Below are 115,343 nucleotides of genomic sequence, written 5' to 3'. Positions count from 1 at the left end.
GCGGCATCTGTACCAACAGAAATTTTACGCATGGCGAAGTAACTCATCACCTGATCGATTATTTTATTATTTCTGATCAGACTAATTCGTAAATCATATAAGAAAGGATTGCTGGGCGACCATAATTTCTCATTACTAAGCTTAATTACAGCGGGTGTCTCGGTTGTTGAAGTCTGTGTGCCAATAACTTGGTTTCCTTCTATAACCTCTACTTTATACTGATCTGATTGCTGAATATTGTGAAAAGTTCCCGTTACTGTAATCGTATGACTATCAATATCAGGTGTTTGTTTGGTTGTCGCGATATAGGTTGCTGGCACTGCCTCTAGCCATACCGTTTGCCAAATTCCAGTAACCGGAGTGTACCAGATCCCATGGGGCTTTTTAACTTGTTTTCCGCGTGGTTGCGTACCATCATCAGTAGGATCCCACACACGTAATTTGATTTCCTGATTAGTACCTTTTTGCAGAAATGAGGTAATGTTAAAAGTAAAGGGATCAAATCCACCCTCGTGTATGCCTACGCTCTTGCCATTCACAAAAACTTCTGTCTGCCAATCAACTGCGCCAAAATGCAATAAGATTTGCCCGCTCATTGTTTTGGGAACCGAAATCACATTTCTATACCATAATACACTGTCTTTCCCAACCGTTTTTTGGACACCGGATAGTGCCGATTCTATCGCAAAAGGCACTAAAATTTTCCCTTCAAATAGAGGAGTTGTGGTTGATATTGGTGTAATGGCATAATCCCACAGGCCATTTAAATTTTTCCAATTGTTTGTTCTCACCATTTGTGGCCTAGGATATTCAGGTAGGGTAGAGTTTGGATCTACCTTTAGGGCCCAAGGTGTTAAAATCTTGTCCGTTTTTAGCTCCCATTGCTTTTGGGCATATAATTGACTAATTAGTAGTAAGATAATTCCCGTAAGGATAGCTTTTAATTTCATTATTTATGTTTTTTAAAGAAATAGTTGATTTATCAGGCTTCACCGTTAGGAGTGAATTCAGAGAATTTTCTTTTTTCTATATGGTAATTAATTTTCCAAATACTTATTCCGCCATCCCTCATATCCATTAACTCTTTGTCAGCGTTTTTATAAGACGAAGTTTTATATTTTTCATAATCGTCAACACAATTAACGAAAATCATTTTTTGGCCATTTTTATTAATATACCCAACATATTGCCTAAAATATTCGGGAAGTTTTTTCTTAATTAGAGGATAGGTGGCGGTTTCATAATTTGTTAGTGATTTTTTTATATTAAAGAAAGTCGGAAGTAATTTTTCCAGCTCTTCAATGTCTTTTTCACTCGGCATCCAACGTAGAAGGCCATTCAAGTCTAATTCCAATCTAACATCAACTTGAAGAATAAATCCTTTATAGCCTTTCCCCAATATTAATTTTCCCGTAGTTTGTGTAAATCCTGGGGCAGAAATCAATATTAAGAATATCGTGGTTAATAAGCCCTTTATTTTCATGGCAATATGTGATTACTCAGAACAACAACTAATATAAACTTTTAATACTAAAAATCATGGTTTGGATCTTCAATAAGGAGTTCGGGTTTTGGTTGGCATTTTAAATAGATGAAACCAATTAATCCGGAAATGATAGAGGTACACAGAATAGCAAACTTAGCCCCCGAGATATAGCTTTGATCGGTAAAGGAAAGCAAAGAAATGAATATCGACATCGTAAAGCCAATTCCGGCAAGCATGCCCACCCCAATAATATGATTCCATGTTACACGTGCGGGCAGCTTGGCCCAATTTAATTTTACTGCTAACCACGAAAATAAGGTGATTCCAATTGTTTTCCCAAAAAATAAACCTACAAAAATTCCCAGTCCAAGGGTAGAGAAAAGCCCATCAAGCATCCCGTATTCAAATTTGATTGTGGTATTTGCCAAGGCGAAAATAGGCATGATGAAATAATTTACTGGGATTTTTAATTTATGCTCTAATTTTTTAACTGGCGAGCTATAAACACTTTTATACATAGGAATGGTTAATGCGAGGAGAACGCCCGAAATAGTAGCATGGATTCCCGAATGATGAATAAAATACCATAACAAGACTCCTGGAATGATATAATAAATCAGGTTTGTAACCTTCAGGAAATTTAACGCATACAATGAGGCAAAAACTAATCCTGCCATTAGCAAATAATACCAATGGATCTGTTGGGTATAAAATAGGGCGATAACCAGGATCGCTCCCAAATCATCAGCAATTGCTAGTGCGGCCAAGAAAATCTTTAACGAAAGCGGTACATTTTTCCCTAACATCGAGATAATTGCTAGTGCAAAAGCGATATCCGTTGCCATCGGAATTCCCCAACCTGTTGCACTTTCCTTTCCGTAATTAAAAGCAACATAGATCAGGGCTGGAACAACCATTCCGCCAAATGCGGCAAGGACGGGTAAAGAAGCTTCTTTAATGGTTGATAATTCTCCTTCGGCAATTTCTCTTTTAATTTCTAATCCTACCAATAAGAAGAAAATGGCCATTAAACCATCATTTATCCATCCCGAAATAGAATACCTCAGTTTTTCTCCAAACCCAACCTTATAAGCTAAAAATTCTGTAAAATTTTCCCCAAATCCAGAATTTGCAACGATCAATGAAAGGACAACGCAGATCAATAAAATGATTCCGCTATTTTTTTCTGATGCAAAGAAGCTTTTTAAAATAGAAGTTTTGGGTTTCATAGTTAAATGTAGGTAATCTAGTGATAAGCTAACTAATTAAAAAACCGCTCCCAAAATGGAAGCGGTTTTTTAAGTTTTTTTTAAAGAAGTGCAGAGCCTGAAAATGGATTTTATTTAAACAGCGTTGCTCTGACACTAACCTCGAATGTTCCGCTGGCTACGCCTTGAAGTGCAGCGGTTTCTGTGGTATAGAAAGCCATGATAGCCAGTGAGCTTCTATAATTGATACCCGCACCAAAGGAAGCGCTATTGGTTGTATGGTACATCCCCATTAGAAATAACTTATCTGCGAAATTAAAATTGGCCCCCGCATCAAAAATGCTCTTATAACCCTGAATGTTTCTGAAAGCTACTTTTGGTTCTATTTCCAATGCGTTTGCACCTGTTCCTGTAGTGATCTTGTAGCTAGCTGCTGCATAAAATCTCGATCTATCCACTGTATTATCATCATCCTGATTAACAAAACTTCTGAGGTTAGGAATGGCTGCTTCAACATTTAATTTATCGCTGGTGTAAGCAATACCAAAATCTCCGTCAAATAATGAGCCTTTATTGTTAAATGCCGTTAATGAAGGATCGGTTAGATCGCCATTTACATCGCTATAATCAACCCGCTCATTCATAATGCCCACAGATGCGCCAAAATTTAGTTGTTGACTTTCGCCGTTCAATGGCAAATGATAGGCATAAGTAGCCACTGCTTTGGTGCGTTGGAGCGAGCCCGCCTTTTCGTTAAAAAAATTAAAGCCTAAGCCTACTTTGTTTAATTTATAATCGGCAGTAATACTTTGTGTACTTGGCGACCCTGGAATATTGCTCCATTGCTTGCGGTAATTCAGATTTACATTTAGGCCGTTATTAAATCCAGCGTATGCCGGATTGGCTTGATATTGATTTAAGAAATATTGCGCTGTTAATGGATTGAGTTGCGCCTTTACTTGGGATACTGAAAGGGATATAAAAGCGATAACCAGCAGTAAAAAAATGTTAAGCTTTTGATTTAATTTATAATTGATTGTCATGATCTTAGTTTCTTACTATGGTGATGTAACCGGTAAATTTGCTGATGTTGGTTCCGAAATCGATGATGTAATAATAAGTGTCTGAAGCTAGTGGAGATCCGTTATAAGTTCCATCCCATTCGTTTGCATATCCCCTTTTTGTATACACTATTCTACCTGATCTATCGAATACTTTTAAGGTATTATTAGGATAATAATCAATGTTTTCGATTACAAATTTATCGTTTTTGCCATCTCCGTTAGGACTTAAAATATTAAGTGGTTTTATTTGGTAATCGTCGGCCACGTTAATGGTGATGCTTTGGCTGCTTACACAACCGCTTGCGTTTGTACCCGTAACGGTATAAGTGGTAGTTTGCTTAGGCCTAACAGTTAAATTGGCTGTTCCCGCTCCAGAAACCACATCAGTTAACGGTGCCCATGTATAATTCACTGCTCCGCTTGCCGTTAGTACAACTGCGTTACCTTTAGAAATAGATACGTTCGTGCTACTTGAAATACTAATAACCGGAAGAGAATTAATTGTTACCACTGCGCTACCGGTTTGGCTTTGGCTTGCATAGGTATCAGCTACGCTAACCAGGGCATACGTAAAGGTGCCAGCAACATTTGTTGGTGCATTTAACGTTGCAACATTACTTGTTGTGGTAATGGTTCTATTTGTACCTCCATTAATTGTGTAAGTAAATGTGTATGGTGCTGTACCAACAGACCCCGTAAATGTAACCACAGGTGATGTACTATTGATACATGTAGATGAGGTTCCCGCAATTGCAGCAAGGGGTAGGGGACGAACAATAATTGTGGCAACACCAGTTTGAACCTGGCCACAATTTGCATCAGCTACGCTTACTAAATTATAGGCGAATGTTCCTGTTGCGTTAGTTGGTGCACTTACGTTAACACTGTTTCCGGTAGTAGTAGTGACGGTTCTGTTAGTACCACCATTAATGTTGTAAGTAAACGTATATGGGGCCGTACCATTTGCGCCCGTGAAGGTAACATTTGGTGCTGTTGCATTTTGAGGCAGGCTGGTAGAACCCGCAATAGTGGCCGTAGCTAATGATCTTACGGTTAACGTAAAGGTTTTACTGCTTGTGTTTATTCCTCCAAAAGCGGTTCCTCCATCATCGGTAACAGTAACAGTGATGTTTGCTACACCTGCCACATTGTTTTTTAAATGGTAGGTTATAGTTCCTTTATCAGTGCCCACAGATTGAACGGTTAGTAAATCAAATAGGTTAGGATTGTCTGATGTAACCGTTAATGTAGTAGTTTGCGTAGTTTCTGGACCTGCAGTAATACCAGATAAAGCCACAGTTTGATTAGCTGGGTTGTAACAAATGGTCGAATTTACAATAGGAGCTAGCGTTGGTTCGCCATTACCAAATAAATATCTTGATTTAATTGGATAGTGATCTGTTGTAGTTGAGCTATAATTGGTAACGAGATTTTTAACTGCATCCAAAACTTCGGCTGTACCTGGGATATAGTTTGCATTTAATGATTTAGTAAGGATCACATTATCAATCACCGTGTTAAAGCCTGCGGTTGATTGTTTTCCTGCCAAACTTAATGGTAAGGTGATAGGGAAATAATTAGCGGCATCATTAGTAAAATCACTATACGATGTTCCTGTTCCCGCTGGGAGGGGGGCGATAGTTTTGTTCGCATCCAGAACATCATTGAAATCACCTAGAATGATTACTTTTTTCCCTGCAAGATTAGCATCAATCCAATTTTTAAACTGGAGATTTCCACCCTTTCTTCTATTGTAGGCATCAATTTGATCAGCCGTAGTTCCCGTATTTGCCTTTGCGTGAATTTCTATAAAGGTTACTATATCCTTCTTGCCATTAATGGTTACTTCGGCCTCCATGGCAAAAGGGAAACGGCCAGATGACCAATTTTTATAAGGTGTGCCATCAACACTTGTTGAAGCAACAGCTGGATTATAGGTGTCCTGCAGTACGCCATAGGTTCTTAGTGGATGAACCAGATCGGTACGGTACATAAAAGCTAATTTTTGCGCTAAAGGGTAATCTACATCAAGTTTATCATCAGCATACGAACCAAATGAACTAAAAATAACATTGTATCCCGCTGGTAAAACCGTATTTCTAAATAACGTGGTATCCACTACCTCGGCAAAACCATAGACGTCTGCTCCGATGTTATTTACTACGGTTTTTACATTCGCCGCTTGTTGCACATCGTTTGATGGATCTTGAGCTGGGCTACCGAACCATTCGATATTCCAGTTAACCACTTCCAAGGTGTTTGCAGCATCAAAGGTATTTCCAGATAAGGTTACAGCCTTGTTAGTTGATCCAGGTGTTGCAATCGTCACATCAGCAGCGTAAGTTGTATTTACTGCTGTTGGAGAAAATTTAGCATAAACCGTAGGTGAAGTATTGTTAATCGCGGCTTTGTTGTAGGTAATTGTTGGTCCGAAAGTACCTCCGCTTGTGCTAGAAATTGTAAAGTTTGATGGAGCGGTTAAGGTAACATCCCCAGTTAAATTGCCGGCCGAAAAACCGAATGTTCTTTCCGTTGAAGTAGTGTTAGCTGCTTGGAAGCCAAAATTTAAGCTAGAAGTAGAAACAGTAACATCAACCGGAGGAGGTGTAGCTGAATTGGTTACGGCAAAATCGTCAACCGTCCAACGGCTTGCCGATGATGTGGTAGAGTTGTAAACGAAAGCCACATACACAGGTGTTGCTTTATAGGCCGATAGATCAATATTGCCTGATTTGGTCCACACATCAGAGGCGGTTTCTGGAAACTTACCGTCAATGGTTGTCCATGTGGCCAGGTTAGGATTTCCGGTACCACTATAATTGGTAGATACTTTTAACTGTAATTTATCTCCCGCAAAGGCAGATCTTGTCCAGTAAGACAAAACTGCATAATTCATTGATGATAAATTTAATGCAGGAGAAATTAACCAATCTTCGTTTAATACGTTTCCGCTTGAATATCCATTAATCTGAAGCGCATTGCCTAAACTTGCCGTCCCTGTAGGATCGCTAGAATCATGTCCGAAAGTAGTGGTACAGCCCCACAACTGAGGTCCGGTGACACTATATTGGTAAAACCCATCAGAAAGTGCCGAACTTCCAACAATGGTGCAGTTCTCAAAGTTAAAAGCCGTTTGATTTGGATCAACCGCTGGTCCGGTTAACGTCACGTTTACTGAAGTGGCTCCCGCACTAGCGTGCAAAATGGTGCCAGTTGCGTTTCCTGCAGCCGTAGGGGCAAACTTTACATATACGGTTTGCGTAGTTGCCAATTCTGCTACCGTATAATTAACCGAGGTAGAAAAGGTAACATTATCCTTAGATATTGAAAATGGTGCGCTAACAGAAAGTGTAGTTGGATTGGTTAAGTTTCCTGATGAAAGGGTATAGCTTTTTGCTGCTGAAGTAGTGTTGATGGCTTGATTTGAAAATGCCAGTGCTTTTGGCGTAGTAGTTAAATATGGACCTGTTATAGAAGCAGGTTCTGTACTCGTAGAGTTTTGTGGAGTTGGAAGTTTACTTACAAAATCTGTAGAGTTATCATCGCTATCATACCCATTTCCACTAAATTCCTCCGATCCCCCGACGCCTAGAGTGGTTGCATCAGAAGTTGCGCTAGCTTTACGTTCAACCGAAACTGTTGCCGAAGGAACAGCCGTTGGGCCGCTACCTTCGAATGCATTAGCGGTGGCGCCAAAGCCTACAAAATCTATAATTGCCGCTCCTGTTGGCATAGCTCCAGTTTGAGCAACGGCTACATTTGCCAATAAAACCTTACCAGCACCTGCGGCCATGGCTATGCTTCCCGCTTTATCTGGAGTAGGTAAATTGGTAGTTCCCGATGTGCCTGCTGCTTCTTGAACCAGATAAAAGCTTTTTGGAGCGATGCTTCCACTCAGGGCGGTTACTTGCCATGAAGTGCCTGTCGCGCTAGCATATTGTACAGACCAACCTGTTAAATTTACGGCAGTTAATGTTGGATTATATAGCTCAATGAAATCATTTTTATACACGGATCCAGAGTTTCCCCCGCCGCCATAAACCTCACTAATTACGATGTGGTTTGCGCCGGCAGGTTCTTTTGTTAATGAGTTTTGAGGGTTTGGCGTGGTAACTACAAAATCGGCACTATTCACATCCGTATCTCTACCATTACCATCAAATTCTTCGGCACCGCCAACACCCATACTCGCCACAGTTGAGGCAGCACTCGCTTTACGTTCAATAGAAGTGGTGTTTGAAATTAAAGGAGTGGGTGAACCTTCAAAACCTGTAGCTGTTGGTCCGAAACCCACTTTGTCAACTACAGCTGCGGTAGATGGATTTGCTCCTGTTAATAAAGCTATAGAATTGCTTAAAATTACTTTTCCTGTAGTTCCCGAAAGCGCTAGAGTACCCGTTGCATCAGGCGTTGGCAAATTAAGTGTTCCACCTGCGCCAATTGCTTCTTGCACCAAATAAAATCCTTTTGCGGGAATGCTTCCAGTTAATGGCGTTGAAGCCCATGTGCCAGTACCAGTGGCGCTTGAGTACTGGACAGACCAACCGGTCAAATCTACAGCAAGATCACTTGGATTATATAATTCGATAAAATCGTTTTTAAAAGCGGCTCCTGCGTTTCCGCCACCACCATAAACCTCACTAATTACCACATGCGTTGGAAGGGGTGGAGGTGTAGTTCCTGTTCCAGTAAGAGTTATGGTTTTATCAGTAGCACCTGTACTGGTGTGAAGAATAGTTCCATTTGATGTAGTAGCGCTTGTTGGACTATACCTAGCAAAAACCGCTGGTGAGAAACTCAATTCGGCAACGGTATAGGTAAGTGTTGTACCATAAGTAGTATTGTTCTTAGAGATTTCAAATGGCGCTGATGTAGTAAGTGTAACAGGGCCAGTAAGTCCCGTTCCGCTTAACGTATATGCCTGCGGCGAAGAGCTTGTGCCCACGGTAACCGTGCTAAAATCTATGTTTGTTGATGCCGTATTAATTACACTTGAAATCCCGGTTGCGCTCAAAGCAACATTAACCGTGGTTGCACCTAGCGAAGTATTTGCTATGTTTCCATTAATGGCTCCACCTGCTGTGGGAGTAACCTTAACGTATATGGTTTGAGGGCTTAGCGCTTCAATTGGCGAAAATGTTGCAGTGTTGCCGAAAGTGATGTTATCTTTTGAAACCGAAAATGGCGCAGCAGTAGTTGCGGCAAATCCTGCAGTTAAATTTGAACCACTAAGCGTATAGGTCTGAACTGCCGAAGGAGTGCCCACATTTTGGTTTCCAAATGCAAGAGAAGTAGGTGATGAACTTAATGTTGGTGCTGAAGGAACGCCATTACCAGTAAGCGTTACACTTGAAGAATAGGTGTGGCTACTCGTATGTATCGTGCTTCCAGTGGCAGGGGCCAGGGTTGTTGGACTAAACCGAACATATACAGTACCCTGAGGTGTAATTTCCGCTAAATTATAATTGATAGCATAGCTAAAGTTAACATTATCTTTAGAGATAGAAAATGGTGCAGCGGAAGTAACATACACATTATCTATTAATGCCGTACCACTTAATTGGTAGCTTTGCGATATTGAATTTGTGCCCACACTTTGATTACCAAAATCAATCGAAGTTTTAGTGGGAGTGAGAACTCCCAACACCCCATTACCAGTTATTGGTAAATTAAATGGAGTGGCCCCAACGCTTGTATGGACAATATTTGCTGTTTGTACTCCCTCAGAAGTAGGTCTAAATTTTACGTATAGTGTTGGCGATGCATTTGCTTCGGCAGCAGTATAAACAAGGGCGTTTAAAAAATTAATATTATCTTTTGATATATAATAAGGTGCTGCTACGCTCACATTTACACTTGCAGTTAAATTTGCTCCATTTAATACATAACTTTTCGAAAATGGATTACCCCCGGTAATTACGTTACCGTAATCTATACTAGTTGGTGTGGTTGATAGTGAAGGCCCCCCTGATGGACTTGATGTAAACGTTAAATTGAAATTATCAATTCCTGAAGTTGGTCTATTTCCAGAGCCCGTTGATGCAGAAAGATTTACGATTCTAATCCAAACCGGACCGGTATTATTATCTAAGGCAGTACCAAAATCTACACTTATGCTATTGTTTGTAAATGAAGAGCCACCCGTTGTAAGGGTGCCTGTGGCAGTTGCTGCTGTGAAGGTAGTAGGAGTAGCACCAAAGCCATAATCAACTGTCCATGTGCTTGTACGCGGAGAACTTGCATCTAATGATTGGAGATCAAATGTGAGTTTAAGTGCGGTTTTTCCTGTAGTGTTATCAATTTGGAAAACAAAAGCACCTCCAGGATCGGAAGCGGCAACCTGTCTAAAACCTAAAGATCGATCAGTAGCTGCCGCTTGGGTTGCTGTAACTGCACCAGATCCTGCAGTTGCAGAAGCAGAATTCCTGAAGCCACCAGTAGTGCTATTCCATGCGGTTGCGGCTGTTGTTAATGTAGCTGCTGTACCTAATGAACTTGCTGTTGCGCCGGTTCTGATCGTAAAACCAGCAGGCAAACCTGTTCCTATTCCATTAAAATTCTCAACATAGGGTGATGTTGTGAGCGTTACTTGTGCAAATAAGCCGCCCGAAATAAAAAACAATAAAATAAAGAGTAAAGATCTTCTCATATAAATTCGTTTATGCAACAAATGTATAGGATAAAGCCTGATCTACATATTAAGTTGTTGTTAAATATTGATTTTGTGGAAAACTAAAAATAATGTTTAGTAATTTTTAACGTTAGGTATGTTTTTTTAAGAAATAGCTTACAATTTATCGGAAATGTTAATAGAGCTTTTGGGAGTACACAGTGCTCGGTGTTCAGTTCTCATTTTTCAGTTGCCAACTGTTAATTCCAACTGAGAACTACAGGAAGTCTTCAATATCACCCTTACCTTCCCTAATCACCTCAAAATCACCATTGGTACAATCAATAACGGTAGAAGCTTCATTGTCGCCATAGCCACCATCAATTACCATGTCTACTTGTTCCTCATACTTCTCGTAGATCAATTCTGGATCCGTAGAATATTCAACAAGTTCATCATCATCCCTGATTGATGTAGAGATAATGGGATTGCCTAACTCCGCAACAATTGCTCTGGCGATATCATTATCGGGAACACGGATACCAACTGTTTTTTTATTGGAGCTCAATAGCTTGGGTACATTATTATTGGCATTAAAAATAAAGGTAAACGGCCCAGGTAAGGCTTTTTTAAGAACTCTAAAAATCGTAGTATCTATGGGCTTGATAAAATCAGAAATATGCCTCAAATCAGAGCAGATGAAAGAAAAATTGGCTTTCTCTGGCTTTATTCCGCGAATGCGACAAATTTTTTCTATTGCTTTTTGATTGGTAATATCACAACCCAAACCATAAACGGTATCCGTTGGATAAATGATTAGGCCTCCTTTTTTGAGTACCTCAACAACTTGTTCAATCGCCTTAGGATTTGGATTTTCTGGATAAATCTTAATTAACATACCCAAAAATAACAAAATTAAAGGCTTGGTTGTTTAGTAACTAGATTTATAAGTTTTTATGTACAAAAAATTGTACATGTCTTGTTCTTATCTTATATTTGTGTAAAGCACGATAAAATGGAAATTACAAATTATACTTCTTTTAGACAAAGTCTAAAAACCTATTTGGATAAGGTTTTTTCTAATCATACCCCGTTGTTTGTTACGAGAGCAAAAGGCGAAGATGTAGTGGTCATGTCTAAAGCAGATTACGACAGCATGCAGGAAACATTTTACTTAGTTAAAAGCCCTAAAAATGCCCTTAGGTTACAAAAAGGACTAGAAGACTATCAAAAAGGTTTAGCTAAAAAGCAAAACTTGATTGATAATGGATAAATTATTTCTAGAAGTTGGTTGGGATGATTATCTATATTGGCAAAATACAGAAATGTCAATTCTGGCAAAAATCAATTACTTATTTAAAGAAATTGAGCGCACTCCTTATGAAGGAAGTGGTAAACCCGAGCCATTGAAACACCAATACTCTGGTTGGTGGTCTAGAAGAATTAATCTAGAACACCGCCTTATTTACAGAGTTAATAATAATTCGATTTTTATACTTCAATGTAGATATCATACTTAAAATATTATGAGAAAAGCATTCATCGCCATTGCGGCATTCCTGGTTGCACTAACCATTTACCTAGGTCTTTTGTATCCACAATTGTGGTGGACATTCATTTTTACCGGGCCATTTGTGCTCTTGGGGATGTATGATCTTTATCAGCCAAAACATAGCATCGTTAGAAACTATCCGGTTTTTGGTAGACTGAGGTACTTTATGGAGGAACTAAGGCCTAAGATCTATCAATATTTTGTAGAGAGCGATACCAACGGTAAACCTTTTAGCAGGTTAAACAGATCACTGATCTACCAGCGGGCAAAAAAGGAAAACGATACCATCCCTTTTGGTACGCAATTAGATGTGTATGAAAATGGATACGAATGGTTAAGCCATAGCATTGCGGCCATTAGTCATCATGAGTTGGACGTAAATCCGCGAGTGATGATTGGTGGGCCAGACTGTAGTCAGCCTTATTCAGCTAGCATTTACAATATTTCTGCCATGAGTTTTGGCTCGTTAAGCAAGAATGCCATCCTGGCCTTAAATGGCGGAGCAAAAATGGGGAACTTTGCCCATAATACGGGTGAAGGTGGGATTAGCGATTATCATTCAGGTCCAGGTGGCGATTTGATCTGGCAGATTGGAACCGGATATTTTGGGTGCCGTAACCATGATGGTACATTTAATTATGAGGCATTTGCAGAGCGATCAAAGACAGAAAACGTTAAAATGATTGAGATTAAGCTTTCTCAAGGTGCAAAGCCTGGTCATGGTGGTATTTTGCCAGCAAAAAAAGTAACCCCAGAAGTAGCACGGATCAGGTTGGTAAAAGAAGGCTATGATATCATTTCGCCTCCTGCACATTCGGCCTTTTCTACGCCGCTTACTATGATAGAATTTGTGAAGAGACTCAGAGAACTGTCAGGAGGAAAACCGATAGGCTTCAAATTATGTATTGGTCGCAGAAGCGAGTTTTTTGCCATTTGCAAAGCGATGGTAGAAACCGGTATCTATGTAGATTTTATCACTGTGGATGGGGGAGAAGGTGGTACCGGAGCGGCTCCCCAAGAATTTTCAAATGCTGTTGGAATGCCTTTACGCGAGGGTGTGGCTTTCGTTTATGATGTGCTGAGCGGATTTGGTCTAAAAAAACACATCAAAATTATTGCTTCAGGTAAAATATCTTCGGGTTTTGATCTGGTTAAAAACATTGCTCTTGGTGCAGATCTATGTAATTCGGCCAGAGGGATGATGTTTGCCCTGGGTTGTATTCAGGCTTTAGAGTGCAATAGCAACACCTGTCCAACAGGGGTAGCCACTCAGGATGAAAGTTTAATGAAAGGACTTGTTGTTGAAGATAAAACCGTGCGGGTATTTAATTTCCACAGACTCACCGTTCAAAGTGCGGTTGAGCTATTGGGAGCAGCAGGGCTGAAACATCCTTACCAACTTACAAGAGCCTATATCAATAGAAGGATCGGGCAAAATGTGATGCAGTCTTACATGGAAACCTTTCCCTACATCCCAGAGGGAAGCCTAACACAAACCCCATATCCATCCCAACATGAACTGGGAATGGCATTAAGTACATCAGCTAGCTTTGCTCCTACAGATTATAAGGTTTCGGCAATTGATTATCCGTCTGCAAGTTCGCATCAATAAATGGAAGATGGAAGATGTAAGATGGGAGATGGAAGGTGGAAGATGGAAAAATCGGTAAAAATTTAGCCACAGATTTTAGGATTGATTAATCCTCTTAAGATCTGTGGCTATAAATTTAGGCCTTGAATGTCTTACTTGCCTGTCGGCAGGGATGGTAAAATTCTATGCATCATGCAACATCTTCACTCTTCCCTTTTACATCTTACATCCTAAAATTCTGCACTCTTCGGGAACCTAGGAAATGCAATCACATCTCGGATGTTGATCATTCCCGTAACAAATAGTACCAAACGTTCAAAACCTAATCCGAAACCAGCATGCGGGGCCGATCCAAACCTACGCGTATCTAAATACCACCATAATTCTTCTTGTGGAATATGCATTTCTTCCATGCGCTGTGTTAATTTATCCAGTCGTTCTTCACGTTGTGAACCGCCAATCATCTCGCCAATCCCAGGGAAGAGAATATCCATCGCCGCTACCGTTTTTCCATCTTCGTTCATACGCATGTAGAAAGATTTAATGTCTTTGGGATAATCTGTTAAAATTACGGGTTTTTTAAAGTGTTTTTCTACCAAATAGCGCTCATGTTCAGATTGCAGATCTGCTCCCCACTCATCGATCAAATATTTAAATTGTTTTTTCTGATTTGGTTTCGAATGTTTTAAGATCTGGATGGCTTCTGTATAGGTTAAACGTTCAAAGTCATTTTCCAAGCAGAAGTTTAGCTTTTCTATTAATGATAGTTCGCTTCGTTCTTGCTGCGGTTTCTGCTTTTCCTCGTCTAATAACCGATCATTTAAAAATGCAAGTTCAGCTGTGCAATTGGTAAGGGCATAGTTTATTACATATTTCATCATGTCTTCGGCCAATTGCATGTTGTTTTCCAAATCTGCGAATGCTACTTCGGGCTCTATCATCCAAAATTCGGCCAAATGGCGGGTCGTGTTCGAGTTCTCTGCTCTGAACGTGGGCCCAAAAGTATAGATTTGTCCAAATGCCATCGCCGCTAATTCTCCTTCTAACTGGCCCGAAACGGTTAAGTTTGTAGCGCGACCGAAGAAATCAGCAGAAAAATCTACTTTACCATCTTCGCCACGTGGGGTTTGATCGAAATCTAGGGTAGTTACTTTAAACATTTCGCCAGCACCCTCTGCATCACTTGCTGTAATTACGGGTGTATGCATGTACACAAAACCCCTTTCGTTATAAAACTGATGAATAGCAAATGCCAAGGCATGGCGAACCTTAAAAATCGCATTAAAGGTGTTGGTACGGAAACGCAGATGGCCCTTTTCCCTTAAAAACTCTAAACTATGTTTTTTGGGTTGTAAAGGATATTCTTCAGCATTGCTGTCTCCAAGTATTTCAATATTTTTTGCTTTAACATCAACCTTTTGACCTTTACCTAGAGATTCAACAAGGAGGCCATCAACAGCTATTGCAGCACCGGTTGTAATTCTTTTTAACAGGTCTTCTGATGTATTGGTAAAATCTACTACTATTTGAATATTGCCCATACATGAGCCATCGTTTAACGCAATAAACTGATTGTTCCGAAAAGTTCGAACCCAGCCCATTACCTTTACTTCAGTATTAAATGCTGTAGAATCCAGCAGGTCTTTTATTTTTTCTCTCTTTATCATTTCGCAATAGCTATATAAGGGGGTCAAAAATAAGGATTTAAACCTTAAAATAGGTATGTGTTGGTTTAGTTTTTTAAAAACTGGGGACTAAGAAATGCTTAACAGTTAGTTTAAGCCAACTACGAACCGAAAACCGCAAACTTCCCTTCCATAGCTAAGTGGATTTTGGCTTAAGATAAAACAGACTCCCGACTTAATACCGCCCCCGACTTGAAGACTAGTTCAACGGTATCCCAATAAAAAAAGATGCCCCCATGTCCTTTCCAGCGCTTTCTGCCCACACTTTTCCATGATGCAGTTCGATGAGCATTTTCACGATCGATAGGCCTAATCCATTAGAGTGTTCCCTACCTGTTGGTATAGCGCTTAATTTTGCGAATTTGGTAAATAACTTATTCATATCATCGGCTATCAAACCTTGTCCCTGATCTTTGAATTCGATAAGTAGATGATCATCAGTTTGGCTAACATTAATTAGGATCGAAGTATTTGGATGGGAATATTTAAGTGCATTGCTTAAGAGATTATCAAATGCTTCCTGAAGTCTGGATGAATCAGCCAGGATGATACTTGGGCAATTGCAGGTAACTACGATACGTTGTTGTTTCTGTGCGGCTAACAGTTCAAAATTTCTTTTGGTTACATTCAGTAAATGCATCACATCAACTTCTTTTAAACTTAATCTAAAGCTTGCATTTTCTATTTGAGATAAATCCAAAAGGTTGTTTAAGCTAGTAAGCACACTATTTGCTGAATTTTTAATCCGATCTGCAAAGTCGTTTACAATCTTGGGATCATCGGCTTTCTTTTTAATCAGCTCTGCTGATAGAGATATAGTTGTATTCGGATTTTTAAGATCGTGAACGATTCTGTTCATCATATCGGTTTGTGTGCGCATTGCCTTTCGAGTAGCTAACCTTAGTTCTAATTCATCCATCACAATAGAAGAAAGTGTCTCGAGCATTTTTAGTTGTAGGTCGGTTACGGCTTTTGGTTCAACATCTAATACGCATACAGTACCCAATCGTAAGCCCTCCGAAGTTCTTAAAGGTGCTCCTGCATAAAATCTAACCCCATTTTCCATAACAAATGGGTTATTGGTTAGCTCGGGTACTTCGAGCATGTTTTCGAACAGGGTTACACCCTCGTTTAAAATAGCGATTGAGCAGAAACTATCTTTTCTGTCTACCTCTGTTGCAGCTAATGGACTGATGTTAGTTTTAAAGAAAACACGGTCCTCATCCACAAAAGTGACCTGAGCTATTGGCGTGTTAAAAATCTGAGCTGCAAGTACTGCAATTTTATCAAATGAGTTTTCAGCTGGAGTATCCAAAATATCATATCCATGAAGCTTATGTATTCTTTCAGTATCATTTTCTGGAAGAAGTGATTTTGGGATAGATGTGTTTTTCATTTTACAAGTTAGGCGCTAAAGCTAAGCAAAATGCAAGCATTATAAAAAATTAAAATAAATTCAATTTTTTTGAAAATTCAATAAAATTTTAGGTAAAAATTGAAAAAAAATCTACTTTTTATCTCTAAATGATAAATATTTTCAGGTAAATCTAAGATAAACGTCTAATTATTACTCAAAAATTCAATTTTTAACGATTTTTGTTAGAATATTATTCGTATATTTTATCAATAAATCGAATTTATGCAATATTTTAATTCTAAAATCCAGATTTTTCAATAAAAAAATAAAAAAAATTTAAATTTTCTTGTGAAAATTCTGAAAATTAATTTATATTTGTCCTGTTCATACAAAAAAGTACATTTATATTTGGTTTGATTAAAGCTCTGGTTGGATGGCCAGAGCTTTTTCATTTTATACTCATCCGATGACTAGTAGTCATCGGATGAGTAAGTCGATAAAAACAAAAAAACCAGTCGAAATTTTCGACTGGTTTTAATATAAAAAGCTCTTCGCGCTCTGCTCCACGCTTTCCGCTCTACGCCAATACCTTACTTACTAAGTCAGCAGCATCCTTTAACGCTATTGCCGAGTACACTTTTAATCCAGATTCGTCAATTAACTGTTTGGCTTCAACTGCATTAGTGCCTTGCAGGCGACAGATAATTGGAACTGGAACATTACCAATTTCTTTATAGGCATCTATTACGCCTTGAGCAACTCTATCGCAACGCACGATACCGCCGAAAATGTTAATCAGAATGGCCTTTACATTTGGATCTTTTAAGATAATATTAAATCCAGCTTTCACCGTTGTAGCATTCGCTGTACCACCAACATCTAAAAAGTTAGCAGGTTCGCCACCAGCAATTTTGATGATGTCCATGGTGGCCATGGCCAAACCCGCACCGTTAACCATGCAGCCCACATTTCCGTCGAGCTTTACATAATTCAAATTGCTTTCGCTTGCTTCAACATCCGTTGGATCTTCTTCTAACTTATCACGCATGGCAGCATAATCTGCATGGCGGAACAATGCATTCTCATCCAAATCTACTTTAGCATCAACGGCTATAATCTTATCATCACTTGTTTTTAAAACAGGATTGATTTCAAACATCGAAGAGTCAGTAGAATCATAGGCTTTATAAAGTGAAGTAACAAATTTTACCATTTCTTTATGTGCAGCCCCCGTTAATCCTAAGTTAAAAGCAATTTTTCTTGCCTGAAAACCTTGAAGGCCAACTTTCGGATCGATGGATTCCTTAAAAATTAAATGGGGAGTATGCTCTGCAACCTCTTCAATATCCATCCCGCCTTCGGTGCTGTACATGATGATGTTAGTTCCTTTAGCACGATCCAATAAAACGCTGATATAAAATTCTTTTGTTTCAGACGGACCAGGATAATACACATCTTGTGCAACCAAAATCTTTCTTACTGTTTTGCCTTCAGCACTGGTTTGTGGCGTAATCAATTGCATACCAAGAATATCAGTGGCTCTTTGCTTAACTTCATCAAGGTTTTTAGCCAACTTAACTCCTCCGCCCTTACCTCTACCACCTGCATGAACCTGTGCTTTTATCACAACCCAATCAGAATTATAGTCAGTTTTCATTTGTTTAGCCGCTTCAACAGCCTGATCTACAGTGTCAGCTACAATGCCCTCTTGAATGGCAACGCCAAAACTTTTAAGAATTTGTTTACCTTGATATTCGTGGATATTCATTTGTTAAAAAATTTGCTCAAATCTACAATTTCAAAAGCTTTATACAAAGGGGAAATGGAATTAAGTTTGGCGTACGGCGAATAGCGCTAAGCGTTAGGATCCAAAGCTATAAATTTTAAGAAAAGCAAAGACAGGGCAATGATGGAAGTTGGCCCCGCTTTACGTTCCAATCTTGCGGATCTGCTTGTCGAAAAACATTCTTGATAAAATATGGATTGCTCATTAGCTAAACTTTTCGCAAGTATTTCCACTCTATCGGGTTTAAGCACCAAATGCTGTGCGAATAGGAGAGGTTGCATGATGCCAAGAGCTATCTTTTAGCGATGCAATCGCTGGCCTCAGGCATCCTCGTTACAAACGAGGACGAGTCGGGACTATTCAAAAGTACTTGGGTAATAAAGTGTAATGGAATAATCAAGGTAGGATGCTTAAGTGGTAACTTTAGCGATGCAATCGCTCGCCTCAGGCATCCTCGATATTCCACAGGAACCCTTTTGGGGCAAACGGACGAGTGAGGTTATGTATTTCGCTGTGTTACATTTATTACTTTATCGTTTTTAAATGTAATTTCAATAATGTCTGGATCTATATTTGCCAAGGTAGGAACAAAGCCAACATCATAAACCCATACATCGGTCTCTATAGCATCGGCTTTTCCTAAAATGTGTTCCACTTCCGTTTTTGATTTACCAATCAGCAGTTTGCTGTCAATAAGATCTTCCGTTAATTCATAACGACGTTCTTTATCATTATTCCATTTAACAGGGTCGAAGTCGCTGCTTGGATAGTAGTTCATTATGGCAAAAACCAATGCCATTATCAGTATGTATACTATTGGTGTACCTAGAATGGTGCTTGTCCAAATGAATATATTTCTTTTAATATGATTTTTTATCAGCCTTGTAAATAACCATTTCCAAAAGAGAAACATTCCTAAGCCAATAACAATTAAGATAATATATACTTCAATTCCCATAATTTATGTTTTAGCACTGTTGCCGCTATTCAATATTCGATAAAACCGGCATTCCTGTTTCCGGATCTATATTAAAGTTCAATTTTCTTTCACCGTACTGATCAGTGAAGTCTTCACTTGTCCTGAATTTATAATGAAGCGTAATTTTGCCATTATTTATTTTATCAATAAAAACTTCATCGCAGCAATAATTAAGGAAAGATTTAATTTTTTCGGCTTTCCAAAGCATTTCTTTCTCTATACTTTCTGAGGTAAATTAATATTCTACTTTCTTATTGGCAACTAGATCAAAGCAAATAATCTTATCGTTGCTTAAACTTCCACCAGTTTTTAAAATAATCCATTTTTTAAATTTTACAAGTTGCTCATCTTTTTTCCATTCTCTTCCAAAATATATTCCATCACCAAAATCTATGGTTTGATTCCCTGTTTTATACCTGTAGGAAATAAAATTTCTTGATGAATGAATACTTGGTTCGTAAATTGATTTACAAATCAAAATACCACCGATTTTTTGATTTATGGTAGCTCCCTCTTCGATTGGATCAAAAGCATGGAAAAAGCCATAAATAAGAAAAACAATGGCTACTATTAGGAATGATATGACAACAATCTTTATTTCTCTCATTTGGCCATTTTTATATTATTTAGAGCTAATTCTGTAACAGGCTTCAACTTCTTGATCGTTTTCTTAAACTTTAATTTCATCTTCACCAAGTAGTCTGCAAAGTTTAAATTTCCCGCCAAAAATAATTTGCGATGCGCAAACCAAACCACCATTATCGTCGAATAATAAAAACACGTATAAAAATAATAGGTCATGAACCGCATGAATGCATTTTTATGCTGGTAAATTAAACTTAGGCGTTCTATTTGAAAGGTGATGTGTGCGGCCTCGTCTATTAAGATGTCTGTGCAGATCTGCTTTAGTAATTTGCATTGCGTCGCATCTTTTAAACATTGATAGAACAATTGCGCCGTGCTCTCTACTGTAATTACAGCGATGGTCCAAAATTCCATATGTGTGTTTAAGCCCCTAAACTTTCGGAACAAGCTATCGCCCCAGTCTTTTTTAATTCTTTGCTCGCCAATTAGGTCTAGATACTTTCCCAGATTTTCGCCGTGTTTTTGTTCTTCCTTAATAAATAGTCTAATTGCAGCAGTATAATGCACATCATCAAGTTGTTTAGCGTGCTTGGTGGCTGCATTTATCAGGTTTTTGCCTTCAGAAGTTTCGCCGAGTTGCCAAGCTTGTAATGATTTTAGTATTGAAGCTTTTTCTTTAGCTGTTAGAAAAGGTTTAATGCTCCAGTCTATTCTTTTGTTTTGAAGATTGTGGGTAAAATAATTTATCCAATGTTGTGAGTTGTGCATGTGATTGGGTTTAAGGTTTAATGGATCGAGTTATTAAGTTATCAGGATAATTTATATTTGAAAGTGCTTTGTATTTCAAAGTATGATTATAAAAAAATTTAAATTCCTTTAATCATTTTTTCTAACGCATCCAGATGGCTTTTAAATGCTTGTTTGCCTAAAGCTGTGATAGAGTAGGTGGTATTTGTTTTGCGCCCAACAAATGCCTTTTGAACTTTAAGGTACTGCGCCTGTTCGAGGGTATTTAAGTGCGAAGCCAGGTTTCCATCGGTTAAGTCTAGCATTTGCTTCAATTCATTAAAGCTCACGCTCTCATTAACAATAAGAAGTGACATTACGCCCAGCCTTATTCTGCTGTCGAATATTTTATTAAGGGCTTCGATCGGGTTCTTCATTATGTTGTCCTTTCGTATTTAAAATACATGATCAGACCATAAAAAATATGCAATATACCAAACCCAAAGGCCCAAAAGTAGAGGCCATAGCCAATGTTAAATACGGCTATAATCCCAAGAACAACTTCGAAAAATCCTAAAAAACGAATATCTGAATAGGTATATTTACTCGCGTTAATTAGCGCTAGGCCATAAAAAACCAAGCAGGCTGGGGCTACGAGCCCATAGGTGCCAACCGTATTAAATAGCATCGCCAAAATAAAACAGCCTCCAGCAGCGAGCGGGATGGCCAAGTTGGTCAGTAGCTTTTTCGATGTTTTATCCCAAAATGGCAACTTCTTTTTTTTACTCTGACGAAATGTAAAAAGGAACCCACCAATAATCGCAACTATCATCACCATAAAGCCAATCTTAATCAGATTTGCTTCTATTTCAGAATCAGCATCTATACCATAACCATAATCTCCATTTACATAGTTTTTTATCTCTTTATTTGCGAAATAGGCGCCAGCTAGCGCTGTTAAACCCGCAAATACCCCAGATAAGCCGCTCAATGAAATAAATCTAGACGAACGATCCATCATGTTTCTAATGTCGTTCAGTGCATTTAGCTGTTCTTCTTGTTTATTCATCTTAAAAGTACTTTGTTGCTCAAAGTTAATCAAGTAGATTAGATTTGCAAATATAAATGTAAATTAATTGCTTGATTGTTATTTTGCTCCCAGCGATAAGCCCAACAATTTAACAATACAACAATAAAACAATTCAACAATATAACAATTCGACAATAGATCAATTCAAACAATTGATCAATTTGTTTACCTTTACAGCCATGCTAAAAGCTACAGGAATAAAAAAAGCGTATGGAAGCTTGCCGATTTTAAAGGGTGTAGATTTCGAAGTAAATAAAGGCGAGATCGTGAGCATTGTTGGTGCTTCGGGTGCAGGAAAAAGTACTTTACTACATATTTTAGGGAGCTTAGACAGACCCGATGAGGGAACAGTTGAGCTTAAGGGCACTAGAATCAATAAACTCTCGGGCGAATTATTGAGCGTTTTTAGAAATCAACATATTGGATTTATTTTTCAGTTTCACCATCTGTTGCCCGAGTTTACTGCTCTGGAAAATATATGTATTCCTGCTTTTATCGCAAAAAAGACGAAAAAAGAGGCCGAGCTTAAAGCCTTCGAACTATTGGATCTATTGGGTCTTAATCAGCGAGCAAACCACAAGCCAAATGAACTCTCTGGTGGTGAACAGCAACGCATTGCAGTGGCAAGAGCATTGATCAATAATCCATCAATTATTCTAGCCGATGAACCCTCTGGCAACCTCGACTCGGCCAATGCCAAAGCCCTACATCAGTTATTTGTTAACCTACGTGATGATTTTAAGCAAACCTTTGTTATTGTGACACATAATGAAGATCTAGCCACAATAAGCGATCGCGTGGTGACCATGAAAGATGGCCTTATAATTTAAAAGTATAGTGAAAATTCTAATTACCGGAGGAAAATCAGCCTTAGCCCTCAAACTATTGAAGGCCTTTGATAACCACACTATTATATTTGCAGATTACGGAGAGGTACCTACTTTTTCTTCGACTAATTATCAGTTCGTTACCTTAGGAGACAGAAATGATGAAACCCTTGCGCATACCTTGTTAAGCCGTTGCCTGGATGAAAATATTGATACCATTCTCCCACTCCATTCCTTTGAGATAGAATCAATTATTAGAGCAGACATCCTTTTTAAAGAATTTAACGTACATGTATTATTGCCGGGCATTTCACAATTACAACGATATACAGGTGCTGTAGGGAATAAAAAGACAAATTGGGCAGTTTTTTCCAATGGCGATGTAATTTTTAGCACATTAGAAAATGAATTAATTGCCCATTATGGAAAGAGAGAACAATTAAATGGTGCGTATTATGTTGAAATTAACGGCGATGAGGTACAACTCTTTTTGATTACTAGTTAAAGGCATGATCAATTTCGACAAGGAGACCGCTGGTAAAAAAGCTATTATTTTAGGGTTGGATAATGTAATTTATCCAGAAAAAGATTATCTTCTCCAGGTTTACTATCTGTTCTCTGAATTTATGGCTTATACCGAACAGATTGATTCATCGGAGATTATTGCTTTTATGAATACCGAATATGCGTTAAATGGGGCCGACCAAATTTTTGAAAAAACAGCAGTAAGGTTTAAAATTTCTTCAAAATACAAAGTAAATTTTTTATTGCTCCATGAAAACGCAAGGTTACCACTAAAATTATTGATGTATCAAAAAATTTTACTCTTTTTGCAAGAGGTTGTAGTAAACAGAAAGGAGATTATTTTGTTAATAGATGGTGAACCTGTCCAGCAACTCAATAAAATTAAGCAAATAGAATGGCATGGATTGGAGAATTACCTGAAAGCATATTTTACGGAAGAATTTTTACCTAAACCATCCTTAGAAAGTATAGAGTTTATAATGAAACAACACCACTTAAATACAGAAGATATATTGATGATTGGCAGCAACTTAAGTGATGAAATATACGCCGCCAGCGTCGGCATAGCATATTTATCTTCAAAAGAAATAATATAGAATTTTATCCGTTAATAAGTATCTATTTACCCTAATTGAAAAATGAAAATTAAACAAATTATTATCCTAATGGCGATTACTATCGCCTCTTTAACGGCCTGTAAGAAGAATCATATTACACCAACGCCTGATCCTGCGCCCGTTGTACCAACTGGACCAACCGGACCTACAGTTACAGGAACTAGGCAGGAACTTACTAAAGATTCAATATTTTTATATGCGCAACAAGTTTATTATTGGAATGATGCTCTTCCGACATACGATTCCTTCAATCCACGCAGTTACACAGGATCGCCTGATTTGACGGCGTATAATGCAGAGCTCTTTGCCATTACGCAAATAAAAATTAATCCATCTACAGGTAAGCCATATGAGTATAGAACAAGTAGCCCAACTGTGCCTAAATACTCTTACATTTCTGATATTACCACTCAAAATCCAAGTGCATTTGTGCAAACGGAGCAAAGCTCGGTTGATTTAGAGGGTAATGGGAACGATTTAGGGCTTAAACTTGGTGCTTATGGTACCAGTTCTACAGATGCAAATGCCTTTGCTTTATTTGTAACCGCTGTTTATCAAAACTCTCCGGCAGACAAAGCGGGGATGGTGAGAAGTGATAGAATCACAAAAATCAACGGAACTGCAATTGGAAGTAACTATTCAGCCCAGGTTAATCTTATCAACACCGCCTTTACCGGAACAACCATTACTTTAGAAGGTACAAAATATACTAATGGTGTTGCAGGGGCTGCATTTTCAGTAACCTTAACTAAAGCAATTTTTAAAAGTAGTCCGATTTATGCAACTAAAGTATTTACAGCTGGAAGCAAAAAAATCGGGTATTTATCATATGCCAGGTTCTCGACAATAAGTAATTCCAAAGCAGATTTTGATGCTGCTTTCACTACGTTTAACAGTTCAGGTGTTACAGACCTTATCATAGATTTAAGATATAATGGCGGGGGGTATATCAATACTGCCCAATATTTAATTGATCAAATTGCTCCTTCAACTGCGAATGGTAAGGTGATGTTCTCTGAATATTACAATAATACCATGCAAATAGGAAAAGCGACTATTCTAGCCAATCAGCCGTTTTTGAATAGTAACGGTAATGTTCAGTATCAGAATGGCAAAATGGTTACTTATGCTGATCTAGATTATTCTGTTGCAGGAAATACAGAGACATTTTCTAAAACTGGCCCTTTAACAGGCATAACTAATGTAGTATTTATCGTATCTGGAAATACTGCTTCTGCAAGTGAGCTTGTGATTAATTCGTTAAAGCCATATATGAACGTAAAAATCGTTGGAACAAAATCTTATGGCAAACCAATCGGATTTTTCCCAATCAAAATAGAAAACCGGTATGAAGTATATTATTCTATGTTTTCGAGTAAAAATGCTAGCGGTCAGGGAGAATATTACGATGGATTTACACCAGATGTGGTAGATACCTATGATGATCCCTTGCGTAATTGGGGAGATCCTAAAGAAAATTATACAGCCTTAGCACTTAACGTACTTGCACCAAGTATTCCTGTAACTTCAAAGGCTTCTATTTTAATGTCTATTGATGGTTCGAGAGTGAGCGTTCAAAGTTTATCGCCAATGAAACCTGTGGTTGACGGCAATGAGTTTATAGGTATGATAGAAACCAAACATAAAATGAAAAAATAGCGATGCGTTAGCGCATGGCGATGAGCTTGAGGCGTAAAGCATTTGGCGATAAGCGTTAGGCGTTTAGCAACTGCCCTAAATAAAAAAAAGTCCCACAAATTTGTGGGACTTTTTTAATGCATTATCTTTTACTTATTGTTTTTTCATCTGGAGCTTTTCTCTAAAGATAGCTTTGATATCATGTTGCTTATCAATATTAATAATGATGTCCTGAATTGCATTAGCAGCATCGATATAAAAGGTCTTATTGATATTCTGGTATTCGTCGGTAGCTTTGTGATAATCTTTATGGTCTTCTACGCCAAAATAAATAAATGGGATGTTTTTTGCATTAAAGGCACCTTGATCACTCTGATCAGTCCAATCGTCTTGACCTAATTTAGGATCATCATGGCCCAATAATAATTTTAGGTTTGGGTTTGTTGTTACTAAATAGGACTTTAGTTCAGGATATTTAAATGTCCCTGCGGCGTATAATTCCTGCTTATCATTATGACTGATCATATCCATGTTGATATTAAGCTTAATTTTGTCTAATGATCCCCCGCTGCTAGCTACAAATGCCTTAGCGCCTTGCAATCCCATCTCCTCTGCATCAAAAATAGCGAAGATCATGGTGTTATTTGGCTTATTCTTTGCAAAGTATTTAGCATATTGTAAAACCGCTGCAGTGCCAGAGGCATTATCGTCGGCACCATTAAAAATTTCATTGTTTTTTATTCCAAGATGATCATAATGTGCAGAGATTACAATTATATTGTCGGTTTTACCAGGAACCACGGCAATTACATTTTTACCCTGAACGGCGGCTGCACCGTTTCTTCCTTTAACCTCGAAAGATTGTTCGTAACTATCCGGTAGGTAGGATTTCAGACCGATTTCTTTAAAACGGCCAATAAGATAATTTCTGGCCATCTCACCACCTTTTGTTCCTGTTTTGCGGCCTTCATAAGCATCAGAAGAAAGTGTTTCTACATCTTTAAGCAATTGATCGCTAACTGTTGTGTTGTTTTGAGCCGTTTTAACTGAACCACAGCTTATTAATAAAGCCAGTGGAATAAGTAAGAATCTATTTGTCATTCAATTTATTTTATATGTTAAAGCTAAAGGTAGCCATTATAAGATAATTTAAGTAGTGTTGAGATGTAAAGTTGTTGGAGGTTGTAAAGTTGTAAAGTTGTAATGCTGAATTCGCACCCCGTCTCACATCTCCCATCTCATTACTCTTCTATCACAACTCAATTTCTCCCCTCAAGTAAGTCACTGCTTTACCTGCCATTAACACTCTGTCGCCTTTAAAAGTGCACCATAACTCTCCCTTCCGCTCAGAAATCTGATAGGCATGCAGTTCGGTTTTGAGTAGTTTATCAGCCCAGTAGGGGATGAGATTGCAATGCGTAGAGCCTGTCACCGGATCTTCATTAATGCCTGCTCCCGGAATGAAGAATCTTGACACGAAATCGCTATGGTTTCCCTTCGCAGTAGCGATGATGCCTTTATCTGTAATCTTAAGTAGTGCAGAAAAATCCGGTTTTAGTGCCAATACATCAGCTTCAGTTTCGTAAACCAGCATATAATCCCTAGCATGAAATACTTCAAGTGGCTTATTCCCGCCCAATGCATCGATTAAGCCAGTGGGGATGTCGCATGTACTTACAGGTCTGGAAGGGAAGTCTAATGTATAAACTCCATTCTTGTTACTTACCGTTAATGTTCCAGCTTTTAGCGTATGGAAATGAACTGAAAGTCTATTGTATCCTAATTCGGTGTAAAGTATATGGGCCGATGCTAAGGTGGCATGGCCGCATAAATCTATTTCTAAAGTTGGCGTAAACCACCTAATTTCAAAATCCTCTCCTTTTGGGATGAAAAAAACAGTTTCTGCCAAATTATTTTCAGCAGCAATTTTTTGCATTTCTGGTGCAGGTAGCCAATCTGTTAAAGGTATAACTGCTGCCGGATTACCACCGAAAAGCTGATCGGTAAAGGCATCAACTTGGTAGATTGGTAGTTTCATATCTTGGATTTTTCTTGTAAAGATAGGTTTTTTGAGGGAATGGGGAACGGGAATAGGGGATACTAGTACATACTGGCATCTAGTCCATTTCCTATTTCCTCTTTACTATTGTCCATTTCCTAGTAATAAGTTAACCGCACCACCCCAGCTAATTTCTTTGCTAACCTTATCACCTGCCGGGTGTATCCATATTCATTGTCATACCAAGCATACAGTACAATTGATTTCTGATCTTGCGAAATTATGGTTGCAGGGCCGTCAACAATTGAGGCATGACTATTTCCAATCAGATCGCTGCTTACTAATTCATTTGAAATAGAATATTCTAATTGCTCAGACAAATCTCCAAAAAGTGAGGCCTGTTTTAAAACAGATTCAACTTCTTCTTTGGTAGTGGTTTTACCTAGCGTTAAGTTTAAAATAGCCAATGAAACATTTGGTGTAGGAACACGCACTGCATTGCCCGTTAATTTTCCTGTTAAATGCGGTAATACCTTGGCCACAGCTTTATCAGCGCCGGTTTCAGTAATTACCAGATTCAGCGCAGCGGAGCGGCCCCTCCGGTACTTTTTATGGTAGTTGTCCAATAGATTCTGATCGTTAGTATAGGAATGGACGGTTTCGATATGGCCTTTTTCTATGGCAAACGCTAAATCGATCACTTTTAGTACCGGGATAATAGCATTTGTGGTACATGAGGCATTTGAAAAAATGGTTTCTGTATCATAATTGAAATCCCCATCATTAATACCGGTAACGATATTAGGAATATCGCCTTTTGCTGGCGCTGTTAGCAATACTTTTTCTATACCTTTTGCATTTAAGTGCCTGCTCAATCCCTCGCGATCGCGAAAAACCCCTGTATTATCGATCAACAATGCATTTTCGATCCCATAAGACGTGTAATCTACGTCTTCTGGGTTTTTAGCTTCAATAACGTAGATGGTTTGTCCATTTACAATCAATGCCTTGTTCTCAAAATCTTCTATGATTGTTCCCGTAAAAGGTCCATGTATAGAATCGGTCCTCAAAAGCTCTGCTCTTTTAATCAGTTCTTCATTGCTATATGTGCGGGTTACAATTGCTCTCAAGCGCAATTGTTCTCCCTTACCGGCTTGTACGATCAGTTCTCGGGCTGCAATTCTTCCTATCCTACCAAAACCATACAATACAACATCTTTAGGCCTAAGATTGATTTTATCTTTTCCAATATGTTTAGCCAATTTGCTTACCACGAAATGATGCATGGAAGAGTGGGGATTTTCTGGGTCTAGCCACTCGGCCGCTAGTCGGCCAATATCAATACGAGAAGGGGCAATGTTGCAGCGCGCAATCGTGCTAGTTAGTTCGAGTGTTTCGTAAATAGAGATATCTCTTCCGCTAACGTTTTTTGCATATTGGTGATGAGCTAGGATCTCGCTGCTTCCGACGTCGAATAATGGTTTGCGAAATAGTACGAGCTCAATAGATCGATCGAACCATAATTGCCCTACAGCACTGATGAGTTCGAGCGCTTTTTTTTCTTTTTCAATCCAGTTTTGAAACTCTGATTGATATTTATTTAACATACAAGAAGATATTTGGTTAGAATGGCACAAAAGTAAAAAAGATCGGGTGAGTACCCAATCTTTTTTGAAAAAACTCATCGGATGACTTAAAGTCATCCGATGAGTTGTTAGCCTAAGTATGATTTTAATATTTTACTTCTTGATGTATGGCGTAAGCGTTGTAAGGCTTTGTCCTTAATCTGACGAACACGTTCACGGGTTAAATTAAATTTTTCCCCTATTTCTTCTAGAGATAGTGGGTGATTGGTACTTAAACCAAAAAATAATACGATAATTTCACGTTCACGCTCGGTTAACGTAGATAGAGAACGTTTAATTTCTTCGGATAACGATTCGTTAATTAGATTACTATCAGTGTTGGGCTCATGATTTTCGAGCACATCAAGTAGCGTATTTTCTTCACCCTGTACAAATGGGGCATCCATAGATACATGGCGACCAGAATTGCTTAGCGTATCAGAAATTTTATCAACCGTGGTTTCTAAGATATCTGCCAATTCTTCAGGAGATGGTTCACGCTCAAATTCTTGCTCCAATTTAGAAAAGGCCTTGCTGATTTTGCTTAATGAACCTACTTGGTTAAGTGGTAAACGAACAATACGGCTTTGCTCGGCAATAGCTTGCAAAATCGACTGACGGATCCACCAAACGGCATAAGAGATAAATTTAAAACCTTTAGTTTCATCAAAACGCTTGGCAGCCTTAATTAGGCCCAAGTTACCCTCATTAATTAAATCGCCCAATGTTAAACCTTGATTTTGGTATTGTTTAGCAACCGATACCACAAAACGTAAATTGGTTTTTGTTAAGCGCTCTAATGCAGCTTGATCACCTTCACGAATTTTACGGGCTAAAATTACTTCTTCTTCTGCGGTAATTAAATCTACTTTTCCAATCTCGTGTAGGTATTTGTCTAATGATTGACTTTCGCGGTTGGTTATGGATTGGGTAATTTTGAGTTGTCTCATTGATGTGTTTTAGTACGCTTTATAAATTGGATTTTGCAAAAATATGAAAATTTGCGCAAAACAGATAGATAAATTGCTGTAAATGTTATGCTTTATGTCAGATTTTTTAACAATTCCTTTACAACAAAAATCATTCCAAAGTAAATCTGACAGGCGTGTCATGTTTTATTGATTAGAGCATAATATTTGTTGTAATTCGATAATAATATTTTGATTTGTAATAATTATTGTTTTAGTTTGTTTTTTAAAATAATAATTAAGTAGTAATTAATTGACCTCCGTTTGACAGCGATGAAAGGGATGATTTACTGAACATCATTTATACTATAATTGATGGACACAAATACCAAACGACTACAGCTAAAGACCTTGTAATAGGTGCTGTACAAAACTTCTTTGGTATTCTAGAAAACTACGTAATTGCAGCATTAATATGTTATGGCATTGCCGAAGTATTTATGGCGGGAACAAAGTTGAAGGAAGAAAATGATTTAACGATATGAAAATTAAACTTAGACAAAAAGTAATCTCTACCATTGGAGTGGCTCTAATAATTACGTTGGTAATTATTAAGCTCATAGACATCCATTACTATCCAGATCCTCAATTCTATGAAGGATCCTATATTCTAACTGAAAATCGGTTGGATAGTTTGAATGATGAGCTGAGAGTAGTAAATAATAAACGTGATAGTCTTAATAGAGTTAAAACGATTTATATTGATGGTCCCGTTAGTTTTAGTGGTTTTACCGGTTTTATAGGTACGGGATCACTTAGTAATTATGGAAGCAATGCAAATAAACAAAGTTTTATAGTGCTTGGTAATATCGGCCTCAAGCTTAATGAAGAAGTTAGCAAGTCACATTTGAGTTTTCATACAGACAATAGTCAAGGCTATTTAACCACGATGAAATTCCTCGAAACCGCCGATGGAATGAAAATATCTTATATTGATAAGAAAGTACCGTACAATTACCTTTCAAGTGACAATATAATTCTTGTGCGATTAAATTCCACGTTGCTTGAAATTTTAATTTTTGTTTTGATGGTTATTATATGGGTGTTTGAATTGGCACTGTTTCTTCTTGCTTTGGCGGATTTTTTTAAATTTTTACTTAATATTTCGAGAAATAAAGTTTTCGAGCCAGAAAATATTAAACGATTGAAAAGTATTGCTATTTGCATGTTGATACTTTCTGTGAGCCCATTCTTAATCAATGGGATAATTTATCTCATCTTTATTTCAAGTTACTCAAGTGAGGGTATTGAACTTACTTATTCTTTTTGGAAACTTGATGTTTATTACTTGATGTTAGCCATAATAAGTTATATTATTTACATCGCCTTTAAACATGGAATGACTATACAACAAGAAAACGAACTTACCATTTAGCTTATACATCCATTCACAAATCTCACATCTCACATCTCAAATCTCATATCTCCAAGATGCCAATCGTAGTTAACTTAGACGTAATGCTTGCCAAGCGAAAAATGTCGCTAACCGAACTCAGTGATAGGGTAGGGATTACCATGTCTAATCTATCCATCCTTAAAACGGGCAAAGCCAAAGCCGTAAGGTTAGAAACACTAGAAGCGATATGCAGGGTCCTGGAGTGCCAACCGGGAGATATTTTGGAGTTTAGGGTCTTAGCGATATAGAAATGTAAGAGGTAAGATGGAGAATGGAAGATGGAAGAGCCCAAAGTCAGTACCAAGGAATCCCTTTCCGAAAAAGTTGGAAATTTTATTCATAAGGTACTAAAACCTGTGTAATCTTACTCCCGATAGCTATCGGGACGGTGTAATCATCCGCGCAGCGCAACTAAGTTAATCTTTATAATCACCCGCGAAGCGTTAAAATCCCACCTTAACCCCATATCCTAATCTAAACATCTTATAAAAAGGGGTACTTGTTCTGTTCTTAAACCAACTTAGTGCATAAAGATCATTGGTATTGGCTTCGGCAAATAGACTTAGTGATTTAATTTTATCCGTTTGCCTAGTTAATACTTTTACTTCGGTACTCGCCCCTAAATGAAGTCGAAGCGCCGACGACCAAAAGTAATAGCCCTCACGGTATTGAGGTCTTTCAAATTTAAAATCGAAATTCTGACCTAAGGTGTACGAAGGAAAGAAGACCGGATTAAATGGCTGGATGATAAACTTATCCTTTACGTTAAAAGTAAATGGCTTATAATGGAATTTTATAGCAACAATGGTTAATTCTCCGCCCAAACTTTCTGGCACATAACCCAAATGGGCACTTAGTTCCGCTTTTTCGTTAAATAAATCATATCCGGCGCTGGCACTTAAAAATCCGATGCTACCTGCATATTGTACGGCAGCATTATCTGGAACCAACTTTCTCCAAAAGTTATGTTGTGCCTTGGTCTCTAGAGCAGCACATATCAGCAACAGCAAACTAAAAATTAACTTCTTGAGCAGTAATTTGTCCATTTTTTATTTCTATTATAGTATAAGCTCGGTTTATAATGGCATTGGTAACGATGAAAGGAACTCCTGATGTTCCGTTTTGGTAATAGGTTTGGAGTTTGGCATGCCGATGTGAATGGATCGAGGCAATTAATCCAGGGGTTTGATTAAATAGTGTTTGGTAAGATGCGGCCAATATCGGATCGAAATCCGCATCAATGGGTGGCACGTGGGAGATGGCCACCAGACTTGTAATTCCACCTCCTAAAGTTAAATTGCTTTTTAGCCATGGCAAATTAGGAATTGAACCATCAAAATCATATTCCCTGCTATTTGTATCGTGACAAAGAAACTTAACAGAACCATAGGTGAAGGTAAAATTTAACGGGCCAAACATTTTTTCGAAAACCGCGCGTCCATTGGCTACCAGGTCATGGTTTCCGATTACACCTATAAATGGAACGTCTAAACGATCATAGATTTTGTAAATACCTTCAAATTCTGCCAATAATCCGAAATCAGAAATATCCCCGTTTAAAATCACGAAGTCGATATCGTTCCTTGCATTAACATGGTCTACAAACAACTTTGTTTCCGCATAACTTCTTTGCGTATCTCCAGAAATAACGATCCGAATGGTAGTTCCTGGCACTTTTTTGGCCAGTTCTGCGATTTCTTTTTCGTTAGAAGCGTTTACAGAATTTCTATTAAAGGTTTGGTTTGGACTATATTCGTCAGAATTACATCCTATTGAGAGTAAAATAGTTACTAAAATGAGTAGGCGTTTCTTCATACCTATCAAACGTAATTATGACCTAAAAAGTTTGGGAGCTTATCGCTTATCGCTTTACGCTTATCGCTTTACGCTTACCGCCTTACGCTTACCGCTTACCGCTTTACTCTTACCGCCTTACGCTTATCGCTTATCACTTTACGCTTCCCGCCCCACGCCTACCGCTCCCCGCTTATCGCCCAGCGCCCTCAAATATCACTTAAACTAAACACATCTTTCAACCTTATGCCTTTTTCAGTTTGTTGTACGGTACAACATTCATTAATAGGGTCGTGCTCTAGGTATAAAATGTACTCGTTTGCTGCAGCTTCTTCTAAAAATTCTTTTTTCTCTTTTAATGTTTTCAACGGAAACATATCATAGGCCATTACATAAGGCAAAGGGATATGGCCTACAGAGGGGAGTAGATCTGCCATGTAGACGATGGTTTTTCCTTTGTAGTTTAATTGGGGCAACATCATCGCGTCTGTATGCCCAAAGGCAAAGCGAACCTTAAAATCTTCGTGGAAACCAACACCATTTTGCGATGGAATAAACCTTAATTGCCCGCTTTCTTGAATTGGAAGAATATTTTCCTTCAAAAATGAGGCTTTCTCTCTTTCGTTTGGATTTACTGCCCAGTCCCAATGCTGCTGATTGGTCCAGTATAAGGCGTTTTTAAACGCCGGCACCAACTGATCGCCCAAGCGCTCAATCGATCCGCCACAATGATCAAAATGAAGGTGGGTTAAGAATACATCCGTGATATCGTCTTTGCTAAAGCCATGTGCCGCTAGGGATTTATCTAGCGAATCATCACCGTGCAGGTAATAATGGCCTAAGAATTTTTCATCCTGTTTATTTCCAATCCCATTGTCTATTAAGATTAAACGGCTACCATCCTCCACCAATAAACAACGCATAGCCCAAGTACAGAGATTATTTTCGTCTGGCGGATTACCTTTTTGCCAAATTGATTTGGGAACAACGCCAAACATGGCGCCGCCATCTAACTTAAAGAAACCAGTGTTGATCGTGTATAGTTGCATAGGGTAGGCGTTTGGCGTTTGGCGTAAATCTACGAAATAAAAAACCTATTGAAATTAATCAATAGGTTTAAATAGTAGTTTTTGCGAGAGCTACGCTTTGCGCTCTCCGCCCAACGCTTAACTTTATTATAAGTGGATTACCTCGCCATATGCATCGGCTGCTGCCTCCATAATGGCTTCACTCATGGTAGGGTGGGGATGTACAGATTTGATCATTTCGTGGCCAGTAGTTTCCAATTTACGAGCTACAACTATTTCGGCAATCATTTCGGTTACATTGGCTCCGATCATGTGGGCCCCTAGCAACTCGCCATATTTTGCGTCAAAGATTAATTTCACAAAACCGTCTTTTGCACCTGCTGCACTAGCCTTACCTGACGCAGAAAAAGGGAATTTTCCAATTTTCAATTCATATCCTGCTGCCTTGGCCGCTTTCTCCGTATAGCCTACTGAGGCGATTTCAGGACTACAGTACGTACATCCAGGAATATTGTTGTAATCAAGAGGCTCTACGTGTTGTCCGGCAATTTTTTCTACACAGATAATGCCTTCGGCCGATGCCACATGCGCTAAAGATTGACCGCCAACAATATCTCCAATGGCATAATATCCTTTTACAGAGGTATTATAAAATTCGTCTACCACAACTTTACCTTTTTCGGTTTTGATCCCAGTTTCTTCTAGGCCGATATTTTCGATATTAGCTACCACACCTGCAGCAGACAATACAATATCACATTCGATAGTTTGCATTCCCGACGCAGTTTTAACCTGAACTTTACAGCCATTTCCGCTGGTATCTACAGACTCGACACTAGATGAGGTCATGATCTCTATCCCAGTTTTTTTAAGACTGCGTAATAATTGTTTAGATACGTCTTCGTCTTCAACCGGAACAATGTTGTCCATAAATTCTACAATGGTAACTTTGCTGCCCATTGTGGCATAAAAATAGGCAAATTCTACTCCGATGGCACCAGATCCAACAATAACCATTGATTTTGGTAACTGGGGTAAAACCATCGCCTGGCGGTAACCAATTACTTTTTTTCCATCTTGTTTAAGCGTAGGAAGTTCTCTAGAACGACCACCTGTTGCAATAATTATATTTTTTGCGGTTAGCTCCTGTGAGTTACCATCAGCGGCTTTAATTTCAACTTTGTTGCCTGGCTTAACTTTACCAGTTCCCATGATGACCTCAATTTTATTTTTTTTCATTAAAAATTGAACGCCCTTGCTCATACCATCAGCTACGCTACGACTACGTTTAATTACAGCTGCAAAATCTGCTGTTGCTTCTGGAGCGTTGATGCCATAATCTGCAGCGTGATTAATGTATTCGAAAACTTGGGCGCTTTTTAATAAGGCCTTTGTAGGAATACAGCCCCAATTAAGGCAAATCCCACCTAAAGATTCGCGTTCAACTATTGCTGTTTTTAAACCCAATTGTGAAGCTCTTATTGCAGTAACATATCCACCCGGACCGCTGCCTATAACAATTAAATCGTAGTTCATATCTTCTTTCTAAAGGATTTTACTTAAATAATGTGTCAAAATTAAAAAAAATGTTGGTTAAAATTAGCTTAAAGATTTTACAACCAAAGCTTTTAACAAATTTCGGATTATTTATGGGTATGTATTTAAAAAACTCGTAAAAATCATGCAAAATTCAAGCTATTGATAAACTGATAGTTATAGTTATTAACCTTTATGTTAACTGTTGATAAGTTTTGTAATAATTAATAATTATTTAACACTGGAAATGAACATCAGAATGAAATAAATATTTACATTTGTAGCGTTATTTTAACATATCTTAACAAAACAAAAAAAATTAATTAAAAGAGTATGAAGAAATCTTTACTATTAAAAATTGTAGTAATTGTCTTTGCGTTTGTTGGTTTTATCTCTGCTGCACATGCTCAGGTAACTACCACTTCATTGACAGGTACCATTAGAGACTCGAAAGAGACTTTGCCAGGTGCCAGTGTTAAAGCTACACACACGCCAACCGGAACGGTTTACGGCGTTACTACTAATGCTGATGGCCGTTATACAATTGGCGGAATGCGTGTTGGTGGTCCTTACACTATTGAAGTGAGCTTTGTAGGTTACAAAACTCGCACCTTTGAAGATGTTACCCTTAAATTAGGTGAGCCCTTTGTGCTTAACCTAACCTTAGCGGATAACAGTTCGACCTTAGCTACAGTAAACATTGTAGGTTCGGGTGCAAATCCAATTTTAAACTCTAACAAAACTGGTGCTAACACCGTTATCAGTAGAGCACAAATTCAAGCTTTGCCGTCAATTACACGTAGTGTGAATGATATTACACGTTTAACCCCTCAGGCTAACGGAACAAGTATTGGTGGTGGTAACTACCGCTCTAACAACTTTTCTGTAGATGGTGCAAACTACAATAACCAATTTGGTATTGGAGCTAACATTCCTGCAAACGGTTCTCCAATTTCTATCGATGCATTAGAGCAGATCTCAATCAACGTAACTCCTTATGATGTTCGTCAGACAGGTTTTACTGGTGGTTCTGTTAACGCGGTTACGCGTTCAGGTAGCAACAAATTTTTCGGTAATGTTTTTTATACCATGCGTGGCGATGATCAACAGGGTCGTAAAATTGGAGATTTTACTATTCAAAACCTACAACGTTTAGATGAGAAAAACTTTGGTGCTAGCTTTGGTGGTCCGATCATTAAAGATAAATTGTTCTTTTTTGTAAACACTGAGTTTAAATTAACACAAGCTCCAGGTACGAATAGAATTGCTGCTACTGCCGCTCTTCCTTTTAATACTACGTCACCAACTTTTGTTGCACGTGCAAGCGATTCGTTCTTAAATTCAGTTAAATCTTATTTGATTAGTACTTATGGTTATGATCCAGGTACTTATCAGAATTACTCAAATAAGAGTGATAATAAGAAAATCTTTGCTCGTTTAGACTGGAACATTGCGAAAGGTCAACGTTTCAGCATTCGTTACAATCAGGTTGAAAGCAAAAGCCCAAGTCCTGCTAGTACTTCTACAACAGGATCATCTATCGGAACGGCTCCATATACTTACTTAAATACGAGATCTGGAACTGGTAAAGATACAGGACTTCAGTTTTCGAATTCGAACTATTATCAAGCGCAGAACTTGTATTCTGGAACTGCAGAGTTGAACTCTTCATTTGGTAGCAAGTTTAGTAATACTTTACGTGCAGCATATTCGCACCAAAATGACCCTCGTACATCAGATAGTTCTCCATTTCCTATGGTTGATATCATGGATGGTACAGGTACACCAACAACAAATTTAGGAAACGTGTTAACAACATTTGGTTATGAAGCGTTTACTTATGGAAATTTAAGAGATGTAAGTACTTATACTTATAGCGATGATTTTGCTATGGCTTTAGGAAAACACAATGTAACTGTAGGTTTACAAGCTGAATACAGTACAACCAAAAATGGTTTCCAACGTTTTGGAACAGGTTTCTATACATTCAGATCATGGAATGATTTTATTACTGGAGCAAGACCTGCTCAGTATACAGTAACCTATCCTTTAACTGCTGATGGTTCTCAAGCTTTCCCAAGCTTTAAGTTCGCTCAGTATTCTGCTTATTTGCAAGATGAATTTACCGTTTCTGATCGTGTAAAATTAACAGCAGGTTTAAGAGCTGAAAGGGCTTCATATCCTGGAGTGGATGAAATTAGAACCCATCCTTTAGTTGCCTCATTAACATTTAATGGTGGTACAAAAGTAAATACAGGCACTTTACCAAAAAACAGAATTTTATATTCTCCACGTTTCGGATTTAACTGGGATGTAAATGGTGACCGTTCATTCCAAGTAAGAGGTGGTACCGGTATCTTTACAGGTAGAGTACCATTTGTATGGTTAGTAGCTCAATCTGGTGATGCTGGTTTATTGCAATATACTCAAACCTATAATGGTGTAAATACTCCTTTCTTCAGTCCAAGTATTGCTCCGAACTTAACTGGTCCAAAAGGTGCTGCAGGAACAACCATTCCGAATCCTATAAGTGCAATGTCTGAAGACCTAAGATTTCCACAAACTTGGAAGTCGAGCTTAGCTGTTGATGCGAAATTACCATTCGGTATCGTTGGTACATTAGAAGGTATTTATGGTAAAGACCTTTATACTGCGGTTGCGAAAAACGTAAACTTAGTGGATCCTAATATTATTGTTAGCGGTTATCCTGATGTTAGACCGTTTTACCCTTCAGCAAATACTGCTAAATATGTTAACCCATTAACAACTGGTGGTTTACCTGTTGCAAATGGTGCTGCTACTGGTACACAAGCATTTAATACAATCGTAATGACAAATGCTAAGGGAGGATATAACTGGTTGGTTACTGCTCAGTTAAGCAAACAATTTAGCCAAGGTTTAGGCTTAATGGTTGCTTACACCAGATCAGACCAACGTAACTTTGGTGATGGCGCTGGAGATCAATTGTTAAATCTTTGGTCTATTCCACCAACATCAAATAATCCAAACATTCCATCATTAAGCTATTCACAGAACTTAAATCCTGATCGCGTTATTGCATCGGTTTCTTACAGAAAAGAATTCTACAAAAATTTTGCTACTTCGGTATCATTATTCTATGAAGGTTCTCAACAAGGAAGATTCTCATATGTATACTCAGGTGATTTCAACCGTGATGGTCAATCAGCTAATGATTTGCTATACATTCCTAGAGATGCTTCGGAAATCACTTTCGTAGCTATCCCAGCGGGTACAGCTAACTACAGAGCTAGTGGTTATACTGCACAAGAGCAAAGCGATGCGTTTTTTGCATATGTTAACCAAGATAAATACCTAAAAGATCACAAAGGTGAATATGCTCAACGTAACGCAGCAACTTCGCCTTGGAGAAACCAAGTTGATTTTAGATTAACTCAAGATATTTTCAGAAACGTTGGTACCACCAAAAATTCGGTGCAGTTCTCAGTTGATATCTTTAACTTAGGAAACATGTTGAACAAAAACTGGGGCAACATTAACTTTGTAAACAACGCACAGATTTTGGTTCCTCAGAATGCTGCAGCAATTAGTGCAACTACAAAACCAACGTTTAGATTGGCAAACGCTAATGGCGATATCTTAAAAGAAACTTTTGGTACTAGCCAAACTATTTCTTCTACTTTCTACATGCAATTTGGCTTACGTTATAGCTTTAATTAATTGTATAAATAAATAATTAAAACGCCTTGTCATTTTTGATAAGGCGTTTTTTTACATCATTTTTTTTTGTGAGACTGTAGCGAATGGCCAACTCCAAGCGTAGTGGTGAAGTAAAGTAATAAATTTTGTATACTTAATAAGTTAACCTATCCCTATGAAAACGAAATATTTACTATTTGCGCTATTTTTAACTCTAGTTGTTACATCATGTAAAAAACTAGATATTAATGAACAAAAAACCTATGTTGAGGAGGGTAAAACAAGTGGAACCCTAGGTTTTGGAGGTATAATATTAACCTTGATGCCGGGCGATAAAGCAGACCTTTTAAATGCTGGAGATATGGTAGAAAGAGGTACCTATACTATTAGTGGAAATCACGTTACAGTAAAAATTAATAGTCAAGAGTATAAATTTAAAGTTATATCTAATACGGAATTAAGGTATAAAACTCGGGTATTAAAATTGGACCAAAAATAAGGGTTTGTGAACTTTAAATTTACTTATCTTACTGATAAACAAACGTCCCAAATTCGCTGCTTAACGTTACCTGTTTTTGAGTTCCCTTCTCTACTCTTCCTATGAGTTGGGCATCAATATTAAAGCTTTTTGAGATTTGGATGATATCCTGAGCAATGGCCTCGGGTACATAGAGTTCCATTCTGTGGCCCATGTTAAAAACCTTATACATTTCGGCCCATGCCGTACCCGATTGTTCCTGGATAAGCTTAAAAAGTGGGGGGATAGGGAAGAGGTTATCTTTGATCACATGGATATCATCGTTAATAAAATGAAGCACCTTCGTTTGTGCTCCGCCGCTACAATGCACCAAACCATGAATAGCTGCTCTATGTTTGTCTAAGATCTTTTTAAGTACTGGAGCATAGGTACGGGTAGGGGATAATACCAGTTTACCAGCGGTGATGCTGAGTTTCTCATTAATCACCATTTCATCCGTTAACTTTTTACCTCCAGAGAAAACCAGATCAGAAGGTACTGCAGGATCAAAACTTTCTGGATAAGCATCAGCAATGGATTTATTAAACACATCATGTCGGGCAGAGGTTAATCCGTTAGAGCCCATCCCACCATTGTATTCAGTTTCATAACTCGCTTGTCCGGATGATGCCAAACCTACAATTACATCGCCATCCTGGATGGTATGGTTACTGATAACTTCACTGCGTTTCATCCTACAGGTAACCGTAGAATCAACAATAATGGTACGCACCAAGTCACCAACGTCGGCGGTTTCTCCGCCAGTTGAATAGATGGAGATACCTTGGGCTCTTAAATCGGCTAAGATTTCTTCTGTACCATTGATGATCGCAGCAATCACTTCGCCTGGAATTAGGTTTTTATTACGTCCGATAGTAGATGACAAAAGGATATTTTCTGTGGCGCCAACACAAATCAGATCATCTAAATTCATGATGATCGCATCTTGGGCAATCCCTTTCCAAACAGAGATATCTCCGGTTTCTTTCCAATAGGTATACGCTAAAGAAGATTTTGTACCCGCGCCATCTGCATGCATGATATTGCAATAGGCTTCGTCGCCACCTAAAATATCCGGAATAATTTTACAGAATGCCTGGGGAAATATGCCTTTATCTATGTTTTTGATGGCCGCATGAACATCTTCTTTTGAGGCCGAAACACCTCGTTGATTGTACCTATTGTCGCTCATTGTTGCAAAGATAATAAAGAAATGGAAGATAGCATAGGGCACGGGGCATGGAGCAATATAAAATAAAGCATAGGGCGCGGTGCATGGGGTTATATTAATGAATCACATCAATGTCCTTAGCTAGTCTGTGGCTCTATGCCCCATGCTCTATGCCCCATGCTCTCTGTTTTCCGCAAAAAAAAGCGCCCGAGATAAAAATATCTGGGCGCTTTACCTTAAAAAATGATTTTTATTTTAAAAAGAGTAACTCTCTGAATTTTGGTAATGGCCAAACGCTATCGTCAACAATTTGTTCTAATTTATCGGTATGATAACGGATGGTGTCAAAGTATACCTTAACCTTTTCGTCGTATGCTATAGACTTGTCGCGAGTGTCTTCGATTGCATTGGTAATCTTGCGTTCCTCCAACATGGCGTCAATATTAGTTTTAACGATCCCGATATGTTCTGATAGCTTGTTTATAATTCCAACAGGAATAGCGATTGCCTCTTTGCTTAAACCAAGATCTTTTAAACCTTTGGCATTTTCGATCAGCGTATTTTGATAGGCAATAGCAGCTGGCAAAATTTGGCTATTGGTAACTTCTCCCATTACACGGGCCTCGATCTGTAGTTTTCTATAGAAACTTTCTAATAGTATTTCGTGACGGGCATGTAATTCGCGTTTGCTGAAGATATTGGTTTTAGTAAATAGATCGGTTGATTTCTCACTTACATAAGCATCCAAAGCTTTAGGCGTAGTTTTGATATTTGATAAACCTCTTCTAGCTGCCTCATCAGTCCACTCTTGGCTATATCCATTCCCTTCAAAACGTACGTCTTTTGATTCTTTAATGTATTTCTTTATTACCGTTAAAAGCGCAACATCTTTTTTGTCGCCTTTTTTGATCAGCTTATCTACATCTATCTTAAATTTAACCAATTGATCAGCCACGATCGCGTTTAAAACGGTCATTGGAGCTGATGAATTAGCCGATGATCCAACCGCCCTTAATTCGAACTTGTTGCCAGTAAATGCAAAAGGTGAAGTACGGTTACGATCGGTATTATCTAAAGTAATTTGCGGTATTTTAGGAATACCTAACCACAAACCATTATCTTCTTTTGTTTTTTTGCTAATGCGAGAGTGTTCTATCTCATCTAAAATCTCATCCAATTGTTGACCTAAGAAAATAGAGATAATTGCGGGAGGAGCTTCGTTTGCACCTAAGCGGTGATCATTGCTTACCGAAGTGATACTCGCCCTTAATAAATCTGCATGCTCATGAACAGCTTTAACCGTATTTACAAAAAACGCTAAGAACATCAGGTTGTTTTTAGGTGTTTTGCCAGGTGCCAATAAATTTTTACCGGTATCGGTAATTAGCGACCAGTTATTGTGCTTACCTGATCCATTGATCCCTGCATATGGTTTTTCGTGCAATAATACTTTAAAGTTATGGCGACGGGCAACTTTTTCCATTAGATCCATCAACAATTGATTGTGATCTATGGCCAAGTTGATCTCTTCATAAATGGGTGCGCATTCAAACTGAGAAGGAGCTACCTCATTATGACGGGTTTTTAACGGAATTCCCAATTTAAGGGCTTCGTTTTCGAAATCAACCATATAAGCAAAAACCCGCTCAGGAATTGAACCGAAATAATGATCCTCCAATTGTTGGCCTTTGGCAGACATGTGTCCAAATAAAGTACGGCCAGTTAAAACTAGATCTGGACGGGCATTATATAAAGCTAAGTCTACCAAGAAGTATTCCTGTTCGATACCTAATGAAGCATTTACTTTTGTGATACTTTTATCAAAATATTGACAAACATCTACAGCTGCTTTATCCATAGCTGCTAATGCTTTCAGTAAGGGTGCTTTGTAATCTAAGGCTTCGCCTGTGTAAGAAACAAATACGGTTGGAATGCAGAGGGTTTTTCCGGCTTGGCTTTCCATAATAAATGCCGGAGAAGAGGGATCCCAAGCAGTATAACCACGTGCTTCGAAGGTATTACGGATGCCCCCATTAGGAAAGCTTGATGCATCTGGTTCTTGTTGTACCAAAGCACTGCCCGCAAATTTTTCAATGGCACCATCACCGCTAGGCTCAAAAAACGAGTCATGTTTCTCGGCAGTAGACCCGGTTAAGGGCTGGAACCAGTGTGTATAATGAGTAGCGCCTTTGCCAATTGCCCAGGTTTTCATAGCTGAAGCAATTTGGTTTGCGTCATCTTGATTAATTAACTCACCCTGACCAATAGTTGAAATTAACTTTTCATAAACTTCTTTAGATAAGAAGTCCCTCATCTTTTTCTTATCAAAAACATTCGATCCGAAAAAATCAGAAATTTTAGAAGAAGGGGCATGAATTTCTGGAGAAACTCGGTTTTGTGCCTCTTTTAGAGCAATCGTTCTTAGACTTTTCATTGATTTATAATTGTTTTTTACCAGTGATGAAGCTATCATGAGCAGTTTTTACCCCTTTTTAGATAATTGCCAAGTATAGATTCATTAATTTGTTTAAATTTTTATCCAAAAATATAATTTTTTATCAATTTCTTCATAGAATTCTCCTATTTATCATGAAAATTACTCAATTTTTTTAAACAATTTAGTTTTTTTAGACAAAAATGATCATAAGTAGTGGATTTACACGATTGTTGTATTGCTGTATTGCTCTATTGTTTGATGTTCATTGTTCAAATGTTCGTGAGGTAAATACACTCTGTTACGTTCTCTGGGCAAGAACCCCAAACCCCAAACTCTCAACTCCACACTCCCAACTCTCAACCCCACCCTGCGAACTAAAAAAAAAGTTCAAACTTCTTATGGAATTCTCCATTAACTAACATCATAGTTGAAAAACCTAAATGCTATGTTAAACAACTCATCAAATTTATACGGAAGCGGGTGGCTCGCTCTCGTATTTAGCAACAGAAACCAAAATTATGGTGCTTTCGTGCTAAGATCGCAATCATCAAGCATTTTATTGAGAGCAATGCTGATTGTTGCCCCAGTATTTATCATGCTTTTTGTGGGCCCTGCAATTTATGCCCAATTGAACAAAAAGGATGTTCCAACTGTAATTGTTAAAACCATTCCCGTTGACATCGAAGCAATTCATGATCTGAAAAAAGAATTGCCCAAGAAAGAGAAACCTATGAAACAAGAACAGGCACCTCCTGTAAAGCAACCTGCTGTAGCAACAAGAAATTTTACCGCTAATATCCACTTGGTTGATGAAACACCTCTCGAACCACCAACTGCTATAGAGCTGCAAACTTCGGTTATTTCAAATGAGACCAAACAAGGTACAGCTGGTAACGTTAATGCTTTACCTACTTCCCCTAGTACGGGAACCGGAAATGGTACATCTACAGAGACGGTTAGCACAACAGAGATTTTTGAAGGTGGAGTAGAGCAATATCCAGAATTTCCGGGCGGGATGGAGGCTTGGTCTAAGTTTATCCAAAAAAATCTAAGGTATCCCTATGTTGCCCAAGAATCCAATGTTCAAGGAAAGGTGTATCTGAGTTTTGTTGTAGAACGTGATGGCTCGATATCAGATGTTAAAGTTACCAGGGGTATTGGCTATGGATGTGATGATGAGGCAATAAGGGTAATTAAAAAATCACCTAAGTGGAGAGCTGGCCAACAAAATAATCAAACGGTAAGGGTACGTTATAATATGCCCATTAATTATACTTTAAGTCAGTAAGGATAGGTTGGCGATAGGCGTTTTGCGTTCAAGACGCCTGTCGCTTATCGCTTAACACTTATCGCATCCACCGCTCATACCACATCTGAAATTGGAGCAATAGCCAAACCCGTTGGGCATTATAGGCAGTACCGTTCCTGTAAAATGCAGCTTTAATCTTTGCTACTTCCGTAGGATCAAAAAGCTGATGGTCTAACCTATCTGGCGCCAAGTATTTTTCTACCAAAGGTTTAAAAGTAGTTTTAAGCCAGGAGGCAAGTGGAATCACAAATCCTTTCTTAGGTTTGTTCATCAAAGTTTCTGGTATATAATGATGGGTAATCTTCTTGAGCAGGTATTTTTGCTCTCCATCCTTAATAAACCATTTCGGATCTAAGGTTGCTAAATAATCGATCAGCTCTAATTTTAATAACGCATCCCTATTTTCGATACCAAAATGTGCAAAGCAACGATCGTTTTTAAATAAAATATTGTTTGGTAAGTAATTGTGCAGATCATATACTAATAATCCTTTAATATCTACCACATTGTTTTTCTTGCTTAGTGCTGGATTTGCCTCGCTTTTTAATAATTGATCTATATCTTTTAAGGTATAGCAGGCATTTATGGCTAAGTATTTATGGAGCAAATCTTCGGCAGCAAAAAGTTCCTTCATTTGTGGCTGCGCATGCTTTAGTATTGCCGTAAAGGCATCTTTAAAGATTTTAGGAATCTTCTTGTCCTTAAGAGCATGGAGCTTAAGTGCTTTGGCGTAGGTTCGATAGCCTCCAAACAATTCATCACCTCCTTCTGCACTTAATACGACTTTAACGTCCTTATTTATTTTTTTGGCAATAAAAATTAATGGAATGGCCCCGCTATCTCCTTCAGGTTCATCAAAAATTTCTGGAAGCTCCTCTAAGATTTTTAATGCATCATTTTTATCAAGATAAAATTCTTCGTGATTTGTTTTTAAATGGGCAGCAATTTTTCGGGCCTGAGGAGCTTCATCTAATTTTTCGTCTTTAAAGCCAACTGTAAAGGTTTTAATGCGTTTCGATTGGTTTTTTTGTAAAATGGCGGCAACTGTTGCGCTATCGTAACCTCCACTCAACAAGGTGCCTACCGGAACATCGGCTACATATCTTTTTAGGATAGAATCCGTTAAAAGCTCCTCTAATCTTTTTAGAATATCACCTTCATTTTGATTTGCAGATGTTGCCTGGTGGGGATGTGGTCTTAAAATCGGCATGTCATAACTGTTTCCGCTATGAATATCAATCGTAGTAATGGTTCCCTTCTTAAATTTAAAAATATCTTGGTAAATGGTTTGCTCGCCGTTAAAGTAGCCGTGCCTAAAATAGTTAGCTAGTGCTGTTCTATTTATTTTTTTTTCTATTGTAGGAAATTGCAGTAAGGCCCTAATCTCTGAGGCGAAAGCATAAAATCCTTTCTGTTTATAATAATAGATTGGTTTTGAACCTATTTCATCCCTTACAATTAAAAGCTGTTTCAATTTTCGGTCTAAAATGGCAAATGAATAAGAGCCATCTAATTTTTCGAAAGCTTTATTGCCCCATTTTTTAAAACTTTCTAAGATCACTTCAGTATCAGACAAGGTCGAAAAAATGACTCCGTATTTGATTAGGACCTCCCTAAGTTCTAAATAATTAGAAATTATTCCGTTAAAGGTGATGCTATAATTGCCACAATTTGAGGTAAGGGGTTGTTGCGCCTTTGAGCTGAGATCTATAGTGGCTAAACGCTCATTAGCGATGCCGAGGCTAAAATGTTCTTTTTCTTCGAATATAAATCCGCTGCCATGGTAACCACGATGGCTTATCGCTGTCGACGCCCGCTTAAATATAGTTTCGTTTATCGTATGATTGTGATCAATAAATCCTGTTATTCCGCACATAAACGATTAAAGGGATTGGTTTTGCTTGGTAATATTTGGTTAGTTTGGACTTGCGGGTTCAAACATACTAAAATTAGTCTTGAGTCGATAGTCCTTAGTAAATAGTCGGTTCATTAACAGACTACGGACTTCAGACTTAGGACTTTTTATCCAGCCAAAGCCTTGCATTTACAAATGCTTCCATCCAAGGAGAAACCTCGTCCTTACGTCCCTTTGGATAATTAGCCCAATGCCATTGAAACAAAGAACGCTCAATATGTGGCATCATCACTAGATGTCTTCCCGATTCATCGCACATCATTGCAGTGTTGTAATCAGATCCATTCGGATTTGCTGGATAGGTTTTGTGGGCATATTTGGCAACGATACTGTATTTTTCTTCAGCATAGGGCAACTTAAATCTACCTTCACCATGTGAAACCCATACGCCTAACGTACTTCCCGCTAAAGAAGAAAGCATTACGGAGTTATTTTTTTGGATGGTTAACGACGTAAAAATACTCTCATGTTTGTTGCTTTCATTATTCAACATTTTTGGTTTTTCGGCATGCTCTTTATTGATTAGGCCAAGTTCTACAAATAACTGACAGCCGTTGCAAACACCTACAGATAGCGTGTCTTCGCGATCAAAAAAGTTTTCGAGGGCAATTCTGGCTTTTTCGTTGTACATAAAAGCACCCGCCCAACCTTTTGCAGATCCCAACACATCTGAATTGGAGAATCCACCTACAGCACCAATAAATTGGATATCTGTTAAGGTTTCTCTTCCCGCAATCAGATCAGTCATGTGTACATCTTTAACGTCGAAACCGGCAAGATACATGGCGTTTGCTAGCTCGCGTTCAGAATTACTCCCCTTTTCTCGGATAATTGCAGCTTTAATTTTTGGTTTTGAAGGATCGATAACCGGTTTTTTTCCATCAAATTGACTCGGAAAAGTATAGTTTAATGCATGGTTTTTGTAATTTTCAAATCGTTCTTTCGCTTTTACCGCCCCACTTTGTTTTCGATCTAAAAGATAAGAGGTCTTAAACCAAATATCACGTAGATGATCGATATCAAAATCGAAATCCTCATCGAAATTTTTGAGTTTCAGCGTAGCATGGGTGCTTACTTCGCCTATTTTATAATAAGTGATTTCGTTTTTAGAAAATATATCTTCAACATCGGCAACTGCCTGAAAGACTAGTCCGATATTTTCTGAAAATAGCAGTTTGATACTATCGTTTTCGCCAAGCGGGGTTAAATCAAGCGTGGCACCAAGATCCCGGTCGGCAAAACAGAGCTCTAAGAGTGTGGTAATTAACCCACCGCTTCCGATATCATGTCCCGCCTGTATTTTTTCATCCTTTATTAGCCCTTGGATAATATTAAATATCTTTTTAAACTGTTTAGCGTCTGTAACATCGGGTGTTTCTGTACCGATTTTACTCAAGATCTGGGCAAAGGATGATCCCCCCAGTTGATAGTCGTTATCAGAAAGGTTGATGTAGTAGATAGCGCCCCCGTCTTTTTGTAGCACAGGCTCTACAACTTTGGTAATGTCGTTACAGTTTGCACCAGCCGAAATAATAACTGTTCCAGGCGCAATTACATCACCTGATGGATATTTTTGCTTCATTGAGAGCGAATCTTTCCCTGTCGGGATATTGATTCCAAGTTCGATCGCAAAATTTGAACATGCTTCCACAGCCTCGTATAATCGCGCATCTTCGCCTTCATTTTTACAGGCCCACATCCAATTGGCCGATAGTGAAACGCTTTTTAATCCGTCCTTTAAAGGTGCCCAAACTATATTCGAAAGCGATTCTGCAATAGCAAGCCTGCTTCCGGCAGCTGCATTAATCAGGGCAGCCAAAGGAGCGTGCCCTACAGAGGTTGCAATTCCCTCCTTACCTTTAAAATCCAAGGCCATTACCCCACAGTTATTTAAGGGCAATTGCAAAGGACCTGCACATTGTTGTTTAGCAACCCTTCCGCCTACACAGCGATCAACTTTGTTGGTTAACCAGTCCTTACAGGCAACCGCCTCTAATTGCAATACTTGCTCTAAGTAGACATGAAGTTGTAAAGGATCATAGGAAAGTGCCTCGTACTGTATAGTGATCTTTTGATCTTCCATTACTACCTTTGGCGAGCTCCCAAACATGTCATGAAGTTCGAGATCCATAGGCTTAATACCGGTTTTAGCCGATTCGAATATAAAACGATGGTCGCCAGTAACTTTACCCACCGTATACATGGGCGATCGTTCGCGATCGGCAATTTTTTGCAGAACGGCTGTATGTTCTTCACTAATTACCAAACCCATTCTTTCTTGCGATTCGTTGCCGATAATTTCTTTTGCAGATAGGGTAGGATCGCCTACTGGCAATTTATCAAGGTCTATTTTTCCGCCAGTTTCTTCTACAAGTTCAGAAAGACAATTTAAATGCCCGCCTGCACCGTGGTCATGGATAGAAACTATGGCATTAAAATCACTTTCAACCATGCCCCTAACAGCATTAGCCGCCCGTTTTTGCATTTCTGGATTTGATCTTTGAATAGCATTTAATTCTATGCCGGTACCGTGAGCGCCCGTATCTGCTGAGGAAACCGCTGCACCACCCATACCGATCCTATAGTTTTCGCCACCTAAAATCACAATATTATCACCCGGTTGGGGTTTCTGTTTCTGCGCCTGACTTGCCTTTCCGTATCCGATACCGCCTGCTAACATAATTACTTTATCGTAGCCGAGTGTACGAGTGGTATTGTTGCGCTTATCGATATGCTCGTGTTCGAATGTTAAGACAGAACCTGCAATTAAAGGCTGACCAAATTTGTTTCCAAAATCAGTAGCTCCGTTTGAGGCCTTGATCAAGATATCCATTGGAGTTTGGTACAACCATTGGCGTTCTTGAACCCCTTTTTCCCATTCACGATTGTTATCGGTATCGTTTTCTTCCAATCTGGATAAAGCCGTCATGTAAACCGCTGTGCCTGCTAAGGGAAGCGATCCTTGCCCGCCAGCTAAACGATCCCTAATTTCACCCCCAGAACCGGTTGCGGCGCCGTTAAAGGGTTCAACGGTAGTTGGAAAATTATGTGTTTCTGCCTTAAGTGAAATTACAGAATCGAAATCACTCGTGGCGTAATAAGCGGGCTCATCTGCTCGGGTTGGTGCAAATTGCTGTACTGTTGGGCCGTTAATAAATGCAACATTATCTTTATAGGCGGAGACAATATCGTTTGGATTTTCTTCTGAAGTTTTACGGATCAGTTTAAACAGGGAGGTAGGTTGTTCAACACCATCAATTACAAACTTTCCGTTAAAAATTTTATGTCTACAGTGTTCAGAATTAACCTGAGAAAAACCAAAAACCTCCGAATCCGTTAAAGGTCTATTTAATTTGCTGGCAAGAGAATCTAAATAAGCTACTTCTTCATCGCTTAAGGATAGGCCTTCTTGTTTATTGTAAGCCGCAATATCGGTAATCTCTAGAATGGGCTCAGGCTTGATATGGATGGTATAAATTTCTTGGTCAAGCTTATCGTATTTTTGGGAAAGCATAGGGTCGTAGTCAGAAAAATCGGCTTCAACTCGCTTAAATTCTTCGATTCTTATGATCCCATGAACATCCATATTCTGCGTAATCTCTACTGCATTTGTGCTCCATGGGGTAATCATTGCTGCTCTAGGGCCCACAAAAGAATGGGTTATTTCTGTGCTTTGCTCCAATTTTGCACCGCCAAATAACCATTCGAGTTTTGTAATATCAGTTGAGGAGAGCGATTGGTCTGTTTGTAAAACAAAAACCGCGTCGGACTTGCTAGAAAAGAAATGAATCATGCTTGCTTTTTGTATGCGCAAATTTAAGGTTAAAATTTGAAAACTGTCATTTTTAAAGGTTAATAATTATGATTTTCCATACATTTACTTGTAATTGTTAGATTGCCCTAAAGGGTTCACTTTTTGATTAAATTGCTGGACTGTTTGAATTTTATACCGTTAATCTTATAATCCTACAATCCTACTAATTCTAATCCTAGTCTATGTTTAACCAGATCCATCATATTGCCATTATCTGTAAGGATTATGAAGTTTCAAAAGACTTTTATGTCAATAAACTCGAATTTACGGTTTTAGCTGAGGTATATAGAGCCGAAAGGAAATCTTACAAATTGGACCTAGCTATAAATGGACAGTATCAGATCGAACTTTTTTCTTTTGAGAATCCAGTGGCAAGACCATCTCAACCAGAAGCTGCAGGGTTAAGGCATTTAGCTTTTGAAGTAGATGATGTTGCTCAAACTATCGTAAAACTGAATAAAAAAGGCATATCTACTGAGCCTGTTCGTGTGGATGAATTTACAGGTAAACAGTTTACTTTTTTTACCGACCCTGATGGTTTGCCCTTAGAAATTTATGAGCTATGAAAAAGATGTGGTTTGGATTTACGAAAATTCGTAAGATAATTGTGTCGCTGCTGCTTGGGGTTATTTTATTTAGGATATTTATTTTTCTCACCTTTCTATCGGGGGGCAATGTAGATTCGGGCGAGTTGCTTGCGCCATCATTAATCATTTTCGGATTTGTATTCTATGTTCTTGTGTTTGGCTATCTAGTCCTAAAAGTTGTTCAACGGAGCAAATGGGCAAAGTTTTTCGCGCTATTGTTAACGATGGTTTCTATTGTTGGAGTTTATCCACTATTCAAATTTAGTTTTGAAGGGATTATATTAATCAGATATTGGTTTCTTCTATTGCAAACAATACTGCTATTTTTGGCCACAATTCTCCTTTTTCTGCCGCTACAAACTAGAGATGATAAACCCTAATAAAGGTTTTTATACACAAAGGTAACCTAGTAATGGGATATTTGTTGAAATGCGTATTTCCCCTTTGGACACTTGATGGCTTCAAATCGCTTGAAACGATGTTTTTTTTGTAGATTTGGTTTGCTTAAAAACAGCTAATTATTATTATTTCTACTACTTTAAGTTTGATAACTATGGGGTACATGGTTTTTAGGTTATTTATACTATGTAAAAGAAAGCACAAAGTAGGAGGGAAATTATTATAAATCTATGGAGGATATTATTTAGCGGCTTAGTTGTGTTTACTGAAGAAAAAACTTAAAACAAAATGTAATGAATCTTTTTAAAAAAAAAGAACCACAAATGATGGAAGTAAAAGGCCATCAACTTATTTGTCCTATATGCTCAAACAATCTTTTTTTGAAAAACACTACGTTAGGAAATCTAGGCGGGTTTTTTGGAGACTGGTCAACAGCAGTTGTTTGTTCTGAATGTACTTATATCTTTTGGTTTGGGTCTGAAATTTAAACATTGTCAAATTATTTTTTGAGGGTACAGGAGTTAGATGGATTATTTGTCTGATTTGAGCTTTGTTAAGCGATTAAAATGGGCCTGGTCTAACTCGTATAATAGTCTCCTAAAAATATGGAAAACCCAAAGCCTGCGTCTAAGCAATCTATATTTCGTTTTAAGCAATTTGAGGTAGACCAAACCGGTTGTGCCATGAAAATTAATACGGATGGGGTATTATTAGGGGCAATTGCCGAAGCAGATCAGCCACAACATATCTTGGATATTGGAACTGGGACAGGAGTAATTGCGCTAATGCTGGCCCAACGATTTGATAATGCTAAAATATATGCGGTTGAAATAGATGAAACTGCTGCTAAAACTGCTGAACGCAATTTTAAAAAGTCTATCTACGCAGAGCGATTGTGGCTCAGCAATATAGCTATCCAGCAATTTAATAATCAACAGCAATTTGATCTAATTGTAAGCAATCCACCTTATTTTGTTAATGATCTGGTGAGTGCAGAAGAAAAGAAAGGCCTAGCAAGGCATACTGATCACGTTTTTTTTGAAGAACTCTTGGATAAAGTAAATTCTTTGCTTACTAAAGATGGCTCATTTTGGTTTGTGCTCCCTGTTAAGCAATCAAAACTGATGGTAGAGCGGGCGGCTAACAGCCAACTTTACCTAACAAAGTTGATCCATTTGCATTCTGACAAAACTAAGCCCGAATTTAGACGCATAGCCTGCTTAAGCCGAAAAGAACTTCCGCTCAAAGTTGATCATTTTTATATTTATGAAGCAGAAAAAGTGCATACCAAAGCTTACCGCGGGCTTTTGAAGGATTTTTTTTTGAGATTGGGATAGTCCAGGAGGCCGAAAGTCCAAAAGTCCAAAATGCCAAAATGTCCGGAAGTCCGGAAGTCCGATAATTTTAAACGTTAAGGTACTAAAAATCGTGTAATCCTAATCCGATAGCTATCGGTAGAGTGTAATCATCCGCGAAGCGAAATAAAGGAGAGTCCAAAAGTCTACCCGCGGAGCGTATTAAAGTTAAATTAATAAATTTGAGCCCATTATTAAACACTAATCGCCTGCTACATGAAAAAAATTGGCCTCCTCTCTGATACCCATAGTTTTTTAGATGATGCTGTGTTTAAGTATTTTGATGAATGCGATGAAATTTGGCATGCTGGCGATTTTGGCGAGGGTGTAGCAGAACCTTTAGCAGCCTTTAAGCCCTTGCGAGGGGTGTATGGAAATATTGATGGAAAAGATATCAGGTCTGCCTTTCCAGAGCACCTTAGGTTTAAATGTGAAGAGGTTGATGTTTGGATGACACATATCGGAGGATATCCCAATCATTATGCCCCGGCCGTAAAACAAGAAATTTACACTAAGCCGCCAATGCTATTTATTAGCGGACACTCGCATATTTTAAAAGTTATTTACGACGAAAAAATAAAATGTTTGCATATAAACCCCGGTGCTGCGGGAAAACATGGTTGGCATAAAGTAAGAACTTTGATTCGTTTTTGCATTTCTGAAGAAAAAATACATACCTTAGAGGCCATAGAATTAGGGATTAGATAACGTAAAAAGTACACTAAGTAAATATGTCAGGTATAAAAACACTAGGTCAGTTCATTATCGAAAAACAGGCCGATTTCTCTTGGGCCAAAGGCGAACTTTCGAGACTATTGAGAGACATTGGGATTGCTTCAAAAATCGTGAACCGTGAAGTTAACAAAGCAGGATTAGTTGATATTTTGGGTGATGCCGGAACAATGAACATTCAAGGCGAAGGCCAAAAAAAATTAGATGTATTTGCTAATGAGCAGTTTATATCTGCATTAACCAGCGGTGGGGAGTGTTGTATTGTTGCCACAGAAGAAGAAGATGAGTTTGTACCCATCGACTCGCCGGTATCTAAAAATGCCAAATATATCGTTTGTATTGATCCCTTAGACGGCTCATCAAATATTGATGTTAATGTGGCCGTTGGAACTATTTTTTCCATTTATCGCAGGAAATCTGTTGATGGAGATGCTACAATTGCTGATGTGTTACAAAAGGGAACGGATCAGGTTGCTGCTGGATATGTAATTTATGGATCATCAACTATGTTGGTTTATACTACAGGTAAGGGAGTAAATGGATTTACACTAGATCCTTCAATTGGCGAATTCTGTTTATCACACCCCGATCTTAAAATACCTGAAGATGGGATCATTTATTCTATTAACGAAGGTAACTATGTGCATTTTCCTGATGGCGTTAAAAAATATTTGAAATATGCCCAAGTAGAAGATACGGCAACAAGTAGGCCTTATACATCGAGATATATTGGCTCTATGGTAGCTGATATCCATAGAAACCTGATTAAAGGAGGGATTTATATCTACCCAACAACAGCAGCCTCACCCAATGGGAAATTAAGGTTGCTTTACGAGTGTAATCCTATGGCGCTTATTATTGAACAAGCGGGGGGTATCGCTTCTGATGGATTAAATAGAATTTTGGACATCGAACCCACAGAATTGCATCAACGTACTTCAATCTTTATCGGTTCGCCAAAAATGGTAAGATTAGCGGAATCTATGATGGCCGAATTTTCTCCCGTAAGGCCGTTGCCCGAAGTAAAAACGGAAGAAAAATTGGAGCAAATGGGGGTAATAGGGGGAATAGATTAATTAGTTTACAGTTCACAGTTTGTTAGAAACTAGTTAAACAATAAATTATCTGACTCCAATTTATAACGTAATTTAGTAATTCAATAAATTTTAAATCATGAAATCCATTCTAAAATCTTTTCTGTTGCTTTCGACCATTTGCTTTACACTTAGTGCAACAGCCCAAACCCCGGCTCCTAAGGCTAGTCCCGCAGCTACGGTAACAGGCAACGTTAAAAAAGCGGTGATTACTATTAATTATAGTAGTCCGGCGGTAAAAGGTCGCCAAATTTGGGGCGGATTAGAACCTTTTGATAAAGTATGGCGTGCCGGTGCCAATGAAGCAACTACTTTCGAAACCAATAAGGACATAAAGGTTGAAGGAAAACCTTTACCTGCCGGGAAATATAGTTTTTTCTTAATTCCTAGGACGAGTGGTACCTGGACAGCTATTTTTAATAAGGAAGCTAAACAATGGGGAGCTTTTACCTACAAAGAGGCGAATGACCAGCTAAGGGTAGATGTAAAAACCGTTGCGTTGAAAGAAACCCAAGAACGGTTGATTTACGAGATCAATAAAAAAGGTTTTGCTTTAAAATGGGATAAGATTAAGGTTCCAATAGCCATCAAATAAATAAACTATAAAGAAGAAGAGCTGTGTTATTTGAATAACACGGCTTTTTTGTTTCTAAGGTAAATGAGAAGTGTTACCATAAAGACACGAAGATTAATAAAAACCCAAATTAAAGTTCAAGGTCCTAAACGTTGCGTTCTCGGCGTAGAACTTTGCGTTCTGTGCGTTTAATTAATTAGCCGCAGATGCGCAGCTTACAATCGTGTAGTTTGGTACGGTCTATGGCATGTTAGATACCCGTTTCGCTAGAGCAGTGTATTGCTTTTACGTTCGTTTTCAAAAAAAACATCAACCCCCAACGCTGCTTTGTTTTGTGAAGCTGCAACGGCTAACCTATCACAGCGTTCGTTTTCTGGGTGTTCATTATGACCTTTTATCCAAATAAATTTAATTTGATGGATTTTATGGAGCGCTAGGTACTGTATCCAGAGATCTTTATTTTTCTTGTCTTTAAACCCTTTTTGTACCCAACCAAACACCCATTTTTTTTCTACAGAATCAACAACATATTTCGAATCAGAATAAATGGTTACCTGTTGGTTAGGGCTCTTGATGGCCTTTAGGCCCTCTATAACCGCTAAAAGCTCCATCCTGTTGTTTGTAGTTAAACGAAAGCCACCGCTAAGTTCTTTATAGTGTGATCCAGACCGCAAGATAACGCCATATCCCCCTGGACCAGGATTTCCGCTTGCTGCACCGTCTGTGTAGATTTCTATCATTAACGCAAAGCTAATAAAAAGTCCGAAAGTCGGGAGTCGGAGATTCCTTGGGTCTGAAGTTGAGAATTTAGTTAAATGGACCCCATAGTCGAGAAGTCCAAAAGTCTTGCATGAATGAGTCGAAAGTTGCGAGTAGGGAAGTCTGCAGTTAAGTGCTCTAAGCATAAAGCCCAAAAGTCCAACATGTTGGGTTATCCTGATCACTAAGTATGAACAAAAAGCAATCCCTACGATAACCAGCTCCTCTTCTTCAGGAGAGGCGGGGGTGAGGTTTATTTTAAAATAAATTTGAATAGCCTATTAAAAATCGTATTTTTGTATCTCTGAAAAAAACATGGTGGTTTTAGCTCAGTTGGTTAGAGCATCGGTTTGTGGTACCGAGGGTCGTGGGTTCGAGCCCCATATTCCACCCCAATTTTTTTGAAGGCCTTAGTTTATTCTAAGGCCTTTTTTTTGTGTGATAGATTAGGGTGGTTTAGCTCTCCCGATAGCTATCGGCACGGTTAGAGCATCCCGACATGTGCCGGGAGGGTTGTGGGTTCGAGCCCCATTCCCGATAGTAATTGGGATTGAAAGCCTTAGTTCTACTAGGGCCTTTTTTATTTCCGGACTTTAAGGGATTATTTAGGTCGCCGCAATCTCGGGGTAGAGGATTATGGTTTTATCCTATCGCCAAAAGCAATTATAATCACATTAAACCTAAATGCCCTCCATTAAAGACAAGACATTTAGGCCAAAGCTGCGACATTAGGAAAAAAAAGATAAGCTCATACGCCGAAGGCATTTACTTATACCTTGTAGAAAAAGCACCTTCTGTAATAAGCTGATCTGGATTGGTAGCTAGAGCATTGGTTACCAATGTTGCAGAGAATGTTCCCGTTATGGTGTTATTAACCTGATCGATTGCTGTAACTATAACCGTTGCGCTACCGCCTGCCTTTTGGCTTGTCCATGATCCCGAGGTCCCTAAGCCGATTACTTGGTATGCCGATAAGGTATAGGTAAACACGGATGTAGTGGTGCCATTGCAAACATAAGTACCAGGAGAGGTTACATTATCCAACTTAAACGCCAGCCTGTGGGTCTTGGTCCCTGCTTTTTGGGGGGGACCATCCAAGTATTCGCCCGACAAGCTAAGCACGTTCGATAGGTAACTGCTTGTACCGGCCAATGAAAGCGGACTGCCATTAAGCTTACAAGAAAATACAGATGTATGGCCATAGGAAGTAAAGTTATAGGTACCCACATCAACCTGTTGACCGCTGCTAACCGAAACCTTTTGCGTAACTGGTGGTGTAAATTTATCGGCCTCAATAAATGTGATTGAATAAGCGCTGGATGGAGGTAAGTTAGTAAGCGTGAAGTTACCAGTAACCGGATCAGGCGTAGCAGTGATGAGGTACATCGGATTATTGGTAATGGCCCAAACTGAAACTGCAGCACCTGCAGGACTGATCTTTCCGATGATGCTGCCATTATTAGTGTTTTCTGCAAAAGTTATTATTCCAAGGTCAATATTTTGCCCAGCTGTTAGCTTAATACTTTTAGGTGCTGGTGCCATGTATCTCGCATTTGATGTAAAGCTAAGCGTATATTCGCCCGCTGCCAGATCGGCAAATTTGAAATTACCCTTGGTGTCGTAGGTGGGATTATAGCTAATGGTTTGTCCATTAACGTTACTACTGGCAACCACACCCTCAGCTGCACCGTTTAAACTAAATGTACCGGTAATGCTACCTTTTTCTGGCACTGGATCTTTGCTTTTGCGACAGGAACTGATACCTAGAATCACTACAAACAAAAAAAATAATCTTATTTTCATCATGTTTTTTTTTAGTATAGTCCAAAGTTAAAGACAACCGTATATTTAGGCAATCCCCCAGATTGCGGTATTTTTAAATCCGTGGCAAAAGTAATCCGATGAATATAATATCTTCGTACCTATGAGATTTGACCAGGCTGTAAACTATTTCATGCCAAAGGCGATGCGTTATCATAAAACCCATTTGCGATACGATGAATTTCGAGTAATCGTGAGTTCAACGCTTATCGGTGTACCGCTGATGCTAATGTTTCCAGGCTTCGTTTATTATATGCATAAACCCGTCCTCGGCTATTTCATCAATATTGGTCTTATCGTGCTCCTGCTTCTCTCAATCAAGAACCTAGGACATTACCGTATCCCCATGACTTTAACCGCACTGTCTGCCTATTGGATTATGTACGACTGGATTCGGGATTCTGGGATGATCTACTCTTCTAATTTGTCGTTTGTGCACGTGAATTTGCTAGTGGCTATCTGGGTAGACAAGAAATATGGATGGTGGACCATCTTCGGTAACCTTGGGTTATTAGGGTTTATTTATTATCAAACCGTTCATTTGGGAATAGTCGGGTCTGTTTACCAGCTTATTGGTAGTCCCCTTTATGCTTTCGGGATGAATGTGCTAATCACCCTTTTTTTCGGTGGATTTATGGCCTATCAGCAATATGATCAGGAACGTGACCGGAATAAAATTAAGGAACTACAAGACAAGAAGATCGATCTTCTTGATGAGGCGGTTAAGCAGCGTACAGAACAGCTTAATAGTATGCGAGAGACCATTGCAACGGATTTTCACGATGAAACCGGCAACATGTTATCCGCTATTACCAGACAGGCATCTCTCTTAAAGTTAAAACTTGATCAACACGACCAGGTACAGCCAATTGTGGCTAGCATCATCCACAATAGCAACGCTTTGTATGCTAGCAGTAAGGATTTTTTGTGGCACCTTAACCATAACAGTGATGACCCGCAGGAACTTTTCAGCTATCTCACCGCGTATGGCCAGCGCTATTACAATCAGTTCGATATTGCATTCTCTTCAACTGCAGAGGCCTGTAATCCACAACAGTTAGGCCCGATGGCTGCCCTTAATGTACTTTTCATTTTTAAGGAGGCGATGACCAATGTGGTTAAGCATGCCAGCGCTACAGAGGTTACCCTAACCATGACATGTTCATCATCCGAAGAGATTTGTTATGCGCTCATTGATAATGGTTCATGGAAAACCGCAGACACCACAAGTGGGCATTATGGACTAGCAAATATGGAACGGCGTTGCCAAAAAAATGGCTTTGGATTCGGTTTAGTGAAACAACCTAGTGGAACACGCATTGAAATCAGCATTCCGGTAAACAACTTCAACACAAATTCATGAACAAGCGGATCACTATCGTAGAAGATAACAGCAAGATCAGTGAGGGATTCGCAGCGCTGATTGAAAATACTCCCGGCTATGAGCTGGCCGGACAATACCGGACCTGCGAAGAGGCATTGAAAAATCTAGGTACTGATGCGTGCGATCTTGTGCTAATGGATATTGACCTGCCTGGTATCGATGGTATCGAAGGCACTCTCCGGATTAAAAAGCAGCGGCCAAACTGTATCGTTTTGATTATTACCGTTCTGGAAGACAGTGATAAAGTTTTCCGCTCGTTGTGCGCTGGCGCTGGTGGCTATATTGTTAAGAACTCAGATACTGATCAGATTCTCCAAAACATGGCCGAAGCATTTGCTGGCGGCGCTCCCATGAGCCTACAGATTGCCAAGATGGTGGTACAGTCTTTTATGCGTTCCCACGATTCCCCACTGTCAGAACGTGAAACCGAAGTACTAAAAGGCATTGCAGAAGGAAAAAGCTATACTAAGATTGCCCTTGATCTCTTCCTTAGCAAGGAGACGGTGCGTAGTCACATCAAAAATATTTATCACAAACTGGCCGTCAACAGCAAAGCTGAAGCACTTAAGGTTGCTGGAACCAATAAATGGATTAGCTGAAAGACTTGTTTGGTGCTTAAGGCATTTCTTTGGGAAAAACTGCTAACTCAAGACCGCCTTTTCATACTTCTTTGCCAGAAAGGAACTTTCTTTATAAGCAAGTATTAGGTAAAGTGCAACAGGAATAAGAAATAATAGGTATTGGACTGGAATAAAAATCAACGATTTTATACAATAAACCAGACAGGTTATCATTACTAGGGCCATTAACACGTTCATTATGATTGCAAAAAATGAATGTGTTTTCTTCTCTTCGAACACCCGTTCTACTACTACACTCGCCAAATCGATTTTTAAAGTTTCTAATTTAAAATCTTCATTGATAAAATGATAAAGCTCAGTATAGGTTGCTAAGGCTTTGTTGCAACCTGGGCATTCATTTATATGCGATTGAAACAATTCTATATTGCCCATAAACTCGCCGTCCATATAATTCTGAAAGTCTTCTTCTGTATAATGATCTAAGTTATCCATTGATTGCTATATGATGGGTTAATAGTTCCTTTAATTTTACTCTTGCCCTAAAAAGATGGCTTTTCACCGTATTAATGGGCATCTCTACGATTGTACTTATTTCTTCTAATGATAATTCTTCCTGATGGAAAAGTAATAAAATGCTTTCTTGTATGCTAGGTAATTTTTTAATAGCCTCTGTTAAAAGCTGTTGATTTTGTTTTTTAATTAACAATCCCTCGGGATTTGGTGTATTTTCCTCAATCACAACCGTTTCTGCATTACTCTCGTTCAATAGATCCTCTAGCGAAATATTCTTTTTCCTTTTTAGAAAATTTATAGACGTATTATAAGCAATATTACCAATCCAAGTAGAAAGCTTTGATTTAAACTGAAAGGTATGCAGCTTTTCATAAACCTTTAAGAACACATCCTGCGAGATATCCTGGCGGTCGTTTTCATTTTTGATCAAAGGTATAACAATATGAAAAACCAAGCTCTCATACTTTCTCACGAGCCTTTCAAATGCTGCTTTCTGATGTGATAAGACATCTTTCACCAATAAAAAATCAGACTGTTCAGACTCCATGGATTTTTAATCTGTTGAATTTGACAAGTGGCCCCCTTTAAAGTTGCACTAAAAGGTAATTAAATTTAATACTAATTTTTTTGCAACTTTATTGCAGAACGACTGTCTGATTGGGCAAATCAAAATATAAGATCATGAAGAAATATGTTATTACCTTTTTCGCAATAGTTGCTTATCAGTTAAGTAATGCACAAGAAGTGGTGAGCAGAACCTTGCCCTTCGACCCCAATCAAAATAAGCTCATTCCAGACAAGGTTTTTGAATTCGGTGTTCCGATGGTGTTTTTGATCTTAATTCTTAACACCATTGTAACGGTACTAAAAAATAGGGCCGATCAACAGTTAAAACTTAAAATGGTAGAAAAAGGGATAAGCGAAGAAACACTGATCCAGATTTTTAAGGAAAGTAATGCCATCGCCAAACTACAGTCGCTCAAATATTTCCTGGTCTGTATTGCCCTCGGCATTTCTTTAATTGTGATCCATTTCTGTAAGGATGCGCTTATCAATCAATCCGGATACATGGCACTGGGGATCATTTTAACCTTCACATCGATCTCGTTTTTTATCTACTATCAAATTCTTCAGCGTAAAGCTTAATCTCAAACATTCTTAAATTTTTAGTCATGAAGTTAATTAAAACAACATTCATAGGCATAGCCTTGTCCTTTTTGTTGCTATTGTCAGCAAACTTATTCGCGCAGAGCGATAATGGAAATGAACCCATAAACATGGGTCAACAACAAATCATTATAGAAAAAGCAATTATCCTTTTAAAGGAGAATTACGTCTTTCCTGAGCGGATCAAAAAAATTGAAACGGATATCAAAAGCAAATTAAAAAATGCCGGATATCAGCAATATGCTACGTTATTTGATTTCTTGGAGCAACTTAATAAAGATTTCGAAGTTGCTGGTAATGATCATCACTTAAATATCTTTTATGGGCCACAATATGTGAAAAAGATCATTGCTGCCGCAAATAGTACAGATAAAAGCGATGAAAAAGTACCTGAAGAATTTATAAGAATGGTGAAATATGAAAATTACTTCATCAAAAAAACAGAACGATTGGATGGCAATATCGGCTACCTGAAATTTAACAAATTTGAAGAACTACAATTTGCCAAAGGGGCCTTAACAAGTGCTATTAGTCTGATTTCGAATTCAAATGCCATTATCGTAGACTTAAGGGAAAACGGTGGAGGAAGTGCAGAGACCGTACATTTTCTCGTAAGTCATTTTTTACCAGACTCAACAAAATTAGGAACATTTAAAAGTAAGAATGCTTCCGAAACCAAAGAACTGTGGACAATAAAAGATCCCGCCATCAAGAAAATAGATTCTCGGGTGCCTCTTTATATTCTTGTAAGCAAAAGAACATCATCTGCCGCAGAATCTTTTGCGTATACGCTACAACAGTTTAAAAGAGCTATGATAGTTGGCGAGCAAACCCATGGTGAAGCAAATCCGGGTCTTAGATTGGTTATAAATGAGAAGCTTTACATGATTGTACCAACCCATGTTAATCGTAGTGCAGTTACGGGTACAAACTGGGAGGGAGTGGGTGTTACGCCAGATATAAAAACCAGTCTTGAGCTTTCACTGCCATCAGCTTTGCTAGAAATTTGTAAACTGTTGGCAAATACTGACAATAAACTTTATAAATGGATGCAGACTGAATTTGAAGCCCAATTATCCCCTGAATTGCCTAAAGAAAACTTCATTAAAGCTCTATTAGGAAATTACGGGGAACAAAAATTTGCCTTGGAAAACGGAAATCTTTACTTTATTTCTAAAACGAACAAGCGCAAAATGAATTATTTAAAAGATGGCCTATTTGCAGTTGAAGGAAGGAAAGACTACCGAATTGCGTTTGATCCTAACAGCAACGTGATTGATAAAGTAGAATTTAGATGGGATGATGGCACGATAGATAAATATAAGAAGATGGATTAAAAATTTTAGACAGAGAAAAGGTTCATTTCTAAAGATTTGAACCTTTTTTATTGCAAAAATTTTATTGCTACCTTGTTTTTGTTTAATACCTATGCTTAAGTAATTGAAGAATCATATTACCCAGATCATGAAAACTCAAGTATTAATCGTAGGTGCAGGTCCAACAGGCTTAGTACTTGCACTATGGCTTACTAGAATGGGAATTAGCGTTCGCATTATTGATAAAACCAATACTTCAGGAACGACATCCAGAGCCACCGTATTCCATGCTCGAAATCTCGAATTTTATCATCAATTAGGTATCGATCAAAAGGCAATTGATAAAGGAATCCACTTTAACGACATCAATCTTTGGGCAAAGGGAAAAAAAGCGGCACATGTTTCGTTCTCGAATATTGGTACACCAATAAGTCCCTATCCCTATGCCTTAATCTTCCCCCAAGATAAACATGAACAGTTCTTGATAGATGAACTCAAAGATTTAGGCGTAAGCGTAGAACGAGAAACAGAGTTGGTATCTTTTAACAACTCCAGGTCAGGGGTAACCGCCCAGCTTCAAAAACAAAATAAAATGGAGGAAATAACTGCTATGTATTTAGCAGGTTGTGATGGGGCACATTCTACAGTACGCAAAAAGGAGGAAATCAACTTTGTTGGTGGGGCTTATGCACACACATTTTATGTAGCTGATGTTGAATGTAGCGGTCCCGTAGCCAACGGACAAATGCATGGAGCAATAGATAAATCAGATTTTTTTGTGGTTTTTCCTATGAAAGGAGAAAACAGGGTACGTTTAATCGGAACTATATACAACGAAAACCCATCGGAGGATAAGGAACTGACATGGCAAGATGTTAGCAAAGACATTATCGAAAGGATGAAAATTACCATACATCACATCAACTGGTTTTCTACGTATCGTGTTCATCACCGTGTTGCGGAAAGCTTTAGAAAAGATCGGATTTTTCTTCTGGGAGATGCAGGGCACATACATAGTCCGGTAGGCGGACAGGGAATGAATACTGGTGTTGGCGACGCCATTAACCTGGCCTGGAAAATTCGTGATGTGCTTAACGGTAAGGCCCATGATATGCTTTTAGATACTTATAGCACTGAAAGAATGGCTTTTGCACAACTACTTGTTCAAAGCACAGATAGGGCTTTTAGCTTTGTTACCGCAAGAAGTTCATTCGCCACGTTCGTTCGAATGCACGTGGTACCAAATGTAGTGCCCCTGCTTTTTAGGTTTACCTGGTTTAGGAGAATGATATTTTTAACCATGTCACAAACTCGGATCCAATACCGTAATAGCAAACTCAGTGATGGGAAAATAGGTAAAATTCAAGGCGGGGATAGATTGCCCTGGACCGGGGATAACTTCGAAAGTTTAAAAACCTTACAATGGCAACTGCACTGCTATGGGAAACCTGAGCAAGAATTAACAAATTGGTGCAAAAGTAAACGCTTACAGTTCGAAATTTATCCCTTTACCGCTGCCGCAAAACGGGTTGGGTTAAAGGAAAATGCCGTGTACGTAATCAGGCCTGATGGCTATATCGGACTGGCTCAAACAGATGGTAGATTAGAACCAATCAAAAATTACCTAACCATTTGGCATATAATTACATAAACACCATCTTTAATTCGCAAAACCTACAAGAATAAAATTAATTCTAATAAAACATTTTATTGTAACTCACGTTAACCCAAGTGATTAATTAATAAACTCACCGGATGGTGGGCATATTTACGTGAAAAAAACTTAGTCTACCTATGTTTAAGTAAATGAATTGACCCTTAACGATAGACGTATTGTTAAGGGTTATTTTTTTGACGTTAACATTGAAACGTTGTAATGTTAGTTCAAGGGTTTTTTGTAGTTTTAGCTTTAGCTTTAACATAAAATGAAGAACTCTCCGACCCTGGTATTTTCCTTAACTCTATCAATCTCTCTTGCCTTAAGCTTTAAGGTTAAAGCACAAATTCTCAATACCAAGAAACCGAATATCATATTAATCGTAACCGATGATTTAGGCTATGGCGATTTGGGTGTCTTTTACCAAAACCTTCGCAAGAGTAAAAATGAAAGGGCCGAACCCTGGATGCAAACCCCTAATCTTGATCAATTGGCAGCCAGTGGAGCGATGTTAACCAATAATTATGCTGCGGCACCGGTCTGTGCGCCTTCCCGTGCCTCGATGATGTTGGGTGTAAGTCAAGGCCATGCAAACGTTCGAGATAACCAGTTTGATAAAGCAATCGAAGATAACTACACCATTGGGAACGTATTACAGTCTGCGGGCTATACCACCGCTGCAATTGGGAAATGGGGCCTGCAGGGGGTAACAGCTAGTTGGCCTGCGCATCCCTTAAATAGAGGTTTCGATTACTTTTTTGGCTATATGAGACATAGTGATGGACATGAACATTATCCTAAAGAAGGCTTGTATAGAAAACCAAAAGAAGTTTGGGAAAATAGAACTGAATTGAGCAGCAAATTGGACAAATGTTATACCGGTGATCTTTTTACTGCTGTTGCCAAAAAATGGATAGTGGATCAAACTAGATCCAAACTTATCAAACCCTTTTTTATGTTCCTGGCTTATGATAATCCACATGCCGCCTTAGAATTACCAACCCAGCAGTATCCCGCGCAAGGAGGTTTAAAAGGCGGATTGCAATGGGTGGGTAAGCCAGGAGAAATGATTAATACCGCTTCGGGTAAAATAGATTCGTATGTTCATCCAGATTATCGAGATGCAACCTATGATCATGATCATAATGCAGCCACTCCAGAAATTCCCTGGCCCGATACGTTTAAAAGATATGCCACTATCGTGCGCCGGATAGACGATCAGGTGGGCGATCTAATCCAGCTGCTAAAAGACCTGAAGATCTATTCAAATACCATGGTTGTTTTCACATCTGATAATGGCCCCTCAATAGAATCCTATTTACCGAAAGAATTTACCCCAAACAGACCCGATTTTTTTAATAGCTTCGGCCCATTTGATGGTATCAAAAGAGACGTTTGGGAAGGAGGGATGAGGATGCCGACCCTGATATCTTGGCCAAATCTGATTAAACCAAGCCTTATACTGGAAAACCCATCCATCTCGTATGATTTTTTACCAACCTTTGCCCAAGCGGCAGGATTAACTATTCCTGTTAAAGTTAATGGCGTTTCATTGCTCTCCCAACTTACTGGCGTGGGAAAGATTAATAAAAGCTTTATCTATACCGAATATTTTGAGAAAGGAGCCACTCCCGATTTTGATGAGTTTGATAAAAGCCATCAGGGCAGGCGAAGAAATCAAATGCAAATGATCAGAATGGATGATACATTGGCTGTGAGATATAACATTAAATCTGCTGATGATGATTTTGAAATCTATAACATCAAAACAGATAAACAACAGGTAAATAATTTAGCTAAAAGTGGAGATCATTCTGCTATGCAAAAATTTGTTAAAGCGAAGGTTTTGCAGGTAAGACTAGCGGATACATCGGCGCAAAGACCTTATGACAATGCCCCGATCGAAGGGTTAAAAAATGGAAATTTTAGGGATGGATTAATCTGGAACAGTTACCAAAACAGTTCCAAATGGATTCCTGAAGTTTCGGGCCTATCGCCATTTAAGACAGGAAAAATAGCCAAACCTGAGGCCATCCTATTGCCCGCTGATCAAGGAAATTTAATTGTTTACAGGGGTTTTATTTTAATTAAAGAAGCCGGAAGTTATAATTTTCAGCTTTCGGCCAAAGGAAAGGCATTCCTAAAAATCCATGATATCAATTTAATTGATGAAGACTATGGCTATCAATCAAATACAGTTAAAATTTGCAGTTTAAACTTAAAAGCTGGATACCATCCCATTACCTTATTTTATCTGAAAGAAAAAGGTGCCGCTAAACCGGAAATTAACTTAAAGGTTAACAATCTCAAATCAACTCAGGATCCTATACAATTTTTTAGTTTAGGTAAATAAAACGTGTAAGTTTTTACACAAATTGGGGAATTATTTCAACTGTGTCGACAATACATTTTTACGTTATCCTTCATAAAACGATGGTCCTAGACCTGAGAGGTAAAAATCAGCTGCTTTTTTCGCGGCAGCAGTGGTTAAAATTTGTGGAACAACCTGTGCGACTATAAATCTTTGCCGACCAGTGGTTTGTGGCTTTTAATTTGTTTTAGGTTAAAGGTTAATTAAACCAATAAGTAATTATTTGATGGAGCAAGGGAATATGATAATGATTGTAGATGATAATCCAATCGATCAGATGATTACAACGCACATTGTTAAAATGGTGTTCGCGAATAGGGAGATTGTGGTTATGCAAAGTGCCATGGCTGCGTTAGAATATCTACATCACAATCAGCATGATCCTAAATTTATCCCATCATTGATTCTGCTTGATTTGGATATGCCAGGAATGAATGGTTTCGGCTTTTTAGCTCAGTTTTCGGCTTTTGGAGAAGCAGTGAAAAAAGCGTGTAAGATTGTGGTATTAACGGCTTCGAAGGTAGCTTCTGATATAAAATTAATGCAGGCAGATCCGCATGTAGCACAGCTGATAGCAAAACCACTTAGCAAAAACGCACTTGTACCAGTGATATAGAAGTAATTAATACTCTACTAATGAAAGATCCCGGTTTACCTGGGATTTTTTTACCTCGTCCCCGCCTCTGCTAAAGGAGAGGGGCTGATTTATCGTAAGGGAATCTTCAAGTTACTATGGCCAATTTCCAGGCTCAACCTATACTTATTTCGTCCTTCGAAGGCTCCGACTTTCGGACTCAATCCCCTGTTAGACTTTTGGACTTCTCGACTTCTGGACTCCATTAAGAGCAATTTTCAAGTTCAACTACGGACTCTCGGACTTCCGGACTTTTCGACTCAATCCCCTCTTGGACTTTTGGACTTCTCGACTTCTGGACTCCATTATGAGCTTAATTTTCAAGTTCAACTACGGACACTTGGACTTCCGGACTTTTCGACTCAATCCCCTGTTGGGCTTTTGGACTTCTCGACTTCTGGACTCCATTATGAGCTTAATTTTCAAGTTTAACCTAACTCTGATAACGATTGCACACTTATTTTCTACGATTTAGTTTCATTTAGGGTTAAAACTGTGTAGACTTGTTATTGAAAACCAATATACCTGTACTGTCAATGAAACAATTATCGTACATCTTCCTTGCGCTTTTTTTTTGTGCTCCGTTTTTTGTTAATGCCCAATCTGCTAGTGAGAAGAACTATTCTTTCGCTAATCTTCCCGTAATTGCTAAAACGTCTTTCAGGAAAGATACCCTCAACATCCTAGCATTTGGCGCCAAGGGCGATGGTTTAACCCTAAATACCAAAAGCATTAACAATGCAATTATTGCTTGTAATAAAAAAGGTGGTGGGGTAGTACTGGTTCCCAAAGGCATGTGGCTTACTGGTCCGATAGAACTAAAAAGTAATGTAAACCTTCACCTTCAGGCTAACGCCATTCTTCAATTTACAACAGATTTTGACCAATATCCCTTAGTGGCAAGTAATTGGGAAGGTTTGCCCCAAATGCGCAACCAATCGCCCTTATGGGCTACAAACCAGCAAAATATTGCCATAACGGGATTGGGGATTATTGATGGTGCTGGAGATGCATGGCGAATGGTTAAAAAAGATAAGTTAACCGAAAGTCAGTGGGCAAGATTGATAGCATCTGGAGGAATACTTAGCGACGATAAAAAAACCTGGTACCCATCAGAAAAAACATTCAAGGGCTCAAAACTGAAAAACCCTGGAGAAATTACAGGCGATAAGACTCCTGAATTCTATAATTCGATTAAAGATTTTTTAAGACCTAATCTGTTGGTTCTTACTTCATGCAAGAAAATTTTGCTAGAAGGGATTACCTTTCAGAATTCGCCTGCTTGGAACCTTCATCCACTGATGTGTGAAGATCTAACTGTTAGAAATGTGTATGCGAAAAACCCTTGGTATGCTCAAAATGGAGACGGTATCGACATTGAATCCTGTAAAAACGTATTAATCGAGGGCAGTACTTTCGATGTGGGTGATGATGGAATTTGTATCAAATCTGGTCGTGATGCCGCAGGTAGAAAACGGGGTATGCCAACCCAGAATGTAATCATCCGCAATAGCACGGTTTACCATGCCCATGGGGGATTTGTGATTGGAAGTGAAATGTCTGGAGGAGCTAAGAATATATTTGTGTCTGACTGTTCGTTTATAGGTACAGACATCGGCCTCCGTTTTAAAACTACTAGGGGAAGAGGGGGAGTGGTAGAAAAGATCTATGTTAAAAACATTAACATGAAAGATATTGTTGGCGAAGCCATTTTGTTTGATATGTACTATGCAGCAGTAGATCCGGTTCCATTAAAGGGAGAAAAACGAGAAGCGCCAAAGGTAGAACTGTTCCCTGTAACCGAAGAAACCCCCATTTTTAGGAATTTTAATATCGAAAATGTAGTATGTGACGGCGCTTCAAAAGCAGTATTTATTAGAGGATTGCCAGAGTTGAGCATCAGCAATATTAAAATAACTAATTTAAACATCAAAGCAAAAGAGGGGATCGATATCCAAGAAGCAAAAAATGTAACGTTAAGTAACATCAATTTGCTTGTAAAAGAGGCAGATCCATTAATTAATATTCAAAACGGTAACAATATCAGTTTCGAACGCGTTAATTATAACACAGCTAAACTGCTGCTTCGCATTAGTGGCGACCGAAACAGTGCCATTAAAACTACAGGTTTAGATGCCACTAAAGCAACGGTAAAAACAGAATTTGTGGCAGGAGCCGACGAAAAATCAGTACAGATCAATAAATAACATGAACAAATCGATAGTCAAGTTTTTAATCTTCGCCTTCTTTGTCGGATCAGCGTTCCAAAGCAAGGCCCAAACAAAGCCTCTCTCCCAACAAATGGCCGATCAGGTGTTGGCCCTGTCAAAAGATTCGCTAGATAAAAGTACGGGTAATTTCCGACCAGTTAAATGGTCGTATGATCAGGGAGTGATTTTAGAAGGTATAGATGCGGTTTGGAGAAGAACAGGTAATGGAGATTATTTCAGGTACATGCAGAGCTGCATGGATTTTTTTGTAACTAAAGATGGTACAATCAATACCTATAAACAAACCGATTTTAACATCGATAATGTAAAAAACGGACGTAGTTTATTGAGTTTGTACAAATTAACGGGTCAGCCTAAATATTTCAAGGCGGCTACCTTGTTGTGGGACCAGCTACAGCAGCAGCCCCGTACCACTGAAGGTGGGTTTTGGCATAAAAAAATCTATCCGAACCAAATGTGGCTGGATGGTTTATATATGGGAGAACCATTTTATGCAGAATATGCGGCACTAATTAAAAACGATAAAGCTTTTGACGACATCGCCAATCAGTTTATTTGGATGGAAAAAAACTCCAGGGACGCAAAAACCGGGTTGCTATACCATGGTTGGGACGAATCTAAAGCAGAACAATGGGCCAACAAGACCACGGGCAGATCACCCAATTTTTGGGCCAGGGCCATGGGATGGTACGGAATGGCTTTGGTTGATGTGCTTGATAATTTCCCCACCACCCATTCAAAACGTAAAGAACTGATAGCCATTTTAAATCGTTTTGCTGTTGCTACGCAAAAAGTTCAGGACCCTAAATCTGGTTTATGGTACGATATTTTAGATCAACCGCAACGTAAAGGGAATTACCCCGAAGCATCGGCCTCAAGTATGTTCGTTTATGCATTGGCCAAAGGGGTTCGTATGGGATATTTGCCAGCTACTTATTTCGCAGTGGCGGATAAAGGATATAACGGGATAAAAAAGGAATTTATTGAACCGGTTTCTGCCGATAGAGTTAATCTAAAAGGAACAGTGGCTGTTTCTGGATTGGGAGGTAAACCTTATCGTGATGGTACTTTTGACTATTACATCAGTGAAAAAGTAATTACTAACGATGCGAAAGGGGTTGGTGCATATTTATTGGCTGCCAATGAAATCGAAATCGCAAAATTACCGAAACCGGGTTTAGGCAAAACGGTACTATTGGATTCATATTTCAACAACGAATCGAGAATAGACCAGAGCAACAATTCAATTTCTTGGCATTACAAGTGGGATGAGCGAGACAACGGAGGCTTTTCTTTCTGGGGTGGATTATTCAACAACGCTGGTTACAAAACCAATACGCTTTACCAGGCGCCCACTGCAGTTAATTTAAAAGGGGCATCGGTGTACATTATTGTTGATCCAGATATCGAAAAGGAAAATCCGAAGCCAAATTTTGTGGCAGCGGCCGATATTACGGCAATTACTAATTGGGTAAAAGCGGGAGGTGTGCTCGTATTAATGGCAAATGATGCGCCAAATGCCGAGTTAGCTCATTTTAATAAGCTGGCCGCTAATTTTGGTGTGTTTTTTAATGGCGATAGCAAGGGTACCGTTCCAGTAGCTACCAATTTCGAAACCGCTAAAGTAGTTGTTCCTGCAGGAAATGAAATTTTTAAAACGGCAACTAATTTATTTATTAAAGAATATAGCAGTCTGAAACTTACGGCCCCCGCTAAATCTGTATTAAAGGATAAAGATGGTGCAGATGTAATGTCGGTAACCAAATTGGGCAAGGGAACCGTTTTTGTAATTGGTGATCCATGGCTCTACAATGAATATGTAGATGGAAAAAAATTACCCGCAGGATACGATAATTTTAAAGCAGCGGGTGATTTGATAAACTGGATAGTTAAACAACAAGTTAAATAATGTTAGAAGCCCTTCGACTACGCTCAGGGTGGCAATCTTAATTTGATATAACTTTTAGCTTGTCATCTGAGCGTAGTCGAAGGACGGTGCAATCAATCGTGAAACAAACAACAATAATTAAAATCTGTGAAATCCTTATAATCGGTGTAACCACTCGCTATATGAAAAAACTAAAAATCTTATTCTATACACTCATCTGCATCAGCTTCTGTTCTTGTGCAACCGCTCAAAATACAGTACCGATCAATGCTAAAATTGATACCGTTGCCGAAAAAATGCTTATTTATCAACTAAGTAACGGCGCTTGGCCAAAGCAGCTTGAAGACGCAAGTGTGGTAAATTATAGCTTGCCAATTAATGAAGCATTATTGGCAAAAATTAAAGCTACTACAGAGAAACATGCCACAATTGACAATAGCGCAACGAGCAGAGAAATCAATGCCCTGGTAAAAGCCTACAAAGCCACCAATAATGCGGCCTACCTTAAGGCGGCAGAAAGAGGGATCGATTATCTCATTAAGGCACAATATCAAAATGGGGGATGGCCACAATATTACCCTGATAAGAGTATTTACCGGGCAGAAATTACCTATAATGATGATGCAATGATCAATGTCCTCAATATTATGTTAAACATTGCTACTCAAGCCAATGATTTTGATGTGGTAAATAAAAAATATATTCCTGCTGCGAAAAGTGCGATAGAGCGGGGATTGGATTGTATCATAAAAACACAAGTTGTTCAAAACGGCAAGCTTAGTATTTGGGCAGCACAATATGATCAAAATACGTTAAAACCAGCCAAAGCGAGAAATTTTGAGCCTGCATCACTGAGTACATCCGAATCGGTAGGTATTGTGAGGTTCTTAATGCGTCTTAAAAATCCTTCACCTGAGGTTAAGACAGCTATCTCTAGTGCGATAGATTGGTTTAACACTTCTAAAATCACAGGATATAAATTTGCTAGATTTCCAGATGGGAAAGATATGGGGCTTATCCCTGATCCAACCTCCACCATATGGGGCCGCTTTTACGATTTCCAAACGAACCAACCTATTTTTGGTGATCGAGACAATTCTGTAAAAACCAACGTAGCCGACATTAGCTTAGAGCGCAGAACCCACTATGGATGGTATGGCATCTGGCCAACTAATTTAATCGCAAAGGATTATCCAAAGTGGCAGAAAGCAAATAATTAGCTAATTGAATCGGGAACGATTGCGCAAATATTTGCGCTTAAATCGGGTTTTTACCAGCTAAAAATAGGTATAATTGTCTTAACCAAAGCTGAGATAGTCATTGTTCTATTTTTTCGGCAAACAATAATTGAAAAGCAGTATTTCGAAACAAATGATCTTATCTCAAGAAAATCTAAACCTTATTGCTATGGGAAATGTGGTTATGCCACAGCCTGATAGCTTTGAGTTTCCAGAAAAGGTATTACAATTCGGAACAGGCGTATTACTCCGCGGACTTCCAGATTATTTTATAGATAAAGCAAATCGTCAGGGCATTTTTAAAGGTAGGGTGGCAGTGGTAAAATCAACAGGAGGATCTACCACAGAATTTGATCAACAAAACTCGTTGTATACACTTTGTGTTAGAGGTATAGAAAATGGCGAGCCTGTAGCTCAAAATATCATTTCTTCGGCCATAAGCAGGGTAATTTCAGCCGATAACAATTGGAATGCCATCTTAACCATTGCCGAATCATCAAATTTACAGCTCATCATTTCCAACACTACCGAAGTTGGAATTCAATTGGTAAAAGAAAGTATTGATCAAAATCCACCAGTCTCATTTCCTGCAAAGGTATTAGCAGTTTTGCATCATAGATATACCACTTTTAAGGGGAGCCCAGAAGCAGGCCTCATCATTATCGCTACAGAATTAATTCCGGATAATGGAAAGAAACTCGGAGAATTTGTTTTAGAACTTGCAAAGTTCAATAACTTAAGTGCAGATTTTATTACCTGGTTAACCAGCCATAATCAATTTTGTAACTCATTGGTTGATCGAATCGTTCCTGGAAAACCCGATGCGCAGACTTTATCGAAGCTGCAAGAAGAATTAGGCTACACCGATAATCTAATATCGATGTGCGAACCTTATCGCCTTTGGGCCATAGAAGGTAATGAAAAAGTGGCCGAAGTTTTATCCTTTGCTAAAGCTGATAAAGGTGTGGTAATAGCAGAAGACATTGAAATTTATAGAGAGCTTAAAGTTAGGTTGCTAAATGGAACCCACACCTTAAGTTCGGGAATTGCATTTCTCTCAGGTATCGATACCGTAAAAAATGCGATGACAAATGAACAGATCAGAACGTACATCAATGTTTTAATGGCTACAGAAATCGGTCCGGCTATTCCGTACCACGTTACAACTGAGCAAACATCCGCCTTTGCTAACACCGTAAAAGATCGTTTTGCAAACCCATCTATTGAACATCTGTGGCTGAATATAACGTTCCAGTACACGATGAAGATGAAAATCCGCATCCTACCACTGTTGTTAAATCATTATAAATTGTTTACTAATGTGCCAGAGCTCATCGCCTTTGGCTTTGCCGCTTATTTAAGGTTTATGAAAGTGGATCGGCAAAAAGATAACCACTATTTTGGGGCTTTTAAAAATATCAATTACCGGATTACAGACGATAGTGCTGCCTATTTTCATGACAAAGCCGAGCTAGACGACATTGATTACGTAAAAACTATACTAAATGATGCGGATTTCTGGAAAACTGAATTAAATTTACTTAACGGATTTACACAGGCAGTGGCATCAAAATATGCAGTTATAGAAAGAGACGGTATAATGTTGGCATTGGCCGAATTAACAGACGTTAAATCTGCTGTCGTTTAACGCAATTGATTAAACCAATATGAAACAACAGGTCTTAAAAATACATCCTAAGGATAATGTACTCGTTGCATTAACTGATCTTAAGGCCGGGGAAACGGTTTTTTATCAGGGCCAATCCTACTTTCTTATCGATAATATTAATGCAAAGCATAAATTCTACATCAATACCATGAATATCGGTGATGAGGTTTATATGTATGGTACCTTGGTAGGCAAAGTGCAGTATCCGTTAAGTGCCGGTACATTAATGACAACCGACAACCTAAAACACGCGGCGGCACCCTATCAATATCGCCCGTATCAATATACTTGGGAGGCACCAGATGTTTCCAAATTTGTAGGACGCACGTTTAACGGCTACCATCGTGCTGATGGAAAGGTAGGTACGGCAAATTATTGGTTATTTATTCCTACTGTTTTTTGTGAGAACCGCAACCTGGATGTGATCCGTGAAGCCCTGCACAATGAATTAGGCTATGCAGTTACCGAAAAATACAAGTCGTACACCCATCAATTGGTAGAGGCCTACCAAAATGGCGTCGATGTTTCAACCTTATCAGCCCCGCTTTCTTTTGAAGGGGTTAAAAATAACCGTCCATTTAAAAATATAGATGGTATTAAATTTTTGAACCATCAAGGTGGATGTGGTGGAATTAGACAAGACTCAGCAATTTTAAGCAAACTACTGGCTGCCTATGCCGATCATCCTAATGTTGCGGGTGTTACCGTACTGAGTTTGGGATGCCAGAATCTCCAGGTTCAGGATTTTACACAAGATCTAAAGGATAGAAATCCTTATTTTAATAAACCGCTCTTCATTTTTGAGCAACAGCAATCGCAGAGCGAAGAAAGTATGATTGCCGAAGCGATAAAAAAGACATTTGAGGGTTTAATCGAAGCAAATAAGATCGAAAGATCCCCAGCGCCATTAAGCAAGCTCAATATTGGAGTAAAATGTGGGGGAAGCGATGGTTTTAGTGGTATTTCTGCAAATCCTGCGGTGGGCTATACCTCTGATCTGTTGGTAGCGTTGGGTGCTACAGTATTGTTGGCCGAATTTCCCGAATTATGTGGGGCCGAACAAAACCTGATAGACCGTACGAAAGATGAATTAGCGGCCAAAAAATTTATTAACCTGATGGGCGCTTATAGTCAGGCCGCTGAAAATGCTGGCTCTGGTTTTCATATGAACCCTTCGCCAGGTAATATCAAAGACGGATTGATTACCGATGCGATCAAAAGCAATGGTGCCGCTAAAAAAGGGGGTACCTCTCCCGTAGAAGATGTATTGGATTATACCGAACCCGCAACCAAAAGTGGTTTAAATCTGGTATGTACTCCTGGGAATGATGTAGAAGCTACAACTGGTAAAGCAGCAAGCGGTGCAACGCTGATCTTGTTTACAACAGGCTTGGGTACACCAACAGGAAATCCAGTTTGCCCAGTGATAAAAGTGTCCACAAATAATGCCTTAACAAGGCGCATGGGCGACATTATCGACATCAACACGGGGCCAGTAATAGAAGGCGAAAAGACCATTGAAGAAATGGGAGAAGATATTTTAGAATATTGTATTAAAGCAGCCAGTGGCGATGTAATCCCTAAATCTGTTTTACTTAATCAAGACGATTTTATTCCTTGGAAAAGAGGAGTGTCGTTATAACAAACTGCAGGGAGCATAGCGCATAGAGCACCATAATCCTCCATGCCCCATGCTCTATGCTTAATATCATAAAATGAAAATCATTCAAGCAGTACACTCCGAAGACTTTAAATCCTATCAGACCGATAAGATCAGAGAACGCTTTCTTTTAGACGGATTAAAAGAAAAGGACAAGGCAAATTTTGTTTATGCCCACTATGATAGGATGGTAACCGGATTAATTACACCAACAAACACCGTTGTACCTTTAGAAACCTATGCTATTTTACGCGCTGATTATTTCTTGGAAAGAAGAGAAATGGGGATCATCAATGTGGGTGGTGCCGGAACTATAGAGGCGGATGGCGAAAACTACGAACTAGCAAAACTAGATTGCCTATACCTTGGTAAAGGAGTAAAAGACGTAAAATTTAGCAGCAAAAATGCCGATCAGCCTGCTGTTTTTTATATTTTATCTGCACCAGCGCATCATAGCTATCCTACAACTTATCTACAAAATGCCGATGCTTTTTCAGCACAATTAGGAAGTACTGAAACCGCAAACGAACGTAAAATTATTCGATACATCCACGAAGACGGGATTCAAAGCTGTCAATTGGTAATGGGTTTAACCATTCTATCGGTAGGGAGCATTTGGAATACCATCCCACCTCATACCCACGATCGTAGAATGGAAGTGTATTTCTACTTTGATGTTGATGAAGAGCATCGTGTTTTCCATTATATGGGCGAACCACAAGAAACCCGTCATATCATTGTGGCTAACCACGAAGCTGTATTGTCTCCAACTTGGAGCATCCACGCAGGTAGCGGAACAAAAAATTATAGTTTTATCTGGGGGATGGCAGGCGAAAACCTGGATTATGCAGATATGGATACATTTGGAGTAAAAGAACTTAAATAAGTTAAGAAAGTATAAACCACAAAGACACAAAGAGCACAAAGAAATTAACTGCTCACCTTTGTGTTCTCCGTGCCTTGGTGGTGAAAAACATAAATTCACAATATAATAATGGAACAATCATTTTCTTTGAAGGATAAAGTAATTGTAGTAACTGGTGGTACGGGAATTTTAGGCAATTCGTTTGTAAATGCCATTGTAGAAGCGGGTGGAGCAGTGGGAATTTTAGGCAGAAACGCCGAAATCGCCAACGAAAGAGCGGAGGCAATTAACAAAAGTGGAGGGAGGGCCATTGCGCTTATTGCAGATGCCATGGATGAAGAGCAATTAATTGCCGCTAGAACAAAGGTTATAGGTGCGTTTGGTAAAATCGATGGACTAGTAAATGCTGCCGGAGGCAATATGCCCGATGGAGTTTTACAGCCAGAAGAAAGTGTTTTTAAGATGAAGATGGACGGCATGAAAAAAGTGCTTGATCTTAACCTATGGGGAACACTTATCCCCACACAGGTTTTTGGAGAAGCGATTGCAGAAACGGGAAGGGGAAGTATCGTGAATATTTCTTCTATGAATTCTAAAAAAGCAGTAACCAAAGTGTTAGGATATAATATGGGAAAAGCTGCGGTTGATTGCTATACACAGTGGTTCGCCGTAGAATTGGCCAATCGCTATGGCGATAAAATTAGGATGAATGCCCTTGCACCTGGCTTTTTCTTAACAGAACAAAATCGCAACCTATTAACTACTCCAGATGGAGGTTTTACCCCTCGGGGACAATCAGTAATTAAGCAAACCCCTTTTAAACGTTTTGGCGATCCTGACGAACTAAAAGGGGCATTGGTGTGGCTATTGAGTGATGCTTCCCAATTTGTAACCGGAGCAATGATCTGTGTGGATGGTGGATTTTCGATTTTTAGTGGAGTATAGCTAGTCATCCGATGACTTAAGTCATCGGATGACTATTAGATTTTAAACAATGAAAAATTTTTTAGACGATAACTTTTTATTGCAAACTAAAACAGCCGAAACGCTGTACCATGAATTTGCGAAACAGATGCCTATAATTGATTATCATAATCATTTATTGCCTGATCAGATTGCCGAAGACAAGAATTTTGAGAACATTACCCAGGTTTGGCTCTATGGCGATCATTATAAATGGAGGGCCATGCGGGCTAACGGGGTTGATGAATATTATATCACCGGTGGTGCATCCGATTGGGAGAAATTCGAAAAATGGGCCGAAACCGTTCCTTATACATTAAGAAATCCGCTTTATCATTGGACGCATCTCGAATTACAACGCTATTTTGGCATTCACGAAGTACTTTCTTCCGCCAATGCGAGGAAAGTATACGATGAATGTAATGCCAAATTGCAAACCAAAGCATACAGCGTTCAGGGATTATTGCGCAAAATGAATGTAAAAACATTATGTACCACAGACGACCCTCTGGATAGCTTGGAATACCACCAAAAGATCAAAAATAACGGGGTAGAATTAAATGTACTTCCTGCATTTAGGCCCGATAAGGCTATGAATGCCGATGATGTAAGTGGATTAAACCTATACATTGATAAGTTAGCTGCCCTAAAAGGAAATAACATTGATACCTACGAAAGCTATTTAACTGCTTTAAAATCCCGTCACGATTATTTTGCGGCAAATGGGGCTTCGGTATCCGATCATGGACTGGAACACATTTATGCCGAAGAATATACCGAATCAGAAATTAGTTCAATTTTTTTGAAGATCAGAAAAAATGAAACTATCTCTTTAGCAGAAAACCTGAAGTTTAAATCGGCTATGCTTTTCACTTTCGCCCTTTGGGACCATGAAAAAGGATGGGTACAGCAATTTCATTTGGGCGCATTACGTAATAATAATGATCGTTTGTTAGGCTCCCTAGGCCCTGATACAGGTTTCGACTCTATTGGTGATTTCCCTCAAGGAAAACAATTATCAAAATTCTTGAACAAACTGGATCTCGAAAATAAATTAGCTAAAACGATCTTATATAACCTTAATCCTGCCGACAATGAGCTAATGGCAACCATGATTGGCAATTATCAGGATGGTACGGTAGCCGGGAAAGTGCAATGGGGGTCTTCGTGGTGGTTTTTAGACCAAAAAGATGGAATGATCAAACAGATAAACGCTATCTCCAATATGGGTCTTTTGAGCCAATTTGTGGGTATGTTAACCGATTCGAGAAGCTTTCTTTCTTTTCCGCGACACGAATATTTTAGAAGGATCTTGTGCGATCTCTTTGGCACTGATGTTGAAAATGGCGAGCTGCCTTATGATAAAGAATGGTTGGGCAAGGTAATTCAGGATATCTGTTACAACAATGCTAAAACCTACTTCAACTTTTAATATGGGCAAGGTATTAAGCTTTGGCGAACTGTTATTGCGCATCTGTCCAGATGGGGATGGAACTTGGCTTGCCGAGAATAAACTGCCTTTTTATGTAGGAGGTGCCGAATTAAATGTGGCCACTGCTTTGGCTTTGTGGGAAATTCCATCCGCTTATTTTACGGCACTGCCAGAAAATTTTATGGCCGAGCAGTTAATGCAATACATGGATGGCTGTAAAATTGATACGAGCAAGATTTACCATGGGGGAGATCGGATCGGTATTTATTATCTTCCGAAGGGCAAAGACCTGAAAAATGCAGGAGTGATCTACGATCGCGCAAATTCTGCTTTCGCGACGCTGAAAACCAATTCTATAGACTGGGACCATGTTTTAACCGGCGTAAGCTGGTTTCATTTTAGCGCCATTTGCCCCGCATTAAATCAAGCAGCTGCTGATGTATGTATGGAGGCCGTAAAAGCGGCGAGTGAAAGAAATATCACCATTTCTATCGATTTAAATTACCGGGCTAAATTATGGCAATATGGTAAACAACCCGAAGATATTATTCCACCCTTAGTGCAATACTGCGATCTGGTAATGGGTAACCTTTGGGCAGCAGAGAAAATGCTGAACATTAGCGTGCCAGAAAATATTCACGAACTCAATGATAAAAATACTTATCTTGAGCAAGCAAGATTAACTTCAGAGACAATTGTAGCATCCTATCCAAAATGTAAATGGGTGGCCAATACCTTTCGTTTCGATTACGAAAAAGGCATTAGATATTATACCACACTTTATACTAATAATGAGCTGTTCGTGTCAAATGAATATCAATCGGCAAGTATTTTAGACAAAGTGGGAAGTGGCGATTGTTTTATGGCAGGACTAATTTATGGATTGTATAAGGGGACAGAACCACTACCAACCTTAAATTTCGCAACCGCTGCCGCATTTAATAAATTATTTATACCCAGTGATTGCACCACATCAACAGTTGCAGATATTGAACAAACGATAGCAAAACATGACTAAAAATAAAGACGCTGCCATCAAGGCTATTACCACACAAGGTTTATTGCCACTTTTTTACTACGAAGATGCTCAGGTAAGCTTAGATATCGTGCGGACGCTATATCGTGCCGGTGTTCGTGTGTTCGAATATACAAATCGGGGAGAAGCTGCGCTTGAGAATTTCAAGTTCATTAAAGCAGCGTTAAAAACTGAAATGGAAGATTTGTTTCTGGGAATTGGCACCATTAAGAATACAGCTGAACTTGCTGATTTTCTAGCCGCAGATGCTGATTTTATTGTTTGTCCTGTGGTTGATCTAGAAGTGGGAAATTTGGTCCATCAAGCTGATAAACTTTGGATTCCTGGTTGTATGACCCCTACAGAAATCAATCTTGCGCATCAACATAAGGCGGGTATCATAAAGCTGTTCCCAGCAAATATTTTAGGGCCTGCTTACCTTTCCTCTATTAAAGAACTTTTTCAAGGGCAGCTTTTTGTGCCAACAGGAGGAGTAGAAATTGAGGAAAAGAATATTGATTCGTGGTTTAAGGCAGGTGTATGCGCAGTAGGGATGGGCAGCAAATTGGTAAGTAAACAACTGTTAGAAGATAAAAATTATGATGAACTGTTTTCCCTAACCAAGAAAACGTTAGAGATCATCCAAAAAGTAAGGCCGTAGACCGAATTAAGAAATCAAACCAATATAGACTTGAATTATGAATGAACCAAAAATGAGCAATTACAGGTGGACCATTTGTTCACTGATCTTTTTTGCTACTACGATCAACTATATCGATCGGAATGTAATCAGTTTTATGAAATCAACCTTTACACAAGATTTAGGTTGGACAGACGGCGATTATGCCAATGTTGAAATCGTATTTAAGGTGTTTTATTCGCTGGGCATGTTAGGTGCGGGCCGAATAATCGACAAGTTAGGAACAAAAGTTGGTTATGGTATTTATACATTCCTTTGGAGTGTGGCAGGTATCTGTACCGCATTTGTAAATTCGGTATTAGGTTTTGCCATTGTTAGGGGAGCCTTAGGTGTTACCGAGGCTGGCAATTTTCCCGCAGCGATTAAAACGGTTGCCGAATGGTTTCCAAAAAAAGAGCGAGCCTTAGCTACAGGAATCTTTAATTCTGGTGCTAATATTGGTGCAATTGTTACCCCTCTTGCAGTTCCTTTCATCATTACCCATTACCATTGGCAATGGGCCTTTATTCTTACGGGTTTATTGGGTGTAATCTGGTTGGTGTTCTGGATGCTTTTCTATGAAATACCTCGTAAACATAAAAAGGTTTCTAGTGCCGAATTGGCGCATATAGAAAGCGATAAGGAAGTAGTGCACGATATTGTGGATCAGCCAAAATATACCTGGTCGCAATTGTTAAGCTATAAGCAAACCTGGGCTTTCGTAATAGGTAAATTCTTAACAGATCCAATTTGGTGGTTCTATCTTTTCTGGTTGCCAGATTTCTTCGAAAGTGTGTATAAAATCAAATTGGAGGCAGCTAGTTGGCCAGTTGCTACTGTTTATATCATCTCTACCGTTGGTAGTGTTGGTGGTGGATGGTTGCCCTTGTATTTTATTAAAAGGGGATGGCCGGTATTTAAGGCCCGAAAAATCTCGATGTTGATCTATGCCTTTTTTGTATTGCCAATTTTCTTTGCCTTGATCTTAGGGCAGGTAAATATGTGGCTCGCAGTGGGAGTAATCGGTATAGCAGCAGCTGCACACCAAGCCTGGAGTGCCAATATTTTTACTACAGTAAGTGATATGTTTCCTAAAGCGGCTACCGCTACCGTTACCGGAATAGGGGGCATGGCAGGCGGTGCAGGTGGAATTGCACTTTCTTTATTTGTACAAAAAAGAATGTTTGTATACTACAGAAGTATCGATCAGATAGAAACAGCATATTATATTATGTTCGCTATTTGTGGTGGTGCCTACTTGTTGGGATGGTTAATTATGCATTTTCTAGTTCCTAAAATGAAACCAATTAATATATAATGGCCATAGACTTAAATATTTTCTTAAAAGAAGAAGACATTCCGGAGCAGTTTAAACTGGCGGAAGAAGTAAACCAGCGTGAATATTTGTCTAACGGCGAAATGTTGCCATGGAATGGTGATGTACACACGGTATCATCACCTATCTGTGTTCAAACGGCTGAGGGCTTAAAACGAAAAGTAATTGGTACCTATCCACTGTGTGATGCAGAAGAAGCATCCGCTGCTTTAGACGCCGCGGTAATTGCCTATAACAACGGAAGGGGCGAGTGGCCAACCATGAGCGTTGCCCAAAGGATTGCTTGTGTAGAAAAGTTTACACACGAAATTATCGAAAAGAAGCAAGAGGTAGTAAAACTAATCATGTGGGAGATCGGCAAAACCATAGGGGATTCTACCAAAGAATTTGATCGGACCATCGAATATATCCAGGCTACGATTGATGCACTTAAAGATTTGGATCGCCAATCAGCAGGCTTTATTATGGAACAGGGCATTGTAGCTCAAATCCGGAGATCACCGTTGGGAGTGGTTTTATGTATGGGCCCTTTTAACTATCCTTTAAATGAAACCTTTACTACCTTAATCCCAGCATTAATAATGGGCAATACTATTCTGTTTAAACCACCTAAACATGGTACTTTATTGTTCTATCCTTTATTGCAAGCCTTTAAAAACTGCTTCCCTAAAGGAGTTGTAAATACCATTTATGGGCGTGGAAACAAAATTATCCCTGGCTTGATGGAATCGGGTAAAATAAACGTCCTTACATTAATCGGCTCGAGTAAAGTGGCCAATGAGTTAAAAAAGATGCATCCAAAGGTAAATCGCCTGCGCGCAATCTTGGGTTTGGATGCTAAAAATGCTGCTATTATTACAGCAAAAGCTGATTTGAAGCTAGCCGTACAAGAAACGGTATTGGGATCGCTTTCTTTTAACGGTCAGCGATGTACTGCACTGAAAATAATTTTCGTACACCGAAGTTTGGCGGACGAGTTTTTGACCGCCTTAGCCACAGCAGTAAACCAATTGAAATTTGGAATGCCCTGGGTTGATGGAGTAGCATTAACCCCCTTACCCGAACCGCATAAGCCAGCTTATTTAAAAGAATGCCTGGATGATGCAATTTCTAAAGGAGCAAAGATTATGAACGAAAACGGCGGGGCAACCAATGAGTCGTTTGTATATCCAGCAGTAGTATATCCTGTAAATTCTAACATGAAATTGTACACCGAAGAGCAATTTGGGCCAGTGGTTCCCGTGGTCCCTTTTGATGATCTGGAAGAAACCATCCAATACCTGATCGAATCTACCCATGGTCAGCAGGTGAGTATTTTTAGTAATGATGAACAGGAAATCGCAGCCCTAATAGATCCATTGGTAAATCAGGTAAGTAGGGTAAACATCAATTGCCAGTGCCAACGCGGACCAGATGTTTTTCCGTTTACAGGAAGAAAAGACAGCGCTGAAGGAACTTTATCGGTGGTTGATGCCCTTCGTGCTTTTTCAATACGATCGCTGGTAGCCACTAAATTAAATGATAACAATAAACATCTTTTAAACGAAATAATAGACAGTCACAGTTCTAATTTTTTAAGCACGAAATACTTATTTTAACGTTTTTCTACACGTCTTTAACTACTAATTTAATTTCCAAGTGTAATAATTACACTATAATTAAAAAAAGAAGTCGTAAACTTTCTTTTTTTTGCAAAATTAATTACATTTGAGCTTACCCTTTCGAGGGTATGTTTTTCATAGGTAGATGTAGGGTCAGGAACTTTGTTCTTGGCCCTTTTTTTGTATAGTCATCCGATGACTTAAGTCATCGGATGACTATCTTTACGCTTATGATCAAAAAGAAAAAAATAATTGTTGCGGTTACGGGTGCGAGCGGTGCCATTTATGCTAAATTATTATTGGATAACCTGCTTAAGCTTACCGATCAGATCGAAAAAGTTGGGGTAGTAATGTCTGATAACGCAAAAGAGGTTTGGCGCTTTGAACTCGGGAACGAAGATTATGACGAATATCCTTTTGATTTTTATCAAAAAATGGATTTCAATGCCCCCTTTGCATCCGGTTCTGCTAAGTTCGACACCATGATCATTATTCCCTGCTCAATGGGTACATTAGGACGAATTGCCAGTGGCATCTCCAACGATCTTATTTCGCGAGCGGCAGACGTGATTTTAAAAGAACGCCGTAAATTAATAGCGGTTGCCAGAGATACTCCTTTTAGCCTAATCCATATCAATAACCTTAAAACTGTAACCGAAGCCGGTGGAATTATCTGCCCGGCTATCCCTTCATTCTATAGCCTGCCTAAAACCATCGAAGAACTTGCCCAAACCGTAGTGGATAGGGTTATCGATTTGGCTGGACTGGAAAAAGAATCGTATCGATGGGGTGAATGAGAAATTGTTAAATTGTTTGATTGTTATATTGTTGCGAAATGCCCAGGAATCATGCAGAACAATACAGCAATAAAACAATATAGCAATATAATAATGACAATATTATTCATCGGGCAACTGTAAACGGTATGTAAGGTTATCATCCTTGCTCACATCTCATATTTCATTACTCACATCTAATTCTTACCTTTGTACCCTTAATGAAAAAAGTCGCATTTTATACACTTGGCTGTAAGCTGAATTTCTCAGAAACTTCAACCATTGGTAGATTGTTTACCGATGCGGGCTATGCTGTGGTAGAATTTACCCAAGCTGCGGATGTATATGTGATCAATACCTGTTCTGTTACTGATCATGCAGATAAAAAATGCCGAAAAGTAGTAAAAGAAGCACTTAAATATTCCCCTAACGCCTACATTACCATTGTGGGTTGTTATGCCCAGTTAAAGCCTACAGAAATCGCTGAAATTGAAGGTGTCGACATGGTGTTGGGGGCAGCAGAGAAATTTAGAATCGTTGAATTTATCTCTGACCTAACTAAAAATCCAAAAGCTGTAGTACACCAGCAAAATATCGAAAAAGTAAACCATAATTTTATTGCTGCCTATTCTATTGGCGATAGGACCCGTACTTTTTTGAAAGTACAGGATGGTTGTGATTATCCATGTACCTATTGTACCATTCCGCTGGCCCGTGGTGGAAGTAGGAGTGATACCATCGAAAATGTGGTAAATAGGGCAACTCAGATAGCACAAAGTGGAGTTAAGGAAATTGTATTAACAGGGGTAAATCTTGGCGATTTTGGTATTCGAAATGGTGCTAGAGAAGATAAGTTCTTCGACCTGGTAAAAGCACTTGATGAAGTTGAAGGCATAGAAAGGATCCGGATTTCGTCTATAGAACCGAACTTATTGAGCAATGAAATCATTCAATTTGTAGCCACCTCAAAACGTTTCGTTCCACACTTTCACATTCCGCTCCAATCAGGGTCTAATAAAATTTTAGGCTTGATGAAAAGACGTTATCAACGTGAACTATATACCGAGCGTGTGGCGAAAATTAAAGCGGTGATGCCAAATTGCTGTATAGGGGTTGATGTAATTGTGGGTTTTCCAGGCGAAACGCACGAAGATTTCTTAGATACTTATCAGTTTTTAAACGAACTGGATATCTCATATCTGCACGTTTTCACCTATTCAGAACGCGAGCAAACGGAAGCCGCATCGATGGGAGGCAAAGTAACTGGAAGTACCAGGTTCGACCGCAATAAGATGCTACATAATCTTTCGGATAAAAAAAGACGTTCATTTTATCAATCACAAATAGGTAATACCGCTCAGGTCTTATTTGAAGACGATCAAAAAAATGGCTTTATGCATGGATTTACTAAGAACTATGTAAAAGTTAAGGCCAAATATGATCCGGTAATGGTAAACGAGCTTAAGAACGTAAAACTATTAGCCCTTTTGGCAGATGGTGAAGTTGAAGTAGCAGAAGCCGAAGAGATTTTGGTTCATTAACGTTTTAACCACTTAAGACACGTCAGAGCACCAAGGTTTTTGACTTTTCATCGGAATTTCCGACTTTAGGACTATTTTTTACCATCCCTGCCTGCCGGCAGGCAGGTAAAACATCTAAGAGCATCTTAGTTTTTAACCAACTAAGAAACCAGGTTTGTTTCTCGAGTTGTGGGTCTGATGGTAGTCGAAGACGGAGAGAACATTAGGGGTAAACTAACGCTAAACGCTTCCCGCCAAATGCTTCACTTTCCGTCTCCATCTTGTTTAACATCAAATAATTCGTTCATCGAAATATTCAATGCATCGGCAATTTGTTTGAGGATAAATCCTGATGCATTTACCCTACCATTTTCTATTCTACTGATACTTTGGAAATCTTTATTGATGATCGCTGCGAGCTGAGGTTGCGTAAATCCTTTACTTTCACGGAGTTTTGCAATCTTCCTTCCTAATGCTTTTTTAAAAAGTTCCAAATCATCAGCCATGATGCAAACTCAAAAGATTTTTGAATAAATAACTAAACGTATTTGTTTAGTTGTGATATTTAATTATATTTGGTTTATATAATAGGTATTAAAGAGTCTTGTGGTTCGTTTTCTCACGCCGTAACACAAGACAGCAGATAATGCCCATATCTATAATTAGATTGCTATATTAGCGTATCTAAATAGATGTGGGAACTGCTGTAATTCCATGTTACGTAAGGCGTGAGAACTTTAATGAACCATGGTAGGTAGTTCCCACATTTATTGTGTGAAGAACTTTTACAAGACTCGTATAACTAAATACGGGTATGATGAAATATCAAAATGTAATTTGTAAATTAGTTTTGTCTTTAATCACGGGCAAATTTTGCTTTGCTCCCCTATTTATCGTCCCAGGTGTTTTATTTATTATTTTAATGAGTTTGGTTATCTGTTCGCCAGAATAATAATTTGGCATTGCGGGTGGCACAACGGTGGTTAATAATTAATAGCCACCTGCTCTTGCCTTACTTTATTGTAGAGCATAGCATCATCTTTTGGGCAGCGCATTTGCCTGAATTTAATAACCTAAAACAATAAACCAAAACTATGAAAAAAACAACGACAATTCTCGTAATGGCCACGCTTTGCCTAAACTTCTGGTCTAAAGCACAGTCGCCAAGCCCCCTAAAACTGGGCGAAAAAATTCCCTTACAAATTTGGACGCAGCAAATGGCTGCCATTAATAAGATCGGGGCAGACAGTTTAAACTTAAATGAATTTAAGGGCAAGATTATCATTTTAGACTTCTGGGCAACTTGGTGTACTTCGTGTTTCTACAAATTTGAAACGATACAAAAGTTTCAACAACACTATCAGAATAATGTACAGTTTCTTTTGGTAGATACAAAAAGTACAAAAGATACTCCCGAACGTATTAAGAAATTATTGAACGGAGAGACACCTTTTTTAAAGAAGCAAAGCTTAATTACTATTTATAATGATACGCTATTAAATAGCCTATTCCCCCATACCTATATTCCACATTATATATGGATTGGGAGCAATGGCAGTGTTTTGGCCATTACAAATGCCTCCCTTCTTAACGAACAAACCATTGAGGCGATCATCGCAAGTGAAGCTGAAAATAAAATATCAAGTACCGTAAAAAGCAGCAAACCATGAAAAAATTAATCTATTTAATCTCTCTGTTGTTCAGCCTTAGCGTAAATGCACAACAATTTAAAGGTAAGGTGTTTAGCCTGCCAGATAGCTTGTTATTAAAAGGAGCGAGCATTAATATTAATGATAGATCTTTCCAAACTGATGCCGATGGAAGTTTCACTACTACTATCCCCAATGGAAAATACCTGATCAAAATCAACTATTTAGGTTATCAAGCCTTAAATCAAGAAGTAGTAATAAATGGCAATACAACCATCAATTTTTATCTTTTACCGGATGTCAATTTCCTTCAGGAAGTAGAAATTAATACGGGTTATCAAACTTTACCTAAAGAGAGGGCTACAGGTTCTTTCGTAACCATCAGTAACAAGGTGCTTAATGAGCAGTTTGGTACTGATATTATCAGTAGGCTCGAAGCGGTGGCCAATAGTGTAACATTCGATAAACGATCCAACCCAAACGGTGGCGGAAATTTGATGATCCGGGGCTTAAGCACCATTAATGGCCCTAAAGCACCATTAATTATTCTGGATAATTTCCAATATCAAGGCGATTTAGCGAACATCAATCCCAACGATATTGAGACGGTTACCATTTTAAAAGATGCTGCAGCAACTTCGATTTGGGGCAGTAGAGCAGGCAATGGGGTTATAGTGCTAACCTCTAAAAAGGCTAAACCCGGACAAGCTTTTAGGGTTGATGTAAACAGTAATTTCAGCGTAATAGATAGACCTAGCCTAAGCGTGATACAGCAACTAAGTTCAACAGACTATTTACAGGTTGAGCAGATGCTATATGATAAAGGCTTTTATAACTCAAAAATTAGCTCTTCATCTAAACCAGCGCTTTCTCCATTTATCGAACTTTTGGTGGCTAAAAATAATGGATCCATTAGTGCCGACAGTTTTAACAAGCAACTTGCCTTTTTGCAGGGCGGAGATGTAAAATCAGAATTTACTGATTTAAATTATCAAAAATCGGTAAGGCAGCAATACGCATTAACCTTAAGTGGCTCTGAACGTAAAATGGATTGGACTATCTTAGCAGGATATGACCAGAATAGTTCGTCGTTAGCAGCTACAACAACCCGATTAAATTTAACAGGGAGAAATACCCTGCACATTACAAAAAATCTAAAACTAGATTTCGGATTAACATTTACCAAGGGTATCAACAAAACCGGGAAGGCAAGTTTTTCCGACCTGTCTACCACGGGAGTGGGTATCCCTCCATATTTAAGATTGAGAAATGAAAACGGAGCCGAACTGCCAATAGCACGAACCTACTCGCTCACTTACTTGAAAACATTGGATAAAAACATCTTTGGAGATTGGGGCTATTATCCGCTATCAGATTATAAAAACTATGATAACGCCACCACAAGTAGAGATCTGTTGGCTAATGTTGCATTAAGTTATCAGGTTATTCCAGGTTTAAACGCAAAAATCTATTACCAGAACGAACGTCAGGTAGGTGACACCCGGAGCTTATCAGAGGCAAACAGTTATTTCGTTCGGAATTTGGTAAACACCTATACACAAGTTGCTACTACTACTGGTGTGGTTACCCGTATCGTACCCACCGGCGGAATTTTAGACAATAATCAAAGTGTACTTAAAGCTTATAACTTAAGGGCCCAAGTTAATTATGATAAAATTTGGGGCAAACACGAACTTAATGTTCTAGGCGGTTATGAAATGAATGAAAGAGCTGTAGATAGTAGAGGTATAAGGGAATACGGTTATGACGACGATAGACTGGCGCATGCGAACATGAATTATACCGTGGCTTTTCCAAATTATGTTACAAAATCAACAAGTTTTATAAGTAATGGATCAACTTTTAGCGGTCTATTAAACCGATTTGTTTCATTATACGGGAACTTAGGGTATAATTTTCAAAATAAATACACCCTAACAGCTAGCGCAAGAAAAGATGCTTCCAACTTATTCGGACTAAGCACAAATGATAAATGGAAACCTCTATGGTCTGTTGGAGCAGCTTGGAATGTAACTAACGAATCGTTTCTCAAACGTTCTTGGCTAGATAATCTCAAACTAAGAGGCAGTTATGGATATAGTGGTAATGTTGATCTGGGACGAAGTGCAGTAACTACTACCCAAACTATTGGGATAAGCGAATTCACCAATAGTTTAATGGCGCGATTTGACCAATATAACAATCCTGAACTGCGATGGGAGCAAGTGCGCACCATAAATTTAGGGGTAGATTTTGCCGTATTGAAAAATAGACTGTCGGGAAGCATTGAAGTTTATCAAAAAAATTCCAAAGACCTATACGGCGTTATCCCGGTAGATTACACGGCGGTTTCAACACTAAGTCTAAGTAGAAATGTGGCTAGTATTAAAGCCAATGGACTGGATGTTTCATTAAATTCAAGAAATACAACGGGAGCTTTACTGTGGAGCACTAACCTGAACTTTAACCTGTATAAAGATGAAGTAATAGAATATTACAAAGCAAATGATCAGGCGACCGATTTCGTAGGTAATGGCACTTTCGCTACTCCTGCAAAAGGTTACCCGGTATATGGTATATTCTCGTACGCATGGGCTGGGTTAGATCCCACAAATGGTAATCCACAAGGTTATTATCAAGGTAAGATTTCTGCCGATTATAATTTGCTAACCGGAGCTAATACCAGGTTAGCGGATCTGGTTTATAGTGGGCCTGCCTTCCCCAGTGTTTTTGGGAATGTTGGCAATACTTTTAGCTATAAAGGTATAACTCTAACGGCTAGAATTACCTATAAATTAGGGTATAGCTTTAGTAGGTCAAGCCTCAATTATACCAATCTTTACACTAGCGGGATAGGGCATGCGGATTATGCCCTGAGATGGCAAAAACCTGGCGACGAACTAACTACTAGCGTACCTTCGTTAGTTTATCCTGCTGTTACGAGGAGAGATTCATTTTATAATAATTCAGAGATTTTAGTAGAAAAAGGCGACCATGTAAGATTGTCTTACCTTTCACTAAGCTATGCTCTAAAGAAAGAATCCTTTCGTAAACTTCCTGTAAAAAATGTCCAATTGCAAGGCAATGTTAGCAACCTAGGAATTATTTGGCGAGCTAATAAATTTGATATTGATCCCGATTACCGCGACAATACCATTCTGCCAAGTAAATATTTCACATTCGGACTTCGTTGTACACTTTAAACTTAAACCATGAAAAAATATATAAAAGTTGCTTTCTTATTTTTAATGATCGCAAGCATAGTGGCATGTAAAGATTATTTAGATGCTAAGCCAAGTAAGGCTTTAGAGACTATTTCAACCCTTGTTAACCTTCAATCCTTATTAGATGATAATGTACGTTTAAATATTTCAACACCCTACGCCGCAGAAGTTGCCTCTGATGATTATTATTTAAAGGATGCCAATTTAGCGGCTATTTCCATTGAAGGAGATAGACGAATATACAATTGGCAAAAAGGAAATCAATTTGATGATGCAGAGACAAATTGGTTATACGCTTACTTGGCGGTATATTATGGTAACACTGTTTTAGAAAATATCGAGAAAATAGAGAGGAATGAAGCTAATGCAAAAGAGTGGGATAACATTAAAGGACAGGGCTATTTCTATAAGGGAAATCACATGCTGTTGGCCACAACAATTTGGGCACCAGCCTATGGTGAAGCTACTGCAGCAACGGATCTCGGGGTGCCGATAAGAACAAGCACCGATTTTAACATCAAATCTACGCGTTCTACTGTTGCCCAAAACTATGCTCAATTGATTAGTGATCTTAAGCACGCGGCCAATTTATTGCCTACATTGCAGATCCATCCCATGCGTCCTTCTAAAACCGCTGCTTTTGCCATCCTATCTCGGGCGTATTTGTCGATGAACAAATTCCAAGAAGCGGGATTATACGCCGATTCTGCTTTACAACTAAACAATGTGCTGTTAGATTATAATGATTTGAATGCTGCTGCAACAAACCCGATGACACCCTACAAAGGTGAGGTCTTGTTTCACCTATCTATAGCTAACCCTAGCATTTTAAGTCAAAGCAATGCCATCATTGTTGATGAGTTGTACCAGCAATACCAGGCAGATGATTTGCGTAAAAAGCTTTACTTTAAAAGTGTGGGTACAAACCAATATGCCTTTAGGGCAAGTTATTCTGGTATGATGGCTGGTTTCTTTGGTCCAGCAGTTGATGAAATGTATTTAAACCGAGCAGAAAGCTATGCTAGGACGAATAAATTAACTGAAGCATTGGCAGACCTAAACTTCTTGATGCAAAAACGATGGGATAAAACAAAAGTTTATCCTAAATATCAAAGCACGGATAAAACAACAATAATCAATTGGATCTTAGCAGAGCGAAGAAAAGAATTATTAATGAGAGGGCTGAGGTGGATAGATGTTAAGCGATTAAATAGGCTAGGTTACAACATCGAGCTCAAAAGGAAGTACAACGCTGTGCAGAGCGTATTGCCTCCAAATGATCAAAGATGTGTAATGTCGATCCCAGAAAAAATAATTAGATTAACTGGCATGGAACAAAACTAATAAAATAAGAGGGCGGGCATTAACCGCCCTCTTATTTTTTATGGAGCTAATTTTTTAGAAGTTGCATTAAGATTGATATCGGCGATGGTATTATCGTGATCGCTTAAAAAAGTCTCAAAATCATCAATGTCGCCTTCAAAAGTATATCTACAAACTAAAGATCCACTTTCTCCACAGCTAGGAGATCCTCCATCCACAACTTCCCAATTAAGGATGTCTCTGATAGCTGTCTCATTAGCAGAAGGGTTGGTATACTGATAAACAACAGGATCATCATGGGTTTTGAATGCACTTTGGCTAAACACCAAGGTTAAACCTAAAACTAGTGCTGCTGCACCTAAAAATGATTTACTTAATAGATTTTTCATCATTAACGACTGCTTTATTGCATTTGAAAAAACAGTCAAAAAAGTTGGTTAAATTATTAGGATATGATTGGCCACTGAGGTAGGCAAAACCAGTAATCACCCGCTCCCGAGCTTGTGATCGCTATTTAAGTTCACTACAATTCGTCATCATCAAGTACATATCGTTTTAGCTTCTTCTCGTAATGGATCTGATGTCCTTCCAATCGCAAGCGATCAATAATCCGCTTAACCGTACTGGGATGACAATTGAGTAGCTGTGAGGCTTGAGTTGCATTTTGCAATTGATGATGCTTGATCATGAACATTACCCGTTGTAACCGTTGCCTATAATGTTGGATTGACATGTACCTTGTTTGATATAGTCAAATCTCGAATGACAGCGTATCATAAGTAATTAGTTTTTCTTAAGAAATGATGGAGGTATTACTTTGGTTTCCGAAAGATTTCTTTGAGTAAATTACTTAATGTTGGGCCGGTTATACCGAGGTAGCTGGCAATGTGTTTCTGACTAACGATGTTTGCAATTCCGGGATAGTGCTTGCAGAGGTAATCGTATTTTTGAGCGGCATTACTTATACGATAAACATTCTTTTCGTGATTGATCTGCAGTAAGTATTCCTGCAAAATTTGTTTCGCCAGAATGATAAATTTTGGTGAAAGATCCTCTAAGGCCAACCAGTCGTAATAGCTTAATCTATAAACAACTGCATTCTCCTCACAAATAATACCCTCATTTGTAATCTGTTGTGTCAGAAAACTTTCTATTGCTGTTATAAAATGATTGGTAGTGCCAAAATCAATGGTCTGATCCTCAAAACCATCGCTTGTATAAACTCTAAAGAAACCACTTTTGATAAAATAGATATACTTACACTGCTCGCCCGGAAATAAGATATTCGTGCCTTTTATAATCGAGAGTTCTTTTACCCTGGCCCTTAGTTCATGTACACACTCCCGATCCAGATTGGCTCTTAACTTTAAATGATCTATGAAAAAATTGAAACTCATAATTATTCCTCATCATTAATATTGATCTGTAGTGTCCCATCTGCTTTGTAACCCGTTAAGCAAGAATTAATAAATTGATTTTTAGAATATGTATTTTTGGCATTATTTTTTTCGGCGTTTGGCTTATTTAAACTTATAGGAAGTCTATTTTCTATAGCAAAGCTGATATCAAAGGATAACAGTTTTTTTGCGCTTTCATCAATGGAATTCAAAAAAGCCAATTGATTTTTGCTGAGTGAAAAGTAATTTTTTATCCAAGTAATAAAATCATGTTGGATACGCTCGCTTTCTATCTTCAAAGCCACATCACCTAGTTGATAAAGATTATCCTGCAGGGTAATAAATCCATCATTATTAAAAGGAAGATGGTCGATACTAGTGGATTGAGAATTATAAAAGGTAAGTTGTTGATTTAGGGTGCGATAGGCTAAATGTCCATCGCTGTCTGGTAGGGAGTGTTCAGTATCCCTTCGTAAGAGTAGGCTGTGCCAACTGTTTTCTTTGTTTTTGAACCAGTACCAGCGATAAAAAAGATAAAAATTAAGAGTGATTGTTAACAGAATGATATGTTGTAAAAAGCGAATAAAGTGGGGGGCACGAAAAATATTAGTACCATTAAATGCGAAACATAAATAGACTAAGGCAATAGCTGGAAAAATAGGTACGGCCATCCCCCAGAAAATCTGATTTACAATTCTTCTTCCATAACTTTTACCAAAAGAACCATCATAATTTAGTGTTTGGGTGATTTTATAGATAACGGATAGGAGGAGAAAAACCATCAACGTGTTAATTATTAATGTTTTATAGTAATATGAGGTTGATAGAAGAAACGAATCGAGTTTTTCTCTTTCCGAAATTGTTATAAAGTGGGAAGCAATGACTGAAAAACTGATCTTAATTAAATAATTATAGTTCGCCACTTTTTTCCTAATGGTTTCCAAAGATGCTTTCATTTTTATAAGTAATTGATAAAATGTTGCGTATCCCTTTTTTCGAATGGATAATTGTAATTCAATTAATTGTTAAAATGAACTTTTTTGTACGAACCGCCCCCTTGGGAGTACGAACGCCTTAGTTATACCATCATTTTATGTTGCAACTAAAACCAAATGATCATAATGCGGTATTTGCCTTATTAAGAGGGTGGTAGGGCTCAAAAAAAACTTTATGGCCTCTTTTTTGTTAAAATGGATAGTCTTTCAAAAATTAAATAAAAATGATTATGAAACTTAAAACATCACTACCAATTTTGCTGATTACCGCTGTATTAGCACAAGGTTGTATTAGCAATAAAAAATATCAAGAATTGCAGAGTACAAATACTAAGCTGCAAGAAAGCAATGAAGATTTAAATAAGAGATTGCAATCTAGCGAAAGTGACGTTTCTGGCTCAAGGATCAGGATCAAAAGTTTAGAGGAACAAATTGCCGCTGGTAAAACAAATGTAGCTGCTTTACAGGCCGCATTGGATAAATGTTTAAGTTCTAGCAGTCAGGGTAATGTGAACATTTCAAAATTAGTTGATGAAATTAACAGCTCAAATAGATACATCCAGCAATTAGTTAATGCCAAAAACAAAAGTGATTCATTAAACATGGTTTTAACCAACAATTTAACCCGTTCATTGAGTCAACAAGAAATGAGCGATGTAGATGTACAAGTGTTAAAAGGAGTAGTTTATATTTCTCTTGCTGATAACATGTTGTATAAATCGGGCAGTTACGAAATTTCTGATAAAGCTGGAGCTACTTTATCCAAAATAGCTAAGATCATTAAAGATTACCAGGGTTACGATGTGCTGATTGAAGGTAATACCGACAATGTGCCTATTAAAATGCCAAACATCAGAAATAACTGGGATTTAAGCGCTTTAAGAGCATCTTCTGTGGTACAAACTTTACAGAATACCTATGGTGTAGAGCCTAAACGTTTAACCGCTGGCGGAAGAGGTGAGTATAATCCAGTAGGGGATAACAGTACAGAAGCTGGTAAGATAAAAAATAGACGTACACAAATTATTATTACACCTAAATTAGACCAATTTATGGAGCTGATAGGTAAAGCGCCTGAAACGAAACCTTAGTCGGTTAACAGTTAGCAGTTTCCAGTTTACAAAATAAAAAGCCGATCTAAAAATATTAGATCGGCTTTTGCATATACCTTATGTATTAAATTATATTAGAATTGTGGGCTCTCTGGTCCGTCCTCATTTGTGTTTTCCCAGCTAGCTGCTTTCTCATGTTCTTGCTTTGCATATTCTTCGGCTTCATTATGAACAGCTTTTTGATCGTCATTTTCTTTTTCTGTTGCACCAAATCCTTTTTTGCCCTGCTGATTAACACTAAATGGTTCCATTTCTAGGTTCTCTGCTGCGGGAGTTGCTTCACTCTGTTTTTTCGCAATATCATTATCGTGCGCAGCCTGATCATGATTTTTACCTAAACCGGCTATGTTTTCTTGATTTTCCATGATTAAAAATTTTTAAGTACAGTTGGATAACAATACATGGAAATAAATGTTTGCTAATTGAGAATTGAGAATTGAGAATAGGAATAGGGAATAGATAATGTAGATAGACAATGGGAGAAGATTATGGTATAACTATCTTTTCCTCTTTCCAATTCCCTATTTATAGCAATCCTGCCAACTCGATAGGAGAAAGGGGTTTTTTTAACAATTTAACTACATATGGATTTGCCTCAGCTCTTTGAATATCACCAAAATCCAAGGTCGAGGAAAGCATAGCTACGGGGCATTTATCAGGAAATGATTTGTAATGCTCCAGAAATTCGAATCCATCCATTTCGGGCATCTGAATATCCAAAAGGATAAAATCAGGCAATTTCTCGGGCACTGATAAATATTTATCAAGATAATCCAATGCATCCTCTCCTGATTGACAGATGATGATATCATCAAATAATTTGGCCAAACTAATCAGCTTTGCATTAATTTTTAGATCGATTTCATTGTCGTCTATCAGCATCACTATGTTCGACTTATTTTGCATTGGGGATGGTAATTTTAAAGGTAGTACCACAATTGAGATCAGAGCTTACCGCAATCCGTCCGTCAATTTTATTTAAGGCTTCTTTTACGATAAATAACCCTAATCCGCTACCATGGTGCACTTTGCTTTTAAAGAACTGCGTAAATATTTTCTCTAAATGCTCATTTAAGATCCCCATTCCATTATCGGTTATATTAATGTGGGCAACTTCTTTATTAACTTCTACATCAATACTTACATTTTTATTGGGTTCTGTAACTTTTTGATATTTTACAGCGTTCGAAATTAGATTACCTAAAATAACCTCAATCCTAAACAAATCACCTCTAAACGGCACTTTTTGATCTACATTAACTGAAAAATGGGTTTCTTTATCAGCATACGAATACAATTCAACTAAATCTTTAACCAGCTTTTCGAAATCTACCGCCGATTTATCTGTGATGGTTTTGTTGTTCTTATAATATTGGAGTGTTTTTTGGATGTAGTAATCTAGCTTATTAGAACAGGTTTCTATTAATTCCCAATAATCGCCGCTGGTATTGTACAAACCTTCCATCTTTACCAGATTTACGATACCTATTACTGAAACCAAAGGTGCCCTTAATTCATGTGAGATACTATAAATGAAACGGTTAAGTTCGTCGTTTGTTTTTTCTAATTCAGCAATCTTGTTACGCAGATCAATTTTTGCTTTGTAAGCATCATAAGCATTTTTGATGGAATTGTGCAGTTCTAAGTCGTTCCACGGCTTGGTAATGTACCGATAAATATCGCCGTGGTTGATGGCATCAGCTAATGCCTCTATATCTGTGTAGCCCGTTAAAAGGATGCGAATAGGATCGGGAAATGTTTCTGTAATGCTTTTAAAAAATTCTACACCGGTAGTATTTGGCATCTTCTGATCGGCAATAATTACGTGAATAGCTACATTCTGAAGAATTTTAAGCCCCTCTGCTGCGGATATAGCAGTGTAGATTTCGTACTGTCTTCTAAAGCTTGCTTTAAATGCCTGAAGGTTGTTTTCTTCATCATCAATATATAATACTCTTACGCTAGGCGTCCTCATGGTTGGCTATTGTGGATTTACACTCAAGGTAATAATAAATTCTGTTCCTTCGCCTAATTTAGATATAACTTCTATGTGACCTTTATGCTTTTCAATGATACTGAACACGATAGATAATCCAAGCCCAGTACCTTCACCAATATCTTTTGTAGTAAAAAACGGCTCATAAATTCGGTGCTTAACTTCTTCCGTCATCCCGATACCCGTATCCTTGATGCTTATCTTTACCTGTTGATCAACATACCATGTTTTAATGGTTAAAAATTCTTCTTCTCCTTGAACTTCTTTTGTTTTAATGGCTTGTATCGCATTAGAAACCAAGTTCATAAACACTTGGTTAATTTTGCCCGGTAAACATTCTACCTTAGGCAGATTTCCGTATTCTTTAATTACCGTTAAATTGTCGGGTAAATTATTTCTTACCAAAACTAATGTCGATTGTAGACCTTCATTTAGATCTATTGGCTTCATATCTGTTTCGTCGACACGACTGAAGTTTCTCAAGCTCCTAATAATTTCTGCAGTACGTTTTGCACCCTCGCTAATGCCTGATAATAAAGAAGAGATTTCATTATTAACAAAATTGAGATCAATTTGCTTTTTAAAGTTTTCGATTTCTTCTATTTGAGCTTTTACATCTTTGTCGAAATCTATCTCTTCGTATCTGGAAATAATTTCTTTTAAATCATTAATATCTAATTCTAAAGGTTTAATGTTAGAAGTTACAAAGTTTATAGGGTTATTAATTTCGTGGGCAATGCCTGCTGTTAACTGACCTAAGGCTGCCATTTTCTCTGCATCAACAAGTTGGGATTGCGTGTCTTTTAAGTTGGTTAAAGTTACGTTTAGTGTAGAATTTATATTCTGCAATTCTTCCGTCCTTTCTTGTACTTTATTTTCTAAGACAATGTTTTGCTCTCTAATCAATTTTTGATTTTCTAGCGAAGCATTCAGGGCCTGGGCCTGGGCAACCTCGTTTTCCTTCTTAAAGAAATTGATCTTATCCGCTAGTGCGAAAGAGAGCAACATTACTTCGATAGCCGAAGCGATCTGCAATAGGTAGATCGTAAAGTTATTATACGGAATGCCTCCATAATCTTTCATGATAAAAAGTATGGCGCCTATCAATAGCACAGACCAGGCCACTAAATAATAACCGGCCGGTTTGAAGTGTTTTTTAAAGTAAACGAAATTTGCTGCGGTTAATGCTAAAATTGTTCCTGTTATGGTTAAAAATTGCATCGTAACAAACGCGGTGTAAACTCCAAAGAAATATAAAACCCCTAAGTTTATGAGCGTTAAATAAAAGAAAATGGTGATCAGCTTGTGCCAAGTTTTAGAAAAGACCTTCGTATTTAGGAATGAAAGGGTAAACTGGCTTGTAAAGACCAAGGCCAAACTCGCAAACAATACCACAGAGTAGTTATGCAGTGTGCTTCCATCCCCCCAAAAGTAACGTGTTGAATAGCCTTGGATAGAAATCTGGGTTAACCAGGTAAAAAGAATGTAAAAGATATAATATAAGTAGCTTCTATCCCTGATAATGATAAACAGAAAGAGGTTGTACACAAACATGATGAGCATGATGCCCGTGTAGAACCCAAAGATGATTCCCCTTAAAGAAAACGTCTCTAACAAAGAACCCTCGTCAACTATACTTACTGGAGCCAAAAATGCTTCGTTAGAACGAAGTCTTAAAAAGATAGTGTCGTCTGTTCTTAATACCTCTGGTAGCTTAAATATTTTACCTTGTGTTAAACTATTTTTCCCATAGGGATACGAAGAATAAGGTTTGACAAGAATATTTTTCCCATCCGAACCATAGATATACATTTCGGCTAGGGATAACCTAGATTGATCGATAAATAAGATTGAATTACGAAAATCCTTTGCCTGTTTGCCCGTGAGCTTAATCCAATAGGTGGCAGTATCCAATCTAAAATTAAAGATGGATGATTCGGCTTTTGTAAATTTTTTGCTTAATACGTCATTAATAGTGGCTTTATTTGTGGGATCCCTATAAAATTCGCCTTTAAAATCTTTTAGTATACCGTCATCGTGAACTTCTTTGGCATTTACGGTAGAAAAAGAGAAAATAATAATAAATAACAGTAGAATTTTCTTCATTGTTATATGCTTAAATCGAAGTGCAAATTAATCAATTCTCCTGTTTTAGATTCGATCTGCTGTTTGGTAATGGAATTTGCTCTCATATTCATGGCTATACTGCGTTCGGGTTCGTGTGTAAGGGGCAAGTTTTTAATATCATCTACCAAAATAGAAGTAGCGGTTAAGTCTTCTTTGGGGTAATAGAATTTTCCGTTGATTCCGATCTCATTAATTACTCTAAATCCCCCTCTAATGGAATTGCGATAGGTTGCAGGGGCGCATAGACCAAACAACGTACTCAGATTGATCAGATCTGCGTAGGCCACACAAGCGGTGCTGAGGTGCATGCTTCCAATTCCTAAACCCGCAATGTCCCATGAGTTCCATAGGCCACATAGTTCGCCGGTTCCTGCATCGGTTCTTTCTTCAACCATGTTGTAGATCCTATCATCCATGTAACCTACTGCATCTTCTATTGGGAGTGGATTTTTTCTATTGGCCTGGTGAATTCTGCCTCCGGCGAGTGCCCTTCCGCCTTCTTCGGCGGTTACCAGAATAACAAATACATCTGGATTAAGCACCCAATCTATTTTTGCGGAGGTAATTTGGGTAATTCCAAAAATTTCCAAGACATGGGTATGGCCTTCAATAAATTTCATGCAGGCCGAACGGTCGTCAACTGCCCTAAAAGCTTTGAAATATAAATTTTCTATATGGGGCTTAGTTTCTTCCAACTGTCAATATTTTAGCGTTTGGTTTTCTGATGGTTCTTTCTGGTGACGGAGGTGCTTTAAATAACCTGAACATAAATATAGCCTGGTCATCATCACTTAGTGCAAAGATGTGCTTAAATTGATTCTCAAGTTGCTTTAGTTGAGCTTTATTTTCGGTAGGAATAATCAAACTGTCTTCAACTGTGTTTTTATAGAAAAAGATAAGTGGCACATTAACGGGATGAACCTGTAGGCCAATCGCGGTAGCCCCTAACCATAACTTTTCTGATACCATGCCTCCTTCTATAAAAGATTTGATTTCACCTTTTGGCATGCTGATCAAACCTATTGCTGATGAAGCCATAAATTGCATCATGGTGAGTCTTTTAAAGCCGCTTCCCCCATTTATCTGCTGAAGAAAACCCAGCATGCGTTTGTCTTTTAACAAGCGGATCCCGATTTGATCATTGTTGCTCAAATCTAACGTATGGATCCCGATACCATCAGCTGTTTCATTTACTTCTGTTAAATCCCAACGCATTTCTCTAGTGATGAAATCATCGTGTGCGGCAGGGATAAACATTCGCAATAGATCAGTATGGGTAGCGATCATGCCTACTGCCTTTATTTGCTCCGGATCTGAAACCCATGTCAGTTTTGCGCCATTGGCTTGGGCAACTAGGCTGTTTAAATAGGGTAGGTCGTTTAAGTCGAGCTCTTGCCTAGGTGTAATTTTTCGATTGGTATGCCTGATGCTGATCTGAGATGCCAATTGTTGCTCTTGTGCCGTTGGCTGATGTTCGCTATCGAAACTAAACCAGGCGATATGTTGCGGTGTTAATTGAGGGGTTAACCTATAATTAACTTCAAGTTTAAGATCCGCCGCTGCAAGTAACAGGTTTTCTATAGCGGCGCCTAATGAAATATAGGAAGAAATATATTGAGGATCTAGATAGGCTTGTGCCACGCTCTGTTCTAAGAACAAATGCAACAGTCCATCCTGGTAGTGCCAGCGCCAAGGTTGATTATTTCCGCCAGATGGCGCTTTTGACGCGGCTGTGATCAATTGATCCAACACCTGTTGTGAAAGCTGGTAACCTCGGTGGTTTTCATCAAATGCCAAACGGTGATCATCAATAAATTTCTCTATTTCAGCAGTGCTAAGAGGCTTTGGTGTTTTTGCAGCTTGGATTGAGGTAGTTGTAGGAGGGTCGCTAATCAGTTCGTCTATGTCGATGAAAAACCTTCCAGAAACACTCAAATTGCCCAATACAATTTTTCTTGCTAGATCGGCAGTTATTCCTCCTCCAAAAGTTACGGCACTTGCCAGTTGTGGCCAAGTAGAAATAGTAGCCATAATTTCTACAGCAGAAGCTTTCATTCTTGGAGACAGTGTTTCTACACCCGTAACTGCAGTGATGTAGGGAATTTTTTCATCCATGGTAGTTAAGCTCTTAAACTTTTCCATGTCTAAATGCTCTACCATACCATGTAACACTGGTCTATGGGGTTCTAAATCAAATCTTTCTATGTCTATCGTTCCTCTGTCACTTCCTTCCATCAACACTGGAATACCTAGCTCTCTTGCTTTATTGCGCGAATTAATTTTAATGTCAAAGCTATCACATTCATCAATTAGCAGATCTAATTTTCCATTTTGGGTTAAAAAAAGATCCATGTTCGCTTCGGTGATACCTTCATCAAAGCAAACTACTTTAAGATAGGGATCTATTTCTGCAATTTCCCTGGCCACAATAACCGTTTTCCTAATCTTTAGGTTGTAAACACCGGTCCTTATTCTATTGATATTACTCAGATCAAGTTCGTCAAAATCAGCTATGCGCAGTTCGCCAAACCCTCTTTCCATAGCTAGGGTTAATGACACCGATTGCCCAACAGAGAGCCCCATTACACCTATTTTCTTTTTGGATAAGGTTTGTTGTTCTTGTTCGGTAATTTTGTGCTTATTTCGATTGGTGCGCACCAAGGCAAATTCTTGCTCGGCCAATAAATGCACCACTTTTGCTGCCCAAGGATAATATACCCAGACTCCATATTCGTCTGATGGCAAACCACCAAATTGGGCTTCTACCGCTTTATCTAGTTCTGCTGGCGGTAAAAAAACGATAGTTGGGTGTACACACTTAACAAGTTCTTCTACCTGAGCATAAATATGATCGTATACCTGGAGATTTTCGCTACTCGCTAGTAGGGCTGCAAATTCACTTTTTTGTATTTCGTCTGATAATTTAAAAAATTGCGGTTGATAAATTTTAGAGTGCGCATTTGTTTGCGCAATGAGATTTGATAAATAAGGAGCATAACCAGTTTTCGGTTGCATTATTTAGAGTAAAAGTGACTTATGAATAATAAAAATACAATTAAATGTTAAAACAACTAAATTAGTCTTTTAAGAGTTATAATAAAAAAGTATTTTTAACTTTTTATTGAAACACCCTATGAGCGCAAATATATTATACGTTGACGACGAACCACATAATTTGAGTGCCTTTGCGGCAACTTATCGACGGTTATATAAGATCTTTACCGCAGAATCCGCTGACGAGGGCCGAAAAATTTTAGATAAAGAAGATATTCATATTATTATAACAGATCAGCGTATGCCTCGCACTACAGGTGTAGAATTTTTGGCCTCTATTTTAGAGGCACATCCAGATCCCATCCGAATGATTTTGACAGGTTATACCGATATAGATGCTGTAATTGATGCCATAAATAAGGGCCAGGTATATCGTTACATCCAGAAACCTTGGATGGAGGAAGATTTGCGTATAAATATCGAAAAGGCGATAGAAATTTATACACTCCGAAAAGAGAATAAAGAGCTTACCGAAAAACTACTTGTGGCCAATAGACAATTAGAATTTATAGCCAGACAAAATCTACTCTCTTAAAACTCAACAACATCCCTTTTTAGTATTGGTTTATGCCGATACAAATGCACTGTTTAACGATTGTTACCAACGCTATATCGATTAGTTAGGTATTTTAATGTTATTATTGTATAATACTATACTATAGTTGTTGCTCAAACCTAATGAAGAACCTCTACTTTCTATTTTTTTTCCTTCTCTTTTTTGTATCTTTTAATACGGTAAGGGCACAAAACATTTCAAATGAGGGCCCTGATTTTTGGCTTGCCTTTCCAACGCATGATCCTAATACGGGTGGTTTAGCGGAGATGAACGTAAATGTAACTTCGAAACTAAATTCAGAGGTTACGGTAACCTGCGGATCTTATACATCAAAGCAAGCCATTCCAGCTAATACAGTGGTTACTTTCACCTTACCTAGAATAGATTCTTATATCGCCTATACAGATGCAAACAAATCCCTAACCAACAGGGCCATCCATGTTAAGGTTACCGCGGGTATGCCCAATGTTGCAGTTTATTCGCATGTTTACGCCAGTGCACGTTCTGCAGCATCACTCATTTTACCTACGGCAGCGCTTGGACAGAAATATTATTCGATGAATTATACCCAGGATGTGTTTAACAATCCTTCGGCTGTTGGAGGATCTCCGGCAAGGAATTTCCTGTTAATGGTAGCTACAGAAGCCAATACGAAACTACTTATCCATACCAAAACTAACGTCACTATTCCTGTAACTTTAGCTGCCATTGGCGATGTGTACGAGTATGTGCCCAATGGAACCGAAGACTTAACAGGTACTTTTGTTGAGGTAGATGAAACCACCGATTCGAAGTGTAAAAAATTTGCAGCTTATTCGGGCAGTACCTCAATGGTTCTCGGGTGCGGTACCTCTCGGGATCCATTATTTCAGCAGTTGTATACCATAAATAGTTGGGGCAAAACCTACGGGGTAGTGCCCTTTCTGGATAGAAGATATATTTTAAGGGTATTAGCGCAAGAGGATAATACCAAGGTTAATGTGGGTTCAACTCCAGTAGTGCTAAACAAAGGTCAATTTTACGAAGCCCCAGTATCTTCTCAAGCTTTATTTGTTTCGGCAGATAAATTAATTAGCGTTGCACAATATTCATTAACACAAACTTGCTCAGCGGTATCTGGTGGTAACCTTCCTGGTGATCCCGATATGGTATTACTAAATCCAACAGAGTTTAACATCAATAAAATTACCTTATTCACCTCTGGGAAAAACGCAATAGATGAAAGGTACATCAATGTGTTCATGAAAACGAGCCAAACCGGTTCTTTCACCATTAATGGAGCTGCCCCAAGCAATGGTACGTGGCAAACTATGCCAACAGATCCTACCTATTCTTATATCCAGATGTTGGTAACAAAAGGATTAAATTTAGGTGAACTGAGTTTTACCCTTGCGGCAAATGATGGATTTAATGCCATCGCCTATGGTTATGGTAATGCCGAATCCTATTCCTATTCTGCAGGAACAAATTTAGCGTCTTCACAATTTTTGGTACTGGTAAATAAAACCACGCACGTAGAGAGTGCCTCAAGCTGCGTAAATCAGCCTTCTGATTTTAAAGTGACCTTACCTTACGTAATCACAAAAATAATTTGGAAGCTGGGAGATGGGGATCTCGATTACATTGATAATGCTCCAACAGCCACTACAAGTGTGGTAAATGGAGAAACCTTATATACCTATGCCGCCCCGGTAAACAAAACATTTACTACTACTGGGCAAAAAAGCATTTCGGCATTGGCAACCTTGTCAACTACTCAAAGTTTATGTTCAAATACAAGTGAGATAGAATTAAATTTTACCGTACAGGTAGATCCCTTGCCCGTAGCGGATTTTGATGCCATAACAGTGGGCTGCTCAGATGAGGTAATTTCGTTTACCGATAAAAGTACCACAAATGTTGCCGGAAAAAACGTTTCCAAATGGATCTGGGATTTTGGTGATGGGAGTGCCATAGACAACACGCAAAATCCAACGCATACTTATACCAAAACAGGGGCTTTTACGGTCAAATTAACAGTAAATACGGCAGAGGGCTGCTCCTCAATGGTGATTACTAAGGATATTACCATTAATCCGAAGCCTAAGGCGGCATTTACCGGGAAACAAAATACCTGTATTGCAACAGAAATAGCTTTTACAGATAAGTCTACAGTTGGTATCGGGGGAACGATTACCAAATGGAATTGGGATTTTGGTGATGGAAGTTCAATAGACCATACCCAGAACCCAAAACATACCTACGCAACTGCTGGCAATTATACCACTACACTTACTGTTGAAACCGATAAAGCTTGCATCAGCTTAGCCGCTACCTCAACTACCAATGTAACCAACTTGCCAACTCTTGTTTTTTCTGTTCCGGATGTCTGCTTATCTGATGCCCAGGCAATTTTTATTAACACTTCAACCGATTATGATGGTACCACGGCAGGCTTAATCTACGAATGGGATTTTGGCGATCCCGCCTCTGGGGCCCTAAACAAATCTGCCCAAAGGGATGGGAAGCATAAATATAACGCAGCTGCTATTTACAAAGTAACGCTAAAAATAACCAATGCCAATGGATGTACGGTGATCAGTTCAAAAGACGACTTTACCGTAAATGGCTCTACGCCAATTGCATCATTCATTGAGCCAGACATAAATGGGGTCTGCAGCAATCAAAGCTTTACGGCAACCAATACTTCTACCGTTAATTTTGGAAACATCACCAGGGTTGAATGGTATATCGATAATGTGCTATATACTTTTGATGAAGACCCGACCGATGGGAAGGTCTATTCTTTCGACTATCCACAATTTACTTCTCCTGCAACCAAAACCATCAAATTAAAACTGGTGGCATTTTCAGGAAGTATCACGGGTTCATGCAGTGCATCTATCATCAAAGATGTAATTTTAAAGGCATCACCTGTGGTAGAGTTTAATCCATTGAGCCCAATGTGCCTCAATGCCGGAACAGTTCAGTTTGTGGCCAAAGAAATTGGTGGTTTGCCGGGAGTAGGAGAGTATTCTGGACAGGGAGTAAACGCTGGTGGGTTGTTTAATCCTTTTTTGGCAAGAGTTGGTGTGCACGACATTACCTATACCTTTACAGCATCAAATGGCTGTATAAATGCCGTAACTCAGCAAGTGGAAGTTTATCCGGTGCCTACAGTTAATGCCGGAGAAGATTTTTACCTTTTATCTGGTGGCTCAAAACAGCTCGATGCATCTGCCACGGGAACAGGATTAACCTTTAAGTGGACTCCTGCCACAGGTTTGAGCAGAGATGATGTACTTAATCCAATTGCCAGTCCGCTTGAGGATACCCAGTATACCCTTACCGTAACTTCTGATCAGGGCTGCAACCAAAGAGACCAAATCTACGTACATGTATTACAGGACGTGAATGCGCCTAATAGTTTTACCCCCAATGGGGATGGTATAAATGATGTTTGGAATGTCAGATATCTGGATACCTATCCAAACGGGACGGTAGAAATTTATGATAGAAACGGACAAAGAGTATACTTTAGCAAAGGTTATGCCGTTCCATTTGATGGAAATTATAAGAACCAGCCACTCCCTGTAGGTACCTATTATTATATTATCAGTCCTAATAGTGGGAGAAAAAGTATAACCGGAAACTTAACCATTATAAAATAATTGCAACGGAAGATCCTCTATATTTTATTGTTGTCTTTTATGCTGATCTCAGGTAAGACGATTGCTCAGAACGTTTCTAATGAGGGAACAGATTTTTGGGCAGTCTTTCCTACACATGTTCCTAGTGGTAATTTATTTGCGCGAATGTCAATTTTTATTTCTTCTAAAAGCACCAGCTCAGGGAATGTAATTGTTGGCTCTCAATCTTTTCCGTTTACGGTATTAGCCAATAATATAGCAGAAATAGATATTCCAAGAAGCCTTGCTTATATCAATGATAATGAGGCCGGAAAAATTATCAGCAATAGAAGCATCCACATCGTGGTAGATGCAGGCCAGCCCAAAGTGGCCGCTTATGCACATATTTATGCGAGGGCACGATCTGAAGCCTATTTGATTTTACCGATAGAGGCCCACGGTAAAAAATATTTTGCCATGGATGCAACCGGAACCCCAGCTCCAAATACAAGTAGAGATGGTGCATCATTGCCCGGAATGCCTTTTTTAGTTGTGTTGGCAACTGCCGATAATACGGTGATCAATATAAAAAATCCTGCGGACATCACTACAACACAGATTGTACTTCCCAGGACAGGGGATGTATATGAAATTTTGGGCCAATTTACATTGAGCGGAACCGAAGTAGAAATTGATAATCCTACCAGTACCTGTAAAACATTCGCTGTTTTTTCCGGGCATTCTGGTCTAGCAATATATAGTGGTTCTTATGATCCACTTGCACAACAACTTTATCCTGTAGCAAGTTGGGGAAGGGTATATGGACTGGTTCCTTTTAAAGATCGGTATAGCTATGCTAAAATAATTGCCTCCGAAGATAATACCACAGTAAAAATTGATAACAATACCGTTGGAACCTTAAACAAAGGGGAAATCTATCTAACTTCGCAATTAGCTGATTTCGCGCTCATCAGTGCAGATAAACCTATTTCTACGGCTCAGATAACCTTTTCACAGGATGAAATCGCAGCTCCGCCAAATTCGGGTTTACTGGGCGATCCAGATATGGTGATGCTCAATCCTGTCGAATATAGCATTAAGAACATTACGGTTTTCTCATCAAACCTCGAAGCTATCAATGAGAAGTACATCAATATTTTTATAAAGACTAAATTTAGGAATACCTTTAAGATCAATGGCGTATTGCCCGCTTCTACATGGCAAACTGTAGTATCAGATCCTACCTATTCTTACCTTCAGGAAAGAGTTACAGATCGAAGCTTGACCCTAACGGCCGACGATAATTTTAATGCCATCGCCTATGGTTTTGGAGATCACGAATCGTATGCCTATTCGGCCGGGACCAACTTAGCTACCAATCAGTTCCTCTTGCTAAAAAATAAGGTATCCAATCAAGAAACTATCGCAGCCTGCCAGGGTCAGCCATCTGATTTTATCCTCACCTTGCCCTATCTTTTAACGAGAGTGATATGGAAATCAGAAAATGGAGCTATTATCTATGATGATACCAATCCATCGCCTACCCAATCAGTGGTTGCAGGACAAACCTTATATAAGTATTTGGCGCCGGTAAACATGACGTTTAACGTACTTGGCCAATTTAAGCTTTCGGCTATAGCCACCGTTGCACAGAGCGCTGGCAGTTGCTTTAGTGGAGATCTAGAGCTAAATTTCATCGTTGATGTTGATCCATTGCCAAAAGCGGTTTTTAGTTCGGCCTCTACCGGCTGCACGGATGCAGAACTTTCTTTTACTGATCAGAGCCTCTCAAACGTGCAACAAAAGCAACTAAATAAATGGATGTGGGATTTTGGTGATGGAACAGTTTCAACAGATCAAAGCCCTAAACATACCTATTCAAAATCTGGCACCTTTACCGTGTCGTTAATGGTGGGAGCAGAGAATGGCTGCTACTCTGATGCCTTGCAAAAAACAATTGTAATTAAGCCAAAAGTAACGGCGCTCTTCCAATCACAAGATATTACCTGCGCTAAAACAAATATAGTTTTTACTGATAAATCCAGTGTAGAAGCGGGTCAGATCATTAAATGGGTATGGGATATGGGCGATGGAAAAATACCTTTGCAGAAAACAACTGCCGCACCTTTTAGTTACCAGTTTGATACCAAAGGTACCTATACCGTAAGTGTGGTTGCCTACGGTGATAATGGATGCATTAGTTTGCCCTACACCAAACAGATTACGGTTACAGCTTTGCCGATAAGCGATTTTGAAATTCCTGATGTGTGTGTTAAAGACGGAGAAACAACCTTTAAAAATCTTTCAACTAATGCCGATGGAACAACCAACGGAATAAGTTATGCCTGGTATTTTGATGATCCTGCTCCAGGCGCAATCAATACCTCAACCAGTGTTGATGGGAAACACCAATTTACCATTGCCAGGGATTACAACATTACTCTTACCGTTACCAATGAAAATGGGTGCGTAGTAGTTACCAAAAAGGTGTTTACTGTAAATGGTAAAGATCCGGTTGCGGATTTTGAAGTGCAGAACAAGAACAGCCTTTGTAGCAATAAAAGCTTTACTGTAATTAATAAAGCATCCGTTGATTTTGGAAAAATCACCAGGATAGATTGGTATATCAATGGGGTTAAAGTAGATATTAGCTCAACACCACTCCCTACCTATCAATTTCAGGTTCCAGAATCAACAGTTGATCAGACCATTACGCTAATGATGATTGCTTTCTCTGGTTCTACCTGCTCATCAGTTTACCAAGCACCACCCTTTACTTTACTTGCCTCACCCTCCTTAGAATTTGATGCCCAATCTCCCTTATGCCAAAACGACCTTCCTGTGCAGCTTATTGCCCGAGAAACGGGTAACCTTTCTGGTAATGGGGTATTTACAGGAAAAGGGGTTACCAGTACCGGAATGCTTGATCCGGCGCTTGCTGGAAATGGTGACTGGGTAATTACATATACGTTTAATGCCACGAACGGATGTTCTCAAAGTATTAGCCAAACCGTAACGGTTTACCCTAAACCCCTGGTTTATGCTGGTAAAGACGAATATATTTTAATTGGTGGAGAACGACAGTTGGAAGCTACAGCAAAGGGAAGCGGGCTAACCTATAAATGGACACCTTCTATTGGGTTAAGTAGAGATGATATTTTAAATCCGATCGTAAAACCCGATCGCGATATGAGCTATAAATTAACGGTTACCACTAAAGATGGATGTGTTGTAAGTGATCAGGTTTATGTCTATTTGCTCAATGAGGTAAATGTTCCCAATAGTTTTACACCCAATGGAGATGGGGTAAATGATGTATGGAACGTGAAGTATTTAGATTCTTATCCAAAGGTTACCGTAGAAATTTTTAACAGAAATGGTCAAAGAATTTATTATAGTAGAGGTTATTCCGTACCTTTCGATGGAAATTTTAATAATCAGAGTTTACCTGTCGGAACTTATTACTATCTTATCAACCCAAATACTGGTGGTAAAAGGATTTCAGGAAACGTAACAATTATAAGGTGATTTTGAAAAGAAGTTTATATCTATTTTTAGTTATTATAGGTTTTGCTAGCCCAACATTTAGTCAGCAAAGGCCTCAGTACACCCAATATATATTTAACAATTATTTGTTAAATCCAGCACTGAGTGGGATAGAGAACTATGTTGATTTTAAGGCTGGTTACAGGAAGCAATGGTCTGGTATAGATAATGCTCCGCAGACGTCTTTTGCTTCGGCGCATTGGGCTTTAGGACCTGATTACCTTTGGAAAAATCCTCTTTCTATGGCAGAACCCGATGACGATCCGATGAGCAAAAACTACATGCAGAACTACACGGCGTCACCAGCTCACCACGGTGTGGGTGCTACCGTAGTTTTGGATAAAGCAGGGCCCATTTCTAGGCTTGATGCTAACCTAACCTATGCCTATCACTTACAGCTCTCTGGAACCTTAAATTTATCAGTTGGCGCAGCGGTGGGGTTAACCAGAATTGGGCTCGACATCAATGCCCTTACTTTAGAAGACCCGAATGATCCGGCCTTGAACAATACGATAACCAGTCAGATCAAACCAGATTTAGGGATGGGTGCATGGCTATATGGTGCCCGTTTCTTTGCCGGAGTATCGGTTCAACAGATCCTTCCTCAAAAATTAGCTTTTACTAGCGATCCAAATTATAGTTCAGGGAAAGAAGTTCCGCATTTATTTGTTACTACAGGATATAAACTCTTTCTTGCCGAAGACATTTCCGCTATTCCTTCTGTGATGGTCAAATACGTGAGTCCCACACCACTTTCAGTTGATGTGAATATGAAATTGGCTTTTAAAGAAAGGATTTGGATAGGGGGAAGCTATAGACACAACGATTCGTTCTCTGCAATGGCAGGATTAAATATTAGTAAACTGGTTAATTTAACCTACTCGTATGATTTTACTACCTCCCAACTAAATAAAGTAAGTTACGGTAGTCACGAAATCGTGCTCGGTCTGCAGCTCAACAATGTTTACCATGTGATGAGCTCGATGCGGATGTGGTAGAAGGTTAGTCGGGAGTCCGAGAGTCCGAGAGTCGGAGAGTCCAAAAGTCCAAAAGTCCAAGACAACCTTAACTAGTAAATTAATAATATATATCGGTGTAATCCTCTTCATCGGTGTAATCAACCGCGGAGCGAAAAGTCCGAGAGTCAGGAAAAACTTGAGCCATTAAAGTTAGTGATCGAAATCCCTGCCAGCCGGCAGGCAGGGTGTAATCCTCTTCATCTGTGTAATCATCCGCGAAGCGAAACGTAGGCGAGAAGTCCAGAAGTCCAGAAGTCCAACCGCGAAGCGAAACGACTAATCTAAAGTTCTTTTCTCAACCGCGCTACCGGAATGTTCATTTGCTCGCGATATTTAGCTACCGTTCTTCGGGCAATGTTATACCCTCTTTCTTTTAAGATCTCGGTTAATTTTTCATCAGCTAATGGCCGGCGTTTATCTTCATTGCCGATGCAGTCTTCCAATATCTTTTTAACCTCCTTGTTCGACACTTCTTCACCGTTTTCGGTTTGGATCGCTTCAGAAAAAAAAGATTTGAGCAAAAAGGTACCAAACTCGGTTTGAACATATTTAGAGTTGGCCACCCTCGAAACCGTAGAAATATCCATTCCGATCTTATCTGCAATATCTTTTAAGATCATTGGGCGCATTTTGCGTTCATCGGCCGTTAAAAAATATTCGTACTGATAATGCATGATCGCATTCATTGTTTTTAACAAGGTTTGCTGTCTTTGCTTAATCGCGTCGATAAACCATTTGGCCGAGTCGAGCTTTTGTTTCACAAACTGAACCGCTTCCTTTAGTTTCTTATCTTTTTGGGATGCTTTATCATAATGATCAAACATATCCATATAAGAGCGGCTTACTCTTAATTCTGGTGCATTTTTAGAATTAAGGGTTAATATTAAGATGCCATCGTTATTGCTGATATGAAAATCGGGGATAATTTGGAGCTGTTTGGTGGTTACTTGGTTCGAATCTCCAGGTTTTGGATTTAGTCGTAAAATTTCGGCCACTACCTCTTTTAATTCTTCACTTGTTAAGCCAACAGATTTCTCCAGCTTGTCGTAATGCTTTCTTGTAAATTCATCCAGGTGTTGCTCTACAATAGCGATTGCCTTTTTTATAATCGGATTAGTGATATCTTTTCTTCTTAACTGTAGCGACAAGCATTCTTGCAGGTCTCTGGCTGCGATGCCTGGAGGTTCAAAGCTTTGGATCACCTTTAGCATTTCCAGTACATCTTCTTCCTCAACCATTACATTTTGCGAAAAAGCCAGATCATCAATCATCGAAGTAATTGGTCTACGTAGGTAGCCATCATCATCCAAACTGCCAATAATCTGCTTTCCAATAATGAAATCAGCATCCGAAAGGGGAACCAGATCCAACTGCTCCTGGAGGCTCTCAAAAAAAGTGCTTTCTATAGCAATTGGCGTTTCCTTCTTTTCCTCATCATCGTCACTATTGTTATAGGATGTACTGTAATCGTTAGTATTGTCGTCCTGAAGGTAATCCTCAACATTAAATTCATCCGTATTCGTATCTTCCTTCGAATCGGAGTCATAATCTTCGCGATCTTCGTTTAAGTCGTCATATTCGCTTTTAGGCTCCTCTGCTGTCATTAAACTTGGATCTTCAAGTGCGGGATTCTCTTCTAGTTCTTCTTTGATACGCGTATCCAAAGCAACAGTAGGCACCTGTAACAGCTTGATAAACTGAATCTGTTGGGGTGATAACTTCTGAAGTAGCTTTTGTTGAAGATGCTGTTTTAACATAGTAAAGGATGACGTACGGGTGCCAAAAATAAGCATTTGCTTTTATATTAAAGGAAAAAAGCTCATTTTGCCTTTAGAACGTTCCCTTTTTAAATGATTTTAATTGTTTTCACTACGAAGTTTGCTACTTTTAAACTTAAAATGAATTGATAATATTTAAGAGAAAGGAGCATTATGGGATTTGTTAAAGAATTTAAGGAGTTCGCCGTAAAAGGCAATGTAATGGACTTAGCGGTTGGGGTGATTATTGGAGGGGCATTTGGTAAGATTATCGAAAGTATAGTAAAAGATTTAGTGATGCCAATTGTTTCATCAGTTATAGGACAACCTGATTTCAGTAACTTATATATCGTTTTAAAAGGGAGTGTTTCCGAGGGTACAGCATTAGAGAAAGCAAGGCAAATTCCGGACACAGCTATTTTTGCTTATGGAAATTTTCTAACGGTAGCTTTAAACTTTTTTTTGCTAGCATTGGTCGTTTTCTTATTAGTTAAAGGAATTAATTCTTTAAAACGGCATGAAGAAACTAAAACTGCAGCTATTCCTCCAGCACCAACCAAAGAAGAATTGCTTTTAACAGAGATTAGGGATTTGCTGAAGAATAAATAGATTCATGGTCTTTAGTCGATAGTCCATAGTTGATGGTCAATAGATTGGATGCGTATACATAATGCTCAATCTTATCGGTAAAATTTAGTAAAAATGAACTTTGGCACCCTTGCCATGGACCATGGTCTATCAACTATCGCCTAAAACGTCTTCTTCACCATTGGGTTGGTTACAATTACATAATCACCTAATACCGCATATTTAGACCAATCAGGATTTGCAAAATCTTCTGCCGCAAACGAGGAAATGTTTAAGATCTTGAGTTTGGGAGCATATTTCTTAAGCTTTGCTAGTGTGCCTAATTTTTCGTCGCTATGAAAGCGGCCATTTACCTGAAAAATCTTCGCATCTTTATGGGCTTTTGCATAGTTGGCAATAGACCATGCCATGGTAGCATCCCAAAAGTTTTGGGTCTGATAAATTTTCATTGGCCCCATGCTATGTCCTCCCAAAGTCTCCATAAATTTATCGTAATATCTGCCCGTAGCGGTATCAATAGGTAAAGGAGCAATAAATTGCTTAGAATTTTCGGGCAAGAGATCTAGGGTTTCTAATCCAGATTTAGTAACAGCATTGCTATATCTTGCAGCGCCATTACCTCCAATTACCGCCAAATTGTTTGCTTTGGCCAATTCTATCATTGGTCTATAATCTTTATAATTGTTCCAGGCCCTTGCTTCTTTAATAAAATTCTTTTCGCTGATTATCCCTTTTAAGTACTCGTTAAGTATAGGTTGAACATCAGTATGGAACATTTCCATCGTTAATGCAGCTTTAGTTGGATATGCATCCGCAATTTTTTTAAATAGGGTAGCCTCAAGGTAATGCCCTATAGAATCGTTATGTTCTTCACCAAAGAACAATACATTAGCGGCGCCAAGATCAGCAACAATGTCGTCCAAACTTACTGCTTTCTGCTTTTTCACATCGTAGATTTTGTAGTGGGTACTGATCTCCTGCGCAGCAGCGAACAGAGGAAGGAGTAGGGCAAGGAGCGTAATTAGTTTTTTCATTTCGTATAAATTTCCTGGTTAAATTATT

91 protein-coding genes and 1 tRNA gene (1 of these 92 running past the window's edge) are annotated in these 115,343 nt (G+C 38.7%); 48 read left to right on the top strand and 44 right to left on the bottom strand.

The window, feature by feature from the left end:
- From AC6H0V_RS07880 to AC6H0V_RS07855, 6 genes are all read right to left on the bottom strand, one after another.
- On the bottom strand, nt 1-950 hold the 5' portion of the coding sequence (locus AC6H0V_RS07880; protein WP_497563176.1) for a glycoside hydrolase family 2 protein. 886 nt of this gene lie to the left of the window's left edge; the window shows 950 of its 1,836 coding nt (coding positions 1-950); its start codon is at nt 948-950; its stop codon lies beyond the left edge, outside the window.
- Nucleotides 951-982: 32 nt separating this feature from the next.
- Nucleotides 983-1,483, bottom strand: a complete 501-nt coding sequence (locus tag AC6H0V_RS07875; RefSeq protein ID WP_497563175.1) for a hypothetical protein — start codon at nt 1,481-1,483, stop codon at nt 983-985.
- Between the two features lie 47 nt (nt 1,484-1,530).
- Nucleotides 1,531-2,715, bottom strand: coding sequence for a Na+/H+ antiporter NhaA (gene nhaA / locus AC6H0V_RS07870; protein WP_497563174.1), 1,185 nt, complete (start codon nt 2,713-2,715; stop codon nt 1,531-1,533).
- 110 nt (nt 2,716-2,825) lie between these two features.
- Entirely contained in the window at nt 2,826-3,737 is a 912-nt protein-coding gene (locus AC6H0V_RS07865; RefSeq protein WP_497563173.1) for a PorP/SprF family type IX secretion system membrane protein, read from the bottom strand.
- A gap of 4 nt (nt 3,738-3,741) precedes the next feature.
- On the bottom strand, nt 3,742-10,407 hold the full coding sequence (locus AC6H0V_RS07860; RefSeq protein WP_497563172.1) for a T9SS type B sorting domain-containing protein: 6,666 nt from the start codon (nt 10,405-10,407) through the stop codon (nt 3,742-3,744).
- A 238-nt stretch (nt 10,408-10,645) separates the two neighbouring features.
- Nucleotides 10,646-11,266, bottom strand: coding sequence for an L-threonylcarbamoyladenylate synthase (locus AC6H0V_RS07855; protein ID WP_497563171.1), 621 nt, complete (start codon nt 11,264-11,266; stop codon nt 10,646-10,648).
- A gap of 117 nt (nt 11,267-11,383) precedes the next feature.
- On the opposite strand from AC6H0V_RS07855, the gene AC6H0V_RS07850 reads away from it, so the two are divergent.
- From AC6H0V_RS07850 to AC6H0V_RS07840, 3 genes are read left to right on the top strand one after another with little or no spacing between them, the layout of a single operon-like run.
- A complete protein-coding gene (locus AC6H0V_RS07850; protein WP_497563170.1) occupies nt 11,384-11,641 on the top strand; it encodes a type II toxin-antitoxin system Phd/YefM family antitoxin in 258 nt (85 codons plus the stop codon).
- A complete protein-coding gene (locus tag AC6H0V_RS07845; RefSeq protein WP_497563169.1) occupies nt 11,634-11,888 on the top strand; it encodes a Txe/YoeB family addiction module toxin in 255 nt (84 codons plus the stop codon). Before AC6H0V_RS07850 ends, AC6H0V_RS07845 begins: the two co-directional genes overlap by 8 nt.
- A 6-nt stretch (nt 11,889-11,894) precedes the next feature.
- Nucleotides 11,895-13,532 (top strand): FMN-binding glutamate synthase family protein, encoded by a 1,638-nt coding sequence (locus AC6H0V_RS07840; RefSeq protein WP_497563168.1) that lies wholly within the window; start codon nt 11,895-11,897, stop codon nt 13,530-13,532.
- Between the two features lie 209 nt (nt 13,533-13,741).
- Here the strand turns inward: AC6H0V_RS07840 and asnS are convergent, their stop codons facing one another.
- The 9 genes from asnS to AC6H0V_RS07795 all read right to left on the bottom strand — a co-directional run bounded on the left by asnS (nt 13,742) and on the right by AC6H0V_RS07795 (nt 21,698).
- Complete coding sequence (gene asnS, locus AC6H0V_RS07835; protein WP_497563167.1) at nt 13,742-15,178, bottom strand: asparagine--tRNA ligase; 1,437 nt, start codon at nt 15,176-15,178, stop codon at nt 13,742-13,744.
- A 217-nt stretch (nt 15,179-15,395) separates the two neighbouring features.
- Nucleotides 15,396-16,592 carry a GAF domain-containing sensor histidine kinase gene (locus AC6H0V_RS07830; protein WP_497563166.1) on the bottom strand — a complete coding sequence of 399 codons (1,197 nt, stop codon included), beginning with the start codon at nt 16,590-16,592 and terminating at the stop codon, nt 15,396-15,398.
- Nucleotides 16,593-17,130: 538 nt separating this feature from the next.
- On the bottom strand, nt 17,131-18,321 hold the full coding sequence (gene sucC / locus AC6H0V_RS07825) for an ADP-forming succinate--CoA ligase subunit beta (RefSeq protein ID WP_497563165.1): 1,191 nt from the start codon (nt 18,319-18,321) through the stop codon (nt 17,131-17,133).
- A gap of 517 nt (nt 18,322-18,838) precedes the next feature.
- Complete coding sequence (locus tag AC6H0V_RS07820; RefSeq protein ID WP_497563164.1) at nt 18,839-19,297, bottom strand: hypothetical protein; 459 nt, start codon at nt 19,295-19,297, stop codon at nt 18,839-18,841.
- A gap of 25 nt (nt 19,298-19,322) precedes the next feature.
- A complete protein-coding gene (locus tag AC6H0V_RS07815; RefSeq protein WP_497563163.1) occupies nt 19,323-19,526 on the bottom strand; it encodes a hypothetical protein in 204 nt (67 codons plus the stop codon).
- A gap of 27 nt (nt 19,527-19,553) precedes the next feature.
- Complete coding sequence (locus AC6H0V_RS07810; RefSeq protein WP_497563162.1) at nt 19,554-19,925, bottom strand: hypothetical protein; 372 nt, start codon at nt 19,923-19,925, stop codon at nt 19,554-19,556.
- Entirely contained in the window at nt 19,922-20,671 is a 750-nt protein-coding gene (locus AC6H0V_RS07805; RefSeq protein ID WP_497563161.1) for a ferritin-like domain-containing protein, read from the bottom strand. The genes AC6H0V_RS07810 and AC6H0V_RS07805 overlap by 4 nt, the downstream gene beginning before the upstream one ends.
- Before the next feature lie 98 nt (nt 20,672-20,769).
- Nucleotides 20,770-21,066 (bottom strand): winged helix-turn-helix domain-containing protein, encoded by a 297-nt coding sequence (locus tag AC6H0V_RS07800; RefSeq protein ID WP_497563160.1) that lies wholly within the window; start codon nt 21,064-21,066, stop codon nt 20,770-20,772.
- Nucleotides 21,066-21,698: a hypothetical protein gene (locus tag AC6H0V_RS07795; protein WP_497563159.1), complete on the bottom strand. Its 633-nt coding sequence runs from the start codon at nt 21,696-21,698 to the stop codon at nt 21,066-21,068. The genes AC6H0V_RS07800 and AC6H0V_RS07795 overlap by 1 nt, the downstream gene beginning before the upstream one ends.
- A 200-nt stretch (nt 21,699-21,898) precedes the next feature.
- Here AC6H0V_RS07795 and AC6H0V_RS07790 point away from each other — a divergent pair, with 200 nt between their 5' ends.
- Genes AC6H0V_RS07790 through AC6H0V_RS07775 form a run of 4 tightly spaced genes read left to right on the top strand, consistent with a single transcriptional unit; the run spans nt 21,899 to nt 25,347 of the window.
- Nucleotides 21,899-22,549, top strand: a complete 651-nt coding sequence (locus tag AC6H0V_RS07790) for an ABC transporter ATP-binding protein (RefSeq protein WP_497563158.1) — start codon at nt 21,899-21,901, stop codon at nt 22,547-22,549.
- A 7-nt stretch (nt 22,550-22,556) separates the two neighbouring features.
- Nucleotides 22,557-23,051 carry a hypothetical protein gene (locus AC6H0V_RS07785; RefSeq protein WP_497563157.1) on the top strand — a complete coding sequence of 165 codons (495 nt, stop codon included), beginning with the start codon at nt 22,557-22,559 and terminating at the stop codon, nt 23,049-23,051.
- 4 nt (nt 23,052-23,055) lie between these two features.
- On the top strand, nt 23,056-23,667 hold the full coding sequence (locus AC6H0V_RS07780; RefSeq protein WP_497563156.1) for an HAD hydrolase-like protein: 612 nt from the start codon (nt 23,056-23,058) through the stop codon (nt 23,665-23,667).
- A gap of 42 nt (nt 23,668-23,709) precedes the next feature.
- Nucleotides 23,710-25,347: a S41 family peptidase gene (locus tag AC6H0V_RS07775; RefSeq protein WP_497563155.1), complete on the top strand. Its 1,638-nt coding sequence runs from the start codon at nt 23,710-23,712 to the stop codon at nt 25,345-25,347.
- Nucleotides 25,348-25,479: 132 nt separating this feature from the next.
- Here the strand turns inward: AC6H0V_RS07775 and AC6H0V_RS07770 are convergent, their stop codons facing one another.
- The 4 genes from AC6H0V_RS07770 to AC6H0V_RS07755 all read right to left on the bottom strand — a co-directional run bounded on the left by AC6H0V_RS07770 (nt 25,480) and on the right by AC6H0V_RS07755 (nt 29,900).
- Nucleotides 25,480-26,427 carry a M28 family peptidase gene (locus AC6H0V_RS07770; RefSeq protein ID WP_497563154.1) on the bottom strand — a complete coding sequence of 316 codons (948 nt, stop codon included), beginning with the start codon at nt 26,425-26,427 and terminating at the stop codon, nt 25,480-25,482.
- 151 nt (nt 26,428-26,578) lie between these two features.
- On the bottom strand, nt 26,579-27,364 hold the full coding sequence (locus AC6H0V_RS07765; RefSeq protein WP_497563153.1) for a PhzF family phenazine biosynthesis protein: 786 nt from the start codon (nt 27,362-27,364) through the stop codon (nt 26,579-26,581).
- 119 nt (nt 27,365-27,483) lie between these two features.
- The gene (locus AC6H0V_RS07760) at nt 27,484-28,932 is read right to left on the bottom strand and encodes a glyceraldehyde-3-phosphate dehydrogenase (RefSeq protein WP_497563152.1); all 1,449 of its coding nucleotides are present in this window, start codon (nt 28,930-28,932) and stop codon (nt 27,484-27,486) included.
- Between the two features lie 107 nt (nt 28,933-29,039).
- On the bottom strand, nt 29,040-29,900 hold the full coding sequence (locus tag AC6H0V_RS07755; protein WP_090992569.1) for a sigma-70 family RNA polymerase sigma factor: 861 nt from the start codon (nt 29,898-29,900) through the stop codon (nt 29,040-29,042).
- 499 nt (nt 29,901-30,399) lie between these two features.
- On the opposite strand from AC6H0V_RS07755, the gene AC6H0V_RS07750 reads away from it, so the two are divergent.
- Nucleotides 30,400-31,293 (top strand): DUF2975 domain-containing protein, encoded by an 894-nt coding sequence (locus tag AC6H0V_RS07750; protein WP_497563151.1) that lies wholly within the window; start codon nt 30,400-30,402, stop codon nt 31,291-31,293.
- Nucleotides 31,294-31,349: 56 nt separating this feature from the next.
- Nucleotides 31,350-31,562 carry a helix-turn-helix domain-containing protein gene (locus tag AC6H0V_RS07745; protein WP_497563150.1) on the top strand — a complete coding sequence of 71 codons (213 nt, stop codon included), beginning with the start codon at nt 31,350-31,352 and terminating at the stop codon, nt 31,560-31,562.
- Between the two features lie 195 nt (nt 31,563-31,757).
- Here the strand turns inward: AC6H0V_RS07745 and AC6H0V_RS07740 are convergent, their stop codons facing one another.
- The 4 genes from AC6H0V_RS07740 to lpdA all read right to left on the bottom strand — a co-directional run bounded on the left by AC6H0V_RS07740 (nt 31,758) and on the right by lpdA (nt 35,672).
- On the bottom strand, nt 31,758-32,360 hold the full coding sequence (locus AC6H0V_RS07740) for a hypothetical protein (RefSeq protein WP_497563149.1): 603 nt from the start codon (nt 32,358-32,360) through the stop codon (nt 31,758-31,760).
- Nucleotides 32,326-33,129, bottom strand: a complete 804-nt coding sequence (locus AC6H0V_RS07735) for a metallophosphoesterase family protein (RefSeq protein ID WP_497563148.1) — start codon at nt 33,127-33,129, stop codon at nt 32,326-32,328. Before AC6H0V_RS07735 ends, AC6H0V_RS07740 begins: the two co-directional genes overlap by 35 nt.
- Nucleotides 33,130-33,317: 188 nt before the next feature.
- Complete coding sequence (locus AC6H0V_RS07730; RefSeq protein WP_497563147.1) at nt 33,318-34,157, bottom strand: MBL fold metallo-hydrolase; 840 nt, start codon at nt 34,155-34,157, stop codon at nt 33,318-33,320.
- Between the two features lie 126 nt (nt 34,158-34,283).
- Nucleotides 34,284-35,672, bottom strand: coding sequence for a dihydrolipoyl dehydrogenase (gene lpdA, locus AC6H0V_RS07725; RefSeq protein ID WP_497563146.1), 1,389 nt, complete (start codon nt 35,670-35,672; stop codon nt 34,284-34,286).
- A gap of 333 nt (nt 35,673-36,005) precedes the next feature.
- Here lpdA and AC6H0V_RS07720 point away from each other — a divergent pair, with 333 nt between their 5' ends.
- Both AC6H0V_RS07720 and AC6H0V_RS07715 read left to right on the top strand, forming a co-directional pair.
- On the top strand, nt 36,006-39,371 hold the full coding sequence (locus AC6H0V_RS07720; protein ID WP_497563145.1) for a TonB-dependent receptor: 3,366 nt from the start codon (nt 36,006-36,008) through the stop codon (nt 39,369-39,371).
- Nucleotides 39,372-39,525: 154 nt separating this feature from the next.
- Nucleotides 39,526-39,849, top strand: coding sequence for a hypothetical protein (locus tag AC6H0V_RS07715; RefSeq protein ID WP_497563144.1), 324 nt, complete (start codon nt 39,526-39,528; stop codon nt 39,847-39,849).
- 28 nt (nt 39,850-39,877) lie between these two features.
- Here AC6H0V_RS07715 and AC6H0V_RS07710 read toward each other — a convergent pair whose 3' ends face one another.
- On the bottom strand, nt 39,878-41,059 hold the full coding sequence (locus AC6H0V_RS07710; protein ID WP_497563143.1) for an AIR synthase related protein: 1,182 nt from the start codon (nt 41,057-41,059) through the stop codon (nt 39,878-39,880).
- A 229-nt stretch (nt 41,060-41,288) separates the two neighbouring features.
- On the bottom strand, nt 41,289-43,472 hold the full coding sequence (locus AC6H0V_RS07705) for a glutamine synthetase III family protein (protein WP_497563142.1): 2,184 nt from the start codon (nt 43,470-43,472) through the stop codon (nt 41,289-41,291).
- 448 nt (nt 43,473-43,920) lie between these two features.
- Here AC6H0V_RS07705 and AC6H0V_RS07700 point away from each other — a divergent pair, with 448 nt between their 5' ends.
- Nucleotides 43,921-44,763: an energy transducer TonB gene (locus AC6H0V_RS07700; RefSeq protein WP_497563141.1), complete on the top strand. Its 843-nt coding sequence runs from the start codon at nt 43,921-43,923 to the stop codon at nt 44,761-44,763.
- A 58-nt stretch (nt 44,764-44,821) separates the two neighbouring features.
- Here the strand turns inward: AC6H0V_RS07700 and asnB are convergent, their stop codons facing one another.
- Both asnB and purL read right to left on the bottom strand, forming a co-directional pair.
- Nucleotides 44,822-46,660: an asparagine synthase (glutamine-hydrolyzing) gene (asnB, locus tag AC6H0V_RS07695; protein ID WP_497563140.1), complete on the bottom strand. Its 1,839-nt coding sequence runs from the start codon at nt 46,658-46,660 to the stop codon at nt 44,822-44,824.
- A gap of 136 nt (nt 46,661-46,796) precedes the next feature.
- Nucleotides 46,797-50,528 carry a phosphoribosylformylglycinamidine synthase gene (gene purL / locus AC6H0V_RS07690; protein WP_497563368.1) on the bottom strand — a complete coding sequence of 1,244 codons (3,732 nt, stop codon included), beginning with the start codon at nt 50,526-50,528 and terminating at the stop codon, nt 46,797-46,799.
- Nucleotides 50,529-50,695: 167 nt separating this feature from the next.
- On the opposite strand from purL, the gene gloA2 reads away from it, so the two are divergent.
- The 5 genes from gloA2 to AC6H0V_RS07665 all read left to right on the top strand — a co-directional run bounded on the left by gloA2 (nt 50,696) and on the right by AC6H0V_RS07665 (nt 55,275).
- Nucleotides 50,696-51,079, top strand: a complete 384-nt coding sequence (gene gloA2, locus AC6H0V_RS07685; protein WP_497563139.1) for an SMU1112c/YaeR family gloxylase I-like metalloprotein — start codon at nt 50,696-50,698, stop codon at nt 51,077-51,079.
- A 1,025-nt stretch (nt 51,080-52,104) separates the two neighbouring features.
- Complete coding sequence (locus AC6H0V_RS07680; RefSeq protein ID WP_497563138.1) at nt 52,105-52,836, top strand: tRNA1(Val) (adenine(37)-N6)-methyltransferase; 732 nt, start codon at nt 52,105-52,107, stop codon at nt 52,834-52,836.
- Nucleotides 52,837-53,070: 234 nt separating this feature from the next.
- Nucleotides 53,071-53,562 (top strand): metallophosphoesterase family protein, encoded by a 492-nt coding sequence (locus tag AC6H0V_RS07675; protein ID WP_497563137.1) that lies wholly within the window; start codon nt 53,071-53,073, stop codon nt 53,560-53,562.
- Between the two features lie 23 nt (nt 53,563-53,585).
- Nucleotides 53,586-54,662 carry a class 1 fructose-bisphosphatase gene (gene fbp / locus AC6H0V_RS07670; protein ID WP_497563136.1) on the top strand — a complete coding sequence of 359 codons (1,077 nt, stop codon included), beginning with the start codon at nt 53,586-53,588 and terminating at the stop codon, nt 54,660-54,662.
- A 97-nt stretch (nt 54,663-54,759) separates the two neighbouring features.
- On the top strand, nt 54,760-55,275 hold the full coding sequence (locus tag AC6H0V_RS07665) for a DUF2911 domain-containing protein (RefSeq protein ID WP_497563135.1): 516 nt from the start codon (nt 54,760-54,762) through the stop codon (nt 55,273-55,275).
- 245 nt (nt 55,276-55,520) lie between these two features.
- On the opposite strand, the gene rnhA is transcribed toward AC6H0V_RS07665, so the two are convergent.
- Complete coding sequence (gene rnhA / locus AC6H0V_RS07660) at nt 55,521-55,994, bottom strand: ribonuclease HI (RefSeq protein WP_497563134.1); 474 nt, start codon at nt 55,992-55,994, stop codon at nt 55,521-55,523.
- Between the two features lie 337 nt (nt 55,995-56,331).
- Here rnhA and AC6H0V_RS07655 point away from each other — a divergent pair.
- Nucleotides 56,332-56,408 (top strand) — tRNA-His (locus AC6H0V_RS07655).
- Between the two features lie 370 nt (nt 56,409-56,778).
- On the opposite strand, the gene AC6H0V_RS07650 is transcribed toward AC6H0V_RS07655, so the two are convergent.
- Nucleotides 56,779-57,819, bottom strand: coding sequence for a hypothetical protein (locus AC6H0V_RS07650; RefSeq protein ID WP_497563133.1), 1,041 nt, complete (start codon nt 57,817-57,819; stop codon nt 56,779-56,781).
- 118 nt (nt 57,820-57,937) lie between these two features.
- Here AC6H0V_RS07650 and AC6H0V_RS07645 point away from each other — a divergent pair, with 118 nt between their 5' ends.
- Both AC6H0V_RS07645 and AC6H0V_RS07640 read left to right on the top strand, forming a co-directional pair.
- Nucleotides 57,938-59,197 (top strand): sensor histidine kinase, encoded by a 1,260-nt coding sequence (locus AC6H0V_RS07645; RefSeq protein ID WP_497563132.1) that lies wholly within the window; start codon nt 57,938-57,940, stop codon nt 59,195-59,197.
- Nucleotides 59,194-59,817 (top strand): response regulator, encoded by a 624-nt coding sequence (locus AC6H0V_RS07640; protein ID WP_497563131.1) that lies wholly within the window; start codon nt 59,194-59,196, stop codon nt 59,815-59,817. The genes AC6H0V_RS07645 and AC6H0V_RS07640 overlap by 4 nt, the downstream gene beginning before the upstream one ends.
- Before the next feature lie 42 nt (nt 59,818-59,859).
- Here the strand turns inward: AC6H0V_RS07640 and AC6H0V_RS07635 are convergent, their stop codons facing one another.
- Together AC6H0V_RS07635 and AC6H0V_RS07630 are read right to left on the bottom strand one after the other, a co-directional pair.
- Complete coding sequence (locus AC6H0V_RS07635) at nt 59,860-60,291, bottom strand: hypothetical protein (RefSeq protein ID WP_497563130.1); 432 nt, start codon at nt 60,289-60,291, stop codon at nt 59,860-59,862.
- On the bottom strand, nt 60,284-60,859 hold the full coding sequence (locus AC6H0V_RS07630) for an RNA polymerase sigma factor (RefSeq protein WP_497563129.1): 576 nt from the start codon (nt 60,857-60,859) through the stop codon (nt 60,284-60,286). Before AC6H0V_RS07630 ends, AC6H0V_RS07635 begins: the two co-directional genes overlap by 8 nt.
- A gap of 134 nt (nt 60,860-60,993) precedes the next feature.
- Between AC6H0V_RS07630 and AC6H0V_RS07625 the strand changes: the two genes are divergently transcribed.
- The 19 genes from AC6H0V_RS07625 (at nt 60,994) to mtaB (ending at nt 86,351) form a co-directional block, all read left to right on the top strand.
- A complete protein-coding gene (locus AC6H0V_RS07625) occupies nt 60,994-61,458 on the top strand; it encodes a DUF6249 domain-containing protein (RefSeq protein ID WP_497563128.1) in 465 nt (154 codons plus the stop codon).
- 26 nt (nt 61,459-61,484) lie between these two features.
- Entirely contained in the window at nt 61,485-62,816 is a 1,332-nt protein-coding gene (locus AC6H0V_RS07620) for a S41 family peptidase (protein ID WP_497563127.1), read from the top strand.
- A gap of 127 nt (nt 62,817-62,943) precedes the next feature.
- Nucleotides 62,944-64,446 (top strand): FAD-dependent monooxygenase, encoded by a 1,503-nt coding sequence (locus tag AC6H0V_RS07615; protein WP_497563126.1) that lies wholly within the window; start codon nt 62,944-62,946, stop codon nt 64,444-64,446.
- A 274-nt stretch (nt 64,447-64,720) separates the two neighbouring features.
- On the top strand, nt 64,721-66,805 hold the full coding sequence (locus AC6H0V_RS07610) for a sulfatase-like hydrolase/transferase (RefSeq protein WP_497563125.1): 2,085 nt from the start codon (nt 64,721-64,723) through the stop codon (nt 66,803-66,805).
- A gap of 244 nt (nt 66,806-67,049) precedes the next feature.
- A complete protein-coding gene (locus AC6H0V_RS07605; protein WP_497563124.1) occupies nt 67,050-67,439 on the top strand; it encodes a response regulator in 390 nt (129 codons plus the stop codon).
- A gap of 554 nt (nt 67,440-67,993) precedes the next feature.
- Nucleotides 67,994-69,664 carry a glycoside hydrolase family 28 protein gene (locus AC6H0V_RS07600; protein WP_497563123.1) on the top strand — a complete coding sequence of 557 codons (1,671 nt, stop codon included), beginning with the start codon at nt 67,994-67,996 and terminating at the stop codon, nt 69,662-69,664.
- Between the two features lies 1 nt (nt 69,665).
- On the top strand, nt 69,666-71,597 hold the full coding sequence (locus AC6H0V_RS07595) for a glycoside hydrolase family 88/105 protein (RefSeq protein ID WP_497563122.1): 1,932 nt from the start codon (nt 69,666-69,668) through the stop codon (nt 71,595-71,597).
- Nucleotides 71,598-71,758: 161 nt separating this feature from the next.
- Nucleotides 71,759-72,796, top strand: a complete 1,038-nt coding sequence (gene pelA / locus AC6H0V_RS07590) for a pectate lyase (protein ID WP_497563121.1) — start codon at nt 71,759-71,761, stop codon at nt 72,794-72,796.
- A 151-nt stretch (nt 72,797-72,947) separates the two neighbouring features.
- Nucleotides 72,948-74,462 (top strand): tagaturonate reductase, encoded by a 1,515-nt coding sequence (locus AC6H0V_RS07585; RefSeq protein ID WP_497563120.1) that lies wholly within the window; start codon nt 72,948-72,950, stop codon nt 74,460-74,462.
- Nucleotides 74,463-74,481: 19 nt separating this feature from the next.
- Entirely contained in the window at nt 74,482-76,125 is a 1,644-nt protein-coding gene (locus AC6H0V_RS07580; RefSeq protein ID WP_497563119.1) for a UxaA family hydrolase, read from the top strand.
- Between the two features lie 73 nt (nt 76,126-76,198).
- Nucleotides 76,199-77,029: a 5-dehydro-4-deoxy-D-glucuronate isomerase gene (gene kduI, locus AC6H0V_RS07575; protein ID WP_497563118.1), complete on the top strand. Its 831-nt coding sequence runs from the start codon at nt 76,199-76,201 to the stop codon at nt 77,027-77,029.
- 108 nt (nt 77,030-77,137) lie between these two features.
- Nucleotides 77,138-77,953 carry an SDR family oxidoreductase gene (locus tag AC6H0V_RS07570; protein ID WP_497563117.1) on the top strand — a complete coding sequence of 272 codons (816 nt, stop codon included), beginning with the start codon at nt 77,138-77,140 and terminating at the stop codon, nt 77,951-77,953.
- A gap of 49 nt (nt 77,954-78,002) precedes the next feature.
- Nucleotides 78,003-79,403: a glucuronate isomerase gene (gene uxaC, locus AC6H0V_RS07565; RefSeq protein WP_497563116.1), complete on the top strand. Its 1,401-nt coding sequence runs from the start codon at nt 78,003-78,005 to the stop codon at nt 79,401-79,403.
- Nucleotides 79,378-80,421 (top strand): PfkB family carbohydrate kinase, encoded by a 1,044-nt coding sequence (locus AC6H0V_RS07560; RefSeq protein ID WP_497563115.1) that lies wholly within the window; start codon nt 79,378-79,380, stop codon nt 80,419-80,421. The genes uxaC and AC6H0V_RS07560 overlap by 26 nt, the downstream gene beginning before the upstream one ends.
- Nucleotides 80,414-81,079 (top strand): bifunctional 4-hydroxy-2-oxoglutarate aldolase/2-dehydro-3-deoxy-phosphogluconate aldolase, encoded by a 666-nt coding sequence (locus tag AC6H0V_RS07555; RefSeq protein ID WP_497563114.1) that lies wholly within the window; start codon nt 80,414-80,416, stop codon nt 81,077-81,079. The genes AC6H0V_RS07560 and AC6H0V_RS07555 overlap by 8 nt, the downstream gene beginning before the upstream one ends.
- Before the next feature lie 37 nt (nt 81,080-81,116).
- Nucleotides 81,117-82,415 carry an MFS transporter gene (locus tag AC6H0V_RS07550; RefSeq protein ID WP_497563113.1) on the top strand — a complete coding sequence of 433 codons (1,299 nt, stop codon included), beginning with the start codon at nt 81,117-81,119 and terminating at the stop codon, nt 82,413-82,415.
- On the top strand, nt 82,415-84,031 hold the full coding sequence (locus AC6H0V_RS07545; RefSeq protein WP_497563112.1) for an NADP-dependent glyceraldehyde-3-phosphate dehydrogenase: 1,617 nt from the start codon (nt 82,415-82,417) through the stop codon (nt 84,029-84,031). The genes AC6H0V_RS07550 and AC6H0V_RS07545 overlap by 1 nt, the downstream gene beginning before the upstream one ends.
- Before the next feature lie 233 nt (nt 84,032-84,264).
- Complete coding sequence (locus AC6H0V_RS07540) at nt 84,265-84,831, top strand: UbiX family flavin prenyltransferase (protein WP_497563111.1); 567 nt, start codon at nt 84,265-84,267, stop codon at nt 84,829-84,831.
- Nucleotides 84,832-85,031: 200 nt separating this feature from the next.
- Entirely contained in the window at nt 85,032-86,351 is a 1,320-nt protein-coding gene (mtaB, locus tag AC6H0V_RS07535) for a tRNA (N(6)-L-threonylcarbamoyladenosine(37)-C(2))-methylthiotransferase MtaB (protein WP_497563110.1), read from the top strand.
- 242 nt (nt 86,352-86,593) lie between these two features.
- Here mtaB and AC6H0V_RS07530 read toward each other — a convergent pair whose 3' ends face one another.
- Nucleotides 86,594-86,836 carry a helix-turn-helix domain-containing protein gene (locus AC6H0V_RS07530; protein WP_497563109.1) on the bottom strand — a complete coding sequence of 81 codons (243 nt, stop codon included), beginning with the start codon at nt 86,834-86,836 and terminating at the stop codon, nt 86,594-86,596.
- Nucleotides 86,837-87,424: 588 nt separating this feature from the next.
- Here AC6H0V_RS07530 and AC6H0V_RS07525 point away from each other — a divergent pair.
- From AC6H0V_RS07525 to AC6H0V_RS07515, 3 genes are read left to right on the top strand one after another with little or no spacing between them, the layout of a single operon-like run.
- Nucleotides 87,425-88,000, top strand: a complete 576-nt coding sequence (locus tag AC6H0V_RS07525) for a TlpA family protein disulfide reductase (protein ID WP_497563108.1) — start codon at nt 87,425-87,427, stop codon at nt 87,998-88,000.
- Complete coding sequence (locus tag AC6H0V_RS07520; protein WP_497563107.1) at nt 87,997-91,182, top strand: SusC/RagA family TonB-linked outer membrane protein; 3,186 nt, start codon at nt 87,997-87,999, stop codon at nt 91,180-91,182. Before AC6H0V_RS07525 ends, AC6H0V_RS07520 begins: the two co-directional genes overlap by 4 nt.
- Before the next feature lie 9 nt (nt 91,183-91,191).
- Entirely contained in the window at nt 91,192-92,547 is a 1,356-nt protein-coding gene (locus AC6H0V_RS07515; RefSeq protein ID WP_497563106.1) for a RagB/SusD family nutrient uptake outer membrane protein, read from the top strand.
- Nucleotides 92,548-92,585: 38 nt separating this feature from the next.
- Here the strand turns inward: AC6H0V_RS07515 and AC6H0V_RS07510 are convergent, their stop codons facing one another.
- The 4 genes from AC6H0V_RS07510 to AC6H0V_RS07495 form a co-directional block, all read right to left on the bottom strand.
- The gene (locus AC6H0V_RS07510; RefSeq protein ID WP_497563105.1) at nt 92,586-92,918 is read right to left on the bottom strand and encodes a hypothetical protein; all 333 of its coding nucleotides are present in this window, start codon (nt 92,916-92,918) and stop codon (nt 92,586-92,588) included.
- A gap of 131 nt (nt 92,919-93,049) precedes the next feature.
- Nucleotides 93,050-93,259: a helix-turn-helix domain-containing protein gene (locus AC6H0V_RS07505; protein ID WP_497563104.1), complete on the bottom strand. Its 210-nt coding sequence runs from the start codon at nt 93,257-93,259 to the stop codon at nt 93,050-93,052.
- 79 nt (nt 93,260-93,338) lie between these two features.
- On the bottom strand, nt 93,339-93,923 hold the full coding sequence (locus AC6H0V_RS07500) for a Crp/Fnr family transcriptional regulator (protein WP_497563103.1): 585 nt from the start codon (nt 93,921-93,923) through the stop codon (nt 93,339-93,341).
- Nucleotides 93,924-93,925: 2 nt separating this feature from the next.
- Entirely contained in the window at nt 93,926-94,879 is a 954-nt protein-coding gene (locus AC6H0V_RS07495) for a hypothetical protein (RefSeq protein WP_497563102.1), read from the bottom strand.
- Between the two features lie 269 nt (nt 94,880-95,148).
- Here AC6H0V_RS07495 and AC6H0V_RS07490 point away from each other — a divergent pair, with 269 nt between their 5' ends.
- The gene (locus AC6H0V_RS07490) at nt 95,149-96,009 is read left to right on the top strand and encodes an OmpA/MotB family protein (RefSeq protein WP_497563101.1); all 861 of its coding nucleotides are present in this window, start codon (nt 95,149-95,151) and stop codon (nt 96,007-96,009) included.
- A gap of 95 nt (nt 96,010-96,104) precedes the next feature.
- Here AC6H0V_RS07490 and AC6H0V_RS07485 read toward each other — a convergent pair whose 3' ends face one another.
- The 6 genes from AC6H0V_RS07485 to AC6H0V_RS07460 all read right to left on the bottom strand — a co-directional run bounded on the left by AC6H0V_RS07485 (nt 96,105) and on the right by AC6H0V_RS07460 (nt 103,168).
- Nucleotides 96,105-96,395, bottom strand: coding sequence for a hypothetical protein (locus tag AC6H0V_RS07485; protein WP_497563100.1), 291 nt, complete (start codon nt 96,393-96,395; stop codon nt 96,105-96,107).
- 160 nt (nt 96,396-96,555) lie between these two features.
- Nucleotides 96,556-96,936 (bottom strand): response regulator, encoded by a 381-nt coding sequence (locus AC6H0V_RS07480; protein WP_497563099.1) that lies wholly within the window; start codon nt 96,934-96,936, stop codon nt 96,556-96,558.
- Complete coding sequence (locus AC6H0V_RS07475; protein ID WP_497563098.1) at nt 96,926-98,005, bottom strand: hybrid sensor histidine kinase/response regulator; 1,080 nt, start codon at nt 98,003-98,005, stop codon at nt 96,926-96,928. Before AC6H0V_RS07475 ends, AC6H0V_RS07480 begins: the two co-directional genes overlap by 11 nt.
- 6 nt (nt 98,006-98,011) lie before the next feature.
- The gene (locus tag AC6H0V_RS07470) at nt 98,012-100,132 is read right to left on the bottom strand and encodes a sensor histidine kinase (RefSeq protein ID WP_497563097.1); all 2,121 of its coding nucleotides are present in this window, start codon (nt 100,130-100,132) and stop codon (nt 98,012-98,014) included.
- Nucleotides 100,133-100,134: 2 nt separating this feature from the next.
- Nucleotides 100,135-100,848, bottom strand: coding sequence for a hypothetical protein (locus tag AC6H0V_RS07465; RefSeq protein WP_497563096.1), 714 nt, complete (start codon nt 100,846-100,848; stop codon nt 100,135-100,137).
- Complete coding sequence (locus tag AC6H0V_RS07460; protein WP_497563095.1) at nt 100,835-103,168, bottom strand: Rv1355c family protein; 2,334 nt, start codon at nt 103,166-103,168, stop codon at nt 100,835-100,837. Before AC6H0V_RS07460 ends, AC6H0V_RS07465 begins: the two co-directional genes overlap by 14 nt.
- Before the next feature lie 118 nt (nt 103,169-103,286).
- Between AC6H0V_RS07460 and AC6H0V_RS07455 the strand changes: the two genes are divergently transcribed.
- The 4 genes from AC6H0V_RS07455 to AC6H0V_RS07440 all read left to right on the top strand — a co-directional run bounded on the left by AC6H0V_RS07455 (nt 103,287) and on the right by AC6H0V_RS07440 (nt 111,915).
- The gene (locus tag AC6H0V_RS07455; RefSeq protein ID WP_497563094.1) at nt 103,287-103,742 is read left to right on the top strand and encodes a response regulator; all 456 of its coding nucleotides are present in this window, start codon (nt 103,287-103,289) and stop codon (nt 103,740-103,742) included.
- Nucleotides 103,743-103,885: 143 nt separating this feature from the next.
- Nucleotides 103,886-107,413 (top strand): gliding motility-associated C-terminal domain-containing protein, encoded by a 3,528-nt coding sequence (locus tag AC6H0V_RS07450; protein ID WP_497563093.1) that lies wholly within the window; start codon nt 103,886-103,888, stop codon nt 107,411-107,413.
- Nucleotides 107,414-110,899: a gliding motility-associated C-terminal domain-containing protein gene (locus tag AC6H0V_RS07445; RefSeq protein ID WP_497563092.1), complete on the top strand. Its 3,486-nt coding sequence runs from the start codon at nt 107,414-107,416 to the stop codon at nt 110,897-110,899. It abuts the gene before it with no gap.
- 2 nt (nt 110,900-110,901) lie between these two features.
- On the top strand, nt 110,902-111,915 hold the full coding sequence (locus tag AC6H0V_RS07440; protein ID WP_497563091.1) for a PorP/SprF family type IX secretion system membrane protein: 1,014 nt from the start codon (nt 110,902-110,904) through the stop codon (nt 111,913-111,915).
- Nucleotides 111,916-112,217: 302 nt separating this feature from the next.
- Here the strand turns inward: AC6H0V_RS07440 and rpoN are convergent, their stop codons facing one another.
- On the bottom strand, nt 112,218-113,693 hold the full coding sequence (gene rpoN, locus AC6H0V_RS07435; RefSeq protein WP_497563367.1) for an RNA polymerase factor sigma-54: 1,476 nt from the start codon (nt 113,691-113,693) through the stop codon (nt 112,218-112,220).
- A 174-nt stretch (nt 113,694-113,867) separates the two neighbouring features.
- On the opposite strand from rpoN, the gene mscL reads away from it, so the two are divergent.
- On the top strand, nt 113,868-114,302 hold the full coding sequence (gene mscL / locus AC6H0V_RS07430; RefSeq protein WP_497563090.1) for a large conductance mechanosensitive channel protein MscL: 435 nt from the start codon (nt 113,868-113,870) through the stop codon (nt 114,300-114,302).
- 140 nt (nt 114,303-114,442) lie between these two features.
- On the opposite strand, the gene AC6H0V_RS07425 is transcribed toward mscL, so the two are convergent.
- A complete protein-coding gene (locus AC6H0V_RS07425; RefSeq protein ID WP_497563089.1) occupies nt 114,443-115,315 on the bottom strand; it encodes a ChaN family lipoprotein in 873 nt (290 codons plus the stop codon).
- Nucleotides 115,316-115,343: the final 28 nt, after the last annotated feature.

It is taken from the genome of Pedobacter sp. NO84, from assembly GCF_059703915.1.
Note: the sequence above shows the minus strand (reverse complement) of the source record. Positions and strands in the feature narration are given on the sequence as shown.

Excerpts from the sequence above, each read along its gene's own strand:
- AC6H0V_RS07875 (WP_497563175.1), bottom strand. The coding sequence starts at position 1,483 with ATGAAAATAAAGGGCTTATTAACCACGATATTCTTAATATTGATTTCT.
- nhaA (WP_497563174.1), bottom strand. The coding sequence starts at position 2,715 with ATGAAACCCAAAACTTCTATTTTAAAAAGCTTCTTTGCATCAGAAAAA.
- AC6H0V_RS07865 (WP_497563173.1), bottom strand. The coding sequence starts at position 3,737 with ATGACAATCAATTATAAATTAAATCAAAAGCTTAACATTTTTTTACTG.
- AC6H0V_RS07860 (WP_497563172.1), bottom strand. The coding sequence starts at position 10,407 with ATGAGAAGATCTTTACTCTTTATTTTATTGTTTTTTATTTCGGGCGGC.
- AC6H0V_RS07855 (WP_497563171.1), bottom strand. The coding sequence starts at position 11,266 with ATGTTAATTAAGATTTATCCAGAAAATCCAAATCCTAAGGCGATTGAA.
- AC6H0V_RS07850 (WP_497563170.1), top strand. The coding sequence starts at position 11,384 with ATGGAAATTACAAATTATACTTCTTTTAGACAAAGTCTAAAAACCTAT.
- AC6H0V_RS07845 (WP_497563169.1), top strand. The coding sequence starts at position 11,634 with ATGGATAAATTATTTCTAGAAGTTGGTTGGGATGATTATCTATATTGG.
- AC6H0V_RS07840 (WP_497563168.1), top strand. The coding sequence starts at position 11,895 with ATGAGAAAAGCATTCATCGCCATTGCGGCATTCCTGGTTGCACTAACC.
- asnS (WP_497563167.1), bottom strand. The coding sequence starts at position 15,178 with ATGATAAAGAGAGAAAAAATAAAAGACCTGCTGGATTCTACAGCATTT.
- AC6H0V_RS07830 (WP_497563166.1), bottom strand. The coding sequence starts at position 16,592 with ATGAAAAACACATCTATCCCAAAATCACTTCTTCCAGAAAATGATACT.
- sucC (WP_497563165.1), bottom strand. The coding sequence starts at position 18,321 with ATGAATATCCACGAATATCAAGGTAAACAAATTCTTAAAAGTTTTGGC.
- AC6H0V_RS07820 (WP_497563164.1), bottom strand. The coding sequence starts at position 19,297 with ATGGGAATTGAAGTATATATTATCTTAATTGTTATTGGCTTAGGAATG.
- AC6H0V_RS07815 (WP_497563163.1), bottom strand. The coding sequence starts at position 19,526 with ATGCTTTGGAAAGCCGAAAAAATTAAATCTTTCCTTAATTATTGCTGC.
- AC6H0V_RS07810 (WP_497563162.1), bottom strand. The coding sequence starts at position 19,925 with ATGAGAGAAATAAAGATTGTTGTCATATCATTCCTAATAGTAGCCATT.
- AC6H0V_RS07805 (WP_497563161.1), bottom strand. The coding sequence starts at position 20,671 with ATGCACAACTCACAACATTGGATAAATTATTTTACCCACAATCTTCAA.
- AC6H0V_RS07800 (WP_497563160.1), bottom strand. The coding sequence starts at position 21,066 with ATGAAGAACCCGATCGAAGCCCTTAATAAAATATTCGACAGCAGAATA.
- AC6H0V_RS07795 (WP_497563159.1), bottom strand. The coding sequence starts at position 21,698 with ATGAATAAACAAGAAGAACAGCTAAATGCACTGAACGACATTAGAAAC.
- AC6H0V_RS07790 (WP_497563158.1), top strand. The coding sequence starts at position 21,899 with ATGCTAAAAGCTACAGGAATAAAAAAAGCGTATGGAAGCTTGCCGATT.
- AC6H0V_RS07780 (WP_497563156.1), top strand. The coding sequence starts at position 23,056 with ATGATCAATTTCGACAAGGAGACCGCTGGTAAAAAAGCTATTATTTTA.
- AC6H0V_RS07775 (WP_497563155.1), top strand. The coding sequence starts at position 23,710 with ATGAAAATTAAACAAATTATTATCCTAATGGCGATTACTATCGCCTCT.
- AC6H0V_RS07770 (WP_497563154.1), bottom strand. The coding sequence starts at position 26,427 with ATGACAAATAGATTCTTACTTATTCCACTGGCTTTATTAATAAGCTGT.
- AC6H0V_RS07765 (WP_497563153.1), bottom strand. The coding sequence starts at position 27,364 with ATGAAACTACCAATCTACCAAGTTGATGCCTTTACCGATCAGCTTTTC.
- AC6H0V_RS07760 (WP_497563152.1), bottom strand. The coding sequence starts at position 28,932 with ATGTTAAATAAATATCAATCAGAGTTTCAAAACTGGATTGAAAAAGAA.
- AC6H0V_RS07755 (WP_090992569.1), bottom strand. The coding sequence starts at position 29,900 with ATGAGACAACTCAAAATTACCCAATCCATAACCAACCGCGAAAGTCAA.
- AC6H0V_RS07750 (WP_497563151.1), top strand. The coding sequence starts at position 30,400 with ATGAAAATTAAACTTAGACAAAAAGTAATCTCTACCATTGGAGTGGCT.
- AC6H0V_RS07745 (WP_497563150.1), top strand. The coding sequence starts at position 31,350 with ATGCCAATCGTAGTTAACTTAGACGTAATGCTTGCCAAGCGAAAAATG.
- AC6H0V_RS07740 (WP_497563149.1), bottom strand. The coding sequence starts at position 32,360 with ATGGACAAATTACTGCTCAAGAAGTTAATTTTTAGTTTGCTGTTGCTG.
- AC6H0V_RS07735 (WP_497563148.1), bottom strand. The coding sequence starts at position 33,129 with ATGAAGAAACGCCTACTCATTTTAGTAACTATTTTACTCTCAATAGGA.
- AC6H0V_RS07730 (WP_497563147.1), bottom strand. The coding sequence starts at position 34,157 with ATGCAACTATACACGATCAACACTGGTTTCTTTAAGTTAGATGGCGGC.
- lpdA (WP_497563146.1), bottom strand. The coding sequence starts at position 35,672 with ATGAACTACGATTTAATTGTTATAGGCAGCGGTCCGGGTGGATATGTT.
- AC6H0V_RS07720 (WP_497563145.1), top strand. The coding sequence starts at position 36,006 with ATGAAGAAATCTTTACTATTAAAAATTGTAGTAATTGTCTTTGCGTTT.
- AC6H0V_RS07715 (WP_497563144.1), top strand. The coding sequence starts at position 39,526 with ATGAAAACGAAATATTTACTATTTGCGCTATTTTTAACTCTAGTTGTT.
- AC6H0V_RS07710 (WP_497563143.1), bottom strand. The coding sequence starts at position 41,059 with ATGAGCGACAATAGGTACAATCAACGAGGTGTTTCGGCCTCAAAAGAA.
- AC6H0V_RS07705 (WP_497563142.1), bottom strand. The coding sequence starts at position 43,472 with ATGAAAAGTCTAAGAACGATTGCTCTAAAAGAGGCACAAAACCGAGTT.
- AC6H0V_RS07700 (WP_497563141.1), top strand. The coding sequence starts at position 43,921 with ATGTTAAACAACTCATCAAATTTATACGGAAGCGGGTGGCTCGCTCTC.
- asnB (WP_497563140.1), bottom strand. The coding sequence starts at position 46,660 with ATGTGCGGAATAACAGGATTTATTGATCACAATCATACGATAAACGAA.
- gloA2 (WP_497563139.1), top strand. The coding sequence starts at position 50,696 with ATGTTTAACCAGATCCATCATATTGCCATTATCTGTAAGGATTATGAA.
- AC6H0V_RS07680 (WP_497563138.1), top strand. The coding sequence starts at position 52,105 with ATGGAAAACCCAAAGCCTGCGTCTAAGCAATCTATATTTCGTTTTAAG.
- AC6H0V_RS07675 (WP_497563137.1), top strand. The coding sequence starts at position 53,071 with ATGAAAAAAATTGGCCTCCTCTCTGATACCCATAGTTTTTTAGATGAT.
- fbp (WP_497563136.1), top strand. The coding sequence starts at position 53,586 with ATGTCAGGTATAAAAACACTAGGTCAGTTCATTATCGAAAAACAGGCC.
- AC6H0V_RS07665 (WP_497563135.1), top strand. The coding sequence starts at position 54,760 with ATGAAATCCATTCTAAAATCTTTTCTGTTGCTTTCGACCATTTGCTTT.
- rnhA (WP_497563134.1), bottom strand. The coding sequence starts at position 55,994 with ATGATAGAAATCTACACAGACGGTGCAGCAAGCGGAAATCCTGGTCCA.
- AC6H0V_RS07650 (WP_497563133.1), bottom strand. The coding sequence starts at position 57,819 with ATGATGAAAATAAGATTATTTTTTTTGTTTGTAGTGATTCTAGGTATC.
- AC6H0V_RS07645 (WP_497563132.1), top strand. The coding sequence starts at position 57,938 with ATGAGATTTGACCAGGCTGTAAACTATTTCATGCCAAAGGCGATGCGT.
- AC6H0V_RS07640 (WP_497563131.1), top strand. The coding sequence starts at position 59,194 with ATGAACAAGCGGATCACTATCGTAGAAGATAACAGCAAGATCAGTGAG.
- AC6H0V_RS07635 (WP_497563130.1), bottom strand. The coding sequence starts at position 60,291 with ATGGATAACTTAGATCATTATACAGAAGAAGACTTTCAGAATTATATG.
- AC6H0V_RS07630 (WP_497563129.1), bottom strand. The coding sequence starts at position 60,859 with ATGGAGTCTGAACAGTCTGATTTTTTATTGGTGAAAGATGTCTTATCA.
- AC6H0V_RS07625 (WP_497563128.1), top strand. The coding sequence starts at position 60,994 with ATGAAGAAATATGTTATTACCTTTTTCGCAATAGTTGCTTATCAGTTA.
- AC6H0V_RS07620 (WP_497563127.1), top strand. The coding sequence starts at position 61,485 with ATGAAGTTAATTAAAACAACATTCATAGGCATAGCCTTGTCCTTTTTG.
- AC6H0V_RS07615 (WP_497563126.1), top strand. The coding sequence starts at position 62,944 with ATGAAAACTCAAGTATTAATCGTAGGTGCAGGTCCAACAGGCTTAGTA.
- AC6H0V_RS07610 (WP_497563125.1), top strand. The coding sequence starts at position 64,721 with ATGAAGAACTCTCCGACCCTGGTATTTTCCTTAACTCTATCAATCTCT.
- AC6H0V_RS07605 (WP_497563124.1), top strand. The coding sequence starts at position 67,050 with ATGGAGCAAGGGAATATGATAATGATTGTAGATGATAATCCAATCGAT.
- AC6H0V_RS07600 (WP_497563123.1), top strand. The coding sequence starts at position 67,994 with ATGAAACAATTATCGTACATCTTCCTTGCGCTTTTTTTTTGTGCTCCG.
- AC6H0V_RS07595 (WP_497563122.1), top strand. The coding sequence starts at position 69,666 with ATGAACAAATCGATAGTCAAGTTTTTAATCTTCGCCTTCTTTGTCGGA.
- pelA (WP_497563121.1), top strand. The coding sequence starts at position 71,759 with ATGAAAAAACTAAAAATCTTATTCTATACACTCATCTGCATCAGCTTC.
- AC6H0V_RS07585 (WP_497563120.1), top strand. The coding sequence starts at position 72,948 with ATGATCTTATCTCAAGAAAATCTAAACCTTATTGCTATGGGAAATGTG.
- AC6H0V_RS07580 (WP_497563119.1), top strand. The coding sequence starts at position 74,482 with ATGAAACAACAGGTCTTAAAAATACATCCTAAGGATAATGTACTCGTT.
- kduI (WP_497563118.1), top strand. The coding sequence starts at position 76,199 with ATGAAAATCATTCAAGCAGTACACTCCGAAGACTTTAAATCCTATCAG.
- AC6H0V_RS07570 (WP_497563117.1), top strand. The coding sequence starts at position 77,138 with ATGGAACAATCATTTTCTTTGAAGGATAAAGTAATTGTAGTAACTGGT.
- uxaC (WP_497563116.1), top strand. The coding sequence starts at position 78,003 with ATGAAAAATTTTTTAGACGATAACTTTTTATTGCAAACTAAAACAGCC.
- AC6H0V_RS07560 (WP_497563115.1), top strand. The coding sequence starts at position 79,378 with ATGCTAAAACCTACTTCAACTTTTAATATGGGCAAGGTATTAAGCTTT.
- AC6H0V_RS07555 (WP_497563114.1), top strand. The coding sequence starts at position 80,414 with ATGACTAAAAATAAAGACGCTGCCATCAAGGCTATTACCACACAAGGT.
- AC6H0V_RS07550 (WP_497563113.1), top strand. The coding sequence starts at position 81,117 with ATGAATGAACCAAAAATGAGCAATTACAGGTGGACCATTTGTTCACTG.
- AC6H0V_RS07545 (WP_497563112.1), top strand. The coding sequence starts at position 82,415 with ATGGCCATAGACTTAAATATTTTCTTAAAAGAAGAAGACATTCCGGAG.
- AC6H0V_RS07540 (WP_497563111.1), top strand. The coding sequence starts at position 84,265 with ATGATCAAAAAGAAAAAAATAATTGTTGCGGTTACGGGTGCGAGCGGT.
- mtaB (WP_497563110.1), top strand. The coding sequence starts at position 85,032 with ATGAAAAAAGTCGCATTTTATACACTTGGCTGTAAGCTGAATTTCTCA.
- AC6H0V_RS07530 (WP_497563109.1), bottom strand. The coding sequence starts at position 86,836 with ATGGCTGATGATTTGGAACTTTTTAAAAAAGCATTAGGAAGGAAGATT.
- AC6H0V_RS07525 (WP_497563108.1), top strand. The coding sequence starts at position 87,425 with ATGAAAAAAACAACGACAATTCTCGTAATGGCCACGCTTTGCCTAAAC.
- AC6H0V_RS07520 (WP_497563107.1), top strand. The coding sequence starts at position 87,997 with ATGAAAAAATTAATCTATTTAATCTCTCTGTTGTTCAGCCTTAGCGTA.
- AC6H0V_RS07515 (WP_497563106.1), top strand. The coding sequence starts at position 91,192 with ATGAAAAAATATATAAAAGTTGCTTTCTTATTTTTAATGATCGCAAGC.
- AC6H0V_RS07510 (WP_497563105.1), bottom strand. The coding sequence starts at position 92,918 with ATGATGAAAAATCTATTAAGTAAATCATTTTTAGGTGCAGCAGCACTA.
- AC6H0V_RS07505 (WP_497563104.1), bottom strand. The coding sequence starts at position 93,259 with ATGTCAATCCAACATTATAGGCAACGGTTACAACGGGTAATGTTCATG.
- AC6H0V_RS07500 (WP_497563103.1), bottom strand. The coding sequence starts at position 93,923 with ATGAGTTTCAATTTTTTCATAGATCATTTAAAGTTAAGAGCCAATCTG.
- AC6H0V_RS07495 (WP_497563102.1), bottom strand. The coding sequence starts at position 94,879 with ATGAAAGCATCTTTGGAAACCATTAGGAAAAAAGTGGCGAACTATAAT.
- AC6H0V_RS07490 (WP_497563101.1), top strand. The coding sequence starts at position 95,149 with ATGAAACTTAAAACATCACTACCAATTTTGCTGATTACCGCTGTATTA.
- AC6H0V_RS07485 (WP_497563100.1), bottom strand. The coding sequence starts at position 96,395 with ATGGAAAATCAAGAAAACATAGCCGGTTTAGGTAAAAATCATGATCAG.
- AC6H0V_RS07480 (WP_497563099.1), bottom strand. The coding sequence starts at position 96,936 with ATGCAAAATAAGTCGAACATAGTGATGCTGATAGACGACAATGAAATC.
- AC6H0V_RS07475 (WP_497563098.1), bottom strand. The coding sequence starts at position 98,005 with ATGAGGACGCCTAGCGTAAGAGTATTATATATTGATGATGAAGAAAAC.
- AC6H0V_RS07470 (WP_497563097.1), bottom strand. The coding sequence starts at position 100,132 with ATGAAGAAAATTCTACTGTTATTTATTATTATTTTCTCTTTTTCTACC.
- AC6H0V_RS07460 (WP_497563095.1), bottom strand. The coding sequence starts at position 103,168 with ATGCAACCGAAAACTGGTTATGCTCCTTATTTATCAAATCTCATTGCG.
- AC6H0V_RS07455 (WP_497563094.1), top strand. The coding sequence starts at position 103,287 with ATGAGCGCAAATATATTATACGTTGACGACGAACCACATAATTTGAGT.
- AC6H0V_RS07450 (WP_497563093.1), top strand. The coding sequence starts at position 103,886 with ATGAAGAACCTCTACTTTCTATTTTTTTTCCTTCTCTTTTTTGTATCT.
- rpoN (WP_497563367.1), bottom strand. The coding sequence starts at position 113,693 with ATGTTAAAACAGCATCTTCAACAAAAGCTACTTCAGAAGTTATCACCC.
- mscL (WP_497563090.1), top strand. The coding sequence starts at position 113,868 with ATGGGATTTGTTAAAGAATTTAAGGAGTTCGCCGTAAAAGGCAATGTA.
- AC6H0V_RS07425 (WP_497563089.1), bottom strand. The coding sequence starts at position 115,315 with ATGAAAAAACTAATTACGCTCCTTGCCCTACTCCTTCCTCTGTTCGCT.